Annotated in this window: 115 protein-coding genes, 1 tRNA gene and 2 pseudogenes (2 of these 118 cut by a window edge); 62 read left to right on the forward strand and 56 right to left on the reverse strand. The window is 65.0% G+C overall.

Annotated features, from left to right (window positions below; translation table 11 throughout):
* Window positions 1-500, forward strand: the 3' end of a protein-coding gene (locus tag NDO75_RS13250) for a bacterio-opsin activator domain-containing protein (protein ID WP_310906874.1). 1,663 nt of this gene lie to the left of the window's left edge; the window shows 500 of its 2,163 coding nt (coding positions 1,664-2,163); its start codon lies beyond the left edge, outside the window; it ends in the stop codon at window positions 498-500.
* A 589-nt stretch (window positions 501-1,089) separates the two neighbouring features.
* Here NDO75_RS13250 and NDO75_RS13255 read toward each other — a convergent pair.
* The 5 genes from NDO75_RS13255 to NDO75_RS13275 all read right to left on the reverse strand — a co-directional run bounded on the left by NDO75_RS13255 (window position 1,090) and on the right by NDO75_RS13275 (window position 4,998).
* Window positions 1,090-1,860, reverse strand: coding sequence for a protein-L-isoaspartate O-methyltransferase (locus tag NDO75_RS13255; RefSeq protein WP_310906876.1), 771 nt, complete (start codon window positions 1,858-1,860; stop codon window positions 1,090-1,092).
* 69 nt (window positions 1,861-1,929) lie between these two features.
* Window positions 1,930-2,559, reverse strand: a complete 630-nt coding sequence (locus NDO75_RS13260; RefSeq protein ID WP_310906878.1) for a protein-L-isoaspartate(D-aspartate) O-methyltransferase — start codon at window positions 2,557-2,559, stop codon at window positions 1,930-1,932.
* A 54-nt stretch (window positions 2,560-2,613) separates the two neighbouring features.
* The gene (locus NDO75_RS13265) at window positions 2,614-3,267 is read right to left on the reverse strand and encodes an HVO_0476 family zinc finger protein (protein WP_310906879.1); all 654 of its coding nucleotides are present in this window, start codon (window positions 3,265-3,267) and stop codon (window positions 2,614-2,616) included.
* Window positions 3,268-3,318: 51 nt separating this feature from the next.
* Window positions 3,319-3,900: a hypothetical protein gene (locus NDO75_RS13270; protein ID WP_310906881.1), complete on the reverse strand. Its 582-nt coding sequence runs from the start codon at window positions 3,898-3,900 to the stop codon at window positions 3,319-3,321.
* Between the two features lie 141 nt (window positions 3,901-4,041).
* Complete coding sequence (locus NDO75_RS13275; protein ID WP_310906882.1) at window positions 4,042-4,998, reverse strand: aminopeptidase; 957 nt, start codon at window positions 4,996-4,998, stop codon at window positions 4,042-4,044.
* Window positions 4,999-5,225: 227 nt separating this feature from the next.
* On the opposite strand from NDO75_RS13275, the gene NDO75_RS13280 reads away from it, so the two are divergent.
* Window positions 5,226-6,239, forward strand: a complete 1,014-nt coding sequence (locus NDO75_RS13280; RefSeq protein WP_310906883.1) for a type II glyceraldehyde-3-phosphate dehydrogenase — start codon at window positions 5,226-5,228, stop codon at window positions 6,237-6,239.
* A gap of 95 nt (window positions 6,240-6,334) precedes the next feature.
* Window positions 6,335-6,736: an Hsp20/alpha crystallin family protein gene (locus tag NDO75_RS13285; protein ID WP_254762705.1), complete on the forward strand. Its 402-nt coding sequence runs from the start codon at window positions 6,335-6,337 to the stop codon at window positions 6,734-6,736.
* Here NDO75_RS13285 and NDO75_RS13290 read toward each other — a convergent pair.
* From NDO75_RS13290 to NDO75_RS13300, 3 genes are all read right to left on the reverse strand, one after another.
* Window positions 6,723-7,646 carry a RimK family alpha-L-glutamate ligase gene (locus NDO75_RS13290; RefSeq protein ID WP_310906884.1) on the reverse strand — a complete coding sequence of 308 codons (924 nt, stop codon included), beginning with the start codon at window positions 7,644-7,646 and terminating at the stop codon, window positions 6,723-6,725. The two genes, NDO75_RS13285 and NDO75_RS13290, sit on opposite strands and share 14 nt — an antisense overlap.
* Window positions 7,647-7,975: 329 nt before the next feature.
* Window positions 7,976-8,506 (reverse strand): 50S ribosomal protein L16, encoded by a 531-nt coding sequence (locus NDO75_RS13295; RefSeq protein WP_310906885.1) that lies wholly within the window; start codon window positions 8,504-8,506, stop codon window positions 7,976-7,978.
* 208 nt (window positions 8,507-8,714) lie between these two features.
* Window positions 8,715-8,945, reverse strand: a complete 231-nt coding sequence (locus tag NDO75_RS13300) for a helix-turn-helix domain-containing protein (protein ID WP_310906887.1) — start codon at window positions 8,943-8,945, stop codon at window positions 8,715-8,717.
* Window positions 8,946-9,146: 201 nt separating this feature from the next.
* Between NDO75_RS13300 and NDO75_RS13305 the strand changes: the two genes are divergently transcribed.
* The 3 genes from NDO75_RS13305 (at window position 9,147) to NDO75_RS13315 (ending at window position 12,325) form a co-directional block, all read left to right on the forward strand.
* Complete coding sequence (locus NDO75_RS13305) at window positions 9,147-10,397, forward strand: site-2 protease family protein (protein ID WP_310906888.1); 1,251 nt, start codon at window positions 9,147-9,149, stop codon at window positions 10,395-10,397.
* A gap of 117 nt (window positions 10,398-10,514) precedes the next feature.
* Entirely contained in the window at window positions 10,515-11,531 is a 1,017-nt protein-coding gene (locus NDO75_RS13310; protein WP_310906889.1) for an ABC transporter ATP-binding protein, read from the forward strand.
* Window positions 11,531-12,325, forward strand: a complete 795-nt coding sequence (locus tag NDO75_RS13315) for an ABC transporter permease (protein WP_310906891.1) — start codon at window positions 11,531-11,533, stop codon at window positions 12,323-12,325. The genes NDO75_RS13310 and NDO75_RS13315 overlap by 1 nt, the downstream gene beginning before the upstream one ends.
* Window positions 12,326-12,829: 504 nt before the next feature.
* Here the strand turns inward: NDO75_RS13315 and NDO75_RS13320 are convergent.
* Window positions 12,830-13,846 (reverse strand): NADP-dependent oxidoreductase, encoded by a 1,017-nt coding sequence (locus tag NDO75_RS13320; RefSeq protein WP_310906892.1) that lies wholly within the window; start codon window positions 13,844-13,846, stop codon window positions 12,830-12,832.
* 134 nt (window positions 13,847-13,980) lie between these two features.
* Between NDO75_RS13320 and NDO75_RS13325 the strand changes: the two genes are divergently transcribed.
* Window positions 13,981-14,682, forward strand: a complete 702-nt coding sequence (locus tag NDO75_RS13325) for a carbonic anhydrase (RefSeq protein WP_310906893.1) — start codon at window positions 13,981-13,983, stop codon at window positions 14,680-14,682.
* A 33-nt stretch (window positions 14,683-14,715) separates the two neighbouring features.
* On the opposite strand, the gene NDO75_RS13330 is transcribed toward NDO75_RS13325, so the two are convergent.
* The 3 genes from NDO75_RS13330 to NDO75_RS13340 form a co-directional block, all read right to left on the reverse strand.
* Window positions 14,716-17,190: a DUF2309 domain-containing protein gene (locus tag NDO75_RS13330; protein WP_310906894.1), complete on the reverse strand. Its 2,475-nt coding sequence runs from the start codon at window positions 17,188-17,190 to the stop codon at window positions 14,716-14,718.
* Window positions 17,180-18,679, reverse strand: coding sequence for a proton-conducting transporter membrane subunit (locus tag NDO75_RS13335; RefSeq protein WP_310906895.1), 1,500 nt, complete (start codon window positions 18,677-18,679; stop codon window positions 17,180-17,182). Before NDO75_RS13335 ends, NDO75_RS13330 begins: the two co-directional genes overlap by 11 nt.
* A gap of 267 nt (window positions 18,680-18,946) precedes the next feature.
* Window positions 18,947-19,411, reverse strand: a complete 465-nt coding sequence (locus NDO75_RS13340) for an Lrp/AsnC family transcriptional regulator (RefSeq protein WP_310906896.1) — start codon at window positions 19,409-19,411, stop codon at window positions 18,947-18,949.
* Between the two features lie 334 nt (window positions 19,412-19,745).
* On the opposite strand from NDO75_RS13340, the gene NDO75_RS13345 reads away from it, so the two are divergent.
* The 9 genes from NDO75_RS13345 (at window position 19,746) to NDO75_RS13385 (ending at window position 26,114) form a co-directional block, all read left to right on the forward strand.
* The gene (locus NDO75_RS13345; protein WP_310906897.1) at window positions 19,746-19,964 is read left to right on the forward strand and encodes a hypothetical protein; all 219 of its coding nucleotides are present in this window, start codon (window positions 19,746-19,748) and stop codon (window positions 19,962-19,964) included.
* A 110-nt stretch (window positions 19,965-20,074) separates the two neighbouring features.
* Window positions 20,075-20,269: a cold-shock protein gene (locus NDO75_RS13350; protein WP_005554588.1), complete on the forward strand. Its 195-nt coding sequence runs from the start codon at window positions 20,075-20,077 to the stop codon at window positions 20,267-20,269.
* A 128-nt stretch (window positions 20,270-20,397) separates the two neighbouring features.
* The gene (locus tag NDO75_RS13355; RefSeq protein WP_310906903.1) at window positions 20,398-20,673 is read left to right on the forward strand and encodes a hypothetical protein; all 276 of its coding nucleotides are present in this window, start codon (window positions 20,398-20,400) and stop codon (window positions 20,671-20,673) included.
* A 45-nt stretch (window positions 20,674-20,718) separates the two neighbouring features.
* Window positions 20,719-21,270 (forward strand): hypothetical protein, encoded by a 552-nt coding sequence (locus NDO75_RS13360; RefSeq protein ID WP_310906905.1) that lies wholly within the window; start codon window positions 20,719-20,721, stop codon window positions 21,268-21,270.
* Window positions 21,271-21,317: 47 nt separating this feature from the next.
* The gene (locus tag NDO75_RS13365; protein ID WP_310906906.1) at window positions 21,318-21,683 is read left to right on the forward strand and encodes a cupin domain-containing protein; all 366 of its coding nucleotides are present in this window, start codon (window positions 21,318-21,320) and stop codon (window positions 21,681-21,683) included.
* Window positions 21,684-21,795: 112 nt separating this feature from the next.
* Window positions 21,796-22,905 (forward strand): iron ABC transporter permease, encoded by a 1,110-nt coding sequence (locus NDO75_RS13370; protein ID WP_310906907.1) that lies wholly within the window; start codon window positions 21,796-21,798, stop codon window positions 22,903-22,905.
* The gene (locus NDO75_RS13375) at window positions 22,905-23,762 is read left to right on the forward strand and encodes an ABC transporter ATP-binding protein (RefSeq protein WP_310906909.1); all 858 of its coding nucleotides are present in this window, start codon (window positions 22,905-22,907) and stop codon (window positions 23,760-23,762) included. Before NDO75_RS13370 ends, NDO75_RS13375 begins: the two co-directional genes overlap by 1 nt.
* Before the next feature lie 43 nt (window positions 23,763-23,805).
* The gene (locus tag NDO75_RS13380; RefSeq protein WP_310906910.1) at window positions 23,806-24,918 is read left to right on the forward strand and encodes an ABC transporter substrate-binding protein; all 1,113 of its coding nucleotides are present in this window, start codon (window positions 23,806-23,808) and stop codon (window positions 24,916-24,918) included.
* Between the two features lie 56 nt (window positions 24,919-24,974).
* A complete protein-coding gene (locus NDO75_RS13385) occupies window positions 24,975-26,114 on the forward strand; it encodes an ABC transporter substrate-binding protein (RefSeq protein ID WP_310906911.1) in 1,140 nt (379 codons plus the stop codon).
* A 43-nt stretch (window positions 26,115-26,157) separates the two neighbouring features.
* Here the strand turns inward: NDO75_RS13385 and NDO75_RS13390 are convergent, their stop codons facing one another.
* On the reverse strand, window positions 26,158-28,551 hold the full coding sequence (locus NDO75_RS13390; protein ID WP_310906913.1) for a methyl-accepting chemotaxis protein: 2,394 nt from the start codon (window positions 28,549-28,551) through the stop codon (window positions 26,158-26,160).
* A gap of 188 nt (window positions 28,552-28,739) precedes the next feature.
* Here NDO75_RS13390 and NDO75_RS13395 point away from each other — a divergent pair, with 188 nt between their 5' ends.
* Both NDO75_RS13395 and NDO75_RS13400 read left to right on the forward strand, forming a co-directional pair.
* On the forward strand, window positions 28,740-30,860 hold the full coding sequence (locus NDO75_RS13395) for a DEAD/DEAH box helicase (protein ID WP_310906914.1): 2,121 nt from the start codon (window positions 28,740-28,742) through the stop codon (window positions 30,858-30,860).
* A 146-nt stretch (window positions 30,861-31,006) separates the two neighbouring features.
* Window positions 31,007-31,696, forward strand: coding sequence for a hypothetical protein (locus NDO75_RS13400; protein ID WP_310906915.1), 690 nt, complete (start codon window positions 31,007-31,009; stop codon window positions 31,694-31,696).
* Window positions 31,697-31,711: 15 nt separating this feature from the next.
* Here NDO75_RS13400 and NDO75_RS13405 read toward each other — a convergent pair whose 3' ends face one another.
* Complete coding sequence (locus NDO75_RS13405) at window positions 31,712-31,960, reverse strand: pro-sigmaK processing inhibitor BofA family protein (protein WP_310906917.1); 249 nt, start codon at window positions 31,958-31,960, stop codon at window positions 31,712-31,714.
* Between the two features lie 155 nt (window positions 31,961-32,115).
* Here NDO75_RS13405 and NDO75_RS13410 point away from each other — a divergent pair.
* Window positions 32,116-32,188: transfer RNA gene (locus NDO75_RS13410), tRNA-Pro, on the forward strand.
* Window positions 32,189-32,296: 108 nt separating this feature from the next.
* Here the strand turns inward: NDO75_RS13410 and NDO75_RS13415 are convergent.
* Window positions 32,297-32,641: a hypothetical protein gene (locus NDO75_RS13415; RefSeq protein WP_310906918.1), complete on the reverse strand. Its 345-nt coding sequence runs from the start codon at window positions 32,639-32,641 to the stop codon at window positions 32,297-32,299.
* Between the two features lie 839 nt (window positions 32,642-33,480).
* Between NDO75_RS13415 and NDO75_RS13420 the strand changes: the two genes are divergently transcribed.
* From NDO75_RS13420 to NDO75_RS13430, 3 genes are all read left to right on the forward strand, one after another.
* A complete protein-coding gene (locus NDO75_RS13420) occupies window positions 33,481-34,431 on the forward strand; it encodes a site-specific integrase (protein ID WP_310906919.1) in 951 nt (316 codons plus the stop codon).
* A 912-nt stretch (window positions 34,432-35,343) separates the two neighbouring features.
* Window positions 35,344-35,991: a DUF502 domain-containing protein gene (locus tag NDO75_RS13425; RefSeq protein ID WP_310906920.1), complete on the forward strand. Its 648-nt coding sequence runs from the start codon at window positions 35,344-35,346 to the stop codon at window positions 35,989-35,991.
* A gap of 363 nt (window positions 35,992-36,354) precedes the next feature.
* Window positions 36,355-38,457 carry a minichromosome maintenance protein MCM gene (locus NDO75_RS13430; protein ID WP_310906922.1) on the forward strand — a complete coding sequence of 701 codons (2,103 nt, stop codon included), beginning with the start codon at window positions 36,355-36,357 and terminating at the stop codon, window positions 38,455-38,457.
* A 1-nt stretch (window position 38,458) separates the two neighbouring features.
* On the opposite strand, the gene NDO75_RS13435 is transcribed toward NDO75_RS13430, so the two are convergent.
* From NDO75_RS13435 to NDO75_RS13455, 5 genes are all read right to left on the reverse strand, one after another.
* The gene (locus tag NDO75_RS13435) at window positions 38,459-39,358 is read right to left on the reverse strand and encodes a transcription initiation factor IIB family protein (RefSeq protein ID WP_310906924.1); all 900 of its coding nucleotides are present in this window, start codon (window positions 39,356-39,358) and stop codon (window positions 38,459-38,461) included.
* A 100-nt stretch (window positions 39,359-39,458) separates the two neighbouring features.
* Window positions 39,459-39,806, reverse strand: coding sequence for a hypothetical protein (locus NDO75_RS13440; RefSeq protein WP_310906926.1), 348 nt, complete (start codon window positions 39,804-39,806; stop codon window positions 39,459-39,461).
* Between the two features lie 90 nt (window positions 39,807-39,896).
* Window positions 39,897-41,156 carry a threonine synthase gene (gene thrC, locus NDO75_RS13445; RefSeq protein ID WP_310906927.1) on the reverse strand — a complete coding sequence of 420 codons (1,260 nt, stop codon included), beginning with the start codon at window positions 41,154-41,156 and terminating at the stop codon, window positions 39,897-39,899.
* A 52-nt stretch (window positions 41,157-41,208) separates the two neighbouring features.
* On the reverse strand, window positions 41,209-41,592 hold the full coding sequence (locus NDO75_RS13450) for a helix-turn-helix domain-containing protein (RefSeq protein WP_310906928.1): 384 nt from the start codon (window positions 41,590-41,592) through the stop codon (window positions 41,209-41,211).
* Between the two features lie 117 nt (window positions 41,593-41,709).
* A complete protein-coding gene (locus NDO75_RS13455) occupies window positions 41,710-41,958 on the reverse strand; it encodes a hypothetical protein (protein WP_310906930.1) in 249 nt (82 codons plus the stop codon).
* A 110-nt stretch (window positions 41,959-42,068) separates the two neighbouring features.
* Between NDO75_RS13455 and NDO75_RS13460 the strand changes: the two genes are divergently transcribed.
* Window positions 42,069-42,536: a histidine kinase gene (locus NDO75_RS13460; protein WP_310906931.1), complete on the forward strand. Its 468-nt coding sequence runs from the start codon at window positions 42,069-42,071 to the stop codon at window positions 42,534-42,536.
* 421 nt (window positions 42,537-42,957) lie between these two features.
* On the opposite strand, the gene argF is transcribed toward NDO75_RS13460, so the two are convergent.
* The 10 genes from argF to NDO75_RS13510 form a co-directional block, all read right to left on the reverse strand.
* Window positions 42,958-43,887, reverse strand: a complete 930-nt coding sequence (gene argF, locus NDO75_RS13465; RefSeq protein ID WP_310906933.1) for an ornithine carbamoyltransferase — start codon at window positions 43,885-43,887, stop codon at window positions 42,958-42,960.
* Window positions 43,888-43,918: 31 nt separating this feature from the next.
* On the reverse strand, window positions 43,919-44,989 hold the full coding sequence (locus tag NDO75_RS13470; RefSeq protein ID WP_310906934.1) for a [LysW]-lysine hydrolase: 1,071 nt from the start codon (window positions 44,987-44,989) through the stop codon (window positions 43,919-43,921).
* On the reverse strand, window positions 44,986-46,134 hold the full coding sequence (locus NDO75_RS13475; RefSeq protein ID WP_310906936.1) for an aminotransferase class III-fold pyridoxal phosphate-dependent enzyme: 1,149 nt from the start codon (window positions 46,132-46,134) through the stop codon (window positions 44,986-44,988). The genes NDO75_RS13470 and NDO75_RS13475 overlap by 4 nt, the downstream gene beginning before the upstream one ends.
* On the reverse strand, window positions 46,131-47,003 hold the full coding sequence (locus tag NDO75_RS13480) for an acetylglutamate/acetylaminoadipate kinase (protein WP_310906938.1): 873 nt from the start codon (window positions 47,001-47,003) through the stop codon (window positions 46,131-46,133). The genes NDO75_RS13475 and NDO75_RS13480 overlap by 4 nt, the downstream gene beginning before the upstream one ends.
* The gene (argC, locus tag NDO75_RS13485; protein WP_310906939.1) at window positions 47,004-48,080 is read right to left on the reverse strand and encodes an N-acetyl-gamma-glutamyl-phosphate reductase; all 1,077 of its coding nucleotides are present in this window, start codon (window positions 48,078-48,080) and stop codon (window positions 47,004-47,006) included.
* The gene (gene lysX / locus NDO75_RS13490; protein ID WP_310906941.1) at window positions 48,080-48,955 is read right to left on the reverse strand and encodes a lysine biosynthesis protein LysX; all 876 of its coding nucleotides are present in this window, start codon (window positions 48,953-48,955) and stop codon (window positions 48,080-48,082) included. Before lysX ends, argC begins: the two co-directional genes overlap by 1 nt.
* A gap of 91 nt (window positions 48,956-49,046) precedes the next feature.
* On the reverse strand, window positions 49,047-49,211 hold the full coding sequence (lysW, locus tag NDO75_RS13495; RefSeq protein WP_005554620.1) for a lysine biosynthesis protein LysW: 165 nt from the start codon (window positions 49,209-49,211) through the stop codon (window positions 49,047-49,049).
* A 228-nt stretch (window positions 49,212-49,439) separates the two neighbouring features.
* Window positions 49,440-50,942, reverse strand: a complete 1,503-nt coding sequence (gene argH / locus NDO75_RS13500; protein WP_310906952.1) for an argininosuccinate lyase — start codon at window positions 50,940-50,942, stop codon at window positions 49,440-49,442.
* Window positions 50,943-50,944: 2 nt separating this feature from the next.
* Window positions 50,945-52,180, reverse strand: coding sequence for an argininosuccinate synthase (locus NDO75_RS13505; protein ID WP_310906954.1), 1,236 nt, complete (start codon window positions 52,178-52,180; stop codon window positions 50,945-50,947).
* Between the two features lie 350 nt (window positions 52,181-52,530).
* Window positions 52,531-53,649: a hypothetical protein gene (locus NDO75_RS13510; RefSeq protein ID WP_310906956.1), complete on the reverse strand. Its 1,119-nt coding sequence runs from the start codon at window positions 53,647-53,649 to the stop codon at window positions 52,531-52,533.
* An 86-nt stretch (window positions 53,650-53,735) separates the two neighbouring features.
* On the opposite strand from NDO75_RS13510, the gene NDO75_RS13515 reads away from it, so the two are divergent.
* The 5 genes from NDO75_RS13515 to NDO75_RS13535 all read left to right on the forward strand — a co-directional run bounded on the left by NDO75_RS13515 (window position 53,736) and on the right by NDO75_RS13535 (window position 56,548).
* Complete coding sequence (locus tag NDO75_RS13515; protein WP_310906957.1) at window positions 53,736-53,921, forward strand: hypothetical protein; 186 nt, start codon at window positions 53,736-53,738, stop codon at window positions 53,919-53,921.
* Between the two features lie 60 nt (window positions 53,922-53,981).
* Window positions 53,982-54,482, forward strand: coding sequence for a 2'-5' RNA ligase family protein (locus tag NDO75_RS13520; RefSeq protein WP_310906958.1), 501 nt, complete (start codon window positions 53,982-53,984; stop codon window positions 54,480-54,482).
* 227 nt (window positions 54,483-54,709) lie between these two features.
* Window positions 54,710-55,882, forward strand: coding sequence for a YeeE/YedE family protein (locus tag NDO75_RS13525; protein WP_310906959.1), 1,173 nt, complete (start codon window positions 54,710-54,712; stop codon window positions 55,880-55,882).
* A gap of 52 nt (window positions 55,883-55,934) precedes the next feature.
* On the forward strand, window positions 55,935-56,228 hold the full coding sequence (locus tag NDO75_RS13530) for a sulfurtransferase TusA family protein (RefSeq protein WP_310906961.1): 294 nt from the start codon (window positions 55,935-55,937) through the stop codon (window positions 56,226-56,228).
* Complete coding sequence (locus tag NDO75_RS13535) at window positions 56,228-56,548, forward strand: rhodanese-like domain-containing protein (RefSeq protein WP_310906963.1); 321 nt, start codon at window positions 56,228-56,230, stop codon at window positions 56,546-56,548. The genes NDO75_RS13530 and NDO75_RS13535 overlap by 1 nt, the downstream gene beginning before the upstream one ends.
* A gap of 21 nt (window positions 56,549-56,569) precedes the next feature.
* On the opposite strand, the gene NDO75_RS13540 is transcribed toward NDO75_RS13535, so the two are convergent.
* On the reverse strand, window positions 56,570-58,720 hold the full coding sequence (locus NDO75_RS13540) for an ATP-dependent DNA helicase (RefSeq protein WP_310907531.1): 2,151 nt from the start codon (window positions 58,718-58,720) through the stop codon (window positions 56,570-56,572).
* 159 nt (window positions 58,721-58,879) lie between these two features.
* Here NDO75_RS13540 and NDO75_RS13545 point away from each other — a divergent pair, with 159 nt between their 5' ends.
* Window positions 58,880-59,299: a hypothetical protein gene (locus tag NDO75_RS13545; RefSeq protein ID WP_310906965.1), complete on the forward strand. Its 420-nt coding sequence runs from the start codon at window positions 58,880-58,882 to the stop codon at window positions 59,297-59,299.
* Window positions 59,300-59,308: 9 nt separating this feature from the next.
* On the opposite strand, the gene NDO75_RS13550 is transcribed toward NDO75_RS13545, so the two are convergent.
* A complete protein-coding gene (locus NDO75_RS13550) occupies window positions 59,309-60,259 on the reverse strand; it encodes a cation diffusion facilitator family transporter (RefSeq protein ID WP_310906966.1) in 951 nt (316 codons plus the stop codon).
* Window positions 60,260-60,411: 152 nt separating this feature from the next.
* Here NDO75_RS13550 and NDO75_RS13555 point away from each other — a divergent pair, with 152 nt between their 5' ends.
* Window positions 60,412-60,933, forward strand: coding sequence for a metallophosphoesterase (locus NDO75_RS13555; protein WP_310906967.1), 522 nt, complete (start codon window positions 60,412-60,414; stop codon window positions 60,931-60,933).
* Between the two features lie 389 nt (window positions 60,934-61,322).
* Complete coding sequence (locus NDO75_RS13560) at window positions 61,323-61,469, forward strand: hypothetical protein (protein ID WP_310906968.1); 147 nt, start codon at window positions 61,323-61,325, stop codon at window positions 61,467-61,469.
* Between the two features lie 24 nt (window positions 61,470-61,493).
* On the opposite strand, the gene NDO75_RS13565 is transcribed toward NDO75_RS13560, so the two are convergent.
* A complete protein-coding gene (locus NDO75_RS13565) occupies window positions 61,494-62,510 on the reverse strand; it encodes a GntG family PLP-dependent aldolase (RefSeq protein WP_310906969.1) in 1,017 nt (338 codons plus the stop codon).
* A 142-nt stretch (window positions 62,511-62,652) separates the two neighbouring features.
* On the opposite strand from NDO75_RS13565, the gene NDO75_RS13570 reads away from it, so the two are divergent.
* Complete coding sequence (locus tag NDO75_RS13570) at window positions 62,653-63,744, forward strand: aminopeptidase (RefSeq protein WP_310906970.1); 1,092 nt, start codon at window positions 62,653-62,655, stop codon at window positions 63,742-63,744.
* 96 nt (window positions 63,745-63,840) lie between these two features.
* Here the strand turns inward: NDO75_RS13570 and NDO75_RS13575 are convergent, their stop codons facing one another.
* Window positions 63,841-64,554, reverse strand: a complete 714-nt coding sequence (locus NDO75_RS13575) for a helix-turn-helix domain-containing protein (RefSeq protein WP_310906971.1) — start codon at window positions 64,552-64,554, stop codon at window positions 63,841-63,843.
* Between the two features lie 165 nt (window positions 64,555-64,719).
* The gene (locus tag NDO75_RS13580; protein ID WP_310906972.1) at window positions 64,720-65,538 is read right to left on the reverse strand and encodes a DUF726 domain-containing protein; all 819 of its coding nucleotides are present in this window, start codon (window positions 65,536-65,538) and stop codon (window positions 64,720-64,722) included.
* A 233-nt stretch (window positions 65,539-65,771) separates the two neighbouring features.
* Here NDO75_RS13580 and NDO75_RS13585 point away from each other — a divergent pair, with 233 nt between their 5' ends.
* The gene (locus NDO75_RS13585; protein ID WP_310906973.1) at window positions 65,772-66,098 is read left to right on the forward strand and encodes a hypothetical protein; all 327 of its coding nucleotides are present in this window, start codon (window positions 65,772-65,774) and stop codon (window positions 66,096-66,098) included.
* A 293-nt stretch (window positions 66,099-66,391) separates the two neighbouring features.
* On the opposite strand, the gene NDO75_RS13590 is transcribed toward NDO75_RS13585, so the two are convergent.
* From NDO75_RS13590 to NDO75_RS13600, 3 genes are all read right to left on the reverse strand, one after another.
* Window positions 66,392-67,210 carry a DUF726 domain-containing protein gene (locus NDO75_RS13590; RefSeq protein WP_310906974.1) on the reverse strand — a complete coding sequence of 273 codons (819 nt, stop codon included), beginning with the start codon at window positions 67,208-67,210 and terminating at the stop codon, window positions 66,392-66,394.
* Window positions 67,211-67,739: 529 nt separating this feature from the next.
* Window positions 67,740-68,159, reverse strand: a complete 420-nt coding sequence (sufU, locus tag NDO75_RS13595) for a Fe-S cluster assembly sulfur transfer protein SufU (protein WP_310906975.1) — start codon at window positions 68,157-68,159, stop codon at window positions 67,740-67,742.
* Window positions 68,160-68,304: 145 nt separating this feature from the next.
* Window positions 68,305-68,757 carry a response regulator gene (locus tag NDO75_RS13600; RefSeq protein ID WP_310906976.1) on the reverse strand — a complete coding sequence of 151 codons (453 nt, stop codon included), beginning with the start codon at window positions 68,755-68,757 and terminating at the stop codon, window positions 68,305-68,307.
* Between the two features lie 464 nt (window positions 68,758-69,221).
* Between NDO75_RS13600 and NDO75_RS13605 the strand changes: the two genes are divergently transcribed.
* Complete coding sequence (locus NDO75_RS13605; RefSeq protein WP_310906978.1) at window positions 69,222-69,425, forward strand: hypothetical protein; 204 nt, start codon at window positions 69,222-69,224, stop codon at window positions 69,423-69,425.
* A gap of 163 nt (window positions 69,426-69,588) precedes the next feature.
* Here NDO75_RS13605 and NDO75_RS13615 read toward each other — a convergent pair.
* Window positions 69,589-70,295: pseudogene (locus tag NDO75_RS13615) on the reverse strand (DUF2270 domain-containing protein).
* 515 nt (window positions 70,296-70,810) lie between these two features.
* Here NDO75_RS13615 and NDO75_RS13620 point away from each other — a divergent pair.
* From NDO75_RS13620 to NDO75_RS27775, 4 genes and pseudogenes are all read left to right on the forward strand, one after another.
* Window positions 70,811-71,449: a helix-turn-helix domain-containing protein gene (locus tag NDO75_RS13620; protein ID WP_310906980.1), complete on the forward strand. Its 639-nt coding sequence runs from the start codon at window positions 70,811-70,813 to the stop codon at window positions 71,447-71,449.
* Window positions 71,450-71,541: 92 nt separating this feature from the next.
* Complete coding sequence (locus NDO75_RS13625; protein ID WP_310906981.1) at window positions 71,542-72,036, forward strand: response regulator; 495 nt, start codon at window positions 71,542-71,544, stop codon at window positions 72,034-72,036.
* Window positions 72,037-72,537: 501 nt separating this feature from the next.
* Window positions 72,538-72,897: pseudogene (locus tag NDO75_RS27770) on the forward strand (HU family DNA-binding protein); the annotation flags it as partial.
* 93 nt (window positions 72,898-72,990) lie between these two features.
* Window positions 72,991-73,254, forward strand: coding sequence for an HU family DNA-binding protein (locus NDO75_RS27775; protein ID WP_345784907.1), 264 nt, complete (start codon window positions 72,991-72,993; stop codon window positions 73,252-73,254).
* Between the two features lie 117 nt (window positions 73,255-73,371).
* On the opposite strand, the gene NDO75_RS13635 is transcribed toward NDO75_RS27775, so the two are convergent.
* The 5 genes from NDO75_RS13635 to NDO75_RS13655 form a co-directional block, all read right to left on the reverse strand.
* Complete coding sequence (locus NDO75_RS13635; protein ID WP_310906985.1) at window positions 73,372-74,616, reverse strand: cysteine desulfurase; 1,245 nt, start codon at window positions 74,614-74,616, stop codon at window positions 73,372-73,374.
* Between the two features lie 370 nt (window positions 74,617-74,986).
* Entirely contained in the window at window positions 74,987-75,838 is an 852-nt protein-coding gene (locus NDO75_RS13640; RefSeq protein WP_310906987.1) for a sensor domain-containing protein, read from the reverse strand.
* Entirely contained in the window at window positions 75,835-76,185 is a 351-nt protein-coding gene (locus NDO75_RS13645; RefSeq protein ID WP_310906989.1) for a hypothetical protein, read from the reverse strand. Before NDO75_RS13645 ends, NDO75_RS13640 begins: the two co-directional genes overlap by 4 nt.
* Before the next feature lie 79 nt (window positions 76,186-76,264).
* Window positions 76,265-76,582: a hypothetical protein gene (locus NDO75_RS13650; protein ID WP_310906990.1), complete on the reverse strand. Its 318-nt coding sequence runs from the start codon at window positions 76,580-76,582 to the stop codon at window positions 76,265-76,267.
* A 2-nt stretch (window positions 76,583-76,584) separates the two neighbouring features.
* A complete protein-coding gene (locus NDO75_RS13655) occupies window positions 76,585-76,926 on the reverse strand; it encodes a winged helix-turn-helix domain-containing protein (protein ID WP_310906992.1) in 342 nt (113 codons plus the stop codon).
* Window positions 76,927-77,028: 102 nt separating this feature from the next.
* On the opposite strand from NDO75_RS13655, the gene NDO75_RS13660 reads away from it, so the two are divergent.
* On the forward strand, window positions 77,029-78,006 hold the full coding sequence (locus NDO75_RS13660; protein WP_310906993.1) for an ABC transporter ATP-binding protein: 978 nt from the start codon (window positions 77,029-77,031) through the stop codon (window positions 78,004-78,006).
* Complete coding sequence (locus NDO75_RS13665; RefSeq protein WP_310906994.1) at window positions 78,003-78,878, forward strand: ABC transporter permease subunit; 876 nt, start codon at window positions 78,003-78,005, stop codon at window positions 78,876-78,878. Before NDO75_RS13660 ends, NDO75_RS13665 begins: the two co-directional genes overlap by 4 nt.
* Window positions 78,879-78,938: 60 nt before the next feature.
* On the opposite strand, the gene NDO75_RS13670 is transcribed toward NDO75_RS13665, so the two are convergent.
* The 6 genes from NDO75_RS13670 to NDO75_RS13695 form a co-directional block, all read right to left on the reverse strand.
* Window positions 78,939-79,232 carry a DUF424 family protein gene (locus NDO75_RS13670; RefSeq protein ID WP_310906995.1) on the reverse strand — a complete coding sequence of 98 codons (294 nt, stop codon included), beginning with the start codon at window positions 79,230-79,232 and terminating at the stop codon, window positions 78,939-78,941.
* The gene (locus tag NDO75_RS13675; protein ID WP_310906997.1) at window positions 79,233-80,162 is read right to left on the reverse strand and encodes a tetratricopeptide repeat protein; all 930 of its coding nucleotides are present in this window, start codon (window positions 80,160-80,162) and stop codon (window positions 79,233-79,235) included. It lies immediately after the preceding gene.
* Window positions 80,163-80,251: 89 nt separating this feature from the next.
* Complete coding sequence (locus NDO75_RS13680) at window positions 80,252-81,880, reverse strand: FAD-dependent oxidoreductase (protein WP_310906998.1); 1,629 nt, start codon at window positions 81,878-81,880, stop codon at window positions 80,252-80,254.
* Window positions 81,881-81,949: 69 nt separating this feature from the next.
* The gene (locus tag NDO75_RS13685) at window positions 81,950-82,606 is read right to left on the reverse strand and encodes an isochorismatase family protein (protein ID WP_310906999.1); all 657 of its coding nucleotides are present in this window, start codon (window positions 82,604-82,606) and stop codon (window positions 81,950-81,952) included.
* A 42-nt stretch (window positions 82,607-82,648) separates the two neighbouring features.
* Window positions 82,649-84,517, reverse strand: a complete 1,869-nt coding sequence (locus NDO75_RS13690) for a hydantoinase B/oxoprolinase family protein (protein WP_310907001.1) — start codon at window positions 84,515-84,517, stop codon at window positions 82,649-82,651.
* Entirely contained in the window at window positions 84,514-86,577 is a 2,064-nt protein-coding gene (locus NDO75_RS13695; protein ID WP_310907002.1) for a hydantoinase/oxoprolinase family protein, read from the reverse strand. The genes NDO75_RS13690 and NDO75_RS13695 overlap by 4 nt, the downstream gene beginning before the upstream one ends.
* 286 nt (window positions 86,578-86,863) lie before the next feature.
* On the opposite strand from NDO75_RS13695, the gene NDO75_RS13700 reads away from it, so the two are divergent.
* The 9 genes from NDO75_RS13700 (at window position 86,864) to NDO75_RS13740 (ending at window position 93,230) form a co-directional block, all read left to right on the forward strand.
* Window positions 86,864-88,081: a CoA transferase gene (locus NDO75_RS13700; protein ID WP_310907003.1), complete on the forward strand. Its 1,218-nt coding sequence runs from the start codon at window positions 86,864-86,866 to the stop codon at window positions 88,079-88,081.
* Window positions 88,082-89,173: a citramalate synthase gene (locus NDO75_RS13705; protein WP_310907005.1), complete on the forward strand. Its 1,092-nt coding sequence runs from the start codon at window positions 88,082-88,084 to the stop codon at window positions 89,171-89,173.
* A 99-nt stretch (window positions 89,174-89,272) separates the two neighbouring features.
* Window positions 89,273-89,914 carry a helix-turn-helix domain-containing protein gene (locus NDO75_RS13710; protein ID WP_310907007.1) on the forward strand — a complete coding sequence of 214 codons (642 nt, stop codon included), beginning with the start codon at window positions 89,273-89,275 and terminating at the stop codon, window positions 89,912-89,914.
* Window positions 89,915-89,956: 42 nt separating this feature from the next.
* Entirely contained in the window at window positions 89,957-90,514 is a 558-nt protein-coding gene (gene thpR, locus NDO75_RS13715) for an RNA 2',3'-cyclic phosphodiesterase (protein ID WP_310907008.1), read from the forward strand.
* Between the two features lie 128 nt (window positions 90,515-90,642).
* Window positions 90,643-91,590 (forward strand): hypothetical protein, encoded by a 948-nt coding sequence (locus NDO75_RS13720; RefSeq protein WP_310907009.1) that lies wholly within the window; start codon window positions 90,643-90,645, stop codon window positions 91,588-91,590.
* 148 nt (window positions 91,591-91,738) lie between these two features.
* Entirely contained in the window at window positions 91,739-91,891 is a 153-nt protein-coding gene (locus NDO75_RS13725) for a 50S ribosomal protein L39e (RefSeq protein ID WP_006184874.1), read from the forward strand.
* A 2-nt stretch (window positions 91,892-91,893) separates the two neighbouring features.
* Window positions 91,894-92,172 (forward strand): 50S ribosomal protein L31e, encoded by a 279-nt coding sequence (locus NDO75_RS13730; protein ID WP_008892985.1) that lies wholly within the window; start codon window positions 91,894-91,896, stop codon window positions 92,170-92,172.
* Between the two features lie 2 nt (window positions 92,173-92,174).
* Complete coding sequence (locus NDO75_RS13735; protein ID WP_310907011.1) at window positions 92,175-92,840, forward strand: translation initiation factor IF-6; 666 nt, start codon at window positions 92,175-92,177, stop codon at window positions 92,838-92,840.
* A gap of 96 nt (window positions 92,841-92,936) precedes the next feature.
* Window positions 92,937-93,230 (forward strand): hypothetical protein, encoded by a 294-nt coding sequence (locus tag NDO75_RS13740; protein WP_310907013.1) that lies wholly within the window; start codon window positions 92,937-92,939, stop codon window positions 93,228-93,230.
* A 39-nt stretch (window positions 93,231-93,269) separates the two neighbouring features.
* Here NDO75_RS13740 and NDO75_RS13745 read toward each other — a convergent pair whose 3' ends face one another.
* The gene (locus NDO75_RS13745) at window positions 93,270-93,581 is read right to left on the reverse strand and encodes an ASCH domain-containing protein (protein WP_310907014.1); all 312 of its coding nucleotides are present in this window, start codon (window positions 93,579-93,581) and stop codon (window positions 93,270-93,272) included.
* 151 nt (window positions 93,582-93,732) lie between these two features.
* Between NDO75_RS13745 and rpl18a the strand changes: the two genes are divergently transcribed.
* The 6 genes from rpl18a (at window position 93,733) to NDO75_RS13775 (ending at window position 100,153) form a co-directional block, all read left to right on the forward strand.
* On the forward strand, window positions 93,733-93,909 hold the full coding sequence (rpl18a, locus tag NDO75_RS13750) for a 50S ribosomal protein L18Ae (protein ID WP_310907016.1): 177 nt from the start codon (window positions 93,733-93,735) through the stop codon (window positions 93,907-93,909).
* The gene (pfdA, locus tag NDO75_RS13755; protein WP_310907018.1) at window positions 93,906-94,364 is read left to right on the forward strand and encodes a prefoldin subunit alpha; all 459 of its coding nucleotides are present in this window, start codon (window positions 93,906-93,908) and stop codon (window positions 94,362-94,364) included. The genes rpl18a and pfdA overlap by 4 nt, the downstream gene beginning before the upstream one ends.
* A 25-nt stretch (window positions 94,365-94,389) precedes the next feature.
* Window positions 94,390-95,724 carry a signal recognition particle-docking protein FtsY gene (gene ftsY / locus NDO75_RS13760; RefSeq protein ID WP_310907019.1) on the forward strand — a complete coding sequence of 445 codons (1,335 nt, stop codon included), beginning with the start codon at window positions 94,390-94,392 and terminating at the stop codon, window positions 95,722-95,724.
* 69 nt (window positions 95,725-95,793) lie between these two features.
* Window positions 95,794-96,426, forward strand: a complete 633-nt coding sequence (locus NDO75_RS13765; protein ID WP_310907020.1) for a hypothetical protein — start codon at window positions 95,794-95,796, stop codon at window positions 96,424-96,426.
* Window positions 96,427-96,717: 291 nt separating this feature from the next.
* A complete protein-coding gene (locus NDO75_RS13770; protein ID WP_310907022.1) occupies window positions 96,718-98,418 on the forward strand; it encodes a ferredoxin--nitrite reductase in 1,701 nt (566 codons plus the stop codon).
* A complete protein-coding gene (locus tag NDO75_RS13775; protein ID WP_310907024.1) occupies window positions 98,408-100,153 on the forward strand; it encodes a Coenzyme F420 hydrogenase/dehydrogenase, beta subunit C-terminal domain in 1,746 nt (581 codons plus the stop codon). Before NDO75_RS13770 ends, NDO75_RS13775 begins: the two co-directional genes overlap by 11 nt.
* A 65-nt stretch (window positions 100,154-100,218) precedes the next feature.
* On the opposite strand, the gene NDO75_RS13780 is transcribed toward NDO75_RS13775, so the two are convergent.
* Both NDO75_RS13780 and NDO75_RS13785 read right to left on the reverse strand, forming a co-directional pair.
* Entirely contained in the window at window positions 100,219-100,692 is a 474-nt protein-coding gene (locus NDO75_RS13780; RefSeq protein ID WP_310907025.1) for a redoxin domain-containing protein, read from the reverse strand.
* 130 nt (window positions 100,693-100,822) lie between these two features.
* Window positions 100,823-101,782 (reverse strand): AEC family transporter, encoded by a 960-nt coding sequence (locus tag NDO75_RS13785; protein WP_310907027.1) that lies wholly within the window; start codon window positions 101,780-101,782, stop codon window positions 100,823-100,825.
* A 413-nt stretch (window positions 101,783-102,195) separates the two neighbouring features.
* On the opposite strand from NDO75_RS13785, the gene NDO75_RS13790 reads away from it, so the two are divergent.
* The 4 genes from NDO75_RS13790 (at window position 102,196) to NDO75_RS13805 (ending at window position 104,718) form a co-directional block, all read left to right on the forward strand.
* A complete protein-coding gene (locus NDO75_RS13790) occupies window positions 102,196-102,801 on the forward strand; it encodes a GNAT family N-acetyltransferase (RefSeq protein ID WP_310907028.1) in 606 nt (201 codons plus the stop codon).
* 59 nt (window positions 102,802-102,860) lie between these two features.
* Window positions 102,861-103,526, forward strand: a complete 666-nt coding sequence (thiE, locus tag NDO75_RS13795; RefSeq protein WP_310907030.1) for a thiamine phosphate synthase — start codon at window positions 102,861-102,863, stop codon at window positions 103,524-103,526.
* Complete coding sequence (thiM, locus tag NDO75_RS13800; protein ID WP_310907032.1) at window positions 103,523-104,353, forward strand: hydroxyethylthiazole kinase; 831 nt, start codon at window positions 103,523-103,525, stop codon at window positions 104,351-104,353. Before thiE ends, thiM begins: the two co-directional genes overlap by 4 nt.
* Before the next feature lie 92 nt (window positions 104,354-104,445).
* Window positions 104,446-104,718, forward strand: a complete 273-nt coding sequence (locus tag NDO75_RS13805) for a hypothetical protein (protein WP_310907033.1) — start codon at window positions 104,446-104,448, stop codon at window positions 104,716-104,718.
* Between the two features lie 485 nt (window positions 104,719-105,203).
* Here the strand turns inward: NDO75_RS13805 and NDO75_RS13810 are convergent, their stop codons facing one another.
* Entirely contained in the window at window positions 105,204-105,836 is a 633-nt protein-coding gene (locus NDO75_RS13810) for a rubrerythrin family protein (protein ID WP_310907035.1), read from the reverse strand.
* 161 nt (window positions 105,837-105,997) lie between these two features.
* Here NDO75_RS13810 and NDO75_RS13815 point away from each other — a divergent pair, with 161 nt between their 5' ends.
* Window positions 105,998-107,209 carry a polysaccharide deacetylase family protein gene (locus NDO75_RS13815; RefSeq protein WP_310907036.1) on the forward strand — a complete coding sequence of 404 codons (1,212 nt, stop codon included), beginning with the start codon at window positions 105,998-106,000 and terminating at the stop codon, window positions 107,207-107,209.
* A 105-nt stretch (window positions 107,210-107,314) separates the two neighbouring features.
* Here the strand turns inward: NDO75_RS13815 and NDO75_RS13820 are convergent, their stop codons facing one another.
* Window positions 107,315-108,172, reverse strand: a complete 858-nt coding sequence (locus NDO75_RS13820) for a sulfurtransferase (RefSeq protein WP_310907037.1) — start codon at window positions 108,170-108,172, stop codon at window positions 107,315-107,317.
* 281 nt (window positions 108,173-108,453) lie between these two features.
* On the opposite strand from NDO75_RS13820, the gene NDO75_RS13825 reads away from it, so the two are divergent.
* Both NDO75_RS13825 and NDO75_RS13830 read left to right on the forward strand, forming a co-directional pair.
* On the forward strand, window positions 108,454-109,254 hold the full coding sequence (locus NDO75_RS13825) for a sulfurtransferase (RefSeq protein WP_310907038.1): 801 nt from the start codon (window positions 108,454-108,456) through the stop codon (window positions 109,252-109,254).
* Between the two features lie 72 nt (window positions 109,255-109,326).
* The gene (locus NDO75_RS13830; RefSeq protein WP_310907039.1) at window positions 109,327-110,088 is read left to right on the forward strand and encodes a hypothetical protein; all 762 of its coding nucleotides are present in this window, start codon (window positions 109,327-109,329) and stop codon (window positions 110,086-110,088) included.
* 39 nt (window positions 110,089-110,127) lie between these two features.
* Here NDO75_RS13830 and NDO75_RS13835 read toward each other — a convergent pair whose 3' ends face one another.
* Window positions 110,128-111,104: the 3' portion of an ATP-binding protein gene (locus NDO75_RS13835; protein ID WP_310907040.1), read on the reverse strand. The gene runs 604 nt beyond the window's last position; 977 of the gene's 1,581 nt are visible here — the last part of the coding sequence; the start codon falls outside the window, past its right edge; it ends in the stop codon at window positions 110,128-110,130.

The following is a 111,104-nucleotide window of genomic DNA, read 5'->3' on the forward strand; positions in this document are numbered from 1 at the left end:
AGTCGCTCGCGGATGGATGGGCATCGATCGAAACGCTCTCCGTCGTCTCCGAGGGTGACGACGAGACGTTGTTCGAGCTCACGGTGACATCGACGCCGTTTCTCGACGTCTTGCGAACGTACGACGTGAAAATACGGATGGCGACGGCCGAGGATGGCACGTCGACGCTCGTGCTCGAGGTGCCACAGCAGGTCGAAACGCGGTCACTGGTCGAGGCGATCCGAGAGGAGTACCCCGAAACGGAACTGGTCGCCAAACGAGAAACGACCAACACGCAGTCGGCGAGACAGCTCGATACCCATCTCGAGGAACGGCTGACGGACAAACAGTTCGAAGCGCTGCAAGCGGCACACTACAGCGGATTCTTCGAGTGGCCGCGAGAAAGCACCGGGGAGGACCTCGCTACCGCGCTGGACGTATCACCGCCAACGTATCATTACCACCTCCGTGCAGCCGAGCGGAAGCTCGTCACGCTGGCGTTCGATGGTGTTTCTAATTAATTAGTACTGAGTTGAGAACCACCCAAAGGGTTAGAAGGTATACTTAACCACTACCCGTACCTACCCGTAAGTGGCGATCTGAGATAGACTGTCGCCACCCCCCAATCCCCCACCCCCTTTCCCCCCGAACCCACAGTCAATAGCGGCGGCGCCCGTGCGGCCAGCCGATCGATGTTCGTAGTCCCATCAATCCGAACGTCGACCGTTGTCGTCCGTTCGTTCACACCAGATGCTCGAGATACATCGTCGCCGGCCACTGAGACCAGCCACACCTCTGGTATCGACGGCCAATTACTATATCGCGTTCTCCCGCCGACCCATACTAATTAATTAGCGAGACCATCTAGACGACACCAAACAATTAGAGAATATATTTACTTTCTCACGATGCGTACCGATAAATGGCGATCTGAGATAGACTGTCGCCACCCCCAATCCCCCCACCCCCATCCCCATTTTCCCCCTTCCCACACGTCGAGAGTCATCCGGGTGGTACGAAACGAACGGTGGGTCGGAGGCTACGACTCGGCGATTTACTAGATGGGTTCGCAGACAGTTCGTCAGGGGATAGTGCGTCAAGGGCAGCGTACTATCGCGACCGGCCGCGCCGTGAGTGGCCGTCAGTCGCTTCCTCCCATTCGATCCAGTCCTGTTCCCAGCCGCGACGGGATTCGGCGCGGCGTTGGGCTCGTTCGCGGTCCTCGCGGGTCATCCGGTTGCGTTCGACGGCGCCGGACTGTTCGCCCTCGACCAGCAACGGATCGAACGAAACGGGGCCGAACCGATCTCGCTCACCGTCGGTCGAGAGAGCGACGAGGTGTTGACGCTGTGTCCCCTGTGGGAACACCAGTCGCCCACCCTCCTCGAGTTGCTCGAGGAGGGTATGCGGCGGCTCGACGGCGGCCGCCTCGAGGAGGATTCGGTCGAAGGGAGCGTACTCGGGGTAGCCGTTTGCGCCGTCGCGGCAGTCGACGAGGACGCCATCGTACCCCGCTTGGGCGAGGTTGCCGCGCGCTTCGACGACGAGTGGTCGGGAGATATCGACGGCGTGGACGTTGGCCTCGCCGACGAGTTCGGCGGTGACGGCAGCCGTATATCCGACGCCGACGCCGACGATCAGGACGGACTCGTCGTCTTCGAGAGCCAGCGCCTGGAGGAGGCGAGCGGCGGTCCGCGGCGCGAGGACGCGAGTGCCGAGGGCCTCGTGGTCGCGGTCCGCGTAGGCCGTCCGCTCGTCGTCGACGAACGCGTGGCGCGGGACGTCGCGCATCGCGACGGCGACGTCCTCGTCGACGAGGACGTTCTTGGGCGCGGCCTCGAGGCCGTCGACCATGTCCTCTCGTAGTACCGCGGGGTCCATACGCCAGCTATCGCACCGGCCGTTATCAATGGCGCGCTTGCGGGGTCAGCCTCATCGGACCGCATCGCTTCAGCCGCGCATCCCCACGAATCGAACACCGCCGCGTTCGGTCCGCTCGAGCGAGCCGTCCGATCGTTTCGTCGCGTCGACGAGCGTTTGCCAGCCAGTTCCGACGGGGGCGAGCAGCTGACCGCCGGCCCGCACCTGCTCGACGACCGCCGGTGGGACCTCCGGGGTCGCACAGGTGACGTACGCGGCGTCGTAGGGGGCGTGCTCCGCCCATCCCTCGCGGCCATCGCCGACGCGGACCGAGACGTCGTCGTAGCCGAGATCGGCGAGCCGGTCGCGGGCCTCCCGTGCGAGGTCACCGCCGTACTCGACGCTGTAGACGTTCTCGTCGCCGACCAGCTCGGCCGTGACGGCCGCGTGGTAACCGCAGCCGGTACCGATCTCGAGGACGTCGTCGCCGGGATCGACCGCGAGCAGGTCGGCCATAATCGCGACCATGTGCGGGGCGCTGATCGTCTGGCCGTCGCCGATCGGGAGTGGACGGTCCGCGTAGGCGCTGTCCCGGCGATGGGGTGGAACGAACTCGTGGCGCGGGACCGACTCGAGGGCCTCGAGGACGCGGGCATCGTCGACCCGGGACGCGACGGTCTCGACCAGCCGCCGGCGCGCGGACTCGTAGCTGTCGGACATGGGCTAGCTTCGAATACGCGCTCGAGAACAGTAGAGACTGGGGAGACGACTCGGTTACCAGGCCGACCAGGCGCTGCTCTGCTCGTCGTAGGCGTAGACGCGCTTGATGTCCTTCGCGAAGGCGGTATCGCCCTCCACATCGAAACGATCTCGTCGGTAGCCGTCGGCGTCGCCGCGGACGACGAAGGCGTCGATCTCGAACTCGTCGTCGCCGAAGGACTCGACCGCGCCGACCTCGAACTCGTAGTCGCCGGGGACGTGGACGGTGATACTTCGGCTGTCGTCTTTCGACCCGTCCTGTGGATGGACGGTCACGTTGACGCCGACGTTGTCGACCTCGCGGGTCCAGACGGTCTCGATCTCGTCGGCCGATGCCTCCTCGACGCGCTTCTGTCCGTCGAGTTCGACGCTCGTGACGCGAACCGTCGAGAGCACTTCCTCGGTCTCGAGGATGAACTCGTCGCCGACTTCGATCGATTCGTCTTCGGGCGTGGTGACGTTCGCCGTGAACGATTCGCCGCCCTGCGAGACGACGACGTCGAGGGTGACCTCTCGCTCGGTGTCGGGCTGTATCTTGTGGACGTGACTACACTCGCTGCATCGTACCGTCAGGTGTCCGCCGCCTTCCGTGAGAACCTCGTGGACCGTCTCGAGGTCCGGCGAGCAGGAGGGACAGGGGGTCGGGACCCGATCCGGAATATCGCTCATACCACCCCGTAGCGGCTACGCACCTAAAAGGCGATTGAAGCGGTCGTCGGCTCAGTTCCCCTGAATGGCGTCGATGACCATCGCCGCGGCCACGATCGGCTCCTTCGGGACCGTACTGGCATCGTCGATGGTGATCTCGTAGCGGTCGCGCAGCGAGAACTGCCCGCTGATGGAGCCGACGTGGTTCCCCTGCTGGTCGGAGATCTCGTACTTGTGCGGGATCCAGCCGCCGAACGGAACGATGTTCCGTGCGAGCGTCACGGCGGCTCCCCGGGAGTTGATCTCGGCCAGTTTCTCCTCGGTAGTCGCGTCGCGGATCTTCCACGTATCCTGGAAGATCGAGTAGTCGTTGTCCAGAACGATGATATCCTCGCCGGTCTGCGCGTCGGTGAGGACGTAGTTCCCCGCGACGTCGATGATCCCGCCGGCTTTCACCGTGAACACCTCGTTGCCGTCGGCGTCGACGAAGGGGAACTCCTCTTTCATTTTGAGCATCTTCTGCTTCCCCCTGAGCACGACGTTGCCGTCGGCGTCGAGCGCTCTGTACTTGTTCCGGATCAACCCCTGTTCGACCGTGTAGCTGTCGTCGATGAGTTCGACCCCCGCGATGTCGTACCCTCGTGTATCGCTCATCGTCCCCAACTATCACTAGGGGTACTTGAAACCACTAGGTACCCACAGGTATGTAGCGTATTCAACTGCACGAACGGGAAGAAATTTCGATTCGAAGGCCGGAACGGGACTCGAGAGCCGCGGAAACGGTGCAATCGGTGACTACGAGTCAGCCGGTGCAGGGAGGTCGACCGGTGTCCCATCGGCGAAGACAGTCGGCTCCCGCAGGATCCCGTCGAGGTGGATCGGGGCGTCGGTGTCGCCGCCGATTCCCGCATCGTCGCCGATAGCGATGTGAACGGTGCCGCCGGCCTTCTCGTCCAGCAGAACCGAACCGACCAGTTCGGTGACGGCGACGTTCGTCCCGATACCCAACTCGGCGAGGTTGTAAGCCGCGTCCCCGACCTCGGCGGCCGCGTTCTCGACCTCCTCGCGAATGTCGTCGTCCGAGATGTCCGTGACGAATCCGTCCTCGACCTCGAAGGAGAGGGTCTGCCCGGCCTCGAGTAACCCGTGGGGCATCATCGTTCCGTCGACGACGAACGTTCCGTCCGCTGTCTCGGGGCTGATGAACACCTCGCCCGCTGGAAGGTTCGACATTTCGCCGGGGTCGTGGACGATTCCGGTGTCTGCGAGCCACTCCCGCTCCCTGACGTCGAAGGTGATGTCCGTCCCCGCGTCGGTCGTCACGCGGATCTCGTCGGCCCCGGCGACCTGCTCACGGACCGCCTCGCAGTAGGAAGAAATCGACTCGTAATCGGCGTCCAGCCCCGTCGTGAAGACGTCCTCGGTGATTCCCGGGAGCGTCGCCACCCGCGCTCCGGCCTCGTTGGCCTCGGTCCGGGCACGGGTGTGGCTCAGGCTCTTGGTCGTCGGCGCGAGCACCACGTCGGCCCCTGCCATCGCCGCCGCGACGGGTTCGGGCGGCTCGCCGCCGTGGGTCTCGCCCGGCGGATAGCGGACGATCACCGCGTCGTCCGTGATCTCGCTCGCCACCTCGTAGAGTGCCTCCCCGATCGGTTCGCGTTCGTCGTCGGTGATAATCGCACAGGACTCCCCTGCCTCGAGACCCAGACACTGGCGGACGGCCGTCTCCGCCGCGGCTCGAAGTGCTGTCATACGTGACCGTGGGGCGAGCGGGCCGATATGTCTTGCCCTCGGCCGCCCTCGCGGGTCCACGAGCGGTTTCGCGCTCGATCGGAACCGAGCAGCGGTTCGGACGGGAAGCGCAATGTGTGAACGAGTGTCGAAATCAGCCTCGAGAGCGATCGAGAACTCCGATCCGAGTAAGGATCGGCTGCGAATCCTCGAAACGATTATCCCGCTCGGTGGACCACTCCCGGTATATGCAACAGGTCGCCATCAACGGCTACGGCACGATCGGCAAGCGCGTCGCGGACGCCGTCCGAGCACAGCCCGACATGGAGGTACTGGGCGTCGCCAAGACGCGCCCGAACTTCGAGGCCGAGACCGCGATCGAGAAGGGGTTCCCGCTCTACGCGGCCGTCGAGGAGCGCGAGGAACTGTTCGACGAGGCCGGCCTCGAGATAGCGGGCCCGGTCGAGGACCTCGTCGCCGAGGCCGACGTAGTCGTCGACGCCACGCCCTCCGGAATCGGCGCACAGAACAAGGACCTCTACGAGGACCACGACACGCCCGCCCTCTATCAGGGCGGCGAGGACGCCGACCTCGTCGACGTGAGCTTTAACGCGCGCTCGAACTTCGCCGAGGCCGTCGACGCCGACCACGTCCGCGTGGTCTCCTGTAACACGACCGGACTCTCGCGCGTGATCGCACCCCTCCGCGAGGAGTACGGCGTCGAGAAGGTCCGCGCGACGCTCGTCCGCCGCGGCGGCGACCCCGGCCAGACCGGCCGCGGCCCGATCAACGACATCCTGCCGAACCCGGTGACGATCCCCTCCCACCACGGCCCCGACGTCGAGACCATCTTCGACGACCTCGACATCGACACTCTCGGGATGAAGGTTCCCGCGACGCTGATGCACATGCACAGTCTCAACGTCACGCTCTCCGAGGAGGTCGACGCCGCCGAGGTCCGCGACCTGTTCGCCGACGAGTCGCGGCTGTTCCTGATCCCCGAACGGATGGACATCGACGGCAGCGGCAAGCTCAAGGAGTACGCACTCGACGCGGGCCGGCCGCGCGGCGACATCTGGGAGAACTGCATCTGGGAGGAGTCGGTCTCGACCGTCGGCGACGACCTCTACCTCTTTCAGGGCATCCACCAGGAGTCAGACGTCGTCCCCGAGAACGTCGACGCGATCCGCGCCGTTACCGGCAGCGCCGACGCCGAAGAGAGCATCGAGACGACTAACGAGACGCTCGGAATCGGCCTCTGACGTCGCGAGATCACCGCTGTAGCGGTTCTTGTCCGTCCCGTCTTTCGTATAGGGTCGACAGAAAGTTTTTGCCACCCGGTGCCCTAGGTGCTCTCATGCGCCGAGACGACCGCGACGAACCCTTCGACGACCTGTTTCGCGAGATCGAGCGGATGATGAACGAGATGATGAACGGAGCCGACACCAACGTGAACTTCGATTCCTCCACTAACGTCGACAGCGGCTTCGGCATGGACACCCACGTCGACATCCACGAAACCGACGACGAGGTCCGCGTCGTCGCCGACCTCCCCGGCGTCGAGAAGGACAACATCGAACTCGAGTGCGACGGCAAGACTCTGACCATCTCCGCCGAGAGCGAACACCGCCAGTACGACGAGCGCGTCTCGCTGCCGACCCGCGTCAACGAACACACCGCCGCCGCGACCTACAACAACGGCGTCCTCGAGGTCGTCTTCGACCCCGCCGAGCAGTCCTCGGACATCAGTCTCGAGTGAGCGACCGGTCGCGGTCGTCGCTGCTCGTTTCCGCCTCGTTTTCGTCGGCGGCCCCGCGGATCGCAGCCGCGAGCCGGTCGTAAAAGTCCGGTTCGTACTTCGTCTCCTCGTCGATCGTCGGCCGCGCGTTCGTCTCGTTGACTACCAGTTTCTCGCCCGTCTCGAGCAGATCGACGCCGAGGAACGGGATCTCGAGTTCGGCGGCGACCGATTCGGCCAGCTCGCACCACGGCTCCGGCAGATCGACGCCGGTCGCTTCCGCGCCGCGGTGGACGTTGTGCTTCCACTGGCCCTCGCGGATCGCCTCGTCGGGGAGCCGGCGCTCGACCGCGCCGACGTACTCGCCCTCGAGCACCATCACCCGATAGTCGGTCGCGTTCGGCAGGTACTCCTGAACCAGAAACGACCGATCGCCCGTCGCGCGGTAGTCGTGAACCAGCGAGAGGTAGTCGCAGATCCCCAGAAACGAGTCCAGATCGTGGGCTTTCGCGACGCCGACGCCCCGCGTCGTCGAGTTGGGCTTGACCACCACCGGCGGCTCGAACCGCTCGAAGACGTCGACCAGTTCGGCCTCGGAGACGTCGTTGGAGACGTAAACGGAGTCGGGAACCGGAAGATTCGCGCGCTCGAGGCGCGCCAGCACCTCGGCTTTGTTTCGCGAGGTCAGAACAGCCTCGTGGTCGTTGAGCCACGGAATCTCGAGTAGGGCGTCGGCGACCCCGCCCTCCATGAGCCGACCGGGGTAGACGAAGCCCACGTCGTAGTCGTCGGGCGACCACGGGGCGTCCCCGCCAAGCGGCACGACGCGCTCGCTCGCGGGCACGTGATGAACCCGTATGCCGCGCTCGGCCAGCGGCTCGCGCATCCGCTGAAACGTCTCCTTCGCGTTCGCCACGGCGAGATCGATCATATTCGGGACTCGGGAGTAGAGAGGTAAAAAGGTGCTCGAGACAGCAATCCGTAGTCAGGAGACTGTGGCCGGGAGTGTGGCTCGAGCAACGCGAGAGACGCACGATCCGGGGAAGGGCAGGCTGCTCAGCGTTACCAACCGCGAGTGAGCGAAAGCGCGGCGCGACGCGCCGCGAAAAGACGAGCGGCGGAAGCCGCGAGTCGAGCGAACGAGCGGGCCGACGACTGATGTGGAGAACGCTATGCGTTCGGAACGGAAGGAGGAGTGCTTTTAATCGAATTTTTGCCGAGGGCGCGGCTTCGCCGCGCCCGCAGAGCAAAACTTCGTTCTTACGCGATAAGCTGCTCTTCGCCCCGTTCGACGACGACGCGGCACGGCGGCGAGATCTTGTTGTAGGCGCGACGGAGCGCGTCCTTGGCGAACTCGGCGTCATCGACGTCACACCAGATGGTGAAGATGCGCTCGCCGGCGTCGATTCGAGCGGCGGTGCCGACGATCTTCCCGAAGGCCTGGCGCATCCCGTCGGAGACACGGTCCGCCCCGGCACCCGTCGCCTGCTTGTTCTCCCGGATGACGTGGTGGGGGAACTTGCGCAGGATCATCTTGTAGTTGCCCTCGCCGGCGTTTTTCAGCATGTGGCGGTTGGCGGACAGACGCGAAGCCTCGAGGCTCCCGTGTCGGATCTGGACCTCCTCTTCGGTGACGAGGCTGATCTGAACGGGGTAGTCCTCGGGGTCCGCGGCGGTGTCGCCCATCTTGTGCTGTGCGATCTTCGAACCCGGGATGCCAGTAATGTATTCGCGGCGCGTGTAGGCCGGCTTACTGATCTCCCGGTACATGGAGGCGGGTTTGTCGGACATGGTTGTGGTTACTTACGAAAACGCAGGCCCACCGCGCGGATAAAGGCTTCGAAGCGCCGCGTCGGCCGGTTCTGCGGGCGAGCGTCTCGAGTCGGCTCGAATCGAGGCGAGCCACCGCCGGTGGTGGCGGGCAGCGACGGCTCGCGGACGGGACGGGAAGCGCAGAACCAGCGAGGGATCGGCGACGGGCCGGGCGGTCAGCGGCGACTCAGTTCGCGAGGACGTACTCGGCGTCGCTCCGCTCGATCAGGCCCTGGCTCGAGAGCGAGGAGAGCACGCTCAGGATCGAGATTTTCCGCATGTTCAGCGTCCGGTTGAGGTCGGTCACGGTCGAACCGCCGGTCATCTCGAGGGTGAGGTAGACGAGTTTGCCCTGGGCGGAGCCGATTTCGGTCGGAAGCTGGCTGGGTCGGTCGATCGTTTCGGTCTGTTGCATCATCTTGCTAACATCTACAACGAACTCGTGTATAAAGCTATGGGGCTGAAGATATATATGGACTAGTAGATATTATTGTGATTATATCTATTTAGGATTCCGTCGCCGAGCGCAGTAGACGACCGCGAGGGCGATTGGAAACACGCGCGCGAAGGAACACAGTACGGCGGCGTACTTAAGGTTCCGCCGCCGAAACTAGTGAGTATGAGGAGTTTTCGGATCGGATCGCTGTTCGGCATCCCGATCAAGCTCGATTTCACGTTCTTGCTCGTCCTGCCGCTGTTCGCGTATCTCATCGGGACGCGGATCGGTCCCGTCGCGGAGCTCCTGAACGTCGGGCTCGGCGCGGAGATCGACGTCGGCGTGATCAGCGGCGGCGCGACGCCGTGGGTGCTCGGGCTGACCGCCGCAGTCGGGCTGTTCGTCGGCGTCATCCTCCACGAACTCGGCCACTCGCTGACCGCCCAGCGGTACGGGTTTCCGATCGACTCGATCACGCTCTGGCTGTTCGGCGGCATCGCCTCGTTTTCGGAGATGCCCGAAGACTGGCGGCAGGAACTCACCATCGCCATCGCGGGGCCGATCGTCAGCGTGCTGGTCGGTATCGGTTCGTACGGACTCTACGCGCTCGTCCCCGGTGTGCTTGGCGACGCCTCGCCGACGCTGTTCAACGGCGCGCGGTTCGTCCTCGGCTATCTCGCACTCCTGAACGTCTCGCTCGCGATCTTCAATATGCTCCCCGCGTTCCCGATGGACGGCGGGCGCGTGCTCCGGGCGCTGCTCGCTCGCAGCAAGCCCTACGCCCGAGCGACCCAGCAGGCCGCCAGCGTCGGCAAGGTGTTCGCGGTGCTCATGGGGCTGCTCGGCCTCTTCGCGTTCAACATCATCCTCATCGGCGTCGCCTTCTTCGTCTTCATCGCCGCCTCGAGCGAGGCCCAGCAGGTGACGATGAAGGCGGCCTTTCAGGACGTCACCGTCGGCGACATTATGACGCCGGCGAGTGAACTCCACACCGTCGAACCCGACACGTCAGTCGCGGAGTTGATCCGGCGGATGTTCACCGAGCGCCACACCGGTTACCCGGTCATCGACGACGACGCGTTCGAGGGCGAGCGGCTGATCGGGCTCGTGACGCTGTCCGACGCCCGGCAGATCGAACCGGTCGAGCGCGACGCCTACACCGTCGAAGACGTGATGACGACCGACCTCCAGACCATCACGGCCGATTCGGACGCGATGACCGCGATCGAACGCATGCAGGAACACGGGATCGGCCGGCTACTCGTCGTCGCCCCCAGCGAGCGACTGTCCGCCGACGGTACCCTCGAGGAGTCGTCTCGCGGCGGCGGGGACCTCGTGGGATTGATCTCGCGCAGCGACGTGATGACCGCGCTGGATATCGTCCAGCAGAGCGGATCAGTCTCCCCCTCGAGCCGACCGCGAACTGCAGACTGACCGATTCGGACCGGCAGACGCGACACGACACGGTAGCAGAGACGGGTCGCAACGAAGCGGGTGTCTTGCGTGCCGCTACCACTATTCTTAACCGCCGCCGGGGCCGAGGCTGGGGCGATGCCACCGGCCATCGAGACCGTCGACCTCGTGAAGGAGTACGGCGATCTACGCGCCCTGCAGGAGCTATCGCTGACCGTCGATGAGGGAGAGTTCTTCGGCCTGCTCGGCCCGAACGGCGCGGGCAAGACGACGTTCATCAACACGCTGGTCGGCCTGGTCCGCAAGACCGGCGGCGAGGCGCGGGTCTTCGGCCACGACGTCGAGGACGACTACCAGCAGGCCCGCGACGCAATCGGACTCGCGCCGCAAGAGTTCAACGTCGATCGCTTCTTCCCGATCCGCGAAGTCCTGATGCACAAGGCCGGCTACCACGGAATTCCAGAGGACGAGGCCGCCGAGCGGGCCGACGAGGTCCTCAAACGCGTCGGCATCTACGACAAGCGCAACGAGCGCTTCGACTGGCTTTCCGGCGGGATGAAACGCCGATTACTGCTCGCTCGAGCCCTCGTCACCGATCCCGACCTCCTGATTCTGGACGAACCCACTGCGGGGGTCGACGTTCAGTTGCGCCACGACCTCTGGGAGCTCGTCACCGAACTCAACGACGAGGGGACGACGATTCTGCTGACGACTCACTACATCGAGGAGGCCGAGCGCCTCTGCGACCGCGTCGCGATCATGAACGAGGGCCGGAAGGTGACCGTCGCGACTCCGGACGAACTGAAACAGCGGGGCACCGACACCGTCGCCGTGGGACTCGAGTCGTCCCCCGCCACAGCGCCCGCCCTCGGCGCGTACGCACACGAAACGACGGTCTCGGGCGACCGCCTCGAGGTGCGCGTCGACGACGGCGGCTCGATCGCGCCGCGCCTGCTCAACGATCTCGAAGCGATGGGGTACGAGATCGCCGACCTCGAGATCACCAGAACGTCGCTCGAGGAGATCTTCGTGGATCTGACGCGAAGCGAAGACCGAACCGTAACTCGGTCCTCAGCGGAGAGCGCGGGAACTGACGACGAACCGCCGGCGAACCGCGACGGGGAGCGGGAACGCGAACAGGAGGGGGTCGCCTGATGCTGTCGGTCGGCTTCCGCGCGCTCTTCCGGCGCGAGATCCTGCGGTTCGTCCGGCGGCCCAAGAACACGTTCATGCCGCCGGCGATCACGAACGTCCTCTACTTCGCCGTCTTCGGGGTGATTCTGGGCGGCCGGATCGACCAGATCGCGGGCTTCAGCTACATCCTGTTCATCGTGCCCGGCCTCATCGTGCTGGGGGCGATCTCGAACGCCTTCGAGAACGCCTCGTTCTCGATCTTCCACGGCCGGTGGAACGAGTACATCCACGAGACGCTGACCTCGCCGCTGTCGTACGCCGAGATGGTCGTCGCCTACGTCGGTGCCAGCGCGGTCCGCGGGATCATCGTCGGCGTCATCATCGCCGGCGTCGGCCGCGCGTTCGTCGAGATTTCGGTGAAACATCCGCTCTACCTGATCGCCACGCTAGTCATCATCACGGCGCTGTTCGCCGGCTTCGGGATCATCGGCGGCCTCGTGGCGCGTGACTTCGACGATCTCACCGTGATGAACCAGTTCATCATCCGCCCGCTGGTGTTCTTCGGCGCGGTGTTCTACTCGCTCGAGACGCTCCCGGGAATCTGGCAGCAGGTGTCGCTGCTGAACCCCATGGTACTGATGGTCGACAGCGTGCGCTACGGCTTTCTCGGCTACTCCGATCTCGTGCAGGTCGCGCCGGCCGGCTACGCCGATATCGTCCCGCTGGCGTCGCTCGCCGCGCTGACCGTCCTCACCGCGATCGTCGTCGCGATCGACGTCTACCTGTTCGAAATCGGCTACGGGCTGACCGACTGACGAGGGCCCGATGGTTCGACCCCACGATTTTCTGGTGAAACGAGGATACACCGCGTGATCGAGAGAGGAGCTCTGTACCACTCCGACCCGATTACCCGCAACGGTGGCGCGCGCTGTCGGCCGACCGAACGTCAGTGAGGGCGGTCGACGATAGTGTGCGAGGGATGAGTGGGTGACCAGCGGGAGCGAACGTTAGCGCGGGACCGACGGTCCCGCGAACCATGCGAACGGGCAGCGCGCGGCGCAACGCGCCGCGACTGTCGGGACGGTGGAACCGTCCCGCAGCGCCCGTGAACAGAAATCGGCTGGGGAGGACGTGGAAATCCCCTGTTGCCACGATAGTAGGACGCTTCGTTTCGTCTCCATCACCGCTATCTATCTCGCTCAATACGCGCACAACGTTATCAGGTCGCGTAGTCGCGGTTCGATTCGGTATCGGTTCGCGCTTCGATTAGTCGCGATAGAAGAGAACGTGTGCGCTTCGACCTGGCGCTCGATCGACCGTTACTCGTCTCGGTCGGCGACTTTCACTAACTGCTTCCCGATGTTCTCGCCCTCGAACAGGCCGAGGAACGCATCGGGTGCGTTCTCGAAGCCTTCGACGACGTTCTCGCGGTAACGGATCTCGTCGTTCCGAACGAATTTCGAGAGGCGCTGGAGCGCCTCGCCCCAGCGGTTCTCGTAATCGCTGACGAGCAGCCCTTCGACCTTCGCGCGGGTCTGGATGAGCTGGGCGAGTTTCCGGGGCCCGGTCGGGACGCTGGTCTCGTTGTAGAGCGCGATCTGGCCGCAGACCGCGACGCGAGCGTGTTCGTTCAGGCGAGGCCAGACGGCGTCCGTGATTGGACCGCCCACGTTGTCGAAGTAGACGTCGATCCCGTCGGGGCAAGCCTCGGCGACGGCGCTCGAGAGGTCGTCGGTCGTCTTGTAGTTGATCGCGGCGTCGAAGCCGAGTTCCTCGGTGAGCCAGTCGATCTTCTCGTCGCTGCCGGCGGTGCCGACCACGCGCGCGCCGTTGATCCGAGCCAGTTGGCCGACGACGGAGCCGACCGCGCCCGCGGCGGCGGAGACGACGACCGTGTCACCGGGATTCGGGTCGCCGACGTCGAGCAGGCCCCAGTAGGCGGTTACGCCGGGCATCCCGAGGACGCCCAGCGCCGTCGAGATGGGGCCGAGTTCCGGGTTTACCCGCTGGAGTTCGTCCGCGTCGGCGACCGCGTGTTCCGCCCAGAGGAGGTCGCCGGTGACGACGTCGCCCGCGTCGAACTCGTCGGCCTCGGATTTGACGACCTCGCCGACGACGCCGGCCTTCATCGGATCGCCGACGTCCCAGGGCTCGGCGTACGATTCGGCGTCGCGCATCCGGCCGCGCATGTAGGGGTCGACCGATTGGTACAGCGTCTTCACGAGAACCTCGCCGTGACCCGGTTCGGGCCGGTCGACGGTGACGAGTTCGAAGTTCTCCATGGTCGGTTCGCCGACGGGACGGCTTGCGAGTTGCCACTGCCTGGTTTCTGCCATACCCTCCCATAGTCTCCCGGGTAAGTGAATATTGGGCTCGCGGAACTCCGCGGAGAACCGGGACCGAGCCGGCGTTCGTCGTCGGTCGTCCCGACGGATCGAACCTTTTTGTTCTTCGTTCGGGTACGTCAGGTATGGCTACCGATCGCGATATCCTCGAGAAGCTGCTCGCTGGCAACCAGCGCCACGTCGAGGCGCTCCCGGACGATTACTTCGCGGAAGTTCAGACGGAGCAGCACCCGAACGTCGTCGCGATCTGTTGCTCCGACTCGCGGGTCTCACAAGAGGGGATGTGGGGTATCGAGCAGCCGGGAGTCGTCTTCACGCCGAGCAATATCGGGAACCAGATCTGGGACGAGGACGACGGCGAGCGGATCGTCGACGGCGGTATCCTCTATCCAATCCACCACACCGGAACCGACGTCGTCGCCGTCGTCGGCCACACCGGCTGTGGCGCCGTCACTGCCGCCTATCAGGTCGCGATCGGCGAAGAACCGCCGGGGCCCCAGGGCGTCGACAAGTGGGTCGACCAGCTCGTCCCCGTTATCGAGGAGGCCCTCGAGAGCGATCTGATCGACGCCGACGACGAGCGGGTGATCAACCAGCTGGTCGAGTACAACGTCGGCTATCAGGTGCGCTCGCTGTGCGAGGCCGACGAGGTACCGGACGGCGTCTCCGTCTACGGTTTCGTCTACGACTTTCAGGGCGTCTACGGTGACGAGTCCGGTCGCACGTATCTCGTCGCGGTCGACGGCGAGACCGATCAGGCCGCGCTCGCCGAGCGGGTTCCGGACGGGTACGAAGTGGCACAGCGGAGCCTCCTCTACGACGGATAGGCGGTGGAAAACGAGCGCTGCTGCCGGCGCGGCTCAGTCGTCGTCCGCCGTCGGTGCGGTCGGCGCCGCGGACTCGGTTTCCGCCATCGCTTCGACCTCGGCGTCGGCCTCCCACTCGAGGTCGCCCGCGTAGCGGAAGACCGCGTTCTCCTGCTCGGCGTCGACGACGGTCAGATCGCCGATCCAGTCGTTCTCGAGCAGCGTGCGCACGTTCTCGTGTTCGCGGAGGATCTCGGTCACGCGTTCGACCGGCGCGTGGACCACCGCCGTCAGTCGCAGCGGCTGGTGGTACGGGCGGTCGTCGTCAACGTTCAGCGACTGCAGCGGGAGACCGGTCATCAGATCGCCGCCGTTGCCCTGGACGACGCCGACGTTGCCGACCGGGTTCTGCGTGACCTTCGAGCCGCTGCCGTAGACGGCGTTGTCGACCGTCGCGAAGTAGTACTGGTTGTTGATCCACTGGGTGACGACCAACGGACCCGCGAAGATCGCCTCGAGCGCGTCGCCGTCGGGGTCGGTCGTCCAGTCGTAGGAGTGGAGGAACGCGCGCCCGTCGAAGTTGCGGTCCGCGGTCAGGTCGCGCGGCCCGATGACGAAGGAGGCGTTGCCGGCCAGTCCCCACTCGGGGCGGGCCTCCGCCCAGTCGGCCGCCTTGCGTTCGACCTCCTCGACAGCGGCGTTCTCGCTCCCTGACGCGGTGCGCTCGGCCGCGGCGCCGGCGCGGGCCGCTTCGAGGTCCTCGCGCAACCGCTCGAGGTCGGCCGCGTGGCTCTCGGGGACGTCGCTATCGAAGAGGGTGATCTCGTCGGTCGTCGTGTTGTGCTCGCCCGCGAGGAAGACGGTGTCCTCGGGGATCCCGAAGCCGCGCTCGCGGAGGGTCGCCGCCACGTCCTCGTCGTTGCAGATCGCCGCGAGCACGCGGGCGTTCGGGCCGCCGGGGTTCCCGGCACAGGCGCCGCAGTCGAGGCTCGAGTCGAACGGGTTGTTCGTCGTCTCGCCCGCGTGGCCCGTGAAGACGACCAGCCGGGCGAACTCCGTCCATCCCATGAGCTCGAAGGCGGTCTGGGCGTACCCGACCTTCTCCTCGTGGCTCATCCCCTGCGGGAGGTCGTGATCGGCGTGGTCGCGGTCGTCGTACTCGTCGTAATCGATCGCCGGCGCACAGACCTCGTGGGGGCTCGGCACCCGCTCGTCGACGGCGTCGCCGAGTCTGGCGATCGCCGAGGGTGACAGCGTCCGGGCGGCCATCGCCGATCCGTAGGCGCTGCCGGCACCCTCGACGAACGCGAAAGCGGCGACGAGGTTCGTCTTGAGCGTCTTGAAGTGTTTCCGGGCCGCGCTCACCAGCCCGTTCCAGCGGTCGTGGGCGGTCACCGCCTCGTCTACGGGGCGGTCGACGACGCGGTGTTCCGGCTCGACGATCGGCGGACAGGCGTCGGCCTCGGCGCGGGCGTCGTACCCCTGGTGGCGAATCGGCACCCCGAAGAAACCCGCGTAGCCGTGGGTCTCGTAGGGACCCTGCGCTTCGATGTGGCGGCGGATCACTTCCGAGCGCGTGTCGATGCAGAACACGAGCTGTGCGGCCGGCCGCTCGCCGTCGTCGGTCGCCGACGGATCCGTTACCGAGTCGTCGATCCCCTCGAGCAGTTCACGCCGGTAACTCTTCTCCCAGGCGGTCAGCCAGATCTCCGGGAGCGGCGGCTCGTCCGCGTCGTCCGTATCGCTGGTCCCGACGGCGGTCGTAGTCTCGCCGTCCCCATCGTCGGGGTCGATCGGGGCGTCCAGTAGATCGGCCAGCGTCAGGCGCACCGCGAGGTACTCCACCAGTGTGATCGGATACCGCTCCTGCCACGGATCGGCGTCGTCGGCTCGCTGCTTGACGAACCCGCTCCAGCCGGGGAGCGCCGCGAGGTGGCGTTCCAGGATGTCGACCCAGCGCCCCTCGGGGTAGTCGCCCAGGACCGACTCGAGCGCCGCGGTCGCCGTTTCGGGGAGGTCGTCGGCGTCGTCGCAGCCGGGCACGTCACCATCGTGGGGCGCGACCCCGCGCCACGCGGCGTAGAAGCCCGCCTCGCGGTTGGGCATCGGCCACTTCGCCTCGCCCTCGTCGAGGAAGGCGGCGAGCCACTTCGACAGCACGCGGTCGACCTCGGCCGTCGCGTCGTCGGTCTCGGTCTCGCGGCGCTGCGCTTCGGTCTCGGCCAACTCCTCGAGCAGCGTCTCCGGGTCGCGGTCGATCCCGTGAGCCTCGAGTTCCGCGTCCAGTACGTCGGGATCGATCCGGCCGTCCTCCCAGGCTCGACGGAAGACTGACGGGTGCGGGTAGCCGCGGCCGCCGAACAGCCGCCGGCCCTCCGCGACGGCCCGGTGGAACGGTTCGTCCTCGAACCCCGAGAGAGGGTTGGCCGTGACGAACGAGTGCAGCGGCCAGACCGAGCCGATACGGTCGGCCGCGCGGTCGATGCTCTCCTCGATGCGGCGCTGGTCGTCGGTTCGTTCAGACGTCATGGTAGTCCTCCGTGTCGGTCAGCAGGGTCGTCGGGTCGGGCTTCGAGAGGTTCAGCAGGGCAACGTAGAGGCGCTCGCTCGAGCGGAGCCAGCCGAGTTCGACCGCGAGATAGGCGACGGCGAACAGGCCGACGACGAGGTAGTGGGCGGCGGTCATCTCCGTCGAGACGTACGTCATCGGCACGCCCGAGAGCATCGTCGAGACGGCGTTGAATGCAACGGCGTAGCCGCCGATGGCGGTCAACACGACCAGCGGGACGCTGACGTACCTGAGCGCCGTCGGCAGGGTCGACCGCCGGAGGATGTCCCGCGCCGCGGTCAGCGTCGTCAACACGACCACGAGCGTCAGGACGGTCCCGCTGTTCGGCTCGAGGCTCGTCACCTTCCCGGTGAGGACGCCGAACAGCACGCCGCCGCCGACGGCCGTCACCAGACTGACGGCGATTCCCGGGAAGCCGAGAGGGGTTCGGTCGGCGGTCTTCGGGACCGTTTGCTCGACACCGGCCCCGGACGAGAGGAAGAGGTAGGCCTTGTAGAAGCCGTGCAGGATGAGATGCGCGATCGCGGCCGCAAAGAAGCCGAGCCCGCACTGCAGGATCATAAAGCCCATTTGGGCCATCGTCGAGCAGCCGAGTTCGCGCTTCACGTTCGACTGGACGAGGATCATCGCCTGCCCCAGAAGGGCGCTGATCGCCCCGAGGACGACGATGGCCGACATGACGGCGAGATGGTCGCCGACCACCGGGGCGAACCGGGTCAGCAGTACCCCGCCCGCGTTGACGAACCCGGCATGCATCAGGGCGGAGGCCGGCGTCGGCGCCGTCATCGACGATAACAGCCAGCCGTGGAAGGGGAGCAGCGCCGACTGAATGATCGCCGCGAGGACGAGCCCCCCAGCGGCGACGAGTCCCGTCGTCCGCGAGACGGACTCGAGGCCGTCGAATATTCCGCTGATCGAGGTCGCGCCCGTGGCCCAGACGAGGACGGCCAGCGAGGCGGCCAACACCGCGCTGCTGGCGAGGAAATAGCGGCGGGCGAGGGCGCCCGCGGCTCGGGCCTGCTCCCAGTCGCGGACGTGCCCGATGAGCGAGGCCATTAACAGTCCCATCGCCAGCCACGCGGCCGCGAACAGCGCGACGTGGTCGGCCGCGGCCAGCGTTGCGACGGCGAGGGTAAAGGCGAAAACCCGGTAGTAGAAGCGGTCGAGATACCGGTCGCCGGCCATATAGCGACGCGAATAGCTGTGGACGATCCCGCTGAAGAAGGTGACCACGGTCCACAGCACCGTCGTCAGCCCGTCGACGCGGAGGTATCCCGCGACCTCGAAGACGGCGCCCCGCCGGGCCGCCAGTACGAGGACGCCGATACTACAGAGGAACAGCGCCCAGACTGCCCATGTCGACGCTCGCGGAACGAGCGAGGTCGATGTCGTCGGTTCGGAGAGTTGTGCGACGCCGTCGTCGTCCGTTGGTGCTGTTTCACCGCTCATGCTTCGATTTCGTGCTCGGACCAGCACAGGCACGCTCCCGTCACGGCGAGCCGTTGGCGGCAACCTTTGCGTGAACTGGTCGTCTCCACTCTGTATGTGAACAGAGCGGTTATTATAGGCTTCGGTTCGAACAAATCGTTCGACACCTAGTTTGTGAGAGAATAACAACCGCTGGAACTCGAACGAAACGGACGGAGACGAACGAGCGACGAGCAGTGCTCGATCGCCGCATATCCCGGAATTAGACGTCGAGCCGTGGAAAATCGGTCACTGGGACGAGAACGTGTCGAACGAAGTCGATCGCTGACTGCGCACGAGCACCTCGTCGGTGATCGTCAGTCCCAGGTCCGAGATTTCCTGGGCGATCGGCGTGATGTCCCGGTCCGTCTTGCCGACGACCGTCACCAGCAGGTTCTGTTCCCCCGTGACCAGTTCCTGGACGGAGACGACGCCGGATATCTCGAGGATGTCGTCGATGTACTCACTCCGGTCCGGAATCGGGGCGGTACAGAACAGCAGCATGCGAATGGGGTACCCGGACTTCGTGTAATCGATGTTCGCGCTGTAGCCCTTGATCACTCCCTCGGACTCCAACCGCTGGATGCGTTTGCGGACCGTGCTCGAGGACGCCTCGGTCCGATCGGCGATCTCGCTGGACGAGAGGTTCCGGGCTTCCTCCTGGAGCGCGTAGAGTATCTCCCGATCGATCGCGTCGAGCTCGTACTCCGTCATACGTTTCCTATCCCCAGCGCAGGTACAAGGAACTTCGGCCGAGGACCCCTCTCGTTCCCGGCTACGCGTCGCGGTCCCGAACCGGTCACGGTGCTCGACAGGAGAGGAGTGCACGTCTTGAGGCCGTCGGACCCCATCGACGGGTCGCCTCGACTCCTCGTCCGCCATTCGAGGTGACGGCGAGGTGTGCGCCCGATCCGCTGGGAAGCGACGAGGCGAGACCGCGACGCAGTTCACCGAGTGACCGTCTCGAAGCGAATCTCCCGTTGTCCGCCGAAATCGGCTGCTAGACTGTGTCGATAACGTTTTGCAGTCCCCGGAGAAACCCCCACCTATGCGCGGATACCTCGAGTCCGACCTCGGCTTCTACTACGCGTTCGGGGCGTTCATCATCGCCGTCTTCGTCGTCGGCCTCGCGGCGTTCGCCCTGCTCAATCCCGCGGGCGTCGGGACGATCGAACTCGTCGGACTCTCGGGCGGCTTTTTCCTGTTCATGCTGGTGTACTTCATCTCGATCTCCGTCCAGCGACTCGAGGATGGCGACAGCTTCTGATAACCCGCGTTCTCCCGGTGAATCGGCCCCAGACGGCGCGTAACTGCCGGACTCGGGGCCCGTTCCGAGTCGGAGGGTTTATCAGTCCCGACCCGTTCTCTTTAGAAGCAATGGCGAAAGGAACCGTTGATTTCTTCAACGACACTGGCGGCTACGGATTCATCGAGACTGAGGACGCGGACGACGACGTGTTCTTCCACATGGAAGACATCGGCGGCCCGGACCTGGAAGAAGGACAGGAGCTCGAGTTCGACATCGAGCAGGCCCCCAAGGGCCCGCGCGCGACGAACGTCGAGCGCCTGTAAGGCGGATTCGTAACGGTATCGGCACTTGACTGCAGTATTTTACTACCCCTGAGCGGAAGCTGTGTCGATCGCGGATTGATACACCCTCGTTCGGGAAATTCATATTTTACTGATACGTAGCGCCGGTAATGGCGGATCGATCCGACGCGATCACGTGGACGCGCCGCACGTCGGAATCGACGCTCGGTCGGGTCTGTCAGTACCTGCAGGTCGGCTTTTTCGGCGGGATGGCACTACTCGTGGTCGCCCTCGGCGTCGCGGCGCTCGTTCTCTCCGCCGCAAACGGCGCGTACGAGCAGTTCGCACTGCTCGTCTTGGTCTTGCTGATCGGCGGCCCGTTCTCGCTACTGTACTTGCTCCCGCTTGTCGACGACGAGACGGCTCGCTCCTCGGTGGGGACCTGAGCGGACCGAACCGGGTACGACCGGCTCCGGCCGCTCCCCGCAGCGGTGAGCGTCCTCGCCGGTGTAGTCGCGATCGTCGGCTCGGTCGCAGTGTCTCCGTTGGCACCGTTCGCACTGTTCTTCGCCGTCCTGTTCGGGACATCGGTCGGCATGCAGCCGCTGACCTCCCACGGCGAGATCGATCCCGTGGCCGGCACGGTTCGCGTGAACGGCCAGTCGTTCGATCTCGAGGAACTCGCGGCCGTTCGCGCCTACCGCGTGCCGGCGATCGAAGCCGTCGTGCTCCGACTGTCGTACGCGACCAAGACGCGAGGGGTGACGGCACCCGGGTACGTGACGCGGCCTCGCGACGTCTACGAGGAGGCCCGACCGTTGCTCGAGGCCGCCGCGAGCGAGACGGAGCGGACGACCCGACAGAGCGGGACCGAACGCGTCGTTCTCGCCGTCTTCGGCGTCGGCGCGCTCGTCGGCGCGGTCGGTGCTGCGTTTCTCGGATTCGAACACGGGGGCGACGCACGCGTAATCCTCTCGTACGTCGCACTGATAGCCGGCTGCTTCGGGGTCGGGTTCCTCGCGCTGGCCGCTCGAGAACCGTGACGGCCTCGACCCGGACCGTTTTGGTGATCCGCCACCGACTCGAGACCATGACGGAGCCACAGGTCCGACGCGACGACGAGATCGAGTACGAACCGGTCGACGCCGCCGACGGCCTCGAGAAGGGCGTGCTGATCGCCGACGACCACGGTGCGCCGAACTTCGCGATTCGGCGGTTCACGCTCGCGCCCGGCGGCGAGGTACCGAAACACACGAACGACGTCGAGCACGAGCAGTACGTCCTCGAGGGCGAGTATACGGTCGGTATCGGCGACGAGGTGTACGAGGTGGAGGCAGGCGACTCGCTGTTCATTCCCGCCGGGACGGTCCACTGGTACCGAAACGATGGCGACGAACCCGGCGCGTTCATCTGCGTCGTGCCGAACGGGGACGACGAGATTCAGCTGCTCGAGTGACGATCGGAGTCCTCGGTGTCTCCCCTGTCGGATGCGAGACGGCGTTGCGAACCGCTGTCACGTCGTCTCGCAACCGCAACACCTAAACGTCTTTTAGGCACACCTAAACGTGATGGCAGAAGCGCAGTCGGTCGGTGAGCAGACGTCCACTCGCGAGCGAGAGGGATGGGTCACGGGGACGCTCGTCCTCTTTTGTCTGGCGAGTACGGTCGTGACCGTCGTCGCCGGGCTGATTCAGGTGAGTTTCGGCGAGTACTCGATGACGTTCCTCGAGGCCTGGCGAGCGGTGTTCAACCCCGAAGTGATCTTCAGTCTCGACGCGTGGTCGGCGTTCCTCCTCGGAACCGAGACCCCGGAGATGAGCACCGGCAGCATCGTGGTCTGGAGCCTCCGGCTGCCGCGGGTATTCGTCGCGATCATCGCCGGCGCGACGCTCGCGGTCTCCGGCGCGATCTTTCAGGCCGTAACCCGCAACGAGCTCGCGAGCCCCTTCGTGCTGGGGGTCAGCTCCGGCGCGGGCTTTGCCGTTCTGGCGACGTTGATCGTCTTCAGCGGGCTCGCACATCTGTTACCGCTGGTCGCGACCGTGGGCGGTGCGGTGGCGTTCCTAACCGTGTACGCGATCGCCTGGAAGGGCGGTACGAGCCCCGTTCGACTCGTCCTCGCCGGCGTTATCGTCAACATGGTCTTCCAGTCGCTCCAGCAAGGGCTGTTCTTCTTCGCGGACGATCTCGGCGTCGTCCAGACGGCGATCGCCTGGCTCACGGGATCGCTCACGGGCACCGGCTGGGACGAAGTCCGAATCGCGGTTCTGCCGGCGATCATTTCGATCGGGATCGCGATCGGCGGCGCACGACAGCTGAACGTCTTGATGCTCGGCGAGCGCACCGCCCGGTCGCTCGGCATGCGCGTCGAACGGACCCGGTTTTTCCTCTCGGTCGTGGCTATCCTGGCCGCGAGCGTCGCGATCGCCGTCGCCGGCATCGTCAGCTTCTTCGGGCTCGTCGTCCCTCACATCGTCCGAAACACGGTCGGTGGCGACTACCGACGGCTGGTCATCGGCTGTCTCTTCGCCGGCCCCGCGCTGATGGTCGTCGCCGACGTCGGCGCGCGCCTCGCGATCCCCGGCACGCAGCTCCCGGTCGGCGTCGTGACCGGGCTGGTCGGCGGTCCGTACTTCCTCTATCTGATGCGCAAACAGCAGTCGATGGGTGAACTATAATGGCACGCACACAGCAGGACTCGAGCGACGAACCGAACCGGATCACTGACGGCGACGATGTCGCCGTCGAGAGCGCACTCGTCGGTGACGACCTCGAGGTGAGCTACCCGACCAGCGAGGAGCCGGTCGTCGAGTGCGCCCGCCTCGACATTCCCGAAGAGGCGGTAACTGCGCTCGTCGGCCCGAACGGCAGCGGGAAGAGTACGCTGCTGAAGGCGCTCTCGAACCACCTCGAGCCCGACACGGGGACGGTCCGGATCCACGGCGACGAACTCGACTCGTTCGGCCAGAAGGAGCTGGCGCGCGAACTCGGCGTTCTCTCACAGGAGAACGACTCGCTGAGCTCGATCAGCGTCGAAGATCTCGTCTACCACGGCCGCTACCCCCATCGGGGCTTCTTCGACAGCGTCGGCGACGACGACCGCAGGGCGGTCGAGCGCGCGCTCGAGCTCGCCGGGATCGAACACCTTCGGAGCGCCGAACTGGGACAGCTGAGCGGCGGGCAGAAGCAACTGGCCTGGATCGCCATGGTTCTGGCACAGGATACGGACGTCCTGTTGCTCGACGAGCCGACGACGTTTCTGGACGTCCACCACCAGTTCCGCGTCCTCGAGACGATCCGCCAGCTGAACGAGGAAAAGGGCGTCACCGTGGCGGTCATCCTCCACGACATCGCGCAGGCGGCCCGCTTCGCGGACTACCTGGTCGCCATGCGCGACGGCGAACTCTACGACTGGGGGCCGCCCGAAGAGGTCGTGACCGAACAGTTGCTCGCCGACGTCTTCGGCGTGGAAGCGACCGTGGAGTACGAGCCCGAATTACAGGTGTTGCCGAAGCGAGCACTGCCGGATCAGTGATCGATCGGAACAGTTTTGTATTTTTAGGTCAGCCTAAAATCTGATGGCGAACGGACCGCGACGGACGAGACGGACCGTAATGAAGACGGGTGCGGCGATCGCCGGACTCGGGACGACCGCCGGCTGCCTCGGTACCGACGAGGATAGCGACGGCGACGGCGACAGGGCGTACTCGGTGACTATGGAACCGGTCGGAACCGTCGAGTTCGACGCCGTTCCGGAGACGTGGCTCGCGTTCACGGGCGACTACGCCGACATGGGCGTGGCGCTCGGTCAGGGCGACGGACTGGCGGCAATCGGACTTCGGAGCCGGTACGCCGCCCACCACTACGAGGAGTTGCCTGGCGTCGCTGTCGACCCCGCCGATCTGACCCAGCTTTGGGACGGCGGGACCGACAAAGAGATGTTCTACGAACTCGAGGCGGACGTTCACGTCGTCGATCCCAACTTCATGATCAACCGACTGGGGTGGAGTCGGGACGACGTCGACGAAATCACGGAGACCGTCGGGCCGTTCGTCGGAAACACGATTTTCTCGGCCAGTTACGACTGGCACGGCTACACGCGCTACAGCCTCTACGAAGCCTTCGAGAAGATCGCCGAGGTGTTTCAGGAGCGAGCGCGCTACGAGGCGTTCGCGAACCTCCACGATGACGTGCTGACGGACGTCCACTCGCGACTCCCCGACGAGCGACCCGAGGTCGCGGTCCTCGTCCCGAAGTCGGCCGAGCCGGAAGCGTTCTATCCGTACCGCATCGACGAGGGGACCCAGTCCAAACACTGGACCGATCTGCGGGTCGAGGGAGCGCTCGCGGCGAACGGCGTCGGCGACGCGCAGGCAACCGGCAGCACCATCGACTACGAGACGCTGCTCGAGATCGATCCCGACGTCATCGCGATCAGGCAGCAGGGCGCGGTCCCGGAGTCGGCGTTCGAGCGGGGCATCGTCTCGTTCATGCGCGACCACGACGTCGCGAGCGAACTCCGAGCAGTGCAGAACGATCGGGTGATCTACGGCGGCATGACCTACCAGGGGCCGATCGTTCACCTCTTCCAGCTCGAGCGGGCGGCTCGAGGGCTCTACCCCGACGAATTTGGCGACGAGGAGCTGTTCGACCGGGAGCGAGTCGGGTCGATCGTCACCGGAGATTTCTGAGCGTCGGACGGACGAGTTCGGAAGGCTTTTAATTTTTTAGGTTTACCTAAAAGTTGATGAGCGACCACAGAACGTGGACGAGACGAAACGTGCTTCGAACGGGTGGAGCGATCGCCGGCGTAAGCGCGCTCGCCGGTTGTATGGGCGGCGACGACAGCGGAAACGGCAACGGCAATGGAAACGGATCGTCAGACGGCGGCCCGTACACGGTGTCGATGCCGCCGGTCGGCGAGGTCGAATTCGAGAGCGCCCCGCAAAACTGGTCCGCCAACAACGGGAGCTGGGCCGACATGGGGATCGCACTGGGCCAGGAGCCGCCCGAAGCCGTGTACCTCACCAGTCGCTACCACACGCAGTACTACGACGAGATTCCGGACGTGAGCGTCGACAAAAGCGGAATGAAGGCGCTCTGGGGCGACGGCAATCTGAATCCGGAGGAGTTTCTGGAACTGAGTGAGGGCGTTGACGTGTTCGTCAACGACCCGAATTTCGTCATCGGCAGGGCCGACGGCTGGAAACAGGACGACATCGACCAGATAGAGTCGACCGGGACGCCGTTCTTCGGAAACAGCATCTTCTCGACCGGTTACAACTGGCACGACTACGACTACCTCTCGCTGTACGAGGCGTTCGAAAAGCTGTCACAGGTATTCAAGGAAGAGGAGCGCTACCAACAGTTCGCTGCCCTCCACGACGAGTTCCAGTCGAACGTCGAGGAGATCGTGCCGCCTGAGGGTGAACGGCCGAACGTCGCCATCATGTGGGCGAGCGAGAGCGATATGGGTTCGTTCTCGCCGTACCTGATCGGGGAGGGGACGAGTTTCAAGCAGTGGCGTGACCTCGAGGTCAACGACGCGTTCGCCGAGACGGACGTGCGGGACTTCCACAGTACGCGCGGGAAGGTCGACTACGAGACGCTCCTCGAGATCGATCCCGACTACATCATGTTCCGCGGGCAGGAGGACAAGACCGCCGAGGAGTTCCAGAACGCGATCGTTTCCGAGATGGAAAACGACGACGCCGCCAGCAAGTTGAGTGCCGTCCAGAACGGCAACGTCTACCGCGGCGGCCCGCTCTATCAGGGACCGATCACGAACCTCGTCGTCACCGAGCGAGCGGCGAAGCAGGTATACGACGCCGAGGGAGAGCTCTACGACCGCCAGAAAGTCAGCGACATCGTCAACGGCAACTTCTGATCGCTCGGTAGCGTCCGAATACGCGCACTCTCGTTCGATTTCGCTACTGCGGCTGCGTCCAGTCGAACTCGTGTCCCCACGCTGCCGATTCGTCTTCGTCTGTCGAATCGGTTGCTTCGTCGTCGCCGTCCGCTGCGTCGATCACGTAGTCGTCGGCAGCGGGAAGTTCTCGATCCATTGGTTCCAGCGCGGGATCGTCCGCGCCGTCGCGAGCAGGCTCGGCCTCGACATCGAACGACGAGAGTGTTTCAGAGAGCTCTCGCGCGCGCTCCGACAGCGCTGTCGCGGTGTGCGACACCTCGACGAGCGACGAGGTCTGTTCCTCGGCGGCCGCCGCGACCGTCTCCGCCTCGGCGCTCGTCTCCTCGCTGATCGCCGTCACGTCGTCGGTCATCGTGACGACCTCCTGGGTCGCGCCGGCCTGCTGTTGGGTCGCCGCCGAGATCTCCTGGACGCCGTCGTTGGTCTCCTCGGCGAACGCCGAGATCTCCTCGAGCGCGTCGACCGTCGTCTCGACCGCGCTGCGGTGGTCGGCGATCCGCGCGTCGGTCTCCCGGACCACGGCCGCGACCTGCTCGGTCTGGTCGCCGACTCGCTCGAGGCGCTCCTCGATGTCCGTCGCGGCCTCCTGGGTGTCCGCGGCGAGGGACTTGACCTGGTCGGCGACCGCGCTGAACTGAGCGTCTTCGGAACTCGAGCGCGAGGCCTCGATGCTCGCGTTGAGCGCGAGCATGTTCGTCTCCTTCGTCACGTCGCCGATGAACTCGAGGAGGTCGTCGATCGCCTCGATCTCGGCCTCGAGCCGGTCGACCTCCGCGACGGCGTCGGTCGCCTCGTCCTCGATTGCGTTCATGCCGGCGATCGCACGGCGGGCGGCCTCACGGGCGTCCGCGCTCGTCGTCGCGGTCCGTTCCGCGAGGGTGGCGACCTCCGAGGAGGTCGCGGCGATCTGCTGGGTCGTCGTCGAGAGCTCGTTGATTTCATCACCGATCGCCGCCATGTGGGTGCTCTGGCGCTCGGCACCGTCGGCGATTTCCTGGACGGAGGTCGTCACCTGCTCGGAGGCCGAGCGGACCTCGCCGACGCCGTCGGCCGTCGACGCGGCCGCCTCGTCGACCGCGTCGGCGAACGCCCGCGTCGCGGCCACCGTCGCCTCGAGGTCGTCCATCATCGCGTTGAACTCGGTCGCGACCGTCTCCATCGCCTCGCTCTCGGCGTCGGGTTCGAGCCGGCGCGTGAGGTCGCCGTCGGCGCAGGCCCGCATCGTCTCGCCGTAGGCGTCGGCCGTCCGCTCGAGGTGCTGCGAGAAGCGCTCGGACTCGGACCGGGCCTGCTCGGCCTCGGCCCGCGCCGCCTCCGTCTCCTCGATGCGCTCGCGCAGCGACCGGCGCATCCGGTCGATCGACCGGTAGAGGTCGCCCAGTTCGTCGGACCGAGCCGACTCGAGGGATTCGTTCAGGTCGCCGTCCTCGATCGCCGCCGCTCGCTCGGCAAGGTCTTGGAGCGAACCGGCGGTGTTCCGACCGATGGTCGCGCCGAGCAAGAGGAAGCTACCGAAGACGACGGCGAGCATCGCCAAGATCTGCGTCGAGATGTCCGACTGCAGCGAGTAGGCCTGCGACGCGGGGACGCGAGTCGTCAGCGTCCAGCCCTCGTTTGCGAGCGCTGCGTAGCCGACGACGGTATCGCCCGAGGCGCTCCCGTCGCTGCCCGCAAGCGAGGTCGTCCCGTTGTCCGCCGAAACAGCTGCTGGATCGAGAACGTCGTCCCGAAGCAGCATCGATCGATCTTCGGCAAGGACGATCGTTCCGGTCCGATCGACGACGATCACGTCGTTGGTCTCCTCGGAGCCGATCATGTACCGTGACAGCGACTCGAGGTCGACGAGGCCGACGACGACGCGGTCGGCCTGGCCTGGAACGCGGCTGACGGCGAGCACGGCGGGTCGCCCGTCGTCGGTCCGAAACGCCTCGGAGAAGACGACCTGTGATTCGTCTTCCATCGTGGTCGCGAGCCGATTACGGAGCGTCGGACTGAGACTCCCCTCCTCGATGATTGCGGTCGTCCCGGCGTTGGCGTGGACGGTCCCAGTCTCAGCGTCGACGTAGTAGGCTCCTTCGAACGCGGTCCGGTCGTTCATTCGGTGGAGCGAGTCGGTGATCGCCACCCGATCGTCGTTGCGAAACGCGACCGAGCGCGGCAGCGACCCCAGATAGCGTTCGGTGGACTGAAACCAGATGTCGAGCCGATTCGCGTCCTTCGTTGCGTCGCTGACGAGTTGTGACTCGACGTCGGACTGGAGTTCGTTCCCCGTCTCCGCGTAGATGCTCGCACCGAAGAGTCCCACCACCAGAAAGACGACGACGAGCGCGGAGACGAACCGAAGCGCGTAGTTGCGTCGAACGCCCGGAATAGCCTCCCACGGATTCAGCTTCATCGAGTGGGGAATTCGACGCCCCCTGTATGTAAGTCGCTAAGAGTATTACGTACGGCTATAGATCACATGCACTAGATACGAAACTCGCGGCCGGATCTGCAAGCGGGCTCGGCGGCCCGGCGAGCGGTCGGCATCGGGACGCGCTGCAGTCCGAATCGCTGAAATACCGCCCCGCCCTACGAACGTGCGTGTCGAAGCAGGTCCCGCAGGTCGAAACGATCTTTTGCCACCAGACCGGCGACGACTACCTCGTCGTCGTCGAACGTGACGGCCAACGACTCTTCCGGGCCAAACTCGAGCTCTCCGAAACCTCGGCCGGCCCTCGCCCCGCGAAGTTTCGGCTCAAGGACGGCTCGAGCGAGGAGCCCCGCCAGCCCGACGAGTTCGTCGAACTCGCCCGCCGAGCCGAGCGGATCCGCATCTCCGAACAGACCTCGGCGGAAGCCCGGAAAGAACTGACCGAGATGCTCGCGGGCTACCAGCTCGAGGACAAGGCCAAGGCCGTCCGGACCTGCCGGTACTGCGCCTCCGCGGGCCGCTATTCGCCGGTTACGACCGAAACCGCGGTCAAAGACGACGAGGACTGGATCTGCCGGGACTGCGCCCGACAGGAACTCGAGCGCCAGCTCTCCTTTTCGGGTGGCGGCGAGGTGACCGGCGCTGCCAAGGACCGCCTCGAGGACCTCATGATGGAGGTTCAGGACCTCGAGCGGATCGTCAACCTGCTCAAGGGGCGGCTCGATCCAGATCTCACGAAGTTCGATACCATTTCGGCGACGACCGACGAGGTCGATCCCGTTCGGACGGACTCGCTGAACCTCCATCCCGGGCTCCAGGGGCTGCTCGAGGACCGGTTCGAGACGCTGTTGCCCGTTCAGAGCCTCGCAGTGGAGAACGGCCTCTTCGATAGCGCGGAACGGAGTTCCGCGGACCATGCGAGCGGGCAAAGCCCGCGAGCAGACGGCGAGGATCAGCTGGTCGTCTCGGCGACCGCGACCGGGAAGACCCTCATCGGCGAGATGGCCGGAATCAACCGCGTGTTGAACGGCAAGGGGAAGATGCTCTTTCTCGTCCCTCTCGTCGCGCTCGCGAATCAGAAACACGAGGACTTCAAAGCGGAGTACGGCCACCTCGTCGACGTCTCCATCCGCGTCGGCGCGAGCCGGATCGCCGACAACGGTAACCAGTTCGACCCCAACGCCGACGTCATCGTCGGTACCTACGAAGGGATCGACCACGCCCTGCGAACGGGCAAGGACATGGGCGACATCGGCACCGTCGTCATCGACGAGGTCCACACGTTAAAGGAGGACGAACGGGGCCACCGGCTCGACGGCCTCATTTCCCGACTGAAGTACACCTGCGAGCAGCGGGCGAAGCGGCGCGACGACTACGGCGGCGCGCAGTGGATCTCACTCTCGGCGACCGTCGGCAACCCCGAACAGCTCGCAGCGGCGCTCGAGTCGACGCTGATCGAGTTCGAGGAACGGCCCGTCCCGATCGAGCGCCACGTCACCTTCGCGGACGGCCAGGAGAAGGTCCGGGTCGAAAACAAGCTCGTCAAACGCGAATTCGACACCGAGTCCTCGAAGGGCTATCGCGGGCAGACGATCATCTTCACGAACTCCCGGCGGCGCTGTCACGAAATCTCGCGGAAACTCGACTACTCAGCCGCGCCGTACCACGCCGGCCTGGACTACGGGCGCCGGAAGGAAGTCGAACGCAAGTTCGGCGACCAGGAGCTGTCGGCGGTCGTCACGACGGCCGCGCTGGCCGCAGGGGTCGACTTCCCGGCCTCGCAAGTCGTCTTCGACTCGCTGGCGATGGGAATCGAGTGGCTCTCCGTCCAGGAGTTCCACCAGATGCTCGGCCGCGCGGGCCGACCCGACTACCACGACGAGGGGAAGGTGTACGTCCTCGTCGAACCCGACTGCACCTACCACAACTCGATGGAGATGACCGAAGACGAGGTCGCTTTCAAACTCCTCAAAGGCGAGATGGAGTCGGTGATGACCCACTACGACGAGGCCGCCGCCGTCGAGGAGACGCTGGCCAACATCACGGTCGGCGGGAAAGCCGCGAAGGCGCTCAACGATCGGATGCTCGGCGAGGTCCCGACGAAACACGCCGTCGGCAAGCTACTCGAGTACGACTTCATCGACGGCTTCGAACCCACGCCGCTCGGTCGCGTCGTCACCGAACACTTCCTCTCACCCGGCGAGGCGTTCACTCTCGTCGACGGCATTCGAAAGGACGCACACCCCTACGAACTCGTCGCGGACCTCGAGCTTCGCGACGAAGAGCTATAACAACACCCACATTCGTATCGGTAACTACCGGCAGCGAGGCTCACGACGGCCACAACCGTTTTATCTGACCCGTCTCCGGCCGGAACGATAAAGAGCGAGAGGGACCATTCGATGGCCGACGCGGGGAACCGCACAGCACTGCCACTATGGACCCGATTACGCCAGCCGCGATCGACCCACCGGCGAACGTCCTGCTCGTCCACCCGAAACGGACGGAACCGGATGCCTGCGAACAGTTGTGTCACGACGACGGCGGCACGGCGCATCTCGCGGTTACGTTCGCGGACGAGGAGCCCGATTGTCCGGACGGAACCGTCGTCGACGGGAAGCACGGACAACTCACAGTCGGAAACGTACTGACCGCCGACGAGTCGGAACCGGACTTCGACCGGCCGGTCGTTACCGACTCGGTAACCGACCCGACCGATCTCTCTGCGATCGGCGTCGCCGTCAGTCGCTTTTGCAAACACTGGTCCGAGGCCGACGAGGACATTACCGTCTGCTTCGACTCCCTCGACGCGCTGCTTCGACACACCTCGCCGAAGGAAGTCTTCCAGTTCACACACGTCCTCACGAACCGGCTCGCGAGCGTCGACGCCTACGCGCACTTCCACTTCGATCCGACGCGCCACGAGGATCGCGTCGTCTCGACGTTCGGCACGATCTTCGACGCGGTCGTCGCCGACGACGACGCCGACGAGTCACTGCCGGAAGCGACCGACGAAGAAGTCGCAACCCTCCTCGCCGAATGGGAAAACGAGCCGAGTTACGATCTCACGCCCGACGCCAGCACCGAAGCGACCGACGAGGACATCGCACAAATTCTCGGGAAGTAACCCTGTCTCGAGCGGTTAGAAGGCGATTCCGACCAGCGATAGCACGATCACGAGTACCGAGCCCGGGATACCGCCGATCGCGACGATTACGAGGACGATCGGCGTCACCGCGACGCCGATGCCGAAGACGGCCTGTGCGAGATACAGCACCACGAGCCCAGCCACCGCGTTGACGATGAAGGGTCTGGCCGTCTGCACGAGCCGTGCCGCACCCAACACGACGACGAGTACGAGAACCAGCAGCAGTATCTCGAGGCCGGTCATAGTGAACGCTATCACGCCAGCAGCCAAAACCGTTCGGCCCGGCTTTCGTCGCTGCGACTCGAGAGCGGTACCCGCTCGGGGCGGGGAATCAATCGACCAACGACACCGCCGGAAGAACGAAACGCTTTATGAGGTCGGGGCGGTAGCGAAGGTACGGGATCGTGGGTTAGCTTGGTATACTTCGGGCCTTGGGTGCCCGTGACCCCGGTTCAAATCCGGGCGATCCCATCCTCTTATAAGTTGGAACAGGGTTGAATATAGTCCAGCGACGGCCATCTATCGGGTCATCGGGGGGGTCGCGGTGACTCTACCCCCTGATTTCGAGACAATAACTAGCTACGTTTTTCCACCACCAGTAACCTCTATGCTATCTATCTCGGCGCTATCCGTATCGTTCCTTGAGGATTCATCAGCCGAGGGAACTTTCTGCGCTGTGGGAGTCGAACGCTCCATCACTCGCGCCGTGGCATCACCAGCCATTTTATAGATCGCACCGTGTAATCCGCCGAAAATTACAATAATACCAACTCCTGCAAGTCCCAGTCCGAGTAACGGCTCGGACTCAATGGCAAACGCAAGACCAAGCCCCATCATGAAGAAACCTATGACGTACACTACTCCCATGTACACCATATGTTTAATTCCGTACCAAATCGCTGCTGAAGTACTGATTCCACTCATATCACAGTTCAATGTCAATACTGGCCGATAATATAATTAACCCATAATTAGCAACTGTCTTGTATGAGATGTTCCGAGTGCCGAGAACTGATTCAGGATGACGCCGAGATGTGTCCGCATTGTGGTGCAACTTTTGAAACTGACGGCACAATTGGAGGGGTTGGCTGGTTATCGAATGATGTCCTTTTAGTCGGTGGAGGCATTCTTCTGTACCTTCTCACGAGTATACCGTTCCTTGGGCTTAATCTTCTGAGTCTATTTATCGGGATTTTGTGGGTTGGGGTGCTGCTGGTTGCGACTTGGGTATAGGCGAATTAGTGACGAGTCCATGCTGCTCAAGATCACGAACGATCCCCTACTAAGTCTCTATACGTGGTTGTTCGTGATCCTGACGACAACCGAGTAACCGATCATGACGATGTATCCGACTTTAGGAGAGAATCAGAGTAGCATCTCTCCAATAATCCTGACACCTCTGTTCGCCGAGAGATGAGGTCTTCTGTTGTGGTTTTATTGAGTTTAATGAGAAGAATAAACAGAGCCGGCGCTATCCTAATGTGGAAGAGAATCCGCAGGGAGGACGCAAGGCCAGACGAGTCAATACAGGAGGTCAATTAGTATAGTAGTGGTGGTGAACATGTTCGATAAGTAGGCGCAGAGAAGGCTCTCTGGGGCATTTAGGCTGGTGTCTGCCATAACCGGGCAGACACGCAAGGCCAGACAGGAGGAAATAGGCACGCGATAGTACGTCAGTGTATCCCATTATCTCCATCTGCCGCCGTCCGACAACGCGGGATCCGCTATCCTTTTGCCGTCGCTCACACAATAGAGTTGATACAGTGGATAAAAGCGAGTCCACTGTCTCAGCATATTACTATCGGCTGAAACACTTCATCGAGTGGGCCGAAGACAAGCAGATCGAGTCTATGAGGGAGTTGACTGGGTGGAATATCGATTCTTATGAGACATTCCGCCGGCAGCAGGGGCTCAAACCGGTCTCCCTCAACAACGAGATGGGGACGCTGAAATCGTTTTTCGAGTATTGCGCACGGATCGAAGTCGCTGACGAAGATCTGCCGAAGAAGGTCGACGTGCCGGATGTCGACTCAAGTCAGCAAGTCAGCGACTCCCGGCTTACGACTACTGAGGCGCAGACGCTTCTCGAGTACTACAAGAACGACTCTGAGAATTACGCGTCACGCGCACACGCACTACTCGCAACCGCCTGGTATACTGGCGCACGTCTCGGAGCACTCCGAGGGCTCGATGTCAGTGACTACGACCCGGAGGAACGCTGCCTGCAGTTCATGCATCGGCCACACGAAGATACGCCACTGAAGAACGGCACGGACGGCGAACGGATCGTTGGGCTGCCAGAGCAAGTGTGTACCATCCTTGATGAGTACATCCGAGTCAACCGGCATGAGAAGTTCGACGATTATGGCCGCCGGCCACTGTTCGCGAGCGAAGTGGGACGTGCATCAACGAATGCTGTTCGTGCCTGGATGTACTTCGCAACCGTTCCGTGTCTTCATTCAGACTGTCCCCACGGGAACGATCGGGCGACATGCGAGTATCTCGATTACTCGTCGATCAGCAAGTGCCCATCATCGGTGAATCCCCACGCAGTTCGGACTGGGTCGATCACCTGGCAACTCAACCAGGGGATCCCCCGGAACGTGTCTCGGAGCGAGTCAACACTTCGATCGATGTGTTGCTTAGACACTACGATCAGCCGACCCGAATGGAGGAAATGCGAGAGCGAAGACGCCCATACCTCGATCGGCTGACCTTCAGTGACAAGGAGGGCGAAGGTCAATGATGTGGGAATCCGGGCGATCCCATCGTTTTGTTGCGGATGGCAGCAAGTTTTCAGACTCCGAATACGCCATGTGAAATGACGGTCTCGATCGGGATAGAACGCGAAAAACCTACGCTGAGAGAGTATTTGATCCACCAGCACTGACGTTACGCCCAGAAATCTGCCCCGAGTCCTGCTCGAGACAACACTCGACGATGGCCAGTGGATCGCGGAATACCACCTGTCTGGACCGTTCGTCGTACTCGACGATGTTGTCCTTGCAGAGTTTCGGGAGGTAAACGTAACGCAGTGCCGTCTCTCGAGTGTGAAGCTGTTCGTAGAATCCAGACACAGTTGCCTATTCGTACTCCTATAGAGCACTGTGTGCAAACATTATCTCCAAATCTTCTTCCGACAACCGGAATGGAAAACGACAGCTGGAAGCCGAGGATCGCGATAGAGTGGTGGCGAACGTGATGTAGTCCGATGTGAACCGTCTCAGGATCACAGGGGTACTGATCACAATGGCCACAGGGGTTTCCGTCTGAATGGATGGACCGGGTTGGTATTCGTTGTCATCACCTCACTATGCCGCATGCTTCGTCAAATAATAAAGCTTGTTGACTAGGCAGTATCGACGAGTTCAAGAAGGTTTCGAAACATATGTTTTCCTCAACCAACCCATATACCTAGATGGTGAATTTTTCTTCTTCTGAATCCGGGAGGCCTCTGGTCGTTCACTGAACAAAGCCGAGTGGGACGGAATCGAAAGTGCATGCCGACCATCTAGCGGCGACCGGGAAGGAGATAGATTGCTCGTGAGCCGACAACCCGCACACTGGTCGATGACAGTGCCCCCGCAAGCCAAACGATTTCCGTGACGCCTCGATTGTCAGGTACTATGGCAGGTTCCGCCGGGCGACTCAAACGATGGCTCGTAAACGGGATCGTGATTACGATTCCGCTGGTCGCGACGCTGCTCGTCGTCCTCGTCGTCGTCAACTTCATTCTCAACGCGCTCTCGCCGGTGACGGCCGGCGTCCGCCTCTTCTGGCCCAACGAACCGCCAGCGCCGATCATCGAAATCGTGACGCTGTGCTCGCTGCTCGGCGTCTTCGTCCTGATCGGTATCGTTGCGGAGTACACGCCAGGTGCGTACATCTCTAGTCGCGTCCACGCGACGATGGAGTCGGTCCCCGGCGTCAGCACCGTCTACGAGAGTATCAGGCAGGCGAGTAAAATGCTGGCCGATGATGACACCCAGCAGTTCCAAGACGTGAAACTCGTCGAGTTTCCCCACGAGGGAACGTACATGCTCGGGTTTCTCACCGCGGAAACGCCCGCTGCCATCGAATCGAGTGCGGGCGAAGTCGAAATGCTGACGGTCATGATCCCCCTCGCACCGAATCCGGCGACGAACGGCTACGTTACGCACCTTCCAACCGAACGAGTCCACGAAGTCGACCTGACCGTCGAGGAGGCGTTTCGATCGATCGCGACGCTCGGTGTCGCCGCCGACGGTCTCGACGAGGTAGAAGACGAACGCTAGCCGTTTTCTTTGAACGTCGGTTCCGCTAGTACCCAAAGATGATTGGCCGTGCCTACATGATCTCGGAGTCGAAACCGTCACTGTGGCCACGCGGCCCGCCGACGGGAATACAGGACACGGCGTGTCGGACCGGTGATCGCACGGCACCTCGTGATCGACGCGGTCGACGTGGCCCGTGTGAGACTCACTTCCGTTTCTCGAGGCGCTTCCTACCCGATCATCGCGTTCGTCGGCCACGCGGTCAAGCGACGGCTCGAGCCGGCAAATCGGCTCCGGCGGCGGAGGGTCGTTCGCCGGCGGAACCAACCAGTTTCACCGCGGTATACGACCATTTATACCCGATGGCGGTCCTAGAACGGTGCAATGGCGCAAGCGGGAAATTCCGAACTCGTCGACTCCTTCGAGCAGTTCTTCCGCAACTACTACGACAACGAGATCAAACAGCTTGCGCAGCGCTACCCCAACGAGCAGCGATCGCTCCACGTCGACTGGCAGGACCTCTACCGGTTCGATCCCGACCTCGCCGACGATTTCATCGCCCAGCCCGAACAGCTCCAGCGCTACGCCGAGGAAGCGCTTCGGCTCTACGACCTACCGATCGACGTGAGCCTCGGGCAGGCCCACGTCCGGGTCCGAAACCTCCCCGAGACCGAGTCCCCCGAAATTCGGGAGATACGTGCCCGCGATATGAACTCCCTCGTCCAAGTCCGCGGAATCGTCCGCAAGGCTACGGACGTCCGTCCGAAAATCGAGGAAGCCGCCTTCGAGTGCCAGCTCTGTGGTACCCTCACCCGCGTCCCCCAGTCCAGCGGCGACTTCCAGGAACCCCACGAGTGCCAGGGGTGTGAACGGCAGGGGCCGTTCCGCGTCAACTTCGACCAGTCCGAGTTCGTCGACTCCCAGAAGCTCCGCCTCCAGGAGAGCCCGGAGGGGCTCCGCGGCGGCGAGACGCCCCAGTCTCTCGACGTCAACGTCGAAGACGACATCACCGGCGAGGTCACCCCCGGTGACCACGTCTCCGCGACCGGCGTCCTACGGCTCGAGCAACAGGGCGACCAGCAGGAGAAATCGCCCGTCTTCGACTTCTACATGGAGGGGATGTCCGTCGAAATCGACGAAGAACAGTTCGAAGACATGGACATCACCGACGAGGACAAGAAGGCGATCTACGAGATTTCCAACCAAGACGACGTCTACGAGCAGATGGTCGCCTCCATCGCGCCTTCCATCTACGGTTACGATCAGGAGAAGCTCGCGATGATCCTCCAGCTCTTCTCGGGCGTGACGAAGCAGTTGCCCGACGGCTCGCGGATCCGCGGCGACCTGCATATGTTACTCATCGGTGATCCGGGGACCGGGAAGAGCCAGATGCTGGGCTACATCGAGAACATCGCACCCCGTTCGGTCTACACCTCCGGGAAGGGGTCGTCCTCCGCGGGTCTCACAGCCGCTGCGGTTCGCGACGACTTCGGCGACGGCCAGCAGTGGAGCCTCGAGGCCGGCGCGCTCGTCCTCGCCGATCAGGGGATCGCGGCCATCGACGAACTCGATAAAATGCGAAGCGAGGATCGGAGTGCCATGCACGAGGCCCTCGAGCAACAGAAGATTTCGGTCTCGAAAGCGGGAATCAACGCCACGCTCAAATCCCGCTGTTCGCTGCTCGGAGCGGCCAACCCCAAGTACGGCCGGTTCGACCAGTACGAGCCCATCAGCGAGCAGATCGACCTCGAGCCGGCGCTGATCTCGCGGTTCGACCTCATTTTCACCGTCACGGACACGCCCGACGAGGAGAAAGACAAGAATCTCGCCGAACACATCATCACGACCAACTACGCCGGCGAGTTGACCACCCAGCGCGAGGAGCTAAACCAGCTCGAGGTCAGCCAGAGCGAGATCGACGAGATGACCGACCAGGTCGACCCGGAGATCGACGCGGAACTCCTGCGCAAGTACATCGCGTACGCGAAGCAGAACTGTCACCCGCGGATGACCGAGGGCGCCCGCGAGGCGATCCGCGACTTCTACGTCGATCTCCGTTCGAAGGGGACCGACGAGGACGCCGCGGTACCGGTCACGGCGCGGAAACTCGAGGCACTGGTTCGTCTCTCGGAGGCCAGCGCCCGCGTTCGGTTGTCGGACACGGTCGAGCGGGACGACGCCGAACGCGTCATCGAGATCGTTCGCTCGTGTCTGCAGGACGTCGGGGTCGACCCCGAAACCGGCGAGTTCGACGCGGACATCGTCGAGGCCGGCACCTCGAAGTCCCAGCGCGACCGGATCAAGAACCTCAAACAGCTCATTAGCGACATCGAGGAGGAGTACGACGACGGCGCGCCGGTCGACATCGTCATGGAGCGGGCCGACGAGATCGGGATGGACCAGTCCAAGGCCGAACACGAGATCGACAAGCTCAAACAGAAAGGCGAGGTCTACGAGCCGAGTACGGACACGCTCCGGACGACGTAGGTTACAGATCGTCGATCTCGGCGACCGTCGACCGGATCGTCGTCGCCGCGACGTCGGCGACGTCGGCCGCGTCGGCCTGGGTCACCGTCGGCCACTCGTCACGTTCGCCGGCGGCTTTGTAGAGACAGGCCGCAGCGACCCCGCTTGGATTGCGGCCGCCGATCCGCTTCGCCTCGAGCAGCGCCTCGAGGTGCGCTTTCGCTCGGTATTCGACGGCCTGCTCGAGGTCGAGCTCCGAGGCAAACCGCGGCAGGTACTCGGCGGGGTCGATCGGTCCCGTCGGAAGGCCGAGGTCTCGGTTCATGGCATCGTAGGCGGCCGAGAGTTCGTCGGCGTCGGCGCGCGCGACGGCGACGATTTCGTCGATCGTGCGGGCGTTCGAACTGGTCCGACAGGTCGCGTAGACCGCAGCAGCGGCGAAGCCCTCGAGGGAGCGCCCCTGAAAGAGCCCCTCGGACTGCGCGGAATCGAAGAGGACACAGGATTGCTCTCGGACGGTATCGGGCAACGAGAGTCGGGCGGTAATTCGTCTGATCTCCGTGAAGCCGTACACCTGGTTTTGATCGGCTTTCGTCGCGATACGAGCACGGTTGTGTTCCCGACGAAGCCGAGTGATCTGTCGCCGTTTTCGGCCGGTCAGCCGGGTGCGGCGAGCAGATCCGGAGCCGGTGCCGTACCCGATCCTCGTCGAGAGTCCGCGATCGTGTCTCGAGCGAGTGAGCGGCGCGCCGGTTCGCCGTCGGTCAGTGTCATCGTCGTCGAACGACCGCCACTCCGGGCCACGGTCGATCGCGTCTTCGGCAGCGACGAGTCCACACTCCTCGCAGATCGCTTCGGTACCGCTCCATCGTAATCTGCCGGCGCACTCTGGACAGGCCGCAGACGAGTCGACATCTGACATAGGGTAGTTACCTCACTTGTATTCGTATTTGTTGTAGGGTATTTAAAATAGCACGGGTACTTAATGAACCAGAAAAGAGGCGAAAAACGGAACTCGAAGGTTATCGACCGATCAACCGAGACAGAAGGGGTGAGGATTCCCCCGAGGACTCGGACACGGAGTCCACGTGGTCGCGGTCGGCCAACAGGCGTTCGTACTGTTCGATGATGTCTTGACGACGCTGCTCGCTCGTCTCGACCGCTCGCTCGAGCGCGGCGACGCGAGCACGGAGCCGCGTTCGTTCGATGCGGTAGGCGAGCGGCGGCTCGAGTCGCCCGGAGTCGGAAACCGGTTGTTGGAGCGAGCTATCGGAGCAGCAACTCGTCGTGAGTTCTGGAACGGAACGGGCGATCCGAGGCCGTTCATCCGTGGAGCGGGCGGGAAGAGGGGCACGTTGTTCGGCGGACATGGCTCGACACGGACTACCACACTGGGTCGGAAAAAGGTCAGTCAGTCGGGTGTCAGACGCGTCAGACGCGAGTCGTACGTCTGAACGACGTTAGTTTTTGAGGTGCTCGAGTACGCCCTGCGTGTCGGCCGGCACGGGTTCGGGGTCGCTGCCGGCGGCGGCCGCGGCGTCGGGGTCCTTGAGCAGGTGGCCGGTGGTGAGACAGGCGACGCGCTCGTCGGCGTCGACGACGCCCTCGTCGCGGAGCTTTCGCAGGCCGGCGACGGAGGCGGCGGAGGCGGGTTCGACGCCGATCCCCTCGGTCGCGATGTCGCGCTGGGCCTCGGTGATCTCCTCGTCGGAGACTGCAACGGCGGTGCCACCGGTCTCGCGGATGCCGGGGAGTGCTTTCGGCGCGTTGACCGGGTTACCGATCCGGATGGCGGTCGCGCGCGTCTCTACGTCGTCCCAGCGGCGGACCTCGTCGGCACCGTTTTCGATGGCCTCGACCATCGGCGCGGCCCCCTCGGCCTGGACGCCGGTCAGTTTCGGCACGTCGCCCTCCGCGAGCGCGTCGGCCTGGACGAGTTCGCGGAAGGCCTTGTACAGCGCCGACGTGTTGCCCGCGTTGCCGACCGGGAGAACGATCCGGTCCGGGACGGCGTCGTAGTCCGCGAGGAAGCCCTCGAGGATCTCGAGGCCGATCGTCTTCTGTCCCTCGAGCCGGAACGGGTTCAGCGAGTTCAGCAAATAGGCCTCGCCCTGCCCCGCCAGTTCCTGGACGATATCGAGGCAGGCGTCGAAGTTGCCGTCGACCTCGAGAATGCGCGCGCCGTGGAGGCTGGCCTGGGCGATCTTGCCCGCGGCGACCTTCCCCGCTGGAAGGAGGACGAGCGTTTGCATCCCGCCGCGGGAGCCGTAGGCGGCCAGCGCGGCACTGGTGTTTCCGGTGGAGGCACAGGCAAGCCGGCCGACGCCGAGTTCCTTCGCGACCTTGACGCCGACGGTCATCCCACGGTCCTTGAACGAGCCGGTCGGGTTCATTCCCTCGTGTTTGATCCGCAGGGCCTCGACGCCGACCGACTCTTCGAGTCGGGGCACCTCGTACAGCGGCGTCGCGCCCTCCTGGATCGAGACGCCCATCTCGAAGGGGAGCGCGTCGGCGTAGCGCCAGACGCCCCGCCCCTCGAAGTCGTCGAACGTCGGCAGGTCGGCGTAGCGGACCTCGAGCAAGCCGTCGCACTCGTCGCAGGTGTACCGAACGTCGTCGAAGGGGGCGAACGTGTCGCCACAGTCGATGCACTCGAGCCAGACGCCCTCATCGGCGTCGGCGGGCACTTCCGGCTGGTCGGCCGAGAGACTGAGACTCATTGTCGGCGAGAAGGAGGCGAAGGGGAAAAAGTGAGTGGATTCGGCGGTCCGTTCACCGGTTGGTCCCGTCGAACTCGTCGATCACGTCGTGGACGGTTGCCGTCCAGGCGTCCAGCGCCTCGTGGAGGTGTGCTTTCGCGTCGGACAGTTCGATGGCGGTGTACTGATAGATGTAGCCACCGCCGTCCAGCAGGCGCCGGTCGCGGCGGACGAGTCCTCGATCACGCAGTGTCGACAGCGAGCGGTTGACCGTGCTCCGGTCGCGCTCGAGCGTTGCAGCCAGTTCCTCGATCGTACTCCCCGGTTGCTCGCACAGGACGAGATACGTCCGCGTCTCGTGGGTCTCGATTCCGAACACGCAACTCATCACTTCCTCGAATGGGGGGTTCGACTGCTCCATCAGTTCTCCGAGGCGATGTTGCGGGGTATCAGTCATATCCATCCGTACGGACGGGAGCATGAAAAAATCGCCGCAGTCGGCGTCCACAGCTGACGGTCGGGATAGCCGTCTCGACAGCAGACTCGCCGGGCGTCCGGGACGGCCGTCTCGACGTCAGGCGTCCGTCCCGTCCGCACCGTATCCCATCTTTCGGATGCAGGATCGCATTTCCCGTTGGCTCTCGTGGCGGTGGAGTCGCGTCGGCGTGTCACAGTAGTACACCGAGCCGTCGTACCGCAGCGTCACCTCGTACTCGTTCCGGGCCGCCGTCGTCGTGATCACGACCCGTCGTCCGTCCTCGATCGCGTCTATGATCGCGTCCGTCTCGAGTTCGCCTGCCGAGATGCGAAGCGGGGTCGCCATCGACTCGTCGTGGGGCCGCTGGCCCAATGAAGCTTCGCGTCGGCGGCGGCTGTGCACGGCCGGTGCCAGACCGAGATACCGCTACACGCATCCTAGTCGTACGGTAGCACATGGCATCAGAAGTCACCACTCGAACTGCCGACCGAACCAAAACGCGACTCGAGCCCTGGCAGGCGGGCACCGTCGGCGGTATCGCCGGTGCGATCGTCTTCAGCGCGATGATGGCGATGCAAACGCCGGGCGTCCTCGAGGGCGCGATCCCGGCTCTATACGGACTCGAAGGCGGATTCGCGGGAATGGTCCTTCACGTCGCACACGGGGCCGTTCTGGGCGTCGTCTTCGCCGCGTTGCTGGTCGCGACGGACCGACGCAGTTCTGGGATCGCGACCGGCGGTGCGCTCGGACTCGGCTACGGTATCGTCGTCTGGGCGGTCCTCGCGGTCGTCGTCATGCCGATCTGGCTCTCGACGGTCGGCTTCCCGATGGCACCCGCCGTCCCGAACGTCGCGATCGAGAGCCTCGTCGGTCACGCTGCGTACGGACTCGTCCTCGGCGTAGCGTACGCGTTGCTCGAGTGAGTGAATCGCAAAAGAGGAGCAACGCACTCCTCCGGTCAATCGCCGATACCCAATCCCCCTCGTCACAGCACGAACAGCGCCATCAGGGCCGTAGGCCCCGCCAGCATGAGCAGCGCCGCGAGCAGCAATCTGAACGACATGGTTCACTTGCTTCGTCGTGGTGGTTGAATATAACAGCGCCAGATAGTTCAGAAAGGATGAGTCTCATAGAGAGGTACTAATACAGTGTTGACTGGGGAAACGATCGATTTCTTCGCCGACAGCGGCGTTCTGCGGCGTGTCGAGCCGTCATCGCCGACTACTCGAGTAGCCAGTTCAACAGCGCCTTCGTGGCCACCTTTTTCCGCTCGGGTCAGCGAAGCTGACCTCTCGCCCAAAAATCTGGACCAAAAATCCGCCCGCTCACTTCGTTCGCGGCCGGTCACTCGAGCAGCCAGCTCAACAGCGCCTTCTGGGCGTGTAGCCTGTTTTCCGCCTGATCGAAGACGATCGAACGATCGCCCTCGATGACGGCGTCGGTGACCTCCTCGCCGCGGTGGGCCGGTAGACAGTGCATAACCGACGCCTCGGGGGCGTGCTCGAGCAGATCCGAGCAGACCTGGAAGCCCTCGAAGTCGTTCATGCGGACGTCGCGTTCGTCCTCCTGACCCATACTGATCCAGACGTCCGTGTAGATGACGTCGGCGTCAGTGACCGCGTCGACGGGGTCGGTCGTGGTCGTCGGATCGCCGCCGAGGTCGCGGGCGCGCTCGAGGACCGCCTCGTCGACCTCGTACCCCTCGGGCGTCGCGATCGTCAGGTCGACGTCGGTCAGCGCACAGCCGAGCGCGAACGACTGGGCGACGTTGTTGCCGTCGCCGATCCAGGCCGCCGAGACGCCGTCGAAGCCGTCCTCGTGTTCGCGGATCGTCTGTAGGTCTGCGAGCGTCTGGCAGGGGTGGGCGTCGTCGGTGAGTCCGTTGACGATCGGCACCGACGAGTACTCCGCGAGCACCTCGACGTTCTCGTGTTTGAAGACGCGAGCCATCACCGCGTCGACGTACCGCGAGAGCGCACGCGAAGTGTCTTTCAGGGGTTCGCCACGCCCGAGTTGGATGTCGTCTTCCCCGAGGAAGATCGCGTGCCCGCCCAGTTGGGTCATCCCCGTCTCGAAGGAGACCCGGGTACGGGTACTCGCCTTCTGGAAGAGCATCCCCAAGGTCTGTCCGGACAAGTCGGCGTGGTCCTCGCCGGCTTCGACGGCGCGTTTGTACTCGTCGGCCCTGTCGAGGACCGCGAACAGTTCCGTCTCGGAGAGGTCGTCGACGTCGAGGAAATGTCTCGGCTCTGTATCGTCCATTGCTGTTGTCATGGTCTGGTAGCTCGTCTGAGAATCCGTCTGTTCAGTCCGTACTGAGCGTCCGCGCGACGCGTTCTAAGATCGACACTGACTGGTCGAACTCCGACAGCGGGAGTCGTTCGTCGGGCGCGTGGTCGAGGTCCGAGTTGCCCGGCCCGTAGGTGACCATCGGACAATCCCAGGCCCCGGCGTAGATGTTCATGTCGCTCGTACCGGTCTTTCGCACCAGGCGGGGATCGCCGCCTTCCTTGCGGATGGCGACGCGAAACGCCCGTGCCACCTCCGTTCGCGGGCTCATCATCACCGGCGGAACCTTGTCCTTCCAGGTCACGGTCCCGACCGCGAGTTCGCCTTCGGCGGCTTCCCGAACGGTCTCGACGTCGAGTGCCGGCGGCACGCGCAACTGGACGTCCATCGTCGCCTCGACGGAGAGGCCGTCGTCGCTGACGCCGCCCTCGATGTCGACCGGCTTGGTCGTCACCTGCTCGAAGACCGGTTCGTACTCGTCGCCCTCGAAGTACTCCTCGACGGCCGACCACCAGCGGACGGCGTGTTGGATCGCGTTCGGGTCCGGCCGGGAGGTGTGGCCGGACTCACTGGTCGCGACGTACGTCCCGGCGATCAGGCCGCGATACCCCAGCGTGATCCCGTCGGCACCGGACGGCTCGCCGTTGACGACGGCCGCCGGTGGCTCGTCGCGGTCGTCGACCAGGTAGCGCGACCCCGTCGAGTCGATCTCCTCGCCGACGACGCCGACGAAGGAGACGCCGGTTCGGACGGCGGCGGCCGCCATCGCGGCGAGCGGCCCCGTCGCGTCGACGCTGCCGCGACCCCAGAGGATCTCGTCGTCGCCGGTCTCTTCGACCTCGACGGGAATGTCCCCCGGCACGGTGTCGATGTGTGAGGTCAACAGTACGGAATCGTCCGCCGGCGCGCGAACGTTCCCGACCGCGTCGATCCAGACCTCCCGGTCGTGGGCCTCGAAGAAGTCCACGAGACGTTTGGCCGCCTCGCGTTCCTCGCGGGTCGGCGAGGGGATCGAGACGAGATCGACGAGCAACTCGCGGGCGTCCGCGGCTGACACGTCGCTCGAGGGGTCGGCGTTCGCGCTCATGATTCGGTGTCGGATGCGACGACCGCGGTCAACGCGTCTACGAGTTGGTCCGCCTCCGCCTCGCCGATCACGAGCGGCGGCAGCAGGCGAAGCACGGTCCGGCCGGCGGGCAGCGCCAGCACCTGCTGATTCATCGCCAGATCGCGAGCGACGCGGTTCGCGCCGCGTTTCAACTCGACGCCGACGAGCAGTCCGTCGCCGCGGACCTCGCGGACCTCGTCGCCCAGCGCCGCCTCGAGTTCGGTGACGAGATAGTCACCGATCTCGGCGGCGTGGGCGGGCCATTCCTCCTCGACCAGCGTCGAGACAGTCGCGTGGACCGCCGCCGCGACGACGGGACCGCCGCTGAACGTGGCGTTGTGCGAGGCCGCGCCGTCGGCGATCCAGTCCCGCACTGCGACCGCGCCGACGGGCAGACCGTTGCCGAGCCCCTTCGCCGTCGTCAGCACGTCCGGCGTGACGCCCGCGTTCTGGCAGGCCCACATCTGACCGGTGCGGCCCATCCCGGTCTGGACCTCGTCGAAGACGAGCGCCGCGCCGGCCTCGTCGGTGCACTCGCGGGCGGTCTCGAGGTAGCCCGCTGGCGGGACGTTGATCCCGCCCTCGCCCTGAATCGGCTCGAGGATCACGGCCGCGGTCTCGTCGTCCACGGCGGCCGCGAGTTCCTCGCCGTCGCCGTAGGGGACGAACGCCACGTCGCCGGCCAGCGGCTCGTAGGGCTTCTTGTACTTGTCCTTCCAGGTGGCCGCGAGCGACCCCATCGTCCGTCCGTGGAACGAGCGGGTCGCGGCGACGATCTTCGACTCGCCGGTCGCCGACCGGGCGAACTTCAGGGCGGCCTCGTTGGCCTCGGTCCCGGAGTTACAGAACCAGGCACCCTCGAGTCCGTCGGGCGCGGCCGCGACGAGCGCGGCGTAGGCGTCCTCGCGCGACTGGACGGGATAGGAAGAGTCGACGAACGTCAGGTTTCCGACCTGCTCCTGGACGGCCTCGACGACCGCCGGATGCGAGTGTCCCAGCGGCGTGCACGCGTAGCTCGCGCCGGCGTCCAGATACTCCGTGCCGTCGGCGGTGTAGAGGTACGGCCCCTCGCCGCGCTCGAGGCCGATCGGCTTGCTGCCGGAGACGAAATCGAGGTCGCTCATTCCGCAGCCTCCTGGGCTGTCTCGTCCGTTTCGCTGTTCTCGAGCACCCCGGGCTCGAGGGTCGTCCCCTCGCCGGCAAGTGCGCTCGTGATCGGGTCGTCGGCGTTGGCCGTCGCGACGATGACCGAGGACGCGCCGCCCTCGAGCGCTTCTTCGGCGGCCATGACCTTCTTCGTCATGAAGCCTTCAGCGGCGTCCTCGACGGCCGCGAACTCGTCGGGGGTCGACGCCGACTCGATCTTCGTTGCCTCGTCGTCGGGATCCTCGTATATCCCCGAGACGTCGGTCAGTACCACGAGATCGGCCTCGAGCGCGCCCGCGATCGCCGCCGCGGCGCGGTCGGCGTCGGCGTTGACGGCCGTGTAACTGCCCGACTTCTCCTTCCCGAGCATGGGAACGGAAACGACCGGCGTGTAGCCGCCCGCGAGGACGGTCTCGAGCAGGTCGGCGTTGACCGACTCGATCTTGCCGGAGTGGTCGCCGCGCTTGATCTTCTTCTTGCCGTCCTCTTTGACGCGGACGGCCGATTTGCGCTTGCCCTCGAGTAACTTGCCGTCCGTACCCGAGAGACCCACGGCGTCGACGCCCTCGTTGTGCAGGCTCTCGACCAGGTCGGTGTTGAGCCTACCGGGCATCACCATCTTGAACACGTCCATCGTCTCCTCGTCGGTGAACCGCCCGACGACGCCGCCGGGGGTCTCGACGTAGGTGGGCTCCTTCCCGAGGTCCTCGAGGGTCTCGTCGACCGCCGTGGAACCGCCGTGGGTGAGGACGACGTCCTCGCCGTCCTCGACCAGCGACGCGACATCGGAGAGCGCGCCTTCGGGATCGACGGCGCGTGCGCCGCCGATTTTGACGACCACCGTCATCTACGGTGCCCCCACGGGGTGCAGCCCCGTAAACTCGAGTCCGGCCGTCTCTTTCAGGCCGAGCGCGATGTTCGCGGCGTGGACCGCCTGTCCTGCGGAGCCTTTCATCATGTTGTCGATCGCCGAGAAGACGATGATGCGCTTGTTCGACGGGTCGAGTTCGAAGCCGACCTCGGCGAGGTTCGTGCCGGCGACCGCCTTCGGTTCGGGGTAGCGGTAGACGCCGGAGCCGCCGGCGGCCATGCGGACGAACGGTTCGTCCTCGTAGCAGGCGCGGTAGGCCTGCCAGAGGTCGCCCTTCGAGACGGGGCTCGAGGGGAAGACGTGGTTCGTCGCGCTCGCGCCGCGGATCATGTCCACGGCGTGGCAGGTGAAGGCGACCGAGGTGTCGAGGAACTGCTCGATCTCGGCCTCGTGGCGGTGACCCGTCGGGGCGTACGGACGGACGACGCCCGAGCGCTCGGGGTGGCTCGAGGCCTCGCCGCCGCCGGCGCCGCCCTCCGACGACCCCACTTTCACGTCGACGACGATCTGCTCGCCGCCCTCGAGGATGTCGTGTTCGAACAGCGGATACAGGCCCAGAATGGTCGCGGTGGCGTTACAGCCGCCGCCGGCGATCAGTTCGGCGCCTGCGAGGTTCTCGCGGTTGATCTCGGGTAGCGCGTACTCGGCCGTCTCGAGGTACTCGGGGGCCTCGTGGCCGTCGTACCACTCGTCGTACTGGGCCTCGCTCTCGAGGCGGAAGTCCGCCGAGAGGTCGACGACCGTATCTGCAATCTCGAAAAAGTCGTCGATCTGTCCCATCGAGACGCCGTGGGGCGTCGCCGCGAACAGTACGTCGACGCTCTCGAGATCGTCAGGCTCGGTAAAGCGCAGGTCCGAGCCGCGAAGCGGCGGGTGAACTGAGCCGACGCTCTTGCCGGCCTTCGAGCGGCTGGTGACCTCCGTGATCTCGAAATTGGGGTGGCCCGCGAGCAGGCGAAGCAGTTCGCCGCCCGTGAAGCCGCTGCCGCCGATGACGCTCGCGGTGACCGTCTCGGCGTTCTCGTCGGCGCCGGTCTCGGTGCCGACCGCCATCAGGCGGTCACCTCGAGTTCCGGATCGGCGGCCTCGGCCTTCTCCTCGAGCCAGTCGACGACGGTGCCGGCGACGTCGGTCTCGACGGCCCCGTCGAGCGCTTTGAACTCGACGGTGTGGTTGACCTCGTGGACGGTATATCCATCTGCGGTCTCCATGAGATCGATGCCGAGCAGGCCGCCGCCGACGGCGTCGCTGGCCTTCTGTACCAGCGCTTTCGCTTCTTCGTCCGGTTCGAAGACGTTCGTCTCCGCACCCTTGGCGGCGTTGGTGATCCAGTGGTCCGAGGACCGGACCATCCCGGCGATCGGCTCGCCGTCGGTCGCGAGCACGCGGATATCGCGTCCGGGTTTGTCGACGAACTCCTGGACGTAGAACACCTTGTGCTCGTAGTGGCCCAGCGTCGCCTTGTGCTCTAGGATCGCCTCCGCGGCGTCGCGAGAGTCGATCTTGGCCATCAGGCGACCCCACGAGCCCACGACGGGCTTGAGGACGCACGGGTAGCCGAACTCCTCGATGGCCTCCATCGCGGTCTCCTTGGTGAAGGCGACCTTCGTCGCGGGCGTGGGCACGCCAGCCTTCTCGAGCGCGAGGCTGTTCTTCACTTTGTCCGCGCAGATGTCGGCGGTCTCGTGGCTGTTGACCACGGGGATGCCGTACGCCTCGAGGAACTGGGTGGCGTACAGGCTCCGGCTCGTGGCGAGACAGCGGTCGACGACGATGTCGAGGTCGTCGAACCCGTCGGGAGCGTCCGAAATGTCGAACGTCTGCTTGCGGACGTCGATCTTCGTCACCGCGTGATCGCGCTCGCGAAGCTCGTTCAGGAGGAGCTTCTCGTCTTTGCGAATCCGTGAATAGAGTATGCCTACGTTCACGCGAGCCACCTCTGGCTGATCGTGAGGGACTCGCTACGAGCCCCTCGAGTCGTGTGTGCAGCGCGGGCCGGTGTCGCGCCCGTCTGCAAGGTCACTCACCCCAGTCCTCTTCGAGCTCGGGGGCTCGCTCGAGGACTGGCGGCTCGGTGTCGACGACTTCCAGTTCGGCGCCACAGGTCGTACAGTCAACGATCTCTCCGACTTCCAGATCGTCGTGCAGGGACACCTCGGCCCCACACTCGACGCATTCGGTCATTGTACCTGCACGTGGGAGCCCGGCTCCCTTAAAGCCTTCGAACTTAACAGCAAAATTATACTATCTGCACTCCCCTCTAACGGGCCGTGGACGCTATCTCACCGCAGGTTTACTTTGACATATCATGAAATCGGTATGTGATCCCCCCGCGGGGATCGTCGGCGAACTGGCCGGGTGACCGGCGGCGATTGCGGCGGTCTCCAGGTCACCGCCCCGGACGTGTCGAACTCAGACATAGCCGTTCCCCTCCGACCGGAGCGCTTCGTGTGCCGCCTCGAGCGCCCCCGTCAGCTCGGCATGGCTTTCCTCGTCCGCGGCCAGCGCTTCGCGAGCTCCCTCGAGCTGGGCTTCGACCGCCTCGGGTGCGGGACCGCCCTGCGAGTCGCGGCTCGCGACGCTCTGCGCCGGATCGAGCGCGTCCTCGACGGCCGCGGGGTCGACGTGGGCGTCGAGCGACTCGCCGAGGACCTCCCGAGCCGCGGACTCGAGGGCGTCGTAGTCCGCCCCGCTCTCCGCCGCGATGGCCACGAGTTCGTGTGCGGTGCGGAACGGCAATCCGTTCGCCGCGAGCAGGTCGGCGACGCCGGTGGCCGTCGAGAAGCCCTCGCCGGCCTCCGCCGCGAGCGCCTCCTCGTTCCAGTCGGCAGTGGCGACCGCGCCGGCGGCGACCTCGCTGGCCTCCGTCACCGCGTCGACGGTCTCCCAGGCGTGGGTCGTCGCCCGCTGGAGGTCGCGGTTGTACGCGCGGGGTAGCCCCTTGAGCGTCGTCGTCAGCCCCTGGACGCCGCCGGCCGCGTCGCCCGCGACTGCGCGGACGAGTTCCAGCGTGTCCGGGTTCTTCTTCTGGGGCATGATCGACGACGTCGAGGAGTAGTCGTCCGAGAGGTCGACGAAGCCGCGGTTCGCGAAGATGATCACGTCCTCGGCCAGCCCTGACAACGTCGTCGCGTGAGTCGACAGCGCCTGCACCGTCTCGAGCAGGAAGTCCCGGCCAGAGGCGGCGTCCATCGAGTTCTCGACGACCCCCTCGAAGCCCAGCAGGTCGGCGGTGCGCTCGCGGTCGATATCGAACGTCGTGCCGGCGAACGCGGCCCCACCCAGCGGCGATTCGTTGATCCGCCCGTAGGCCTCGAGCAGGCGTTCGGTGTCGCGGCGAACCGCACCCTCGTAGGCCAGCGCCCAGTGGGCCACGGTGGTTGGCTGGGCGGGCTGGAGGTGGGTGTAGCCGGGCATGATCGTCTCGGTGTGCTCCGCCGCGACCTCGATCAGCGATTCGCGCAGCGCGAGCGTCGTCTCGATGGCCTCGAGGACGTCCTCGCGCAGGCGATACCGAATGCAGGCCGCGACCTCGTCGTTGCGCGATCGCGCGGTGTGCATCTTGCCGCCGTCCGCGCCGATGCGCTCGATAACGGCCGTCTCGATGGCCTCGTGAACGTCCTCGCCGTCGGGCAGGGAGCCGTGGCCGTCGACCTCGATCGCATCGAGCGCCGTGAGGATCTGCCCAGCCACGTCGTCGCCGATGATGTCCTGCTCGGCGAGCATGACCGTATGGGCGCGGTCGACCTCGAGGTCCGCCTCGAAGATCCGCTCGTCGGCCGCGAGCGAGGAGAGGAAGCTCCGGGCGGGGCCGCCGCTGAAGCGGTCCCGGCGGACGACTCCTTCGTCGTCCCCACCGTCAGTCCGCAGCCCACCGGACTGCGTACCGCCATCGTGAGCGCTCTCCTCGGTCATCGTTACTCGTCTTCGTTTCCGCTGCCGTCGGTCGCAAGTTCGACTTCCTCGTCCGCGGCGTTCGCGGCGATCGCCTCGTTGGCGAGGCGGCGCTGGAAGCCGTGGTACTTCGCGACGCCGGTGGCGTCCTCTTGTTTGATCTTGCCGACCGTCTCCGTGTCGAAGGAGGCGTGCTCGGCCGAGTAGGCCGCGAACTTGCTGTCGCGAGCGACCGGGCGAGCCTGGCCGCCCTCGAAGCGGATGGTGACCGTGCCAGTCACGCGCTTCTGGGTCTCCGCGATGAAGCCCTCGAGCGCGCCCACGAGCGGCGCGTCGATCAGGCCCTCGTAGCCCTTCTGGGACCACTGCTGGTCGATCTGCTGTTTGAACTGGCGTTCCTCCTGCGTGAGGACGAGTCCCTCGAGCGCTTCGTGGGCGTTCAGCAGCGTCGTCGCGCCGGGGTGCTCGTAGTTCTCGCGCACCTTCAGCCCGAGCATGCGGTCTTCCATCATGTCGGTGCGGCCGACGCCGTAACTGCCGGCGAGTTCGTTCAGGTACTCGATGAGTTCGACGGGCTCGTACTCCTCGCCGTCGACGGCGACGGGGTAGCCGTTCTCGAACGTGATTTCGATCTCCTCGGTCTCGCTGCCGGGCTCGTCGGTCCACTCGTAGATGTCACGCGGCGGGACGTAGTTGGGGTCCTCGAGATCGTCGCCCTCGACCGAACGACTCCAGATGTTGGTGTCGATCGACCAGTCGCCGCCGCTGCCGCCCTCGACGGGGAGGTCCTTCTCGGCGGCGTACTCCTGTTCCCACTCGCGGGTGAGCCCGAGTTCGCGCACGGGGGCGATGACCTCGAGGTCCGAGTCGCGCCAGACGGCCTCGAACCGCAGCTGGTCGTTGCCCTTGCCCGTACAGCCGTGGGCGATGCCGGTACAGTCCTGTTCCTCCGCGACCTCGAGGATCGCCTTCGCGATCACCGGGCGGGCCAGCGCCGTTCCCAGCGGGTAGCCCTGATAGGTCGCGTTCGCGCGAACGCTGTCGAAACAGAGGTTCGCGAACTCGTCTTTCGCGTCGACGACGTAGTGCTCCAGGTCGAGCGCCTCGGCAGTCTCCTCGGCTTCCTCGAACTCCGAGGCAGGCTGGCCAACGTCGACGGTGACGCCGATCACGTCGTCGTATCCGTATTCTTCCTCGAGCAACGGGACACAGACAGTCGTGTCCAGGCCGCCCGAAAACGCAAGTGCCACGCGGGTCATGTCGTACTCGAATCCACTCCCAGGAAGGCCTTAAGCCCGTTGGTTTCGTTTTCGAAAATAAAGGACAGAGCGTCTGCTAACCGAGAATTCTGCATATTCGGAGTCGACGGAACGAACCGGGACGTGAGATGAAGTAGAGTACGGGCTCACGGAGCCCGTCGCCGTCGTCGCCCTCGAGCGACGGTCCCGTCGGTGCGGAAAACGGCGAACGCGATGCCGACGGAATGGCTCATTGCGCAGACGGAGTAGATCCACGGTATTAAATCCTGCTACATGGCGCTCTCGGTGGGCGACAGCGGGCCTACGGTCGATCCCGAAAGACACCGGCGGGCTCTCGACCGTGCGTCGAACTACTCGTCCTCCGGCAGCGTGAGCACGTTCTCCCTGCCGATCCGGAACACCTCGATCTCGTCGTCCTCGCGTAAGTCGCCGACGACCTGACTCGTCTTGGCCTCGGTCCAGTCCAGTTCCGAGACGACCTCCTGCTGTTTGATCCGGCCGCCGCTGTTCTCGAGCAGGCGCAACACCCGTTCTTCGTTGCTCAGCAGTTCCGGTGGCGGCCCGGTCGCGGTCGAATCAGCGTCGCTCGAGCCGTCGGTCCGTCGGACGGCGTCCGTGCCGGTATCGGTCGGCGGGGCGTCGTGCCGACGGCGGCCGAGTAACCAGCCAGCGACACCGACGGTCGCAAGCAAAGCGAGGGCCAGCGCGACGATCGCCCACGGCATCGACGGCCCCTGTTCGGGTGGGGCCGATTCGTTCGTCGCACCGGTGTCCCTGATCAGTTCGATTCGGGGCTGGTTATCGGTGAACGACGTTTCTTCGCCGTGCCACGTGACCGAGCCGTCAGGCGTATCGCTCGGCGCGGGGTCGACTTGCGGTTCGCCTTCGTGCTGATAGATTGCGTACGCATCCGGCCAGCGGAACTGCAGGGTCGTCCCGTCGTCGAGCGTAAATCCGGAGAGCGCAGCACCCGCCTCGATGCGGGTGAGTTCGACGAACGCGAACTGAGACCACTGGAAGGTGACCGTGGCGTGGCCTACCGTCCGCGGTGCGCTGGCCTCTTCCGTGGTGATCGAGAGGTTCGAGATGTTCATCTCCCGTTCGGTCACGTTTACACCCTCGGTGAGCGTTTCGTTCCACTTCGCTCGCTCGTCTGAGACGTACTCGGACGTGTTCGACTGAATATCGCTTCGGAGTTGCTCCCACTGGGTCGTGGAGTTGTTCCCCTGATCGAGGTGGAACTGATAATCGACGGTCACCAGCGCCGAACCGTTCTCGGCGATGAAAAAGTCGACGTGGATCTTGTCGGCGTCCTCGAGCGCCATGCTCTCGTTGCCACTGGCGTCGGCCTGTAGCGCCGCATGGTGGCTACTGGCGTCCGCCACAGCGGCGGTCGAAGCCGGGACAGACGCGAACGAACACACCACCACGAGCACCCAAATCAGGGCCCGAAGCCCCTTCCCGTCCATTACCCGGACATGCCGTGGCCGGCTAAATAGGTCTTTCCGACGATAATGGCAGTTTGTTTTTCACATAGTCGTCCGAACGTGAACGTATGGGAGATAGACGCGGTGAACTCGACGTCGAAACGCTGCTGAAAATCGTACTCGGACTGATCGCCGTCCTGCTCGTTATCGAAGTTCTCGAGGCGATCGTCGGAACCATCGTCGGTTTGCTGGGGCCGGTCATCGCGTTGGCGATCGCCGTGCTGATCGTTCTCTGGCTGCTCGACCGGCTCTGAGCCGGCCGTTCGAATCCGGATCAGCAGACTGATAGCCGCCGCAACCGTATCTCGGGCGAAGTGTACAGCGTCAACGTTCCGGTCCCCGGCCGCGTCCGCCGGCTCGCGGACCGACTGTATCCCGACCTAGTCGGGTTCGACACCGTCCGCGAGGACCACTCGTGTCTGCTCAAACGGCTCGGCAAGGCCGACCACGTCGCACAGCTCCAGCACCGCGCCCACCGCGCGCTCGAGGGAGCCCCCGCCGTCGAGGCCGAGATCACGGGCATCGACTATTTCGCGGATCCGCCGCTTGGCTCCGCACCGGTCGTCTATCTGGCCGTCGAGAGCCCCGGCCTCGAGCGGATCCACGACGACCTCACCGAGGCCTTCGAGGTCGTCGACGGACTCGAGGGCAGCGACTACGTCCCCCACGTGACGCTGGCCCGGGGCGGCGACCTCGAGACGGCGAAGCGGCTGGCCGACCGCGAGATCGAGCCCGTTCGGTGGACCGTCAGCGAACTCGAGTTCTGGGACGGGACCTACAAGCTACCGGTGAGTCGAGTGTCGCTCCCGTCGTAGCTCGCGTGGCGCGGCGACTACGTCGCGCGGCCGACCGGCGCGCAGAGTCAGTTGTCGGTCTTCACAAATACCGCAGCTACCTACGCCGGCGTGTCCGTTAGACCTCCTCCGGATATCGAGCCAGACGAGGGCTGTCCCGTCTGTACTCCGCCGTCGAGCGCGTCAAGAGTCGGGGTAGCGTCGTCCGGCTGGCCGCAGGTTAAGACGTCCACCCCCCTGATTCCGGTGTGGTCTCAACGCTACTCGTCGCAGCGGCCGTCGGAATCGCCATCGGAGCCTTCCTCCAGAAGGGGCGATTCTGCTTCGTCAACGCCTTTCGGGACTTCTTCGCGTACAAGGACTCTCGAGTCACGAAGGGCGTGCTCGCTGCGACGCTTCTGACGATGGTTTTCTGGGGTATCGCCTATCAACTCGGGTACTATCAGGGGTTCTGGACGCCCGACTGGGGACTGACCGGCCTCCTCGGCGGTTTCATCTTCGGCGTAGGGATGACCTACGCCGGCGGCTGCGCCAGCGGCACGCTCTACCGCGCCGGCGAGGGCTACCTCCAGTTCTGGCTCACTCTGCTGTTCATGGGCGTCGGCTACGCTGGCTTTACCGTCGCCTTCCCGACGCTCCAGAGCACGTACTTCGAAGCGCTCACGTTCGGGACGGGAGCGACCCTGTTCGAACTCACGTCGATTCCGGGCGGACTGCTGGCGCTCTCGGTCGCGGTCGGCTCCGTTCTCGTTTACGCGACCCTGATCGGCCGGTCGTCGACCGCCGCCGCGTTCGGCGAGCGTGCCGACGTGGCGCAGCTCAACTCGACCGCGTTCCTGGCACCGGTCGTGGGCCTCCGCGGGTTCGCCCGCGGAACGGCGGCGTACGCCCGCGGTCTGGTGCGCGCGTGGCGACATCCGATCGCGGCGAGCAAGCAGCCGTGGGATCCCCGCACCGCCGCGCTGGGGATCACCGCGGCTGCTGTGCTCTGGTTCAGCCAGGTTTCGATCGTCGGCATCACCGGCCCGGAAGCCCGCTGGACGGGCTATCTCCTCTCGCAGGTCGGCGTCGACGCGGGCTCGTTCGACTACTGGGGCTCGGTCCTCTTCCAGGGCCAGGGCGTCGGCGTGACCGTCGACATGGTGATGATCGCGTTCGTCATCGTCGGCGCGTTCCTCGCCGCCCTCTGGAGCGGTGATTTCTCCGTGCGGGTCCCGAAGCGCCGACGGCTCCCGAACGCCGTCGTCGGCGGCCTCATGATGGGCGCGGGCTCGCGGCTCGCACCGGGCTGTAACATCGGGAACATCTACTCCGGCATCGCGGAGCTGTCGATCCACTCGTTCATCGCGGCCGTCGGCATCGTCGCCGGCGTCTACGTGATGACCCACTGGATCTACCGCGACGTCGGCTGTGCGATCTGAGGACGAACCGTTCGCCAACTACAAACCGATCCGACGACGGAGACACGATACAATGCCATCCATCGACGACGTAACCGACGCACCGGACGAACTGAGCGACGAACGAGCGGACGAACTCCTCGAGGAGGCCGATCTCGTCCAGGACATGATGGGCGAGGTCTGCCCCTACCCGCAGGTCGAGGCCAAGAAGGGCCTCCAGCAAATCGACTCGGGCGACCTCCTCGTTCAGGAGACCGATCACGTCCCCTGTACCGAGAACGTCCCGCGGGCCGTCGGCGACGACGCCGACGCGCAGGTGTGGCGCAGCGGCGACGCAGTCTACCGCATCTACCTCCGGAAGCGATAATGGTCGCGGAACTCGCCCCCGAGACGGTCCGCGAGCGTCTCGACGCCGACGACGAGTTCGACCTGCTCGACATCCGCGACGAGGAGGCCTACGACGACGGCCACCTCCCCGAGGCCGAACACGTCACCATCGACGAACTCGAGGAGACCGTCGTCGACCGGGACTGGGCCGACGACGTGGTCGTCTACTGTTACGTCGGACAGACGTCGATCCAGGCCGCGCGTCTCATCGAGGAGTACGGCGACGCCGAGCGGGTCGCCAGCATGGCCGGCGGCTACGACGCGTGGGAACCGGTCGAGGCCTCGAGCGCCGACGATTGATTTCGCGCCGAACGGACCAGTTCACGGTGCCGGCGGCTCGCCGTCGTACGCGCCGTGATCGCCGTAGAAGTTGCGCATCGCGAACTTGAGCTTTTCCGGGTCGATGTCGATCAGTTCCTCGCGCTCCTCGTGCGGGAAGATGCCGTTGACGCTGTACTTGCCTAGGTCTGGCTTCGCCTGTCGCGAGTAGCGCCGATCGAGCAGCGCGCGGACGCCGACCTCCTCCGGCGAACGGATGACCCGGCCCAGCGCCTGTCTGGTCTTGCGGATCGTCGGGAACTCGACGGCGTAGCGCCAGCCCGTGTCGGTGCCCTCGAAGGCCACGTCGTAGGCCTCCTGAACCGCCTCGGCCCGGTCGTCGAGGTGGGGATAGGGGACGCCGACGACCAGCACCGTGTGGGCGTCGTCGGCGTCGAAACTCACTCCCTCCGAGAGGGTGCCCCACAGCGAGGTACACAGCACCGCACCGTCGTCCGCGACGAACTGCTGGCGGAGTTCTTCGGCGGACTGGCCCGGCTCGTCCACGTATACCGTCCGATCGCTCCGAGCCGCGATCCGGTCGGCGTACCGACTCGCCTCGCCGTAATTCGGGAAGAAGGCGAGCGTGTTGCCCGGCGTCATGCGGACGGCGTCGTGGATCGTCCCCGCGACTTCCTCCTGAACCGCGGGGTCGTCACGATCCGAAGAGAACAACGGCGGGGTTTCGACGGCGTACGTGCGACGGTTCGCCTCTGGAAACTGCAGTCCGTAGGCCATCGTCACCGCGTCCTCGAGCCCCAGCACGCTCTCGGTGACGTCGAACGGCTGGATCGTCGCGCTCATGAGGACGGTCGCGTAGATCTCGTCGAACAGCTGCCCGGTCACCTGCTGCGGCAGACAGGAGTACAGTTCCGCGCGGCCGTAGACCTCGTCGGTGCCGGCGTCCCGCGTGACGGAGACGACCGGATACAGCCCCTCCGCGGAGCCCTCGTTCATCCACGCGCTGACGAACGCCGCAGCCTGAAGGGTTTGACACTCCGTTCGTGTGGCCGTCTCGCCCTCGCGGTAGGCCTCCTCGTACTCTTCGTCTAACTCCTGGCCGAGTTTCATCGCGGCCTCGAGGTCGTCCTCGATGCCGCGGCCGGAGTAGCGCTGGAGGAACTCGAGGGTGAGATCGTCCTTGCGGTCCTCGTTCGCGATCGGTACGTCGGACCAGTTCTCGCCGATCGACTCCCGGTCACCGAAGCCGAACGAGTCCTCGTAGGTCTCGACGAGCGCGCGGTGGAACGCCGAGAGGACGTTCGCGGCGTCTTCCGAGCGCGAGTCGTCGGTGTCGGCCAACTCGTCCAGTGCGGAGTCGAACGTGCGCTCGGAACAGGATCGGGTGGCGTGCTCGCGGGCGGCGTCCTCGACGTTGTGGGCCTCGTCGAAGACGGCGATCACGTCCTCGGGATCGCGGCCCAGCCACCGGAAGAACTGCTCTCGAATGGTCGAATCCAGCAGGTGGTGGTAGTTACAGACGACGAGATCGACCCCCTCGATCCCCTCCTTCAGGAGTTCGTAGCCGCAGAACCCCTGTTTCTCGGCGTATTCGTAGATCTCGTCCGGCGTGCGCACGTCCTCGAAGAGCCAGCCGAAGAAGTCGTCCGTATCCCGCGTGAGGTTGTTCCGGTAGTAGTCACAGACGTTCTGCTCCTCGAGATCCTCGAGCCGTTCTTCGATGGACTCGAGTTCCTCCATCACCGCCGAGCGGGCGTCGGCCGCCGATCCGTCGCCGTCCTGGCTCTCGGCGAGGAGTTCGCGCTGGCGGCGCTCGAGCTGTTCGCGGTCGCGCTCGGCGTCGACGACGGCGCGGGTGTTGTCCCGCAGGGCCTGACACTCCTCGTAGCCGACGTCGATGTGGCACATCGAGGACTTGCCTTTGAATACGATCGCGCGAATATCTTCTTCGCGCGTGATCGCGCGGGCTTCGGCGACGAACTGGCGCATCTGCTGGTGGACGTTCGTCGTGATGACGACCGTCTTGTCCTGCTCTCGGGCCACGTCGAGGGCCGGCACCAGCGACGAGAGAGTCTTGCCGGTCCCGCAGGCACCCTCGAAGAGGACGTCCTGACCGCGGTGGAGAGAGTTGTGGATGCGGTCCATCGCCTCGCGCTGGTTCTCGTACGGCTGGTCGTACGGGAAAAAGCGCATGTACCCGGCTGTCTCGGACACAGTACGTGATAGGTTCGCGCTGCGATAAAAGGATTCGTCTCGATTCGGTCGCTCCCTTTAAACGGTCGCGGGGGACGACTATCACCGGCCGGCGAGCGCGCGGTACAGGGCCATATACCTCGAGTCCTTGCCCCCGATATGGCTATTCCCGGATACGATTCGAACAACGTCGCCGAATACACACTCGAGAGTGCAGGGGCTCGCGTCGACCTCGTCGCCGGCGTCGTCCCCGACGCGTTCGGCCTCGAGAAGAGCGTCAGCGAGCCGCCGAGGGATAGCCTGGCGGATCCGGTCGACCTCGTCGCCTGCGAGGACCTGAAGGCGGTCGAAGCCGTTCGGATCGCGCTCGTTTACGATCCCTCGAAGCTGCCGCCGGGAGCGAGCCCCACCGACGTGACGGTCTCCGTCGAGACGGACGAGGGCTGGGAGCCGATCCACTCGACGGTGGATCTCGAGGAGACGACGGTGACGGCGGTGCTGAACGATCGGCCGCCCGGTTCGACGATCGTCGCAGCCCACGACGACGGGGACGACGAGACCGGCGGCGCGAGCGAGTAACGCGGATCGCTATCCGTTCGTCTGCGGTTCGATATAGATCCGGTTGACCTGATCGTCGTGGTCTTTCAGGGCCCGCTCGAGGCCGGTGATGCGTTCGTCGATCGTGTCGGCGTCGAGGTCCGATTCGAACGCGACGTCGGCCGTGACGAGCAGTTCCTCGGCGCCGAAGTAGACGGTCCGGAAGTCCATGAGTTCGGTGACGCCGTCCCAGCCGGCGACGATGTTCCGGAGTTCGTCCTCGTCTGCTTTCGGGAGGCTCTCGCCGACGATGAGTCGCTTGTTCTCCCAGGCGAGCGCGACGGCGAAGCCCATGAGCATGATGCCGATGATGAGCGCCGCGGCGGCGTCGTACATCGGGTTTCCGGTGGTTCGGGTGAGGTAGATTCCGAAGAGGGCGATCCCCGCGCCGGAGAGCGCGATGGTGTCTTCGGTGAGCGCGGTCAGCGTCGTCACGTCGCTCGTTTTCCTGAAGGCCTCGCGAAAGGTCGACCAGCCGTACTCGTCCATCTGGCGGCTCATCCCCTGATAGGCCTTCCAGAGCGCGTAGGACTCGAAGACGATCGCGCCGATCAGCACCGCGTAGTTGACGTAGACCGGATCGAACGTCTGCCCGAGCAGCGTGACGTCCTCGCTGGCGCGGTGGACGCCGCCGTGGGTCAGCGCGTCGTAGCCGTGGCGGGCGCTCTCCCAGCCGGCGATGCCGAAGAGCATGACGCTCACGAGGAGGCTGTAAAAGAACTGCGCCTTCCCGTGGCCGAACGGGTGGGTCCGATTGGCCTCCTGTGCGCCGTACTTGATGCCGATCAGCAGAAAGACCTGGTTGCCCGTGTCCGAAACTGAGTGATACGTCTCCGACAGCATCGCGGGGCTCCCGGTCAACAGAAACCCGCCGAACTTCAGAACCGCGATCGCGCCGTTCGCGAACAGTGCGGCGAGCACGACGGAGGTGCTACTGGCCATCGGCGACGACTACGAAGGGGGGCCTCAAAAGTGTAAGCGGTTCTAGAGCCGGCCGGGCGCCGCTCGGCGTCGATCTCCCCCGATTCCGGCCGCCGTCGACGACCGGCGACCGGATCCGAAAGGAACCTGTCGGGAGCGGGTGAAGGGCGACCATGATCGCGATCTTTTCCGACACGCACAGCGGCGACGGCCACGAGCTCGAGGAGGAAGCCCTGACCGCGGCCCGGGACGCCGACACCGTCATCCACGCGGGCGATTTCACGAGCACGGCCGCGCTCGAGGCTTTCCACAGCGAGTGCGACCGGCTGCACGCGGTCCACGGTAACGCCGACAGCGCGGCGGTCCGTGACCGGCTCTCGACGGCTCGCGTCGTCGAGACGGGCGGCGTCCGGTTCGCCGTCACGCATCGCCGGGAGGGCGGCGAAACGGGGCTCGCGATGTTCGGCCGCTCGCGCGGGGCCGACGTGGTCGTCTTCGGCCACAGCCACCGGCCGACAGTCGTCGAAACCGACGACGTGACCCTGTTGAATCCCGGCAGCCACGCGGATCCGCGCGGGAATCGGCCCGGGTTCGCCGTCCTCGAGCCGACAAACGCGGGAGACGGCGGGCTGGCGGGCGAGATTCGGGAGCCGGACGGAACGGTGATCGAGACGCTCGAGATCTCGACGGCGTGACGGTCAGCGCGCGACCGCATCACTCGACGCGGACGTGGCGGGAGGAATGCACGATCGGACGGGACGGGCACAGCGCCAGCGGGGACGACTGACGGACGCGATGTCAGAGGTGTCCGCCGCCCCGGGGGATCCGGGCTGTCAGACGGGAGGGGGCGACGGACGGACCGGCCGCGGTCGACGGGGAGGGCGACAGGCCTCGATCCCGAGGACGAGTCCTCGGACGATAGGTGGTGACCGGAGGGGCGACGATCGAGGCCTACCAGAACCTGTGTGCCGACCCACGTTATACACAGCGCAAGCTGAAACGCCGATTTCAGTTAGGTTTCGGGCCCGGTTTCACCGGCTCGAGGTCGAAACGATTAACCGCGCTGATAGAGTACCCGGCGCGTATGCTGGACCTCATCACCGGCCTCCTCCCCGACGATCCCGTCATCATCGCGGTCGTCCTGATCCTGCTGGCGCTGGTCTTCTTCTTCTATCTCCTCTTGCGACGGACGGTCCTCGAGTTCCGCGACGGGATGCGCGGCAATCAGTAGCCGCGGACCGCGCGGGTCGCCGTCTCAGGCGAACCCGTCTTCGATCCGCTCGAGCGCCCGATGGATATCCTCGCGAGTGACATCGCGATGCGTACAGAGCCGGATCGTCGTCGGGCCGAAGGGAGTTACCAGCACATCCCTGTCGCGGAGTCGTTCGGCAACGACTGCCGGCTCGGTCCCCGTCTCGGCGACATCGGCGAGGACGATGTTCGTCTCCGGCTCCTGGGCGTCGAACCCGTCGATGTCGTCGAGTCCCGCAGCGAGCAGACGTGCGTTCTCGTGATCCGCTTCGAGGTCGGCGACGTTTTCGAGGGCCCGGAGTGCGGGACCAGCGACGATCCCGATCTGACGCATCCCGCCCCCGAACAGCTTTCGAATGCGACGCGCACGTTCGATGAAGTCCTCGCTGCCCGCGAGCATCGAACCGACGGGCGCACCCAGCCCCTTCGAGAGCGAGACCATGACCGAGTCGACCGGTGCCGTAAAGTCAGTGGCCGGGACGTCCAGCGCCGTCGCGGCGTTGAACAGCCGTGCGCCGTCGAGATGCACCGCGACATCGCGTTCGCGGGCCGCGGTCGCTGCCGCGGCGATCGTTTCAGGGTCGATCGCGAGTCCGCCGCGGGCGTTGTGCGTGTTCTCGAGACAGAGCAGTCCCGTTCCGGGCCGGTGCAGGTCTTCCGCGACGGTCGCGGCAGCGACCTGCTCCGGTGTCGGTACCCCGCGGTCGGCGTCGAACATCCGCACCTGCAGTCCCGAGTGCTGTGCCAGCCCGCCGAGTTCGTACTTCACGACGTGGCTCTGGCGGTCGGCGAGCACCTCCTGTCCGTGCTCGGTATGGACGCGAGCGGCGGTCTGGTTCGCCATCGTCCCCGTCGGGAAGTAGAGCGCCGCCGCCGTTCCCAGCCGGTCGGCGACGCGGGCCTCCAGTTCGTTCACGGTCGGATCCTCGCCATAGACGTCGTCTCCGACATCGGCGGTGGCGGCGGCCTCGCGCATCCCCTCGTCGGGCGTCGTGACGGTGTCGCTTCGGAGGTCGATCATGGGCCGACGTTCCTCGTTGTGGGTGAAATAGCCGGCGGCAACACGTCGTCACTGCCTGCCGAGCAGATACTGGAACTCACGTTCCCGTCCGTGGGCTTCCCCATCACGAACCGTTTTTTCCTCCCCCGGTCAATAGCGGGGCATGGACCCACGCATTCGCGAACACGCGGAGATCATCGCGAACCACTCCGTCGACCTCGAGGAGGGCGACAACGTCATCGTCGACGCCCATCCCGTCGCCGAGGATCTGGTCGTCGCGCTCCACGAAGTGATCGGCGACTACGGCGCGAACCCCGTCACGACGAGCCAGCGAACCGGCAAGCGAAGCCAGCGGGCCTATCTGCGGGCATCCGACGGCGAGTTCGAGACGCCGGAGCACGAACTCGCGCTCATCCAGAACGCGGACGTCTACATCGCGATCCGGGCCAGCGACAACGTCACTCAGACCAGCGACGTCGACCCCGAGATCAGCGCGGCTTACCAGCAGGCCCACCGCCCAATCCTCGAGGAACGGCTCTCGAAGCGATGGTGTCTCACGCAGTTCCCCGCGCCAGCGAACGCCCAGCTCGCCGAGATGAGCACCGAGGGTTACGAGAATTTCGTCTGGGACGCCGTCAACAAGGACTGGGAGGAACAGCGCGAACACCAGGAGCACATGGTCGAGATCATGGACCCCGCCGAGGAGGTCCGTATCGTCAGCGGCGACACGACCGACGTGACGATGTCCGTCGCGGGCAATCCGACGATCAACGACCACGGCGAGCACAACCTGCCCGGCGGCGAGGTCTTCACCGCGCCCCAGCCCGATAGCGTGGAGGGCGAAGTGCTGTTCGACATGCCGCTCTATCACCAGGGTCGGGAGATCACGGACGTGTATCTCGAGTTCGAGGGCGGCGAGGTCGTCCAACATTCGGCCGCGAAGAACGAGGACGTGCTCACGGAGGTTCTCAACACGGACGACGGGGCGCGCCGGCTCGGGGAACTGGGCATCGGGATGAACCGCGACATCGACCAGTTCACCTACAACATGCTGTTCGACGAGAAGATGGGCGATACGGTCCACATGGCCGTCGGCCGGGCCTACGACGAGACCGTCGGCGAGGGCAACGAGGCCAACGATTCGGCGGTCCACGTGGACATGATCGTCGACATGAGCGAGGACTCGTTCATCGAAGTGGACGGCGAAGTGGTGCAGCGGAACGGGACGTTCCGGTTTGAAGAGGGCGAGGTCTGAGTCTGCGAAGACCTCGACTCGGAACGGCGAGCACTGCGAGCCGTGGAGACGGTTTCGAAGAGTAGTACCGCGACTAACGCAGGGTCGGCTGGTAGGTCACTCCGCCGAGAAGGCGTCGCCCGGCTCGTTCACAGGACCGGAAGAGTCCTCGCTCGGAACGATGGCGTCCACCAGCCGAGACTGGATCTGCATCAGGTGGTGCCCGACGGTGGCGGCGTTGCAGCCGAGTTGCTCCGCGATATCCTCGTGTGTGACCTCCCGCGGCGGGTCGAAGTACCCCTGCTCGTGCGCGGCGATCAGCACCTCCTGCTGGCGGTCGGTGAGCAACGTGAACAACCGGTTCTCGAAGGGGTTGTACTGGCCCACCTCCGTGATTTCGGCCCGAACGCCCTCCGGTTCGATCCGGACGATCCGTTGGAGCGCCCGCTGTTTCCCGACCTGCGTGATCTCGAGGACCGAACGCGTCGGTTCGACCAGTTCGACCGGGAAATCCACGATGACGCGCTGCGTGCGGAAAAACTCCAACACCTCGTTCAGGAGTGGTTCCGGCTCCGTCTCGAGGAAGATTATGACCCGGTCCTTGTTCTGTGCCAGGGAGTGATACCTGATGTCGTCGGTGGCATCGATGGCGGCTCTGACCTGCTCGGCTGTGCCTCTCACCTCGTAGAGTGCGAGTATCACCCCGTCGGCAAGCAGCCGGATAGCGTGTACGCGCTCCGGTATGGCCTCCTGCTCCCGAAGGAGAGCTTCTATCGGGTGGAAGTACCCGCGCTCGCTTGTCAGAAGGAAGGTCGCATACCGCATGTTCATTGGTTCCATCTATCGTAGAGTGTGTTATCGTTCTTCTCATTCCTGCCGAAGAAACGGAGGGGTGCTACGGTAGTCGCTATAGCTCGGAGAACCGTCAGATCCCTCCACTTCCGTCACGGCAATTCTGCGACGCCGGCGACGGTCGCCCGCACGCTCGGCGGGTGGTTACCAGTTCGCGACGACCTGATCCATGCAGCCGATGTCCGGACGGAAGTAGTCGCAGTGGGCGCCGACCGAACTAGTCACGTCGACATCCGTGTAGTTAGACGCTGGCGTACCCTCGAGGCCGACCTCGCCGACGGCTTTGTCCAGTTCACGGCTCTCGAACGTGTCGTCGAGCACCCCGTCGTTCTCGCTGTGGTAGTTGTAGAACTGGCTGACGGAAGCCTCGATATCGTCGCCCCAATCGGCTTCCATCGGCGGCAGGTCGTGTTCGACGGCCCCGCCCAGCAGATCCGCCGACGTGTACGTCTCGCCGTACTTGTCGTCGAGATCTTCGAGGGCGACGCAGGTCACCCGGGCACCGAGCGAGTGGCCGATGCTGCGGATAGTGTCCTTTTTGTTGTTCTCCTTCTTGACGAAGTCGGCCCACATGTGGCCGGCCTCGTTGGCGTTGTCCTTGCCGCCGGCCCACGTGAGTGTGTCCGAGGGCCACCGGACTGCGACGACGGGCTTGCTGTAGCCGTTCTGTTCGAGTGCCTGCTTGCACGTATAGGCCTGGTCCTGCGCGAGTTCGACCGAGTCGACGTTCCAGCCGTGGATGAAGTAGGTGACCTCGCTGGCTTTCTTCGGATAGTCACCGTACTTCTTCCCGTCTTTGACGTACGGGAAGTCGCTGGGCGCGTTCATGAAGCTATCACAGCTGCCGGCCATGGCCGTCCCAGACATGCCGGCGATGCCAGCGCCCGCGACGAGCGACGTCCCCACCGCTTTCAAGATTCGTCTTCGACTCTGTCCTTTCCCCTTGTCGTTTAGATCCGACATAGCGAAGAATGCTTATCGGTAACAATTCCTTAAGCCACTGGCCGGTATCCCGAATTATTTTTAAAACAGTTCCTGTCGTGAATAGCGGCCACCCGGCATACTGGGGGAAAGTCGGCATCGAGATGTCACAGAGCTAGATTCCATCGAGACGATCACCGGTCGAGATTATAACAGTCGGACCGATGCGAGCCCCGTTTTCGGACCGGCCGTTCGCCGTCGGGGGTGGTTTCGATGTGGCGTCCGACGGCGGGCGGCCGGCTGGCCGCCGGAGCGCGAGCGAACAGCCCACCTACGCGCCCAGCGGACATATCACTCGCGCTCGAGCAGGCCCCGCGGCACGAAACAGCCACAGGGAGTGGCTGCGCCGGTGGTGGGCCGAGATCAACACTGACTCGCCACAGCGCGGACAGATGGGGTACGGCGAGTCGTCGTCGCTCGGCTCGGGGCTCATTCGTTGCGACCTCCAGTCGATCTCGAGGCAAAAATGGGACTCGAGACCGACACGGAAATGGTTTCCAGCACTGCTCGAGAAAGGGGATATCGACGAAGCCGGCGCGTGAAACGGGACATCGAGAAAAGAGTTCCCTGCTATCGTGGCAACGAGGGTTTCCACGTCCTACCCAGCCGATTCACTCGCTCCAGAGTCGCTCGCTCAGGAAGACGCGACGCGTCTTCCGAACTGCTCGAAAACGCTACGCGTTTTCGGTATCACGAGACGGCGGAGCCGTCTCGAACGACTTCGCTCGCGGGCTCGCGAAGACCTCGCACGGCGTTGGGCCGCGACTCGGCTGTCGCTCACCGTCACGCCAATTCGGGGGTACCGGCGACGGTCGCCTGCACGGTTGGCGGGTGCTTACCAGTTCGCGACGACCCGGTCCATGCAGCCGATGTCCGGACGGAAGTAGTCGCAGTGGGCGTCGACCTGGTCGGTGACGTCAACGTCCGTGTAGTTGTGGACGGGCGTGCCGTCGAGACCCTCTTCGCCCACGGCGGCGTCCAACTCGCGGGTCTGGAACGTGTCGTCGAGCACCTGATCGTCCTCGTTGAAGTAATTGTGGAACTGGCCGACTGCACCTGCGATGTCGTCGCCCCAATGGCCTTCCTTGGCAGGGAAGTCCTGCTCGATCGCCCCACCGATGAGGTCCGCCGACGTGTACGTCTCGCCGTACTCGTCGTGGAGGTCTTCGAGGGCGACGCAGGTCACCCGCGCGCCGAGCGAGTGGCCGATGCTGCGGATAGTATCTTTCTTGTTGTTTTCTTTGCGGACGAAGTCGGCCCACATGTGGCCGGCCTCGTTGGCGTTGTCCTTGCCGCCGGCCCACGTGAGGGTATCAGACGGCCAGCGAACGGCCACCACTGGTTTCGTATAGCCGTTCTGTTCGAGCGCTTTCTTGCACGTGTAGGCCTGGTCCTGCGCGAGTTCGACCGAGCCGACGTTCCAGCCGTGGATGAAGTAGGTGACCTCGCTAGCTTTCTTCGGATAGTCGCCGTACTTCTTCCCGTCTTTGACGTACGGGAAGTCGCTGGGCGCGTCCATGAAGCTATCACAATTGCCGGCCATGGCCGTCCCGGACATGCCGACGATACCAGCGCCTGCGACGAGCGACGTCCCCACCGCTTTCAAGATTCGTCTTCGACTCTGTCCTTTCCCCTTGTCGTTTAGATCCGACATAGCGAAGAATGCTTATTGGTAACAATGCCTCAAACTACTGGTTGGTATCCCGAATTGTTTTTAAACAATTCCTGTCGTGAAAAGCGGTCTCCTCGACATACTGGCGGAAAAGTCGGCATCGAGGCCCCTTAGAGTTATACTTTCTGGAGACGACCGACGGTCGAGACTGCAAGAGCCGAACCGACGCGAGCCCCGCTTTCGGGCCGACCGTTCGCCGTCGGGAGTGGTTTCGATGTGGCGTCCGACTGCGGGCGGCCGGCTGGCCGCCGGGGCGCGAGCGAACAGCTCACCTACGCACCCAGCGAGCATATCACTCGCGCTCGAGCAGGCCCAGCACCACGGAACAGCCACAGGAGCTGACGAAGCGGTGTGAAGCCCGAGCGCGGTCGAAATCAACACGGAGCCTTTTTCGCCTGGATTTTGCTCCGGCGCGACATCGCAAGGCCGCGAGCCGTGTGAACGGACGCGAAGCGTTCGTCAACAGAAAGCGGGTAGCCGGAAGCCGATCCGGAAGGAAAAGCGGTGGACGTTAGTCTTCGGTCGTCGTCTTGTCCACGTCGAGTTCGCCCTGATAGATCTCCGCCCCGTCCTGTGCGACCTTTTCGGCGAGGACGGCGCATTTGACCCGCATCGGCGAGATGTCGACGCCGAGCATGTCGATCACGTCGTCACGGTCCATCTCCTGGAGTTCCTCGAGGGTCTTGCCGGCGAGTTTCCCCGAGAGCATGCTGGCGGAGGCCTGACTGATCGCACAGCCGTCGCCCTGGAAGGCGACCCGTTCGATGGTCTCCTCGTCGTCGGCGAGTTCGACGTCCATGCGAATCTCGTCGCCGCACATCGGATTCTCGCCGATGTGGGTGAACGTGGGATCCTCGAGCTCCCCGTAGTTGCGGGGGTTCTTGTAGTGGTCGAGGATCTGCTGTCGGTACATATCCGAGCCCAGTCCCATTGTTGTGTGCGGATAGGCCAGTGAGTTGTAAAAGGGTTCCGGGGCCGAAACGACGCTCGAGTCCGTCTGCGACGGTTCCGAGTCCGGATCGAGATCCGTTCGTCACTCGTTCGGTCAGCGGCGAGTCCCCCGCTGCGTCGCGGGCTCACTGCGGCGTTTCCTGAACGATCGCGAACCAGAACTCCTCGACCGAGTGAACGAACTCGACGAAGTCGTCGGGTTCGACCGGTTTCTGCAGGTAGGTGTCCGCCTCGATGCCGTGGGATTTCACAATCTTCTCGCCGGCGTCCGAACTCGTGAGTACGACGACCGGAATCCCCTCGAGTTCCGGTTCGTTTTTCAGTTCCGAGAGGACATCGATCCCGCTTTTGCCGGGTAGCTGTGGCTCGAGGAGGATGATATCCGGCTGTGGCTCGTCCGCGTTCTCGCCGCGCTGGGCGAGGAACTCGAGCGCGGCCTCTCCGTCGGAGACGGTGTGGATGGTATTCACCAGCTTCGCGTCTCGAAAGTTCTCCTCGAAGAGACGGCTGTCACCGGGATTGGGTTCGACCAGCAGAATCTCGATCAGATCCTTCGGCCGCTCGTCGTCCGGGGCCATTTGCATGAGATATCATACGCTACGTTAAAAACTCGCGTTCGCCGCAATCGAACACTCCGTCTTTCGGACGGCTTACGTCGGTCAATCAAGTAGTTTGGATTCCGGTTCTCCGTCGGTGGGCCGGAATTTTGCGACTCGCCGGTGGCGGTTTCGCTTGGCGTCACTCGAGCCGCCCCCCGATATTTATCCCATCTATCAACAGTAGATATAAGTCACCGATGTCGACAATCAGACTGGAAGCCGGTCTCCGAACGCGCGAGCGATGGGGGCGTGAACCGAAACGCCCCGGGTGCAGGGACACCCGAGGCCTGGCTTCCAACCCGCGAGGGTTCGAAAGCCATGATTGCGTACATTCTATCGGGATATAAACGCCCCGCACGACAGTGGAATCAACTCGAACGACCAGCGACGGCACCCGATCGTCGACACAGATTACGTCGCCCACGTCGTCCGGGGTGGGAGCGATGACCGACGACGGTGTGCCGATCGATCCGAGCACCATGACGACGGCGACGGCCGACGAGGCCGCGGACGCGACCGACTGGTCGCTCCCCGCCTGTCCCGAGTGCGGTCGCCCCGTCTGGATCGTGACCGTCGCCGGCCCCGGCGTGGGTACCGCGTCGCCGTGTGGCTGTGCTGTCGTTCCGGGCGGTCTCGAGCACGAGTAGTCGGACCAGGCTCGAGTCGGTGCGACCGGCTCGCGTCTTTCCTGATGGGTGAAGACGGCACGAGAAATTACGTCGGAACTCGATTCGCGGTTTTTGAAGGCTGGCTCGGTGGCTTTCGGATGAAACGGATGTAGCTAGACGGGTATGCGAGCGGGGCGACACTTCACTCACGCCAGCTCATCTGTTCTGGCGGTTCCCGCTTTTCGCCCTTTGCGAGTCGGTCTGTCGGCCAGACGGTCACACCGAACATCGCGAGGTAAAATAAACTCACGACGGCGACCACGAGTGTCCCGGGAACGGGACCTATCGCCGCGGCTTCCCACACGCCGTCGGGCGAAAAGATGGCGATGCGGAATCCCCACGAGGCAACGATAATCGTCATTAGCGGGAAATAGACGCGCCTGAGCCGTCGTGAGAGCGCTTCGAGGAACGGGACCTTAGAGTCGGTCGTCGAAGGTCGTCGGCGAGGAACTCACGCCACTGCTCGTGGACGGCCCCCTCTGGGTCGGCCGCGTTAGCGAAGATGTTCTCCTCGACGAGCCGGACTCGAGACCGCCAGATATCGTAGATCCGGTACCGCCGCGTCTCGATGTAGAGAAATATCGTTACGGCGGCGAGGCTGCCGAGGATGATGTAGTGAGGGCGGTCGGCCGCCGAGAATGCTCACGTGATCAGCGTCGCCACGAGCCCGACCGCCCAGTTGGTCGTTCGGTCGATCCGTGTCCGCCAGTGGGTCGTCCGGCCGAGTTCACCGCGGTAGAAGTGTTGCATGAGGCCGACGAACTCGGCCCGCTGATCGGCAAGTTCGGCGGCCACCTCTCGCTCGTTTCGCCCCTCCGGGTCGAAGTCGTCGTCCTCTTCGTGTGCCATATTCTCACGTGGTTGACGAGAGCCAAAAGTGTCCGTGGCGCCGTCTTGGGGACGATTTCGCTGAGGTCGCCGAATCACACCAAGTTAGACCGTATTCTCGGTCATCAGACAGCTCAGCGCTTATCAGATGAAGTGAACGAGAAGCCGGTGTTGCGTGCAAGCTCTATAGACGAACGGTCTCCTGTCAGAATGGGGCATCTATACATGCCGTTTACGTCCTCTATTCAGCACGGTCGGGACGATCTATCCGACTACTGTTAGAAACTGTCTGCTGGATATAGAGGATGAGTTCAGCACGATGATCTCGTTTGTTTCACGACCGATCTACTGAACCAACTATTCCGTAGATATGCTTATTGATCGCTGGAATTCCTCCCAATCAGCGTATCTCTTCAAAGAGTCGCGCTGAATACAGGGCGCGAATGCCACGGGGATTCAGCTTGATTTACGAATGGTGGTGATTGGCCAGTTCAGGCACTACGTCTACCCGCATGGGAGCCGAAGGTACGACCAATATGAGTGTCATTGTGGAGTTTACCCTTGACGACGAAGACTTCCGGTTGGGGCAGGTGCTCGCGGAGCCGCCCGACATGTACATCGAACTCGAACGTATCGTCCCTACAGGGAGTTCACTTATTCCGTTCCTGTGGGTACAATGTGAGGACACCGAGACGTTTAAACAGCGGATCAATGAGAGCGAACACATCACCTCGTTCACGGTGCTTGACCGGTTCGACGACTGGGTGCTGTACCGGATGGAGTGGAAAACCGAACAGCAAGACGTCCTCGAAGGGCTCGAAATCAGCGATGCTGCTGTGCTCGAAGCCTACGGCAATAGTGGCTGGACGTTCCGATTGCGCTTTCCCACCCACGATCAAGTCTCCCAGTTCTACAACTACTGTATGGAGTACGAGATCCCCATCGACATCACGCGGAGCTATACCCTCACCGAGCGATCCGACGTCGCTCAAGAGTTCGACCTCAGTAACGAACAGCGCGAAGCACTCGTCCTCGCCCTTCAACGCGGGTACTACGACACGCCGAGCGAGGTGACCATGAGCGATCTTGCCGACGAACTCGGGATCTCTCAGCAAGCCGTGTCGAACCGCATCCAGCGTGGAACCAAGAAGGTCTTCGAGCGGACACTGCGATAGGGTGCGGATTTCAGATGCATACCCGGATTCAGTAAAAGGGGTTGTGATCACAATGGATAGGAGTTCTTCTGATCGTATTCTAGGTTGGCTTAGTGACTACCGACCCATCCGCGACGGGGGCTGATCAAGCCACTTCATCTGGCCCCGAAGCAAGCCCTATCGAGATTCTGTTGATCGAAGCCAATCACGGGGATGTGAGACTCATTCGGGAGCGATTCGTGGACGCTGGCATTCTGAACGACCTCCACGTCGTCTACGATGGCGACGAAGCGCTCGATTTCGTTCACCAGCGAGGCGACTACACGGATGCCTCTGTACCGGATATCGTCCTCCTTGATCTGAAACTCCCGGGAGGGCGCAGCGAGGATGTGTTGGCAACGCTCGATGATCAATCAGAATTCGACCGCATCCCGGTGATCGGGATGACAAATTCACCTACAGAGACAGATATCGCTCAATCGAGGGGCTTCGACCCGGACGGCTACATACACCAGCCGTTCGATCCCGGTGAGTTTCTTGATATCGTTAGAGAGTTCGAAGGGTTCGATCTGTTGCTTGTCAAGAAGTCATCCAGTGAAACAGTCTGACTCCTGTACCTGTCTAAAATGTTGATGGTGGGCCGGGATTTCAGATGAAGTATTTTTCTCACACTCTGCTGAGTATACTCTCTATATTCAGCAGGCGGCTTTTGGCATAGTTCGGACAGATCGATAGCCGCTTCGGTAACTGCTTGCTCTGTACTGAGCGATCACCACTCTCGTAGATCGGCCCCGACCTCGTGCCGCATTCGCGCTCTGTGTTTTGCACAGCCTTGACGAGCCATCGAATTGTTGTCAGGAACAGTCGACTGGATATAGCGGATGAGTTCAGCGTAATGACTCTGGTTATTTCAAGTTGAAATTCCTGGATCAGCCGTTCAAGATAGTTGCACACACAACGCTGGGACTTCTAGTAACTCCTCCCACACAGAACATCACGCCCAGGTTCACTTTCAGCCCAACCGGTACAGAGCAAAAACATATAAACTCTGAAATTTACGATATACTTACAATTATGCGAATCGTTATAGTATCGTGAGTGATGATACCGTGACCCAAAGCGAACTCTCACGACGAACCGTCCTCCAGCGGGGTGCCGTCCTCTCGACTTCCCTCGGACTGGCCTTGGCGACCACGACGGGCCAGGTCGCCGCAAAGAGCGATGCCGAATTGATCGAGGCTATAGCATCCGAAGCAGGCATGTCACAATCGGACACGAAAACGGCTCTTGATGGATTTGTCAATGCGACTACGGAGGCGCTGAAGAAGAACGGTCGGGCCTCGTGGGCCAGATTTGGATCCTTTAGCATCAGCAAACGGTCTGCACGTACGGGGCGCAACTCCCGAGCAGATACAGAACGGGAGACTGCCCCTGCGAACGCTGTCCAGTTCAGATGCAGTGACGAATTGAGTGCCGCACTCGACCTCCTCCCGGGTGAAGGCGACGAGCGTCGTCTTGGCCGTCGAGAGCGGGACGCAACTGCCCGTCCAACCGACGAAAATCTGATCGACGCCGACCGACTCGCGTCTGAAACCGCTATTGCGAGAGAGACTGCAACCGCGTTTCTCGACGCGTTTATCAATGCAACCACGAAGGCACTGAAGAAAGGAGACAGGCTCTCACTGATCGGCTTCGGTTCGTTCAGTATTTCGAAGCGCTCCGCGCGGACAGGGCGCAACCCTCAGACCGGTAAAGAGATTCAGATCGCTGCTAAGAACGTCGTGAAATTCAAGGCAGGAGCCGAGCTATCCAAAGCGGTCAACTAGGGATCGTCTCGGCTAGCGAAAGAGCTGACGCGCCCGGCGAGAGCTTCGCTCTCGCTGGCCGTCACTCACTTCGTTCGGGAAGACATCGTCGACATCTCCTCGCAATCCGTTGTTCGCTTACGCGAACAACTGTCGTGCGTCGTCGATCGCCTCGACGAGCTTGTCGATCTCTTCTTTCGTGTTGTAGACGTAGAACGAGGCTCGAGCCGACGCCGCGACCCCCAATTTGTCGTGCAGCGGCTGGGTACAGTGGTCGCCGGCGCGAATCGCGACCGCGTGGTCGTTCATGATCGAGGCGAGGTCGTGGGCGTGGACGCTCTCGAGGTTGAAGCCGACGAGGCCGCCGCGCTCCGGGCCGGGTTCCGGGCCGTAGATCTCTACGTCCGGCTCGGCGTCGAGTTGCTCGTAGGCGTAGCGTGCGAGTTCCTCCTCGTGGGCTTCGATGCGGTCCATACCGATCTCCTCGAGCCAGTCGATGGCGGCGACGAGGCCGACGGCTTCGGCGATCTGTGGCGTCCCGGGTTCGAACTTCCAGGGGAGCTCGTCCCAGGTCGAGTCCTCGAAGGTGACCTTGCGGATCATCCCGCCGCCGTAGAGATACGGCTGCATCTCCTCGAGCAGTTCCTGCTTGCCGTAGAGCACGCCGATGCCGGTGGGGCCGGCCATCTTGTGGCCGGAGAAGGCGTAGAAGTCGGCGTCGATGGCCTCGACGTCGACGGGGCGGTTGGGGACGGCCTGTGCGCCGTCGATGAACGCCAGCGCGTCGTGGTCGTGGGCAATATCTACCAGCTCGGAGACGGGGTTGACGGTACCGAGCGTGTTCGAGACGTGGACCGCCGAGACCATCGCGGTGTCGTCGGTGATGATCTCGCGGGCGTGGTCCATATCGAGGCGGCCCTCCTCCGTGATCTGGATGTACTTCACGTCGGCACCCGTTCGCTTGCCGATCTGCTGCCAGGTGACCAGCGAGGCGTGGTGTTCCATCTCCGTGAGCACGACCTCGTCGCCGGGTCCGAGCTCGTTCAGGCCCCAGGAGTAGGCGACCAGGTTCTCGGCCTCGGTCGTGTTCTTGGTGAAGACGACCTCCTCGCGGCCGCTCGCGCCGATGAATTCCGCGACGCGGTCGTGGGCTTCCTCGTAGGCGATCGAGGCTTCCTGACTCAGGTGGTGGATGCCGCGGTGGACGTTGGCGTTGTACTCGCGGTAGTAGTCGCTCATCGCGTCGACGACCGGATCGGGCGTCTGGGTCGTCGCCGCGTTGTCGAGATAGACGACCTGCTGGCCGTCGAATTCTCGCTCGAGGATCGGGAACTCCTCCCGGATTGCATCGACGTCGAGCGGCTCGAGCTGTCGTTGACTCATTAGTGACTAGAACGAACCCCACGCAAAACACTCCTTCGGTCCGGCCACTGCCGACGTGGCCGCGACCGCGGTCATCCGGCTGGAATTGCCGATTCCGATCCGATTCGGCGACGCGGAGCCGAACGGCTACACGCAATCGGGCCGGGGAACGGAAAGGGGGAAGGGGAGGTGGAGGGGGGTGGAGGGAGGCGGGTTCGGGAGGTGAAACGGCAGGGCGTGGGAGGTGGGGGAGGTGGTACCCTGGTGGGGGTCCCTGCCGCAATATGGACTTCGTGTGCATCGGAAATACCGGTGGCTCCAAACAAGTTTGGTACTCGCAACTGCTGCCGATGTGGCGACTCGAGATCGGTCGTGTTCGCCTGACGGTTCGCTACTCCCACGGCGGTTCGGTAACGACCGACGGCTGCGTGTTCCCCAGCAGCAGTTCCGCGTACCGCGCGAGGAGCCAGCCCACGGCGTTGAACAGATGAAGCACGACGAGGCCGACGAGGACGCCGATCGCCGAGACGACGAGCGCCGCCGGCAGCGAGTCGACGTGCAGCGAGAGCAGTTCGCCGTCGGCGATCGAGAGCGTGACCGGTGAGACGTCGACGGTCCAGCCCTCGTGTTGATAGGTGAACTCGGGGACGAATTCGATCGGATCGCCGATGTGGATGCCGACGGTATCGCCCCGGTAGTGCAGCGGCGCGGCGACCAGTGCGTACGTGAAGGTGACACCGACGGTGAGGGCGACGAACGCGGCCGTTCCGTAGAAGAACTTGCTGAACAGATAGATCACACCCTTCCACGTGCCGCGGTCGACGACGAGCCGTCGCGCCCGCTCGCGGACGCTCCGGGCCGGCTCCGCCGTCGGCACCTCTGCCTCGAGCAACCGCTCGGCGAGGCGTCGCTCGAGGGCGGCCAGCTGGTTGGCGGCGAACAGAGTCACAAGCGCGGCCGGCAGGCCGATGCCGAGCCCGAGCAACGCGATCGGAATTCCGGCGATCAGGAGCACGAGCGGCTCCGACAGGCCGATCTGGACGAACGCGAACGCGAAGCCGGCCGGCAGCGCGAAGCCAGTCACGAGCATCGTAAAGTAACCGACTCCGAGCGGGAACGCGAGCAGGAGATAGAGGAGCGTGTAGTAGGTCTGCCGGCGGGCGACGACTCCGACGAACCGGCGACACCACCGTCGAACGCGAGCGAGCGCGGCCAGCGGGTCGGACGTGCGCGGCGAACTCATGCGGTATCGGGCCTCCTGAACGACCGAACGATCGAAACGAGCCCGAGCAGGTGGCAGGCGGTGACGACGAGCAACACCGTCGCGTCGGTCGCGCCGGTCGCCAGATCGACCGTATGCGAGAGGGCGAACGGAACGACCGTCAGGAAAGCGACGCCGACGGCCAGAAACAGCATCGGTTTGCTCTCGTTGCGGGCGTACCCCCGGTACGCCGTCCACGCCACCACCGACCCCAGCGCGGCGCTGGCCAGCCCGACGAAGAAGATCGTCGTCTCCTCGTCCAGCCCGAAGACCGTCGTCTCGAGGACGGGGGCGACGCGGAGTCCGGCGACGGCTGCGAGTCCGGTCATCGCCACCACCTCGAGCGTGCGGGGAGTTCGGTCGCAACTGATCCAGAGGCGTACAGCGGCGCGGAGCGTGGTTCAGCGTTCATGGGCGTCCGTAGACGGTGTAGAGGATCGCCGTGAGGCCGGCGATCTCGCTCGTCGTTGCGACGACGCTCGTCGTCAGCGAAGTCGCCCCGAGTAGCGTGGGCAGCAAGAACCGAACGACCGTCGGTACGGCGGCCAGCAGCGCGATTCCGAGCGCGAGCCAGAGCAGCGCCGGGCGGCGCGCGTCCCGGTAGCCGTCGTAGGACCGCTTCGCGATCCAGCAGGCGATCACGAACGCGATCGCTTGCCCGACGAAAACGGCGATGGCGACCGTCGGCGCCCCGCCTTCGACGGTCTGAAGTGGGATTCCGAGCATCGTCACAGGTCCTCGAACAGCCGGGTGAACCGGTCGGCCGGATCCTCGTCGCGGCGGTACACGTCCAGTTCCATCGAGCCCTCGGCGATCTCGATCGCCACGCGCTCGAGTCGCGTGCTGTAGGTCTTGTAGTGGTGGCCATCGGGATCGAGCTCCTGGTATTCGTCGAGGAACCCCTTCGCCTCGAGCCGGTCGATCCGTCGATAGATCGTCGGCGGCGAAGCGTCGCAGCGGTCGGTGAGTCGGTCGACGGACATCGGTTCCTCGCTGGCGGCGATGAGGATACGCCGGGCGTACTCGTCGTCGAGCAACGCGAGCACCTCCTGGCCCTCATCGTCGGTCATCCAGTGATTCGTATGGACAGATGATATAAAAGAACCCACAGTTTCCGACCGTGAAACCGTGGCTGCCGGTCTATTTATACGGCGGCTGAAGTCGCTGACGAGATGAGCGCGATAGAGACGTCCGGTTTGACCAAGGAGTACGGCGACCTTACCGCCGTCGACGATCTCGATCTGACCGTCGACGACGGCGAGGTGTTCGGCTTCCTCGGCCCGAACGGCGCGGGGAAGTCGACCACGATCAACATGCTACTCGATTTCACGCGCCCGACGGCGGGCTCGGCGACGGTCCTCGGCTACGACGCGCAGACCGAAGCCGACGAAATCAGCCCTCGCGTCGGCGTCCTCCCGGAAGGGTTCGACGTCTACCCGCGCCTGTCGGGTCGGCGCCACATCGAATTCGCGATCGAGACGAAAGACGCGGGCGACGACCCCGACGAGATACTCGAGCGCGTCGGCCTCTCCGCCGACGACGCCGCGCGGCCCGCCGGCGACTACTCGAAGGGGATGCGCCAGCGGCTGGCGACCGGCATGGCCTTAGTCGGCGACCCCGACCTGCTGATCATGGACGAGCCCTCGAGCGGGCTCGACCCCCACGGCATCCGCGAGATGCAGGACCTCGTCCGCAGCGAGGCCGAGCGCGGGACGACCGTCTTCTTCTCGAGTCACATCTTAGAGCACGTCGAAGCCGTCTGTGACCGCGTCGGCGTCCTGAACGAGGGCGAACTCGTCGCCGTCGACACGATCGAGGGGCTACGCGAGGAACTCGGTGGCGGCGCGACGCTGACGCTGACGCTCGGTGGTCCCGCCGTCGAACGGCGAGCGGTGGCCGACGGCGTTCCGGGCATCACCGACGTGACCGCGTCCGGCCGCACGCTCGAGTGTACGATCACCGACTCGACGGCGAAAGCCGGGGTCGTGACCGCGCTCGCCGACGCCGGCGCGACGATCGAGGATCTGCGACTCGAGGAGGTCTCGCTCGAATCGCTGTTCACGGCGCTGACGAACGGCGACGCGTCCGAGCCGGCGGCGAACGCGGAGACGCCGGAGACGCTCGAGGCGGAGACGGGGGTGGCGCGATGACCTCGCATATCACCACCGTCGCCCGCAAGGAGTTCGACGACGCCGGTCGGTCGAAGCTGCTCTGGTCGTTGATCGGGCTGCTCGTCGGCCTCGTCGTCATCGGCTACGTCGCGATCTGGTATTCGGTCGACGACGTGACCGCGGCCGAGGTGCTGAGCTTCCTCGGGACGCCGCTGCAGGTGATCCTCCCGGTCGCGGCGCTGATAGCCGGCTACATGGCCGTCGTCGGCGAGCGCCGGTCGGGCAGCGTCAAGCTCCTGCTCGGCCTGCCGCCTAACCGGACCGACGTCGTCTTCGGCAAGCTGCTCGGTCGCATGGGCGTCGTCGGACTGGCCGTCGGCCTCGCGTTCCTCGCCTCGCTCGTGCTCGGTGCGCTGTTCTTCGGCTCGGTCCCGTTCGTCGACTGGCTCGGCTTCGCCGCCGTCTCGCTGCTGTTCGGCACGACGTTCGTCGGGCTGGCCGTCGGCGTCTCGGCCGGCGTTTCCACGCGCGGCAAGTCGATGGCCATCGTCGTCGGCCTCTACATGATCTTCGTCGCGCTCTGGGAACTGCTCACCGCCGGTCCGTACTACCTCATCTACGACGAGCCCGTACCGGTCGAGGCAGAAACGTGGTTCCTGATCTTAGAGCAGTTCAACCCGATCCTCGCGTACACCAACCTGGCCAGCTCGATCGTCGAGGGCTCGATCTTCCCCTTCCAGTTCCGGTACGGCCTCCAATCGATGGAAGCCTCCGGCATGACCCCCGCCGAACGCTATCCGGGCGACGCCCCGTTCTACCTCGAAGACTGGTTCGGCGTCGTCGTCCTGCTGTTCTGGCTGGTCGTGCCCGTCGCGATCGGCTACTATCGGTTCCGACGAACCGATCTCTAGGGCTCTCGAGTCGGTCGCAGAAAATCGACCCCCGCTGACGCACGAGGGAATTCGGCCGCGCTACGACATCCGCAGCAACTGCGCGTGCAGCGTCGACCCGACCTCGAGGACGTTCGCCTCGTCGATGAAGCCCGCCTCGACGGCCAGTTCGACCGCGCGGGTGCCGACGATGTTGGCGACGTCCGCCTGCGCGAGGCTCTCGAGGACGGCGTTCTCGTCGGCCGCGTCGCCGCCGTAGAACTCCTCGGTGACGGTCAGGGAGAGGTCACCGTCCTCGAACGTCTCGCCGAGAACGTCCTCGTCGCAGACGGCGACGAGCAGTCCCTCCTGGGTCTCCCGTTCGTTGACGATCATCTACTCGAGTTCCCACTCGCGGTCGTCCTCGTCCTCGGCGTCGCCCGTGAGGTCGCCGAGCCCGAGGTCCTCCAGTCCGACGTCGCCCCGCTGGGGCCGTGACTGCCGTCCGGCTCCGAGTCCGGGCTGGCCGCCGGCTCCCGGTCCGGCACCGGCTCCGGCGCCGCCCGGTCCCTGGCCGTACATCTCCTCGCGGTCGTCTATCATCTCCTGTTCGGCCCGTTCGCGCATCTGGTTCGCCTCCTCGGCGATCTCCTCTGCCTGATCGAACTCGCCGAGTTCCTCTAAGATCTCGGCTTTCTCCTCGAGCACCTTGGCGTTGCGCAGGCCGAGCCGGATCGCGTTGTCGATACAGTGGAGGGCTTCTTCGGCCAACCCGCGCTCGGAGAGGAAGAAGGCGCGGTTGAACCAGCCCGCGGCGAACCGTTCGTCGATCTCGATGGCGCGCTCGGCGTGCTCTAAGGCCTCCGAGGTCTCGCCGAACTCCCAGAGCGCGTAGGCGAGGTTCGTCTCGGCGGTCGCGGCGTGTTCGCTCGAGTCGTCGATCCGCAGCGCCTCGCGGTGGGCACCGATCGCCTCGTCCCACTCCTCGAGTTCGCCGTGGGCGACGCCCTTGTTGACCCAGGCCTCCTGCTCGAGCCGCTCGTCTTCGGCGTAGCGGGCGGTCCGCTCGAAGGCGTCGGTGGCCTGTTCGTAACGGTTGATCTGCATGTAGTTCAGGCCGACGTCGAGCAGTTCGCTCGCGTCGACGTCGTCCTGATCGATGTTGTGCTGGTCTAGCGTGTCGGTGACGACGCGGGAGTCGACGGGGTCGACTTTCGAGGGATCGACGCCGAGCTCCGGCGGGTCCAGGTCGAACTCCTCGTAGGGATCGCCGAACCCCTCTCCTTCGGAGAAGCGATGGTCGCGATCGTCGTCTCGGTCGGTCATTGTCTCGAATTGGCGGTGACGACTGTTAAGGGCTGCGACCCGGGCACAGCGGCACTTCGACGGCGACACGTTGCGGCCTGGAACGCGTCTCAGACCCGCCCACTGAATCGTCTGGTGACGCCTCGAATCGAATGCGTGACCGCGCCCGGATGGGGCAGCCCCAGTCGATAGCGGACCCGGTCTTGCCGTTTGAACGGCTCGAACACCGCCGGCTCCGCGAGCTCCCAGATCCGGGCCTGCGATCCTCGAACCCCGCGTCGCTCGAGGACGGCGTTGGCCGCCCGCCGGCCGGCCTCGTTGGCCGACTCCATCGAGGCCAGATCGGCGTTCGTCCGAACGTAGTCGCTGGCCACCGTCAGGTTCTCGACGGCCACGTCGGCCGGCGGCCGGTTCCGCAGCGAGCCGACGGTGTTGATCAGCAGCGGCGAGCGGTTCTCGACACCGCCGTCCGTTTCGACGATCGCCGGATCGAGGAACCAGTCGACGAGCAGATCGTCGTGGAGCCGCTGGTCGGGCCCGTTCAGGTGATTCTTCAGCTGCTCCCAGATCTCCGTCGCGATTTCGTCGCGCGTACACTCTCTCGCCGGTTTGTCGTAGAGTATTCCGGGGGTGTCCCAGTCCGAGGCGATCACCGAGAGGACGCCCTCGACGTCGTCGGGACCGTGGCGCTCTACGTCGTAGCCCGTCCAGAACTGTCGTTGCGAGATCGAGGTCAGCGCCCAGGGGGCGTCGGCGTAGACCTGATGGCCACGGGTCAGATCGACGTTGTCGGCGAGGTAGAACTGGATGCCGTTCATCCAGGCCGTATCGAGCTGCCCGATCCGCTCGAGTTCGGGGACGCTCCGGGCCAGTTCCGTCGGGATCAGTTTCGGGGCGACCTCGACAGGGACGGCGAGGACGTACTCGTCGGCCGCGATTGCCTCCCCGCTGGCCAGCGTCGCGCCGGTAACGCGCCGGCCATCGGTCTCGAGGCGCTCGACGGGGGTGTTCGGCCGGAACTCGACCCCGAGCGACTCGAGGTGGCGCAGCCAGGGGTCGATCCAGGCCTCGCTCGTCGGCGCGTTCAGGACCCGCTCGGTCGATCGCGTCGGATCGAGCTGGCCGAACAGCAGCTGGAGGTAGACGGTGCCGATCGTCCGGGCGCTGCCGACCTGCGGCCGGAGCGCGACGAGCGACTGAACGGCGAACGCGAGCCGGTCGCGGAACTCCGGGGAGCGGTTCTCGGCGTCGATGAACTCCCACCAGGAGACGTCGTCGAGTTCGTCCTCGCGGCGGGCTTCGCAGGCCGTCAGCAGGTAGAACAACCGCTCGAGCAGGAAGCGCACGTCCCTGGCGGGCAGATCCTCGGCGAAGGCCGGTCGCAGTGTCTCGAGCCACCCTCGAACCGAGTCGGGCGTGGTCGTCTCGGCGATCTGGCCTGGCCCCGTCGTGCTCGCGATGAGCGTCGCCTCGGTCTCGACGAGGTTGTCCGCGACAGTGCCACCGCCGTCGGGGATCCGCTCCATCGTGTCGATGACGTGGCGGTAGAACGCCGGAAAGAACCGGAAGCCGTGCTCGCCGTGTAAGGGCGCCGGCTCGTCGGAGATCGGCATCGAGCGGGCCTTTCCGCCGAATCGGTCGTTTGCCTCGTAGACGGTCACGTCGACCCCGCGCTCGGCGAGTTCGTGTGCCACGGTGAGGCCACCGATTCCACCGCCGAGGACGGCAACGTCAGTCATTGGTCGGTCTGCGGCCCGGACGGGCATAACAGCCGTCCCTAACTACGAATCCTCGAGCCGGCGCGATCGTCAGTTCTCTATGTGCTCGAGGACGGCGTCGGTCGTCACGACGTCGCCGTACTTCGCGTCGATGTCGAGGAGATTCGCCCTGTGCGGTCCCTCGGCCCTGTCGCCGACGGCGTCGGCGGGGACGATCGTGCGGTAGCCGTGCTGGAGGCTGTCGACCGCCGTCGCGCGCACGCAGCCGCTGGTCGTAACGCCGACGATGACGAGCGTATCGACGCGGTTCGTCGTGAGCTCCGACTGCAGGTCGGTCCCGAAGAAGGCGCTGGCGTACTTCTTCAGGATGACGCGCTCGTCGCCGACCGGGGCGACCCGATCGTCGACCGCGACGCGATCGGTACCGAGCCGGAGCTCTTTGAGCGCGGGGACTTTCTCGACGAACATCCCCGCGTCGCCGTAGGACTCCTCGAACGCGACGGTGGTGAAGTAACGCGGGAGATCGCGCTCCCGGAAGGCCTCGAGGAGGCGCGCGGTCGCCTCGAGTACGTCGTCGACGTCCGACCCGAGATTCGACTCGGGATCGGTGAAGGCGTTGATGAGGTCGATGACGAGCAGCGCGGGCCGCTCCCCCATCCCGACGCTCTCGCCGAATTCGCGGTCGTCGTAGCGTTCCTCGGTGGCTTCGATCCAGTTCGCGGCGCGTAGTGTGTCGTCCGGTGGCATCGTGTGGTGGAAAGGGGTCGTCTCGAGGCGGTCGTCGATCGCTCAGTCGTGGCGGTCGTCGAACTCGCGACGCTCCTCGGCGATCCGGTCGGCGAGTTCCGCGTCGTCGGGCAGCGGTCCGTAGTCGAACTCCGCGAGTTCGTCGCGGGTCTCGCGCCGGTCCGCTCGCGTCTTCTCGGTCGCAGTCTCGTCGACGGCACCGTCTTCGGTGACGACGACGCCGTACTCCTCGCGGGCCGTATCCGTCGAGACGAGCCCCTGCCGGACCTCCTCGGCGACGAGTTCGGGGTCGCGTTCGAGGGGGTCGCCCAATCCACCGCCGCCGGCGGTCCGGAACACGAGCTTGTCGCCGGCAGCGACGGCGACGTTCTCGACCTTGGAGGGGAGTTCCTCCTCGGTTCCGTCCGTTCGGATGAGCTTCTTCTCGCTGGTCTGGGCGTGATTCCCGCCGTCGACGCCCCACGGATAGGTGTGTGCGCGGTCGTCCTGGAACGTGATCGCGCCGTCCTCCTCGAAGGTGTAGACCTTCGTGATACCGTGGCCGCCTCGGAACTCGCCGGCACCGCCGGTGTCGGTCCGCGTGCTGTACTCGTCTATGGTGAGGGGGTAGTAGGCCTCCTGGTACTCGGCGGGAACGGTCCGGAACAGCGGCCACCAGGAGTGGCCGTCGAGCCCGTCGCCGCCCGGGCGGGCGGGGATGCCGCCGTAGAGGATCTCGAGCATCTGGAAGTCGTTGCCCTCGGAATCGGTGCCGGCGTAGACGAGGTTCGGCGAGGTGCCGTAGCTCCCCGCGACGGAGAAGCCGTCGATCAGCTTCGAGAAGGTCGCCTGCAGGACGTCGAACTGGCGGGCCATCAGCGGCAGGCGGTTGCCCAGCGCGGCCGGGAACTCCGGCTGGACGACGCTCCCTTCGGGCAGGTTGACCTCGAAGAGGTCGTAGTAGCCGTCGTTGAACGTCAGCAGCGGGTCGAAGGCCATGATGAGGAAGACCCCTGTGAACATCTTGAACATCTTCTCGTTCAGGAGGAAGTTCACCGTGCCGGGGACCTGATCGTCGGTTCCCTCCCAGTCGAGGTAGACGGTGTCGCCCTCGCGGTAGATCTCGAGGTGGAGTTTGATCGGCCCGTTGCCCATGCCGTCGTCGTCGACGTAGTCCTCGAAAGTGTAGCGCTCGCCCTCGGGCACGAACTCGCGGATGAGGTCGATCATCCCGTCGCGGGTGCGATCGAGGATGGCGTCACAGCCCTCGAGGTAGGTCTCCTTCCCGAACCGCTCGCAGAGCTCCTGCACGCGAGACTCGGCGACGGCAGTCCCGGCCGCGAGCGCCTTGATGTCGGCCTCGGCGTGTTCGGGGAGGCGCGTGTTGTGCGCGAACGTCTCGAGGAGTTCGCTGTCGAACTCGCCGCCCTTGTAGAGCTTGACCGGCGGGAGGCGCATTCCTTCCTCGAAGATGGTCGCCGCCTGGACGGGCATGCTGCCGGGGGTCTTCCCGCCGACGTCCATCAGGTTCCCCCACTGGCTGCCGAAGCCGACGAGGTCGCCCTCGTAGAAGATCGGTCGGAGCAACAGCATGTCCGGCGTGTGCGAGACCGCGCCGGCGCACATGTAGGGGTCGTTGGTCGCGATGACGTCGCCGTCGTTCAACTCGTCCCAGCCGAAGGGAGCGTTCTCGATGATCGTGTCGATGGCGCTGCCGAACTGGCCCATGACCATCCGCCCCTGCGGGTCGGCGATCAGCGGGAACTGGTCGGACTGCTCCCGGATGACCGGGCTGATCGCCGTCGTCTCGAGGACGCGGTCCATCTCGTGGCGCGTGTTCGAGAGCGTGTTCTCGATGATGTCGAGGGTCGTCGCGTCGATGTCGTGGTCCCCGACGAAGTCGGGCGTGGCGTCCGCTGCGTGCTGGCTCATTTCGAATCACTCCGGTTGATCTCGAGGTTCGCGTACCGATCGACCGTCGCCGCGTGATCCGGCTGGACGACGACGGTCGAGTCGTCGTCGGTGACGATCGCCGGGCCGGCGATCGCGTTGCCGGGCTGCAGCTGCGCGCGGTCGTAGATCGGCGTCTCGTGGTAGCTGTCGTCGAAAAAGACGTCCTGCGTGCCGACGCGGGCGTCGCTTGCGTCCTCGTCGCCGAGGTCGCGCTCTTCTAACGTGACGCCCTGCATCGTCCCCTTCCCGATGACGCGGAGGTTCGCGATCTCGAGGGGAGCGTCGAGCGAGAAGCCGAAGCGCTGGTCGTGGCGCGCCTCGAAGTCGTCTTTGATCTCCGCGATACCCTCGTCGCTCCTGAGGTTCGCGAGGTCGATCGGGATCGACATCTGAACGTCCTGGCGGTAGTACCGGCAGTCGGCGTAGTACTCGAAGGCGTGGTTCGCCTCGTCGACGCCCTCGGAGACGAGCCAGTCGGTCGCTTCGCCCCGGAGGCCTTGATACGCGTCGTACACGTCCTCGCCGTCGACGTCCTGGTCGGTCTTCAGGTAGGTCTCGGAGAACTCGTTCTGTACGTCGCTGGTCAGGAAGCCGAAGGCGCTCATGACGCCCGGCCCCGGCGGGACGATCAGCGGGTAGGCGTCCATCACGTCCGCGAGCGCGTTCGCGTGCATCGGGCCGGCGCCGCCGAAGGCGACGAGCCCGAAGTCCCGCGGGTCGTAGCCGCGCTCGACGGAGACGACCCGGAGCGCGCCGTACATGTTCTCGTTGACGATGTCGAGGATCGCCTGTGCGGCCTCCTCGACGGAACTGTCGCGCTCGTCGGCGACAGTCCGGATCGCGTCGCGGGCCGCGTCGCGGTCGAGGTCCATCGTCCCGCCGAGCCGGACGTTCGGCGGAATCCGGCCGAGGACGACGTTCGCGTCGGTCACGGTCGGCTCCTCACCGCCCTGTCCGTAACAGGCCGGTCCCGGATCCGCGCCGGCGCTCTCGGGCCCGACCTGAAGCGATCCCGACAGCTGGACGCGGGCGATGGAGCCGCCGCCTGCGCCGACCGTGTTGACGTCCACGGCCCGGGACTTGAACTCCCGATAGCCGACCTTCGTCTGGCGCGTCGTCTCCGGTTTGCCGTCCTCGACCAGCGAGACGTCGGTCGAGGTGCCGCCCATGTCCAGCGTGAGCACGTCGGGAACCCCTTTCTTCTCGGCGATGGTCGCCGCGCCGACGACGCCGCCCGACGGCCCCGACAGGGCGAGTTCGACCGGCCGATGTTTCGCGGCCTCGGAACTCATCAACCCGCCGTCCGAGCGGACGACGTTCATGGTCGCCGACGAACCGGCCGCCTCGAGCGAATCGTCGAGGTCGTCGAGGTAGTCGATGACCTGCGGCCGGGCGTAATCGTTGATGACCGTCGTCAGCGTCCGCTCGTACTCGCCGTACTCCGGGACGATCTCCGCGGAGATCGACACCGGGAGGTCCGGACACTCGTCCCGGATGATATCCCGAACGCGCCGCTCGTGAGCGGGGTTCAGATACGAGTTCAGCAGCGCGACGGTCAGCGACTCGACCCCCGAATCGGCGAGCTCCTGGACCGCCGCTCTGACCTCCGCCTCGTCGATCGGCTCCTGCTCGGCTCCGTCGGGCGAGGTGATCCGGCCGCCGACGCTCCGCGTGTCGACGAGGTCCGCCAGCGGCGCCGGCTTCTCCATGTCCATCCAGCCGTAGAGCGGGCCCGGCGTCCACGCCCGCGCCAGATGGAGGATGTCCTCGTGACCCTCGCTTGTAAGCAGCCCCACTCGGGAGCCGGTCTCCTCGAGCAGCATGTTCGTCACGACCGTCGTCCCGTGGAACAACAGGTTCAGGTCGCCGACGGTCGTGTCAGCCTTGTCGACGGCCTCCTCGATTCCAGTGATCACGCCCTCGGACGGGTTCGCCGGCGTGGATAGCACCTTGTCGATCGTGAGTTCGTGGGTGTCTTCGTCGAAGACGATTACGTCCGTGAACGTCCCACCCACGTCCACTCCTAGGTTGTGTGCCATTTGTTATCGTACGGGTATCAAAACCATAGCGTTTCGAGTAAGCGTTCTCCCAACCAGTGGGGGCGGTTTATATGCAACACCTCGATCGGGGGTTGAGGAAGCTAGGTCGGAGTACTCGCCGAACCGTTCGCTGTGCTCTCGATAATTGGTGCGTATCGTAGCAATTCTCACCGAATTCTTCCGTACGACGCGTCCAGTGGCTCGTCGCTGTCCCGACCGAGGGTATATAAACAGCCAACACTGGGTGGACCAACTGTCTTCGGTCGGGAGGGAGTGGTACGGGGCAATGGCTGCTCGAGAACGAACCGGTCCGCTCGACGGACTCCGGGTCATCGACATGTCCGGAATGATAAGCGGTGCCTTCGCGACGACGATGATGGGCGATTTCGGCGCGGACGTCGTGATGATCGAACATCCCGACAACGGCGATCCGATCCGCGAATGGCCCCAGAAGACCGAGAGCGGGGAATCGCTGGCCTGGAAGTCGCTGGGACGCAACAAGCGGTGTATCACGCTCGATCTCGGCTCCGAGCGCGGGCGCGAGATCGCGCTGCTGTTGATCGAGGACGCCGACGTCGTCTTCGAGAACTTCCGGCCGGGAACGATGGAGCGGTGGGGACTCGGCCCCGAGGACGTCCACGCGGTCAACGAGGCGGCGATCATGGTCCGGCTCTCGGGCTACGGCCAGACGGGGCCGAAGTCCCAGAAACCCGGCTTCGGGACCATCGCGGAGGGCATCTCCGGCTGGGCGCACGCCAACGGCTTCCCGGACAGCGAGCCGCTGCTCCCGCCGATCAGTCTCGCGGACCTGACGGCGGCCCAGTTCGCGATGCAGGCCACCATGATGGCGATCTTCGAGCGCGACGTGGGCCGCGGCGGGAGCGGCGAGGGACAGGTGATCGACGTCTCGCTGATCGAACCGCTCTGGCGGCTCTTCTTCGGCGAGGTCGAGGCCTACGACCGCATGGGTCACGTCCGCGAACGGACCGGTAACCAGCACCCGAGTACCGCCCCGCGGAATATCTACGAGACCGCCGACGGCTACATGACGATGTCCGCGTCGAACCAGAAGATCTTCGAGCGCGTCGCCGAGGCCATCGACAAGCCCGAACTGATCGAGGATCCCCGCTTCGAGGACAACGAGGCCCGCGTCGAGAACAACGAACCGCTCAACGCGGCCATCGAGGAGTGGACGCGCCAGCGGACGACCGAGGAGGCGACCGAAATCCTCGAGGCCCACGACGCCATCGTCGGCCCCGTCTACGATATGGACGATATCTTCGCGGACGAGCAGTTTCAGGCTCGAGACAGCATCATCGAGGTCGAGGACCCGGACGTGGGATCGATCAAGACCTTCGCCCCCATCCCGAAGTTCTCCCGGACGCCCGGCGAGGTGGAGTTTCTGGGCCCGGGACACGGCGAGCACAACGAGGACGTCTATCGGGGCGAACTCGGGATGACCGACGAGGAGTACGCCGAACTGGAAGCGGAGGGGATCATATAGATGCAGCTGACCGACGTGACGCTCCGGGAAGGCGATCAGATGCCCGGCCGCGAGTACACCGCGGAGCAAAAGATCGAGTGCGCCCGCGCGCTCGACGACCTCGGCGTTCCATTCGTCCAGCCCGCCTTTCCCGCGACGGGAGAGAAGGATCGAACCGTCGTCGCGGAACTGAGCGGCACGACCGACGCGGAGATAGTCGCCCTGGCCCGCGCCCTCGAGCGCGATATCGACGCCGCGGTCGACGCGGGGGCCGACGTGGTCGAGACGTTCGTCTCGGTCTCGGACAGGCACCTCGAGCACCTCCTCGACGCGTCACGCGAGGAGATGCTATCGATGCTGACCGATGCAGTCGATTACGTCGTCGACCGGGGTGCGACGCCACACGTCACGCTCGCGGACGCCTTCCGCACGGATCGCGAGGACCTGGTCGAGGTCTTCGAGGCGATCCCGAACGTGCCGTTCGTCACGCTCGCGGACTCCGTCGGAGCGCGGACCCCGGCGACCGTCTCCGCCCGACTCGATCGGCTCGCCGACGACGTCGACCTCTCCCGCGTCGGCGTTCACTTCCACGACGACATGGGCTGTGGGACGGCCAACGCCCTGACCGCGTATCAGGCCGGCGTCGCCAAGGCCGACGTGAGCGTCGCGTCGCTCGGTGAACGAGCGGGCAACAGCTCGCTCGAGGAGGTCGTCGTCGCCTGCGCCGTCGACCTCGGGGACGATCTCGGCATCGAGACGGACGAACTCGTCCCCGTCTGCCGGGACGTACTCGACACGCTCGACGAGGAGTACGGCGACCGGAAGGCGATCCTCGGCGAGGAGATCTCGGAACACGAGTCGGGGATCCACACCGCGGCGATGCTCAGCGACCCCGCGACCCTCGAGCCGTTCGACCCCGCCGACTTCGGCGGCAACCGTCGGCTCGTGTTCGGCAACCCGACCGGGAACGACGGCGCGCGCAAACTCCTCGAACGAGCCGGCCTCGAGCCCGACGACGAGACGGTGGCGGCGTTCAGAGCGACGCTGGCCGAGCGCGGCCCGCTCGAACTGGACGAGGCCGTCGCCCTCGCGAAACGGGAGTTTATCGACTGATCACCGCCCTTTCCGTCGACCGAGCCAACACTGGTCGGGTATACTTACGCAAACGTTATACTGTGGGAGAGGGTAACATACGAGCGACGACCGGCGAAGATGTTTCAAGCCGAAATCCATCTCCAGCAGGAGAAAGCCTGCGTCCTCGACGACTTCGCGGATCACTTCGGCACGTCGTTCGACGTCGAGATCGAGGAACTTCACGACCACCTCGTGACGTTTACGATCCGCATCGAAGAGCCGTGCGAGGAGTACGTCGAGTTCTTCAGAAACGCCGAGCAGGTCGAGCACATCGAACGGCTCGACGAGGCCACGTATCTGATAACGAAGACCTCGTGTGGCGCGTACTCCGCGGTCGACCGGAACCACGGCGTCCTCCGCCGACAGAGCCGCGTCCGCGGCGATCGCCGCGTCTACACCGTCCTGTTCTTCCGTCGGGAGGATCTGCGGGCCATGATCGACGACTTCAGCCGGATCGGGACCGTCACGCTCGGCAAACTCACAGAGTTCGAACGGTCGAAATCGATGCTCACCGACCGACAGCTCGAGGTCGTCACGCGCGCCCTCGAGGAGGGGTACTTCGAGTGGCCGCGGACGATCGACAGCGAGGAACTCGCCGACGAGTTGGGGATCAGTCGGACGACGATGCTCGAACACCTCCGGAAGGCGCAGTCGAAGCTGCTGACCAGCGCTATCGAGGAAAACGACCGACTGAAGCCGACGGAACGGACGGAGCCGTAGGTCGACCCGACGTTCAAGAGCCGCCCGCCCGAACGCTCGCGTATGCGACTGTTCGTCAGCGTCGACCTCCCCGACGACCTCGCGGACCCGGTCGCCGACCTGCAAGACGAGTTCGCGGGCGCGAGCGGACTGAACTTCACTGATCCGGCACAGGCGCATATCACGATGAAGTTCCTCGGCGATGTCGACGACGGTCGAGTACCCGACCTCGAGCGTGAACTCGCCGCCGCGGTCGACGACGCCGACATCGACTCGTTTACCGTCCGGTACGGCGGACTCGGCGTCTTTCCGAGCCTCGAGTACATCAGCGTCGTCTGGCTGGGCGTCGAACGAGGCGGTGACCGACTCACCCGGCTGCACGAGGCGGTCGAGGACCGGACGACCGCGATGGGGTTCGACGCCGAGGACCACGACTTCACGCCTCACGTCACGCTCGCGCGGATGAAACACGCCGGCGGAAAGGACCTCGTACAGGAGCTCGTCCGGGAGCGCGATCCGACGGTCGGCGAGGCCCGCGTCGACGAGATCCGCCTCACCGAGAGCACCCTCACGGACGAGGGGTCGGTCTACTCGACTATCGAGTCGTTCCCGCTCGAGTAAAGCGAGCGCCGCGCAGTCGCCGAGAGACGACTGTCAGCCGAACGCGAAGGTCAGGGCGACCCCGGCGGTATAGTCAGGAATTACAGAACTGGGTATCATGAGGGGCTTCGGTGTAGCGGGCAGGGAGAATGCCCGACGACGCCGCGAGCGCGAGCAGTCGGCTGTCCGTTACCCGCCGGGAGGCCCTCGCCGCGATCGGCGGTGCGGCCCTCGCGGCTCCCACCGGTACCGGCGCGACCGCCGTCGCCGGGGACCGCCCCGCTCCCGTTCTGGTTCGCGTCTACCCCGGAGCCGTCCCGCTTCAGGCTCGGCTGCGGTACGGCCCCGACGCGCTTCGCGGGGACTGGCCGCGTCCGTTCGGGGAGGCGCTGGCCGCCGTCGAGTCCGCCTTCGAGCAGGTCCTCGCCTACGCCCGCGAGCGCTCCCGGCTCGAGGACCTCGAGGTCCGGGTCGAGCGCGGCCCCGCGATCCGGTTTCCGCCATCGACGACGCCGCTGTCGGCCGATGCCGTAGTGCCCTCGCTCGAGGGCCTGCTCGACCGATTCCGCGACCGACTGCGAAAACGGGACGCGATCACCGACCGATCCTGTCACCTCCTGTTGCGCTGGTCGCCGCTCAACTACCGCGTCGGCTACGGCGGGACGGTGTCGCCGCACGCGCTGACCGGCGGTCCCGACGGCGGCGGCGACGCTCAGTCGGTCGCGAACGTCGGCGCGACCGAGGTCTGGGACTCGCCAGCGGTGACGCGAAACATCGCGATCCACGAGACGCTCCACACGTTTCTCTCGAGCGGCGTCGTCGCCGACATCGGTGACGCGGTCTGCGATCACGAACTCGGGGAAGCCGTTCGGACGGCCCCGGACACCGTGCGCGTCTCGCCGATGGCGACCGCCTACGCCGGCCCGGATCGGATCGGCGGCGGCACGCGGTTCCACGGGACCGGCTGTTACGATCACGACCGGTTCTATCGCCACGGCGGCACCGACGGCGTCGAGCACTGGACCTACACGACGGAACTCAGCGAGGCGACGCTCGAGGGCGTGACGCGGTATCTCGAGCGGCGGTTCGAGGGCTGACGGCCGCTCGGCCACGCCTCGGCCGGCCGATCGTCTCCGAGGCCCTTCGCTACCGCGCTGCCGGCCGCTGTGGCCGGTATCGGCTGGCAGCGCCGGCCCCTGCAAGATGGACAAGATTTTAAGCCAGCGTGGGCTACGTCCGGCCACTATGGGTAAGAAATCGAAGGGCAAGAAGAAGCGACTTGCCAAACTCGAGAACCAGAACAGCCGCGTGCCGGCCTGGGTCATGATGAAGACCGACATGGACGTCCAGCGAAACCCCAAGCGACGCAACTGGCGGCGCAACGACACTGACGAGTAAGCATGAGTGCCAGTGATTTCGAGGAACGCGTCGTCACCGTTCCCCTGCGAGACGTCAAGAAGGGCGCGAACCACGAGGCCGCCGACTACGCGATGCGACTCATCCGCGAGCACCTCGCGAAACACTTCGCGGTCGACGAGGACGCCATCCGACTGGACCCCTCGATCAACGAGGAAGTCTGGTCGAACGGGCGCTCCAACCCGCCGCGAAAGCTGCGCGTCCGCGCGGCTCGCTTCGACGAAGAGGGAGAAGCCGTCGTCGAAGCCGAGGTCGCCGACTAAACTTGCAACGCCTCGCCTTCGCCGGGTCGGCCTACGTCGGCGTCTTCGCCCGTGCGACCGACTCGTGCGTACTCGTTCGCCCCGACATCGACGACGACGTCGTCGCCGATCTGACCGACGAACTCGAGGTGCCCGCCATCCGGACGACCGTCGGCGGCTCCTCGACGGTCGGCGCGCTAGCCACGGGTAACGAGAACGGCCTGCTCGTCAGCGCTCGCGTCCTCGAGTACGAACGCGAGACGCTCGAGGAGGAAGTCGACGTTCCCGTCGCCGAACTGCCGGGCAACATCAACGCCGCCGGCAACGTCGTCCTCGCGAACGACTACGGGGCCTACGTCCACCCGGACCTGCCCCGCGAGGCGATTCAGATCGTCGAAGACACGCTCGAGGTACCCGTCGAACGCGGTGATCTCGCGGGCGTCCGGACCGTCGGTACCGCCGCCGTCGCGAACAACACCGGCGTCCTCTGCCATCCGAAGGCGACCGACGAGGAGCTCGACGCCCTCGAGGCGGCGCTGGACGTCCGGGCCGACGTCGGCACGGTCAACTACGGCGCGCCGCTGGTCGGCTCCGGGCTCATCGCGAACGAGGCCGGCTACGTCGTCGGTGAGGACACCACCGGCCCCGAACTGGGACGGATCGAGGACGCGCTGGGTTATCTCGACTGACGCGACGCGTCTCTACTCGCAACGGTCGATTCGACGCTCGAGTTCTCGACGCACCCAACCGGCGCGTATATTTACTCTATAGCGAGTACTCCCTACATGGTCTGGCAGGATTCGGTTTTCATGCTTGGAAGCGTGCTCACGGTCGTCTTTCTCGTTCCGGCCGTCCGGGACGCGAACGCGCGGATCCCGCTCGCGACGAGCCTGCCGAAAATGGCGCTCGGGGCCGTCTACGCGCTGACGTTCGCCTCCATGGGAATGCGGCTCGCGGCGGTCGGGCTGGTCGCGACCGGGGTCGCGTGGAGCCTGCTGGCGGTGTATCGCTCGCCGCCGGCAACCTCGTCGTCGCGTTCTCGCCGCTCCATTCTGCCGGCGCGGAACGGTCGGCGTTGACGCGTGCGACCGGTCGAAAACTCGGCTCTCGCTGCGTACTTACCGTCGTTCGAACCGGTGTAACACGACCTCGCTGTCGTCGTCCCAGTCGAAGTTCTCGTGGGCGCGCTCGAGCAGGCGCTCGTAGGCCTCGAGGTCCGCCATTCCTTCGGCCTGTGCGTCCTCGTCGGTCAGATCGCCGAGCGTGCGCTCCCGGGTTTCGGTCACTTCGAACGTCGTTCCGTCGATCGCGAACGTGTCGCCTTCGTCGGCGTACTGATGGCCCCGGTGGATCTGCGTGATCTCGCCCTCGAGAACCTGCGTCTGCATTCGCTCGCTGGGCAACAGTTCGCCGGGATCGAGTTCGCTCATGCTCGCGGCTTCGGCCCGATGGCGTAAAATCGTTGACCCTCCGCTCGTCGGCGGATCGGCTGGACCGGACCGTCTCTCCGGCCGTCGCGCGGGCTGCGAAGGCTGGGCCCGGAAGGGAAGATTCTTCCGACTGCCCGCCGGATGGAGACGTATGAGTCAATTCACGGTCAGTGGTCGGTTCAAGAGCCGCGACGGCTTCGCGCCGTTCGAGACGACCATCGACGCCGAAAACGAGAACGTCGCCCGCGAACACGCCTACTCCCAGCTCGGGAGCCAGCACGGGCTCAAACGCACCGAGATCGAACTCGAGGAGGTATCCGCACAATGAGTCAACAGCAGCTCCAGCAGCTCTCGCAGGAACTCCAGGAGATCGAGGAACAGATCGAGGCCCTCCAGACCAACGTCGAGGCCATCCAGCAGGAGAAGACCGAAGTCGACGAGGCCATCGAGGCCCTCGAAACGCTCGAGACCGGCTCGACCGTCCAGATGCCGCTGGGCGGTGGTGCCTACCTCCGAACGACCATCGAGAACATCGACGAAGTGATCGTCGACCTCGGTGCCGACTACGCCGCCGAGTTCGAGGAGGACGACGCCGTCGACGCCCTCGATAACAAGAAAGACCACCTCGACGAGCAGATCGAGGAGCTCAACGAAGAGATCGCCGAACTCGAGACCGAGAGCAGCGAACTCGAGCAGCAGGCCCAGCAGCTCCAGCAGCAGGCGATGCAACAGCAGATGCAGCAGATGGGACAGGGTCAGGGCCCGCAGGGCCCCGACGAGTAACGCGTCGGTCCCCACTCGATAACCCATGTTCGATAACCTGAAGGACAAGCTCGGAAGCTTCCGCAAAGACGCCGAAGAGGCCGCCGAAGAGAACGTCGAGGAAGTCGACGAGGACGAACTCGAGGAGTCCGCCGAACCCGAAGCGGAGCAGCCCGAAGCGGAAGCGGCCGATACCACCCCCGAACCGGCCGACGACGAGGTCGCCGAGACCGTGGCCGCATCGACGGCCGATCCGAACGCCGAACTCGAGTCGGAACCGAGAGCGGCGGCCGACGCCGCCACGCAAGCGGCCGAGTCGACGGGTCAGGAGCCGGCGAGCGACGCCGTTCCCGACTTCGGCGAGGAGCCCACCGAACCCGAGACGGAAGTAGACGAGGCGTCCGTCGACGAACCCGACGAAACGGACGGATCCGCCGAACCGGATGAACCCGACGAGTCCGACGAACTCGAGGACGCCGACGAAAGCGGCGGGACCGGGTTCGGTGCCAAGGCCAAATCCCTCGTCAAGGGGAAGTTCGTCATCGAGGAAGAGGACCTCGAGGGTCCCCTGCACGAACTCGAGATGGCGCTGCTCTCGAGCGACGTCGAGATGGGCGTCACCGAGGAGATCCTCGATAACATCCGAGACGAACTGATCGGCGAGACGCGGACCTTTACCACCTCGACTGGCGAGGTCGTCGAGGAGGCCCTGCGCGATGCGATCTACGACGTGATCAGCGTCGGGCAGTTCGACTTCGACGAGCGGATCGCCATCGAAGACAAACCCGTCACCATCATCTTCACCGGCGTCAACGGCGTCGGAAAGACGACGTCGATCGCCAAGCTGAGCCGCTACTTCGAGGAGCGGGGGTACTCGACGGTGATGGCCAACGGCGACACCTACCGCGCCGGCGCGAACGAGCAGATCCAGGAACACGCCGACGCCCTCGGTACGAAGTGTATCAGTCACCAGCAGGGCGGCGATCCCGCGGCGGTGCTGTACGACGCCGTCGAATACGCGGAGGCGAACGACGTCGATATCGTGCTCGGCGACACCGCGGGTCGGCTCCACACCGACGAGGGCCTGATGGACCAGCTCGAAAAGATCGACCGCGTCGTCGGTCCCGACATGACGCTGTTCGTCGACGAAGCGGTCGCCGGTCAGGACGCGGTCAACCGTGCCCGCGAGTTCGACGAGGCCGCCGAGATCGACGGGGCGATTCTGACGAAAGCCGACGCCGACTCCAACGGCGGTGCGGCGATCTCGGTCGCCCACGTCACCGGGAAGCCGATCCTCTTCCTCGGCGTCGGACAGGGCTACGACGACCTCGAGCGGTTCGATCCCGACGAGATGGTCGATCGGCTACTGGCCGAGGACTAACTCGGTCATCGTCTCGGCAGCTGTCAATCGTTTCAGAAGACACTTATTATATGGCTGAGATGTTCGGGTATGGACCGTCCCCGCTCTCGACGTGCCCTCCTCGCGTCGGCCGCGACGGCCGCGGCGCTCACGGCTGGCGGGTTCGAGTACGGCTCGAGCGAGGCGAACGCGCCGCCGCTCGAGTCGGGAACCGTCCCAGACGACTGGTACGACTGCAGTGCGGTCACGCGACCGGACCCTGATACGCCGGCCGAAGCGAACGCGCTCGAGCCGCGAGCGTATCCGTCGCCGCCGTCGACGCTGCCCGCCGACGAAACTGGTGGTTCGACGGACCGTGGGTCGACGTCGGAACCTGCGACGGGCGCAGGCGAGTACATTACTGACTTCGAGCGGACCTACCGACGGAACGCGTTCGTCGCCCGATACAGCGGTGTGACGCGGACGTTCGAGTTTCGGCTCGACGAGCGTCGGACCAAGCCGGTCGGCTCGGCGACGGACACGGCTGCCGTTCTCGTGGCGATCGTCTACGATCTGACGACGGGGACAAGCCAGTCACCGCCGAGCGACGAGTGGGACACCCGCGTCACGTACTATATCGACGAAAACATTCTCCTCCGGGCCCAGTACGGAGGTATCGCCGAGAAAGCGACGTTCGATCCCGACCCACGACAGCAGGGCGAGCTCGTCGCCTGTTTCGAGTGACAGCAGTGCGCTCACACCTTGTCGGCTACTATTGCCGCTATCACCGACGGTTCGCTCGCGGGCACCGACCCCGAGCCGCTCATTTCGGGATCCTGTCGGGGTTTTCGGCCGCCCCGATCGGCGGCGACCGATCGATGAGGCAATATTTACTGGTGGAAACGACCCACGTCATGATTCGCCGAGTTGCGGGAGTGTATAGGGGCGGGGGAGAATTACCCGTTAAACGATGGTCCATCAGTATCTCGAAAGCGCAGATTCTTTTGACGGCGGTCGAACCACGAGGTGGTTCGCGTGAATACAGTCGAAGAACACAAACAGGAGAAACACCCGCTCGACGTCGTCGACGACGTCTACGACTACGCCGAGGACGAGCTCTCATTCGAGGAGATCGAGGAACGCGCCGGCGGCGGCGAGTGGGAGCGCCTGAAGTGGGCCGGCATGTACGCCCAGAAGCAGGAGGGCTACTTCATGATCCGGACCAAGGTGCCCGGCGGCTACCTGACGCCGGAGCAGGCCGAAGTGATCGGCGAGGTCACCGACGACCTCGCGGTCGCCCCCGAGGAGTACGGCGGCGAGGAACAGAACGAACTCTGGGGCGACGCCTACCTCGACATCACGACCCGACAGGACATCCAGAAACACTGGATCCGCGTCGAGGACGTCCCCGAGATGTGGGACCGTTACGACGAGGTCGGCCTGACGACGGTTCAGGGCTGCGGTGACTCCGCTCGAAACATACTTGGCTGCCCCGCGGCCGGTCTCGACGACCACGAGTGCTTCAACGCACAGCCGGTCATCGATGCTGTCAACGAGTTCTTCACGGAGAACCGCGAGTACGCCAACCTCCCGCGAAAATTCAAGATGACGATCACCGGCTGCGCCCACGACTGCGCGCAGTCCCAGATCAACGACGTCGGTCTCGTCCCGGCGAAAAAGGAGATCGACGGCGAGCACCTCTACGGCTTCCACGCCCGCGTCGGCGGCGGCCTCTCCGACGGACCGCGGATGGGCTCCGAACTCGACGTCTTTATCAAACCCGAGGACGCCGTCGAGTTCTGCCGCGCCGTCGCCCAGACGTTCAAGGAGATCGGCGACCGCAACAATCGCGGCGTCTGCCGCATGCGCTACCTCGTCGAACAGCTCGGCCCGGAGAAGTTCGAGGAGGCGATCCGCGACCGCTGTACGGTCGACCTGCCCACCGGCGGACAGAATCTGACCGTCGGCTACCAGGGCGACCACGTCGGCGTCCGCGACCAGAAGCAGGACGGACTGAAGTACGTCGGCTTCAACGTCATCGCTGGCCGCATGGGCGGCGACGAGTTCGCCGAAGCCGCCCGCGCCGCCGAGAAGTACGGCACCGAGGACGCCTCCGTCCGCCTGGCGACCGACCAGAACTTCCTCATCACCCACATCCCCGAGGAGAACGTCGACGACCTCCTCGCGGAACCGTTCGCCCAGGAGTACAGCCCCGATCCGGGTCCGTTCTCGCGGGGGGCGGTCGGCTGTACCGGCAGCGAGTTCTGTAACTACGCCATCATCGAGACGAAAAAACGCACCAAGCGCTGGGCCCGCGAGCTCGACGACCGCATCGACGTCCCCGACGACATCGAGGCCATCCGGATGCACATGTCCGGCTGCTCGGCCTCCTGTGCCCAGCCCCAGATCGCCGACATCGGCTTCCGCGGCGAGACCGTCAAGCTCGAGGGCGAAGACAGCCCCAACGAGGAAGGCGACAACCTCGTCGAAGGGATGGACTTCGGCCTCGGCGGCTCGCTCGGTGCCGACAACGAGTTCCTAGACTGGATCCAGAACGCGGTGCCCGCCGACTCCGTGATCCCGGCGCTCGAGCAGTTGTTCGACGCCTACTCCGAGCATCGTAACGACGGCGAGAAGTTCTACCAGTGGTGTCGCCGCGTCGACAACGAGCGGCTCCGGACGATCATGCAAGGGGCCGACGCGCCGGTCGCACGGGGTGTTGCTCATGGGGACTGACGGCGAGGACGAACGAAGTGAGTCCCCGGAAATGCGAGCGGGAGCGAAGCGACACGCGAGCCGTGACCGCGAGGCCTCGGACCGAGCGAGTAGCGCGGAGCGAAGCCCGCGAGAAGACGGCGAAGCCGCGAGCCGCGAGGACGAGCGTCGTTTCCCGCACGTCCCAGAATCGGACGACGATGACGACGCGGTCATCGTGCCCGACGCCGGTGCTGACGCGTCCCGTTCCCGCGAGGGAACGGATCACGCTCGAGAGGGCGCCATCGCCACTGACGGCGGCGCGAACGCGGAAGGCAACGGCTGCTCGCCCGACACCTGCACCTGCGGCGAGAAGACAACCGAGCCGACCGCCGAATCGGCCGGTGACAAGCGCGTCGCCACAGACGGAGCCGGCGCCGCCAACGTCGACGAGATGGGCGAACTCGGCGACCTCGAGTTCACCGAGCCCGCGGAGAACGTCAGTCAGGACGTCTACGACGACGCGCCCGACGCGCGCGTCGGGGTGCCGGAGGGCGTCGACCTCGAGACGCCGGAGTACTCGATCCGGTCGCGGATGAACGACATCGAGACGCCGGACGAGAAGACCTGGTTCATGGAACTGGACGAGGCCGTCATCGACGAGGGCCGCTGTATCCAGTGTGGGACCTGCGTCGCCGCCTGTCCGTCGGACTCGATCGGCGTCGGCGACGACGACCTGCCGGAGCTGGTCAAGATGTGCACCGGCTGTTCGCTCTGTTGGGACTTCTGTCCCCGCGGCGGCCTGCGCTACGAGCGCCAGTGGAAGATCACCGGCGGCGACGACAACGTCAAGGGCGCCGGCGACCCGATCACGGAGTTCTCCGCGAAGGTCGAGGACGACTGGACCGACAACGCCCAGGACGGCGGCGTCGTCACCGGCATCCTCGCGACGCTGCTCGAGGAGGGCGAGATCGACGGCGCGCTCGTCGCGACCGAGAGCGAGGAGGAAGAGTGGAAGGCCGAGAGCTACCTCGCGACCACGACCGAGGAGCTCATCGCAAACGCCGGCACCGTCTACAACCAGACGCTGGCGCTCGGTAACCTCGACTTAGCGCAGTGGGAGCACAAGCTCCCCGACAAGGACTGGGAGGACCTCTCGCTCGCCATCGTCGGCACCCCCTGCGAGATCGAGGGCATCCGTGCCCTGCAGGACTTCGAGTGGGACTATCAGGCTCAGAACGAGGGCGTCCGCGCGGTCGATTACACGATCGCGCTGATGTGTACCAAGAACTTCAACTACCACAGCCTCATGGGCGAGCAGTTGGAGGAGAAACGCGGCATCTCGCCGTCCGAAATCGGCAAGATGGACGTCCTCAACGGCAAGATGATGGTCTACGACCACGACGGTGACATGATCGTCGAGGAGGACATCGAGAACTTCCACGACGCCGCGCTCAAGGGCTGTGACGAGTGTGCCGACTTCACCGGCTTCTGTGCCGACGTCACCGTCGGCTCCGTCGGCTCGAGCGACGAGTACTCGAGCGTCATCGTCCGCACCGAGCAGGGGATGAAGGCGTGGGAGTTCACCGAGCCGAAACTCGACTACCACGATCTCGAGGACAAGTCGGCAGTCGGTAAGCTCCAGGGCTGGGACAAGAAGAAGGCCTTTGAGAGCCTCGAGCGTCCCTTCGACCCCGACGCGCCGCGGTTCATCGACTACACCGACCACGCCGAGAACTACGGCACGGCGATGAACCCCCACGATCAGGGGCACTGAGCTGACGCGGACGCCGTCTTTTCGTTCCGTTCTCCGTCGGAGTCCGACGCGTGACCCGACGGGCCCTACGCCGATTCGACGGCCTCGAGGAGGTCGTCGTAGGCCGGTTCGTTCGTCGGATCGTCGGCGACCCAGCTGTACGTGACCGTCCCGTCCTCGTCTACGACGAGGACGGCCCGGTTCGCGATTCCGTACAGGCCGAGGTCCTCGATATCGATCTCGAGGTCGTAGTCGCGGATTGCGTCGCCGGCCGTGTCGCTCACGAGGTCGAACTCGATTCCGTGTTCGTCGCGAAACGCGCCCAGCGAAAACGCCGAGTCCGCGCTGACGCCGATGACGGTCGCGCCGGCCTCGCGGAACTCCTCGAGGCGGTCCTGGAAGGCGACCATCTCGTTCGTACACGGGGGCGTGAACGCGCCCGGGAAGAACGCGAGGACGATGGGGCCGTCGCCGAGGTGGTCCTCGAGGTCGAACGATTCGTGGTCACTGGTCCCGCGCGTCGCGGTGAACGTCGGTGCGGTGTCGCCGGATTCGAGCATCGGTGAGGCGTTCCACGAGCAGCCCCATTAATCTCGGTCCGGACGTGTTCGCCGTTCGGCGTCCCGAAGTGGCGAGTGGCTCGGGATCGACGACGGCCGCTCCCAGGACCGCAAGCGAGCGCTGACGCCCTCAGATCACGATCCCGGACTGCAAAATCGCGATCAGAACTGTCAGCGCCGGGATCGCCAGCAGCGTCGTCAGGAACACGCAGGTCGAGACGTACTCCGAGACGAGTACGCCGTCCGAGCGGGCGCTGCCGGCGAACTCGATGACCAGAATCAGCGGCGTCACGGCGGCCGGCATCGCCGTCTCGAGGACGAATACCCGCGCCACGGTCGGGTTCTGGAAGCCGAGCGCGAGCGCGACGCCGAGGCCGACGACCGGCGCGACGCCGAGCTTGAGCGCCGTCGCGGGCCAGGCCCGGGAAACGGCGGCCGCAGTGTTCGACCGAGCGAGCTGGATCCCGAGGATGAGCAACATGAGCGGAATCGAGGCGTCGCCGACGAGTTGCAGCGTCTCCATCGCCGCCGTATCGGCCGGCGGAATCAGATCCAGCGCACGCGCGCCCAGAGCGGCGACGACGGCGTACACCAGCGGGATGTAGAACACCCGCCGAACGCCCTCGAGGCCGGCCGAGCCGCTGCTCCGGGAGGCGACGTAGACGCCGACGGTGTACATCAGAACGGACTGGACCGAGAGGAAGAGGACGGCCGTCTGTCGGCCGACCTCCCCGAACGCGAAGTCCGAGACGGGGATGCCGAGGTTGCCCGAGTTGGTGAAGATCGCGACCAGTACCAGCGCGCTCAGCGCCGGCTCCTCCTCGCCGACCGCACGCCCGGCGAGCTCGGCGATCATCCACATGACCGCCGTGAAGACGCCGATCCCGACCGCGACACGCAGCAGGGTCGACGCCTCGAGCCTCGTGGTCGCGAGGCTGTGAAACACCAGCGCAGGGGCCAGCACGTAGACGACGGCCGTGTTCAGCGGCTCCGGATCGATCTCTCTGACGGTGGCCAGCACGTAGCCCACTCCTGCGATGGCGACGATCGGCCCGACCGCGGAGGCAAAGATATCGAGGAGGTCGGCCATCGGTCAGCGCTCACCCTCTCGTCGCGGTTGTCGGCTCGAGGAACTCGTCGACCTCGAACCGGTCGTCCCCTGCATTACGGCCTCAGCTACTCCCCGTACTCCCTATGGGACTTACGATGCAGCCGTTGCGGTCCAACCGCCGACCGACACTGCTGCTCGTTCGTTAAGTGTCTCTGGTCACAAGGTAGAGCTACGACGGGACGTCGTTCTCCGCGTGTTCTCTCTCTCCGGAGCGACGGCAGCGGCCGATTCGCTCGAGCGTAAAGCGGTCGACGCGCTGCGAGCGGTCGCTCTTTAAGTGCCTCTGGTCACAAGCTAAAGATACGACGGGAAGCCGGCCGTTCTCGCGATGGAACTACCAGACCAGCCTCGGGCTTCGGCGCGTTTATGCCGTGACGCGGAAACGCCAGCGTATGGCATCCGACGCTCGGATTCGGGTCGCGACGCCGGCGGACGCGGCGGCCGTCCGCGACATCTACGCGCCGTTCTGTGAGGCGACGGCGGTCACTTTCGAAGAAACTGCGCCCACCGAAGCCGAAATAGCCGACCGGATCGAGTCGACCCTCGAGAGCCATCCCTGGCTCGTCTGCGAAATCGACAGCGAGGTCGTCGGCTACACCTATGCGGGACCGCTGCGAAAGCGCCGCGCCTACGAGTGGGTCGTCGAACCGTCGGTCTACGTCGCCGAGACGACCCGCCGATCGGGCGTCGGTCGGGCGCTGTACGAGTCCCTGTTCGCGGTCCTCGAGCGCCAGGGGATCCGCGACGCATACGCCGTGACGACGGTTCCGAACCCCGAAACGGAGCGGTTCCACGAGAAGATGGGGTTCGAACGACTGGTCGACTTCCCGGGGATCGGCTACGCGGAAGGCGAGTGGCGAGACGTGGCCTGGTGGCGGCGACCGCTCGCCGAGAAGCGGAGCGAGCCCGACCGCCCGCGCCCGTTTCCGGCGGTCCGCGAGGACGCCGACTGGGAGTCGCTCGTGCGGTCGGGCGAGCGGTCGCTCGAGCGTTCCTGAATCGGTCGCAACCGCCGCCGACCGAAGCCGATTTCCGCGACTACCGGCTGGTATCTCGCATGAATCCCTCGAGCTGGCGGACCTATCTCGTCACGCAGGCATCGCTGTCGGGCGACCGATCGACCCCCGAGATCGTCCGGGCGGCCATCGACGGCGGCGTCGACGCCGTCCAGTTGCGCGAGAAAGACTCGAGCGCCCGCTCACGATACGAACTCGGGCACGAACTGCGCGAGGTGACGGTCGCGGCGGGCGTCGACCTGATCGTCAACGATCGGATCGATATCGCGCAGGCGATCGACGCCGACGGCGTCCACGTCGGTCAGTCGGACCTGCCGGTCGCGGTCGCCCGCGACCTGCTCGGGCCGGACGCGATCGTGGGTTGCTCGACCTCGACGGTCGCCGAAGCTCGGGAAGCGGAAGCCGAGGGAGCGGACTACCTCGGCGTCGGTGCGGTCTACGGCACATCGTCGAAGGACGTGGACGACGACAAGGACGGGATCGGCCCCGAGCGGATCGCCGCGATCGCCGACGCGGTCTCGATTCCGGTCGTCGGCATCGGCGGCATCACGGCCGACAACGCCGGGCCGGTCGTCGAAGCCGGCGCGGCCGGCGTGGCCGTCGTCAGCGAGATCACGGCGGCCCCGGATCCGCGAGCCGCGACGGAGGCGCTCGCGGCGGCCGTCGAAACCTCGAAGGCCATCGACCACGGAGGTGGAGACGAATGAGTGTCACTGACATCGCCGCCGCGGACCTCGCGGACTCGGTCCGGACGGTCCGGGAAGCGGAGCCGCTCGTCCAGCACCTGACGAACACGGTGACGATCAACGACGTGGCGAACGTGACGCTGCACTGGGGCGGACTGCCGGTGATGGCCGACTCCTTCGGCGACGCCGGCGAGATGGCCGACCTCGCGCGAGCGGTGCTGATCAACATCGGCCAGGTGCCCGACGGCCGCGTCGAGGCCATGCACGAGGCCGGCCGAAAAGCCAACGAACGCGGGATCCCGGTCGTTCTCGATCCAGTCGGCGTCGGCTCGACGCCCTCGAGGCAGGCGGTCGCCGAGAGCCTCCTCTCGGAGGTCGACTTCACCGTCATCAAGGGCAACTACGGCGAGATCGCCGCCCTCACCGGCGTCGAAGCCGAAGTGAAGGGCGTCGAATCAGTCGGCGACTACGAGGAGATCGAGCGGACCGCCCGTTCGCTCGCCGAATCGACCGACACAACCGTCGTCGCCTCGGGCGTCGACGACGTCGTCGCGGACGAAGACGGCGCGGTTCGCGTCGCCGCGGGCCACGAGATGCTCGGCGAGGTCGTCGGAACCGGTTGTATGCTCGGCGCGACGGTCGCCACCTTCTGTGCCGCCCTCGAGGACACCCACGCCGCGGCCGTCCACGGCACGCTCGCGTTCGGAATCGCCGGCGAGCGGGCGGCCGACCTCGAGTACGCGGGGCCGGGCAGCTACCGGACGAACTTCCGCGACGCCGTCTACGGCGTGACCGGCGACGTCGCCACCGGTCTCGACCTCGAGGGCCGCCTCGAGGGCGTCCTCTGAGGGGGCCGACCGGAACGCGTCACCGTCGCTGGTATTCCCGCTGGCCGGAACGTATTGAAACCGTTTTCATACCCCCGGGCGAACGGTGAACTATGGCTCGAGAAGAACTCGAAAACGCGGCCCAGTCGATCGAACAGGCGGCCGACGCCGCGTCCGACGACGAGGCACAGGAGCGACTGCAGAACCAGGCGGACAAGTTCGCCGACTACGCCGGTGCCGACCGCGGGCCGGACCACGGCCAACTCGCGCGCCACGAACACATCCTGAACGACATCGCCGACGAGGAGGGCGGCGACGTCGCGTCGAACCTCGAGGACGCCCTCGAGTCGATCAGCGCGTTCCGAGAGACGGTCGAGGGCGTTTAGGGATAGCGGCGGTTTCGCGGGCTGTGGTTTTTTCGCCGGTCGAGAGCGGTAGTCGAGCGACGATCCGAGGAGTCGGTCGGAGGCTCGATCCGCGGCGTATCGGAGGTTCTCTGCCAGTACGTTCGCGAAGGTGCGGGGAAAAACACGTCCCACTCTCGTGGTGACACGGCGTCGCCACGTCCTCCCCACCCGACTCGCTCGTTCGCGGTACTCACTCACTCGTCCACCGGAAGACGCGTCGCGTCTTCCGAGCTGCTCGAAAACGCGACGCGTTTTCGGCATCACGAGACGGCTTTGCCGTCTCGAACGACTTCGCTCGCAGGCTCGCGAAGACCTCGCGCGGCGTCGAGCAGACGGTTCGCCGTCGGCGAACCGCTGCACAGCACGCGCCACTGCAGTCGGTCGATCGGTCAGAAACGAGTCGGAGAACGCCACACCGGCCGACACGAACTGGCCCCTTCCACCGCGAACCAGTCGATCTCCGCTCAGCAGACGGGCTTCGGGTTCGCGCCCATCCCCTCGAGCGTCTCGACGTACTCGTCGTAGGCGGCCTGGATCGCGCCGGTGGCGGCCTCCTGGGCGCGCTCCCAGTCCTCGTCGGTCTCGCAGACGTCGGTGAGGAGTTCTTTGGCGCGCTCGAGCTGGTCGTCCAGGTCCTCGCCGAAGCCGCGGAACAGGCTGGCGGTCTGGGGGTCAGCGTCGCCGACGAAGTAGCCGACGACCTGATCTTTCGAACGCTGGCTCGCGAGGATGCGGCCGATGAACGCGCCGACGCGCTCGGTGGTGTCCTCGCGGTCGCGTAGATACTCGTGGAGGTTCGGGACCTCGTCGGGTTCGTACTCGTCGTCGAGCTTCCCGTCGACGGTCTCGTAGTGGTCCTGCTCTTCCTCGGCCGTGGCCTCGAAGGCCGCGCGTACCTCGTCGTCGGCCTCGTCGTCGGCCCACTCGAGGAAGGTCTGCCAGGCGGCGTACTCGGCGTCGGCGGTCGCCTCGAGGACGGGCTCGGTGTCGATATCGCCGCCGGTGTCCGCGTACAGCGACTTCGAGGAGCCGAGTCGCGAGAGCGCGGTCTGGTTCTCTTCGCTGACGGTCTCGACGAACGTGTCCGGATCGGTCATGGCGAGTCCTTCGGGAGGGCTCGAGTTATGTCTATCGCGACGACGACCGCCGAGGCGCCCGTCGTTCCCGCGGCGGCGGGCGATAGGTGGCGGCTTCTGTTCGCGAATTGAACTCCAACGGCGACATAACAAAATCGATCGTCGGAATGTCGTCCGTCAGAATGAAACGACGAGCGTATCTCGTGACGGCTGCTGCGGCGACCCTCGGCGGCTGCTCCGCCCCGAGCGATTCGAGTTCGTCCGACGACGACGGGAACACCGCGACCGACGACCCACAGGAGACGGTCGACGAAGAAGCCGGCTCGTTCGATCAGTTCGACGACCTCTCGATGTGGGAGGTGATGGAGGGCTCGCTGGAACTCGACACCGACCGGGCGTACGTCGGCGACCAGTCCGGCCGCATGGAGGCGACCGAAGCCGAGACGCGGGTGATGATCAAACGCCGATTCGACACGCCGCGGGACCTCTCGAGCGAGTTCCCCGCGCTGGCGCTGGCGTCCGAGCAGGACGTCAGTCCGTTCGTTCAGCTCACCGACACCGGCGGAAATCGACTACTCCTCCAGACGGAGGTCAGGTCGGGGCTGCCGTTGCTCCATCAGAATCCGAGCGTCGTCAGGACCGACGGCGAGCCTGATCTGAGCGAGATCGTCCACGTCAAGATCTCGGCGTGGGTCGGAGAGGGCGATCCGGCGACGGTCTGGTGTGACGACCTCCACTTCGTCCCCCGGCCGGAGACGGGCAAAGTCCTCATCCAGTTCGACGACGGCACGGAAACCGCCTACACCCGGGCTCGGTCGACGCTGTCCGATCACGGCTTCCCCGCGACGGCGTTCGTCCCGACGAACTACGTCGGCCGCGAGGGGTACCTCAGTACGGACCAGTTAGAGACCCTCTCGAGCGAGGGCTGGACGATCGCCAGTCAGGGCCGAACGGGCAGCGGCCTCGTCGGCCAGAGCGAGTCCGACCAGCGACGCGAGATCCGGGGTGCGATCGATTGGCTCGAGAGCAACGGGTTCGGAGACGGCGCGAGCTACTTCGCCCACCCGCTCAACCGGTACGACGAGACGACGATGACCCTCGTCGAGGAACACCACGACCTCGGCTTCGTCGGCGGCTACGCCGGCCACGCCGATCTGCTGAACCCGGCGCTCGCGCCGCGTGCAGTCGGGCCGTCGGCCGACGAGGCAAAGCAATTGATCGACCAAACGGCACAGTACCGGACGATCACGACGCTTTCCTATCCGGACCTCTCGGGCGAGACGGGCGCGGCGTTCGAGGAGACGATGTCGTACCTCGCAGACGCCGCGTCGGCCGGCGACCTCGAGGTCGTCGGACCGGACGACATCGCGTCGGATCACGTCTACGAACCGTAGTCGGTTGGAAGACGTACGGTCCCCGTCGCGCCGCTGGCGCTCTTTCTGCGGATACGACGAAAACGGGTGCGATAAAATTGTTCGTTCGGTAGTGCGCTATGTCGCTCAGTTGCCCTTTTCAATCGGGGCGTTGACCAAGTTGCCCCACTCGGTCCAGGAGCCGTCGTAGTTGACGGTGTCGTCGTAACCGAGCAGTTCGTGCAGGGCGAACCAGGCGACCGACGAGCGCTCGCCGATGCGGCAGTAGGCGACGGTCGTCTCGTCGCCGTCGATGTCCTCGTCGGCGTAGAGCTCTTCGAGTTCGTCGCGGGTCTTGAACGTGCCGTCGTCGTTAGTCACGGCGGCCCACGAGATGTTCTTCGCGCCGGGGATGTGGCCGCCGCGCTGGGCGGTCTCTTGGAGTCCCGGGGGCGCGAGGACCTCGCCGGAGTACTCCTCGGGCGAGCGGACGTCGACGAGCGGAACGCCGCGCTCGATCGCTTTCTCGACGTCTTCGCGGTAGGCGCGGATGCTCTCGCGCGGGCCGGCGGCGTCGTACTCGGTCTCGGAGAAGCCCGGCTCCTCGTCGGTGGTCGGGTAGTCGTTCTCGAGCCAGTACTCGCGGCCGCCGTCGAGCAGCTTGGCGTCGTCGTGGCCGTAGTACTTGAACTGCCAGTAGGCGTAGGCGGCGAACCAGTTGGAGTTGTCGCCGTAGAGGACGACCGTGTCGTCCTCGCTGATGCCGTGGCTGCCGAGCAGGTCCTCGAAGTCCTCTTTCTCGAGGATGTCACGCTGGGTCTGGTCCTGGAGCTGCGTCTCCCAGTTGAATCCGATCGCGCCGGGGGCGTGCTCTTCCTCGTAGGCTTCCGTGTCGACGTCGACCTCGACCAGCCGGAGGTCGGAGTCGTCGTCCTGGAAGTCGTCGAGTCGCTCCTCGACCCAGTCGGCCGTGACGAGTACGTCGTTGGCGTAGTCGCTTGCCATACACAGCCGTTCAATGGCGACACACAAAGGGACTTCTTAACCGGTCAATTCGGTCACCGGTCGATCCTGTCGGACATACTTGCCGCTTCTCTCGGCGCTCGAGCGCCGCGTCCGTCGATTTCGCGGTCGAATCGGCCGATGACGGGGCTCGTTCGATACATAGCGGACTATACCGGTCAGATTTCTCACCGGACACCAGCAAGCATTGCCACTGTCCCGGTAGGCGCAATTCGACGCGAAACCGGTGCGTACTCGGGCTTGGGTTTCGTAGGCGTCCTCTAATGGACGAAACCGTCGTCGTCTCCCCCGACTGGCTCGCATCGCGTCTGGACGACCCCGCCGTGCGCATCGTCGACGTCAGGGACGCCTGGGAGTACGACGGCATCGGCCACATCCCCGGCGCGGTGAGCATTCCGTTCGACAGCTACCGCGACGAGAGCGACGTGGATCGGGGCACCCTGCCTGGTGCCGACGCCTTCGCCGATCTGCTCGGGGAGGCGGGGATCGAGCCCGACGACACGATCGTCGTCTACGACGACACCCACGGCGTCTTCGCCGCCCGCTTCGTCCTCACCGCTCTCGAGTACGGCCACGACGACGTTCGCCTGCTCGACGGCGATTACAGCGCGTGGAACCGAGAGCACGAAACCACGAGCGACGAGCCCGAGATCGAACCGACGGACTACGAGCCCGATCCGCTGGCCCCCGAAGAGAGTCCGCTGGTCGGCTACGACGCCGTCGCGGACGCCCTCGAGCGCGACGCCGTCTTCGTCGACACGCGCGAGCGAGACGAGTTCGAGGAGGCCCGCCTGTCCGGCGCGGTGCGGTTCGACTGGCGCGAGGTCGTCGACGACGAGACGCGGCGGCTGAAACCCGAGGCCGAACTCGAGGAACTGCTCGCCGATCACGGGATCACCCCGGACCGCGAGATCGTCCTCTACTGTAACACGGCCCGGCGGATCAGCCACACCTACGTCGTCCTGAAAGCGCTGGGCTACGAGAACGTCGCCTTCTACGAGGGGAGCCTGACGGAGTGGCTCGCCAACGACGGCGAAGTCGAGAGCGGTCCGGTCGACGAGTAATCCCACGGACGAGCGAGCTACGGTCCTGTCGTCATCCCGTACGTTGATGAGCATCGACACGAATCGGGTGTCATGAACGCGGCTATCGGCCGGCGTCGGTTTCTCCTCGCAACCGCCGGCGCGAGCGCGCTCGCGGGCTGTTCGTCCTCGAGCACCGACGAGTCGCCGTCCAACGAGACTGACGAGAACCCGGACGCGGGTGCGGACGCGGACGCGTCGGTGGAACTCGAGGGGATGTCGGCGACGCTCCAGTACGTCCGTCCGGCGACCGATGAGCGACGGCCCGAGGTCCTCGCGACCGACGGTCGCCAGTACGTCGTCGTCACGGTCGGCGCATCGGCGGTCGAAGCGAGCGATGTCGCCCTCCGATTGGATGGGACCGAATACGCCAGTTCGTTCACCGCGACGGCGGACGGCCGACTCGACATCGGGTTCGCGGTCCCGCGCGACGTGGCGGCCGAGAGCGGGACCGTGCTGGTCGGCGGCGAATCGAAGCCGATCTATCGCGATGTCCTCGACCGACTGGCGAACCCGCCTCGCTTCACGAACGTCTCGTTCGACGCCGACGCGGAGATCCGACCGGGGGCGTTCATGGGACTCGACGTCCGCGTCTGGAACAAGGGCGGACCAGGACCGTTCAACGGCGTCTTCGACGTTCCCGACGCGTCCCCGAAGGTGTTCTCGGAGCGCGTCGACAGCGGCACGTTCGCCAGCTACGCGACGTACGTGACGATCAGCGAGGACGCGGCGCCGGGCGATCGAACGGCCGTCTTCGATACCGGGTTCGAGCAGTACACCGTCCCGTTCACGGTTGTTCGGTCCGATTCGAGATAGCGACGAATCCGACGACAGCCGTCGACGACCCGATGTTCGTCAGGCTTCGTCCCCGTCGACGGCCGGGAGCGTGAATCGAAACGTCGCGCCCTCACCGGGCTCTGTGTCGACCCAGATGTCGCCGTCGTGGCGCTCGACGATACGTCGACAGAGCGCGAGGCCGATCCCGGTTCCGGCGTGTTCCTCGTGGCTGTGGAGTCGCTCGAACACGTCGAAGATGCGTTCTTCGTCGTCGGGATCGATGCCGATCCCCTCGTCCGCGACCGAGACGATCCACTTGGCGCCGTCCCGTTGCGCCCCGATGTCGATCTTCGGGGGCTCGTCGCCGCTGTACGTGAGCGCGTTCGACAGCAGGTTCTGGAACACCTGCCGGAGCTGGTCCGGGTCGCCCTCGACGCGAGGCAACGACTCGCTCGAGAGGGTCGCATCGGTTTCGTCGAGTCTGAGCCGCAGATCCCGCCGGACGTCCTCGAGCACGGCGTCGAGATCGACGGGCTCGAAGGGATCGCCCTGCGTCTCGATCCGGGAGTACTCGAGGAGGCCGTCGATCATCTCGCGCATGCGCTCGGCCCCGTCGACGGCGTACGCGATGAACTCCTCGCCGTCGGAATCGAGGTCGTCCTCGTAGCGATCCTCGACGAGCGAGAGGTAACTGGTGACCATCCGCAGCGGTTCTTTGAGATCGTGGGAGACGGTGTACGCGAACTGCTCGAGCCGTTCGTTCGACGCCTCGAGTTCGCGTTCGTACTGTTGGCGCTCGAGTTCGGCGCTCACCCAGTTGCCGAGTAGTTCGACGAACGTGACCTCCCAGTCGGAGAACTCCTCGGCTCGCGCCTCCATGTCGTAGAAACAGAACGTGCCGTACACGTCGTCGCCGACCGAGACCGGCGTGCCGAGATAGCAGGAAATCCCCCACTCGGCGTTCCCCGCTCGGTCGGCGAGTTCGGGCGCGTCCGCATCGACGTCCTCGAGGACCAGCGTCCGTTCGGTGTCGACGACGCGCTCGCAGTTCGTCG

The sequence above is a fragment of the Natrinema sp. 1APR25-10V2 genome (genome assembly GCF_031626495.1).
Taxonomy (GTDB): Archaea; Halobacteriota; Halobacteria; order Halobacteriales; family Natrialbaceae; genus Natrinema.

Bases quoted from the DNA above. Each gene is read 5' to 3' on its own strand.
- NDO75_RS13805 (WP_310907033.1), top strand. From the start codon at position 104,446: ATGGCTCGAGAAGAACTCGAAAACGCGGCCCAGTCGATCGAACAGGCG.
- NDO75_RS13655 (WP_310906992.1), bottom strand. From the start codon at position 76,926: ATGACCGACGATGAGGGCCAGGAGGTGCTCGCGTTGCTCGACGACGAG.
- NDO75_RS13390 (WP_310906913.1), bottom strand. From the start codon at position 28,551: ATGAAGCTGAATCCGTGGGAGGCTATTCCGGGCGTTCGACGCAACTAC.
- NDO75_RS13730 (WP_008892985.1), top strand. From the start codon at position 91,894: ATGAGTGCCAGTGATTTCGAGGAACGCGTCGTCACCGTTCCCCTGCGA.
- NDO75_RS13275 (WP_310906882.1), bottom strand. From the start codon at position 4,998: ATGACAGCACTTCGAGCCGCGGCGGAGACGGCCGTCCGCCAGTGTCTG.
- NDO75_RS13530 (WP_310906961.1), top strand. From the start codon at position 55,935: ATGCCATCCATCGACGACGTAACCGACGCACCGGACGAACTGAGCGAC.
- thiE (WP_310907030.1), top strand. From the start codon at position 102,861: ATGAATCCCTCGAGCTGGCGGACCTATCTCGTCACGCAGGCATCGCTG.
- sufU (WP_310906975.1), bottom strand. From the start codon at position 68,159: ATGGGACTGGGCTCGGATATGTACCGACAGCAGATCCTCGACCACTAC.
- NDO75_RS13450 (WP_310906928.1), bottom strand. From the start codon at position 41,592: ATGACTGATACCCCGCAACATCGCCTCGGAGAACTGATGGAGCAGTCG.
- NDO75_RS13510 (WP_310906956.1), bottom strand. From the start codon at position 53,649: ATGGACGGGAAGGGGCTTCGGGCCCTGATTTGGGTGCTCGTGGTGGTG.
- NDO75_RS13790 (WP_310907028.1), top strand. From the start codon at position 102,196: ATGGCATCCGACGCTCGGATTCGGGTCGCGACGCCGGCGGACGCGGCG.
- NDO75_RS13820 (WP_310907037.1), bottom strand. From the start codon at position 108,172: ATGGCAAGCGACTACGCCAACGACGTACTCGTCACGGCCGACTGGGTC.
- NDO75_RS13665 (WP_310906994.1), top strand. From the start codon at position 78,003: ATGACCTCGCATATCACCACCGTCGCCCGCAAGGAGTTCGACGACGCC.
- NDO75_RS13290 (WP_310906884.1), bottom strand. From the start codon at position 7,646: ATGATCGATCTCGCCGTGGCGAACGCGAAGGAGACGTTTCAGCGGATG.
- NDO75_RS13320 (WP_310906892.1), bottom strand. From the start codon at position 13,846: ATGGCAGAAACCAGGCAGTGGCAACTCGCAAGCCGTCCCGTCGGCGAA.
- NDO75_RS13690 (WP_310907001.1), bottom strand. From the start codon at position 84,517: ATGAGCCAGCACGCAGCGGACGCCACGCCCGACTTCGTCGGGGACCAC.
- argC (WP_310906939.1), bottom strand. From the start codon at position 48,080: ATGGCGGTCGGCACCGAGACCGGCGCCGACGAGAACGCCGAGACGGTC.
- NDO75_RS13765 (WP_310907020.1), top strand. From the start codon at position 95,794: ATGGACCGTCCCCGCTCTCGACGTGCCCTCCTCGCGTCGGCCGCGACG.
- NDO75_RS13375 (WP_310906909.1), top strand. From the start codon at position 22,905: ATGGCACGCACACAGCAGGACTCGAGCGACGAACCGAACCGGATCACT.
- NDO75_RS13265 (WP_310906879.1), bottom strand. From the start codon at position 3,267: ATGAGCGATATTCCGGATCGGGTCCCGACCCCCTGTCCCTCCTGCTCG.
- NDO75_RS13340 (WP_310906896.1), bottom strand. From the start codon at position 19,411: ATGACGGAGTACGAGCTCGACGCGATCGATCGGGAGATACTCTACGCG.
- NDO75_RS13695 (WP_310907002.1), bottom strand. From the start codon at position 86,577: ATGGCACACAACCTAGGAGTGGACGTGGGTGGGACGTTCACGGACGTA.
- NDO75_RS13385 (WP_310906911.1), top strand. From the start codon at position 24,975: ATGAGCGACCACAGAACGTGGACGAGACGAAACGTGCTTCGAACGGGT.
- NDO75_RS13310 (WP_310906889.1), top strand. From the start codon at position 10,515: ATGCCACCGGCCATCGAGACCGTCGACCTCGTGAAGGAGTACGGCGAT.
- NDO75_RS13400 (WP_310906915.1), top strand. From the start codon at position 31,007: ATGGACCCGATTACGCCAGCCGCGATCGACCCACCGGCGAACGTCCTG.
- NDO75_RS13515 (WP_310906957.1), top strand. From the start codon at position 53,736: ATGGGAGATAGACGCGGTGAACTCGACGTCGAAACGCTGCTGAAAATC.
- rpl18a (WP_310907016.1), top strand. From the start codon at position 93,733: ATGAGTCAATTCACGGTCAGTGGTCGGTTCAAGAGCCGCGACGGCTTC.
- lysW (WP_005554620.1), bottom strand. From the start codon at position 49,211: ATGACCGAATGCGTCGAGTGTGGGGCCGAGGTGTCCCTGCACGACGAT.
- NDO75_RS13350 (WP_005554588.1), top strand. From the start codon at position 20,075: ATGGCGAAAGGAACCGTTGATTTCTTCAACGACACTGGCGGCTACGGA.
- NDO75_RS13535 (WP_310906963.1), top strand. From the start codon at position 56,228: ATGGTCGCGGAACTCGCCCCCGAGACGGTCCGCGAGCGTCTCGACGCC.
- NDO75_RS13725 (WP_006184874.1), top strand. From the start codon at position 91,739: ATGGGTAAGAAATCGAAGGGCAAGAAGAAGCGACTTGCCAAACTCGAG.
- NDO75_RS13720 (WP_310907009.1), top strand. From the start codon at position 90,643: ATGCCCGACGACGCCGCGAGCGCGAGCAGTCGGCTGTCCGTTACCCGC.
- NDO75_RS13345 (WP_310906897.1), top strand. From the start codon at position 19,746: ATGCGCGGATACCTCGAGTCCGACCTCGGCTTCTACTACGCGTTCGGG.
- NDO75_RS13285 (WP_254762705.1), top strand. From the start codon at position 6,335: ATGCGCCGAGACGACCGCGACGAACCCTTCGACGACCTGTTTCGCGAG.
- NDO75_RS13810 (WP_310907035.1), bottom strand. From the start codon at position 105,836: ATGACCGATCCGGACACGTTCGTCGAGACCGTCAGCGAAGAGAACCAG.
- NDO75_RS13675 (WP_310906997.1), bottom strand. From the start codon at position 80,162: ATGACCGACCGAGACGACGATCGCGACCATCGCTTCTCCGAAGGAGAG.
- NDO75_RS13605 (WP_310906978.1), top strand. From the start codon at position 69,222: ATGACCGACGACGGTGTGCCGATCGATCCGAGCACCATGACGACGGCG.
- NDO75_RS13295 (WP_310906885.1), bottom strand. From the start codon at position 8,506: ATGTCCGACAAACCCGCCTCCATGTACCGGGAGATCAGTAAGCCGGCC.
- NDO75_RS13555 (WP_310906967.1), top strand. From the start codon at position 60,412: ATGATCGCGATCTTTTCCGACACGCACAGCGGCGACGGCCACGAGCTC.
- NDO75_RS13460 (WP_310906931.1), top strand. From the start codon at position 42,069: ATGGCATCAGAAGTCACCACTCGAACTGCCGACCGAACCAAAACGCGA.
- NDO75_RS13370 (WP_310906907.1), top strand. From the start codon at position 21,796: ATGGCAGAAGCGCAGTCGGTCGGTGAGCAGACGTCCACTCGCGAGCGA.
- NDO75_RS13300 (WP_310906887.1), bottom strand. From the start codon at position 8,945: ATGATGCAACAGACCGAAACGATCGACCGACCCAGCCAGCTTCCGACC.
- NDO75_RS13430 (WP_310906922.1), top strand. From the start codon at position 36,355: ATGGCGCAAGCGGGAAATTCCGAACTCGTCGACTCCTTCGAGCAGTTC.
- NDO75_RS13705 (WP_310907005.1), top strand. From the start codon at position 88,082: ATGCAGCTGACCGACGTGACGCTCCGGGAAGGCGATCAGATGCCCGGC.
- NDO75_RS13775 (WP_310907024.1), top strand. From the start codon at position 98,408: ATGGGGACTGACGGCGAGGACGAACGAAGTGAGTCCCCGGAAATGCGA.
- NDO75_RS13545 (WP_310906965.1), top strand. From the start codon at position 58,880: ATGGCTATTCCCGGATACGATTCGAACAACGTCGCCGAATACACACTC.
- NDO75_RS13335 (WP_310906895.1), bottom strand. From the start codon at position 18,679: ATGAGCGGTGAAACAGCACCAACGGACGACGACGGCGTCGCACAACTC.
- NDO75_RS13590 (WP_310906974.1), bottom strand. From the start codon at position 67,210: ATGTCGGATCTAAACGACAAGGGGAAAGGACAGAGTCGAAGACGAATC.
- NDO75_RS13740 (WP_310907013.1), top strand. From the start codon at position 92,937: ATGGTCTGGCAGGATTCGGTTTTCATGCTTGGAAGCGTGCTCACGGTC.
- NDO75_RS13550 (WP_310906966.1), bottom strand. From the start codon at position 60,259: ATGGCCAGTAGCACCTCCGTCGTGCTCGCCGCACTGTTCGCGAACGGC.
- NDO75_RS13620 (WP_310906980.1), top strand. From the start codon at position 70,811: ATGAGTGTCATTGTGGAGTTTACCCTTGACGACGAAGACTTCCGGTTG.
- NDO75_RS13670 (WP_310906995.1), bottom strand. From the start codon at position 79,232: ATGATCGTCAACGAACGGGAGACCCAGGAGGGACTGCTCGTCGCCGTC.
- NDO75_RS13830 (WP_310907039.1), top strand. From the start codon at position 109,327: ATGAACGCGGCTATCGGCCGGCGTCGGTTTCTCCTCGCAACCGCCGGC.
- NDO75_RS13255 (WP_310906876.1), bottom strand. From the start codon at position 1,860: ATGGACCCCGCGGTACTACGAGAGGACATGGTCGACGGCCTCGAGGCC.
- NDO75_RS13505 (WP_310906954.1), bottom strand. From the start codon at position 52,180: ATGACCCGCGTGGCACTTGCGTTTTCGGGCGGCCTGGACACGACTGTC.
- NDO75_RS13475 (WP_310906936.1), bottom strand. From the start codon at position 46,134: ATGAGCGACCTCGATTTCGTCTCCGGCAGCAAGCCGATCGGCCTCGAG.
- NDO75_RS13680 (WP_310906998.1), bottom strand. From the start codon at position 81,880: ATGACTGACGTTGCCGTCCTCGGCGGTGGAATCGGTGGCCTCACCGTG.
- NDO75_RS13635 (WP_310906985.1), bottom strand. From the start codon at position 74,616: ATGAGTCAACGACAGCTCGAGCCGCTCGACGTCGATGCAATCCGGGAG.
- NDO75_RS13700 (WP_310907003.1), top strand. From the start codon at position 86,864: ATGGCTGCTCGAGAACGAACCGGTCCGCTCGACGGACTCCGGGTCATC.
- NDO75_RS13280 (WP_310906883.1), top strand. From the start codon at position 5,226: ATGCAACAGGTCGCCATCAACGGCTACGGCACGATCGGCAAGCGCGTC.
- NDO75_RS13470 (WP_310906934.1), bottom strand. From the start codon at position 44,989: ATGAGCGCGAACGCCGACCCCTCGAGCGACGTGTCAGCCGCGGACGCC.
- NDO75_RS13785 (WP_310907027.1), bottom strand. From the start codon at position 101,782: ATGGCCGACCTCCTCGATATCTTTGCCTCCGCGGTCGGGCCGATCGTC.
- pfdA (WP_310907018.1), top strand. From the start codon at position 93,906: ATGAGTCAACAGCAGCTCCAGCAGCTCTCGCAGGAACTCCAGGAGATC.
- NDO75_RS13380 (WP_310906910.1), top strand. From the start codon at position 23,806: ATGGCGAACGGACCGCGACGGACGAGACGGACCGTAATGAAGACGGGT.
- NDO75_RS13685 (WP_310906999.1), bottom strand. From the start codon at position 82,606: ATGCCACCGGACGACACACTACGCGCCGCGAACTGGATCGAAGCCACC.
- NDO75_RS13645 (WP_310906989.1), bottom strand. From the start codon at position 76,185: ATGACCGGACTCGCAGCCGTCGCCGGACTCCGCGTCGCCCCCGTCCTC.
- NDO75_RS13325 (WP_310906893.1), top strand. From the start codon at position 13,981: ATGGCTACCGATCGCGATATCCTCGAGAAGCTGCTCGCTGGCAACCAG.
- NDO75_RS13815 (WP_310907036.1), top strand. From the start codon at position 105,998: ATGAAACGACGAGCGTATCTCGTGACGGCTGCTGCGGCGACCCTCGGC.
- NDO75_RS13415 (WP_310906918.1), bottom strand. From the start codon at position 32,641: ATGAGTGGAATCAGTACTTCAGCAGCGATTTGGTACGGAATTAAACAT.
- NDO75_RS13405 (WP_310906917.1), bottom strand. From the start codon at position 31,960: ATGACCGGCCTCGAGATACTGCTGCTGGTTCTCGTACTCGTCGTCGTG.
- thpR (WP_310907008.1), top strand. From the start codon at position 89,957: ATGCGACTGTTCGTCAGCGTCGACCTCCCCGACGACCTCGCGGACCCG.
- NDO75_RS13565 (WP_310906969.1), bottom strand. From the start codon at position 62,510: ATGATCGACCTCCGAAGCGACACCGTCACGACGCCCGACGAGGGGATG.
- argH (WP_310906952.1), bottom strand. From the start codon at position 50,942: ATGACCGAGGAGAGCGCTCACGATGGCGGTACGCAGTCCGGTGGGCTG.
- NDO75_RS13455 (WP_310906930.1), bottom strand. From the start codon at position 41,958: ATGGCGACCCCGCTTCGCATCTCGGCAGGCGAACTCGAGACGGACGCG.
- NDO75_RS13560 (WP_310906968.1), top strand. From the start codon at position 61,323: ATGCTGGACCTCATCACCGGCCTCCTCCCCGACGATCCCGTCATCATC.
- NDO75_RS13480 (WP_310906938.1), bottom strand. From the start codon at position 47,003: ATGACGGTGGTCGTCAAAATCGGCGGCGCACGCGCCGTCGATCCCGAA.
- NDO75_RS13580 (WP_310906972.1), bottom strand. From the start codon at position 65,538: ATGTCGGATCTAAACGACAAGGGGAAAGGACAGAGTCGAAGACGAATC.
- NDO75_RS13710 (WP_310907007.1), top strand. From the start codon at position 89,273: ATGTTTCAAGCCGAAATCCATCTCCAGCAGGAGAAAGCCTGCGTCCTC.
- NDO75_RS13575 (WP_310906971.1), bottom strand. From the start codon at position 64,554: ATGAACATGCGGTATGCGACCTTCCTTCTGACAAGCGAGCGCGGGTAC.
- NDO75_RS13540 (WP_310907531.1), bottom strand. From the start codon at position 58,720: ATGCGCTTTTTCCCGTACGACCAGCCGTACGAGAACCAGCGCGAGGCG.
- NDO75_RS13780 (WP_310907025.1), bottom strand. From the start codon at position 100,692: ATGCTCGAATCCGGCGACACCGCACCGACGTTCACCGCGACGCGCGGG.
- NDO75_RS13270 (WP_310906881.1), bottom strand. From the start codon at position 3,900: ATGAGCGATACACGAGGGTACGACATCGCGGGGGTCGAACTCATCGAC.
- NDO75_RS13435 (WP_310906924.1), bottom strand. From the start codon at position 39,358: ATGTCAGATGTCGACTCGTCTGCGGCCTGTCCAGAGTGCGCCGGCAGA.
- NDO75_RS13355 (WP_310906903.1), top strand. From the start codon at position 20,398: ATGGCGGATCGATCCGACGCGATCACGTGGACGCGCCGCACGTCGGAA.
- NDO75_RS13825 (WP_310907038.1), top strand. From the start codon at position 108,454: ATGGACGAAACCGTCGTCGTCTCCCCCGACTGGCTCGCATCGCGTCTG.
- thiM (WP_310907032.1), top strand. From the start codon at position 103,523: ATGAGTGTCACTGACATCGCCGCCGCGGACCTCGCGGACTCGGTCCGG.
- NDO75_RS13260 (WP_310906878.1), bottom strand. From the start codon at position 2,559: ATGTCCGACAGCTACGAGTCCGCGCGCCGGCGGCTGGTCGAGACCGTC.
- NDO75_RS13305 (WP_310906888.1), top strand. From the start codon at position 9,147: ATGAGGAGTTTTCGGATCGGATCGCTGTTCGGCATCCCGATCAAGCTC.
- NDO75_RS13660 (WP_310906993.1), top strand. From the start codon at position 77,029: ATGAGCGCGATAGAGACGTCCGGTTTGACCAAGGAGTACGGCGACCTT.
- NDO75_RS13440 (WP_310906926.1), bottom strand. From the start codon at position 39,806: ATGTCCGCCGAACAACGTGCCCCTCTTCCCGCCCGCTCCACGGATGAA.
- NDO75_RS13640 (WP_310906987.1), bottom strand. From the start codon at position 75,838: ATGAGTTCGCCGCGCACGTCCGACCCGCTGGCCGCGCTCGCTCGCGTT.
- thrC (WP_310906927.1), bottom strand. From the start codon at position 41,156: ATGAGTCTCAGTCTCTCGGCCGACCAGCCGGAAGTGCCCGCCGACGCC.
- NDO75_RS13600 (WP_310906976.1), bottom strand. From the start codon at position 68,757: ATGGCCCCGGACGACGAGCGGCCGAAGGATCTGATCGAGATTCTGCTG.
- NDO75_RS13570 (WP_310906970.1), top strand. From the start codon at position 62,653: ATGGACCCACGCATTCGCGAACACGCGGAGATCATCGCGAACCACTCC.
- NDO75_RS13365 (WP_310906906.1), top strand. From the start codon at position 21,318: ATGACGGAGCCACAGGTCCGACGCGACGACGAGATCGAGTACGAACCG.
- NDO75_RS13315 (WP_310906891.1), top strand. From the start codon at position 11,531: ATGCTGTCGGTCGGCTTCCGCGCGCTCTTCCGGCGCGAGATCCTGCGG.
- NDO75_RS13330 (WP_310906894.1), bottom strand. From the start codon at position 17,190: ATGACGTCTGAACGAACCGACGACCAGCGCCGCATCGAGGAGAGCATC.
- argF (WP_310906933.1), bottom strand. From the start codon at position 43,887: ATGACAACAGCAATGGACGATACAGAGCCGAGACATTTCCTCGACGTC.
- ftsY (WP_310907019.1), top strand. From the start codon at position 94,390: ATGTTCGATAACCTGAAGGACAAGCTCGGAAGCTTCCGCAAAGACGCC.
- NDO75_RS13425 (WP_310906920.1), top strand. From the start codon at position 35,344: ATGGCAGGTTCCGCCGGGCGACTCAAACGATGGCTCGTAAACGGGATC.
- NDO75_RS13745 (WP_310907014.1), bottom strand. From the start codon at position 93,581: ATGAGCGAACTCGATCCCGGCGAACTGTTGCCCAGCGAGCGAATGCAG.
- NDO75_RS13650 (WP_310906990.1), bottom strand. From the start codon at position 76,582: ATGCTCGGAATCCCACTTCAGACCGTCGAAGGCGGGGCGCCGACGGTC.